At 33.3% G+C, this 88825-nt stretch carries 84 protein-coding genes and 1 pseudogene; 45 read left to right on the top strand and 40 right to left on the bottom strand.

Going from position 1 to position 88825, the window contains the following annotated elements:
* A partial coding sequence (rsmA, locus tag ACKI42_RS01365; protein ID WP_407401675.1) for a 16S rRNA (adenine(1518)-N(6)/adenine(1519)-N(6))-dimethyltransferase RsmA occupies positions 1–509 on the bottom strand: 509 nt, incomplete at its 3' end.
* A gap of 90 nt (positions 510–599) precedes the next feature.
* Between rsmA and ACKI42_RS01360 the strand changes: the two genes are divergently transcribed.
* The 7 genes from ACKI42_RS01360 (at position 600) to ACKI42_RS01330 (ending at position 6047) form a co-directional block, all read left to right on the top strand.
* The gene (locus tag ACKI42_RS01360; protein ID WP_407401673.1) at positions 600–1496 is read left to right on the top strand and encodes a cell division protein FtsX; all 897 of its coding nucleotides are present in this window, start codon (positions 600–602) and stop codon (positions 1494–1496) included.
* Between the two features lie 2 nt (positions 1497–1498).
* Positions 1499–1795 carry a DUF3098 domain-containing protein gene (locus ACKI42_RS01355; RefSeq protein WP_407401671.1) on the top strand — a complete coding sequence of 99 codons (297 nt, stop codon included), beginning with the start codon at positions 1499–1501 and terminating at the stop codon, positions 1793–1795.
* A 105-nt stretch (positions 1796–1900) separates the two neighbouring features.
* Positions 1901–2719, top strand: a complete 819-nt coding sequence (locus ACKI42_RS01350; protein ID WP_407401669.1) for an undecaprenyl-diphosphate phosphatase — start codon at positions 1901–1903, stop codon at positions 2717–2719.
* A complete protein-coding gene (locus tag ACKI42_RS01345; RefSeq protein ID WP_407401667.1) occupies positions 2720–3136 on the top strand; it encodes a hypothetical protein in 417 nt (138 codons plus the stop codon).
* 151 nt (positions 3137–3287) lie between these two features.
* Entirely contained in the window at positions 3288–3986 is a 699-nt protein-coding gene (truB, locus tag ACKI42_RS01340; RefSeq protein WP_407401665.1) for a tRNA pseudouridine(55) synthase TruB, read from the top strand.
* Positions 3987–4250: 264 nt separating this feature from the next.
* Positions 4251–4970, top strand: a complete 720-nt coding sequence (gene rluF / locus ACKI42_RS01335; RefSeq protein WP_407401663.1) for a 23S rRNA pseudouridine(2604) synthase RluF — start codon at positions 4251–4253, stop codon at positions 4968–4970.
* A 252-nt stretch (positions 4971–5222) separates the two neighbouring features.
* Complete coding sequence (locus ACKI42_RS01330; RefSeq protein WP_407401661.1) at positions 5223–6047, top strand: S1 RNA-binding domain-containing protein; 825 nt, start codon at positions 5223–5225, stop codon at positions 6045–6047.
* 36 nt (positions 6048–6083) lie between these two features.
* Here the strand turns inward: ACKI42_RS01330 and ACKI42_RS01325 are convergent, their stop codons facing one another.
* The gene (locus ACKI42_RS01325) at positions 6084–9281 is read right to left on the bottom strand and encodes a T9SS type B sorting domain-containing protein (protein ID WP_407401659.1); all 3198 of its coding nucleotides are present in this window, start codon (positions 9279–9281) and stop codon (positions 6084–6086) included.
* A gap of 166 nt (positions 9282–9447) precedes the next feature.
* Here ACKI42_RS01325 and ACKI42_RS01320 point away from each other — a divergent pair, with 166 nt between their 5' ends.
* The 4 genes from ACKI42_RS01320 (at position 9448) to ACKI42_RS01305 (ending at position 15747) form a co-directional block, all read left to right on the top strand.
* Entirely contained in the window at positions 9448–10041 is a 594-nt protein-coding gene (locus ACKI42_RS01320) for a TetR/AcrR family transcriptional regulator (RefSeq protein ID WP_407401657.1), read from the top strand.
* Positions 10042–10119: 78 nt separating this feature from the next.
* The gene (locus ACKI42_RS01315) at positions 10120–11475 is read left to right on the top strand and encodes a TolC family protein (RefSeq protein WP_407401655.1); all 1356 of its coding nucleotides are present in this window, start codon (positions 10120–10122) and stop codon (positions 11473–11475) included.
* Between the two features lie 17 nt (positions 11476–11492).
* Entirely contained in the window at positions 11493–12557 is a 1065-nt protein-coding gene (locus ACKI42_RS01310; protein ID WP_407401653.1) for an efflux RND transporter periplasmic adaptor subunit, read from the top strand.
* 7 nt (positions 12558–12564) lie between these two features.
* Positions 12565–15747 (top strand): efflux RND transporter permease subunit, encoded by a 3183-nt coding sequence (locus tag ACKI42_RS01305; RefSeq protein ID WP_407401651.1) that lies wholly within the window; start codon positions 12565–12567, stop codon positions 15745–15747.
* 272 nt (positions 15748–16019) lie between these two features.
* Here the strand turns inward: ACKI42_RS01305 and ACKI42_RS01300 are convergent, their stop codons facing one another.
* Positions 16020–17144 carry a thioredoxin-like domain-containing protein gene (locus tag ACKI42_RS01300; protein WP_407401649.1) on the bottom strand — a complete coding sequence of 375 codons (1125 nt, stop codon included), beginning with the start codon at positions 17142–17144 and terminating at the stop codon, positions 16020–16022.
* A gap of 356 nt (positions 17145–17500) precedes the next feature.
* On the opposite strand from ACKI42_RS01300, the gene ACKI42_RS01295 reads away from it, so the two are divergent.
* Positions 17501–18229 carry a pirin family protein gene (locus ACKI42_RS01295; RefSeq protein WP_407401647.1) on the top strand — a complete coding sequence of 243 codons (729 nt, stop codon included), beginning with the start codon at positions 17501–17503 and terminating at the stop codon, positions 18227–18229.
* Positions 18230–18285: 56 nt separating this feature from the next.
* Here ACKI42_RS01295 and ACKI42_RS01290 read toward each other — a convergent pair whose 3' ends face one another.
* The 3 genes from ACKI42_RS01290 to ACKI42_RS01280 all read right to left on the bottom strand — a co-directional run bounded on the left by ACKI42_RS01290 (position 18286) and on the right by ACKI42_RS01280 (position 20197).
* The gene (locus ACKI42_RS01290; protein ID WP_407401645.1) at positions 18286–18855 is read right to left on the bottom strand and encodes a hypothetical protein; all 570 of its coding nucleotides are present in this window, start codon (positions 18853–18855) and stop codon (positions 18286–18288) included.
* 77 nt (positions 18856–18932) lie between these two features.
* Entirely contained in the window at positions 18933–19841 is a 909-nt protein-coding gene (locus ACKI42_RS01285) for a TIGR01777 family oxidoreductase (RefSeq protein WP_407401643.1), read from the bottom strand.
* Positions 19838–20197: a hypothetical protein gene (locus ACKI42_RS01280; RefSeq protein WP_407401641.1), complete on the bottom strand. Its 360-nt coding sequence runs from the start codon at positions 20195–20197 to the stop codon at positions 19838–19840. The genes ACKI42_RS01285 and ACKI42_RS01280 overlap by 4 nt, the downstream gene beginning before the upstream one ends.
* A gap of 197 nt (positions 20198–20394) precedes the next feature.
* On the opposite strand from ACKI42_RS01280, the gene ACKI42_RS01275 reads away from it, so the two are divergent.
* The 3 genes from ACKI42_RS01275 (at position 20395) to hisS (ending at position 22724) form a co-directional block, all read left to right on the top strand.
* Positions 20395–20727 carry a single-stranded DNA-binding protein gene (locus tag ACKI42_RS01275; RefSeq protein ID WP_407401639.1) on the top strand — a complete coding sequence of 111 codons (333 nt, stop codon included), beginning with the start codon at positions 20395–20397 and terminating at the stop codon, positions 20725–20727.
* A gap of 20 nt (positions 20728–20747) precedes the next feature.
* Positions 20748–21215, top strand: a complete 468-nt coding sequence (locus ACKI42_RS01270) for an HRDC domain-containing protein (RefSeq protein ID WP_407401637.1) — start codon at positions 20748–20750, stop codon at positions 21213–21215.
* A 141-nt stretch (positions 21216–21356) separates the two neighbouring features.
* The gene (gene hisS, locus ACKI42_RS01265; RefSeq protein WP_407401635.1) at positions 21357–22724 is read left to right on the top strand and encodes a histidine--tRNA ligase; all 1368 of its coding nucleotides are present in this window, start codon (positions 21357–21359) and stop codon (positions 22722–22724) included.
* A 462-nt stretch (positions 22725–23186) separates the two neighbouring features.
* Here hisS and ACKI42_RS01260 read toward each other — a convergent pair whose 3' ends face one another.
* From ACKI42_RS01260 to ACKI42_RS01220, 9 genes are all read right to left on the bottom strand, one after another.
* Positions 23187–23678, bottom strand: coding sequence for a thermonuclease family protein (locus tag ACKI42_RS01260; RefSeq protein WP_407401633.1), 492 nt, complete (start codon positions 23676–23678; stop codon positions 23187–23189).
* A 232-nt stretch (positions 23679–23910) separates the two neighbouring features.
* Complete coding sequence (locus tag ACKI42_RS01255) at positions 23911–24717, bottom strand: hypothetical protein (protein WP_407401631.1); 807 nt, start codon at positions 24715–24717, stop codon at positions 23911–23913.
* Between the two features lie 14 nt (positions 24718–24731).
* The gene (locus tag ACKI42_RS01250) at positions 24732–26243 is read right to left on the bottom strand and encodes a helix-hairpin-helix domain-containing protein (protein WP_407401629.1); all 1512 of its coding nucleotides are present in this window, start codon (positions 26241–26243) and stop codon (positions 24732–24734) included.
* Between the two features lie 2 nt (positions 26244–26245).
* A complete protein-coding gene (locus ACKI42_RS01245; protein ID WP_407401627.1) occupies positions 26246–27466 on the bottom strand; it encodes a PP2C family serine/threonine-protein phosphatase in 1221 nt (406 codons plus the stop codon).
* A gap of 24 nt (positions 27467–27490) precedes the next feature.
* Positions 27491–27622 carry a hypothetical protein gene (locus tag ACKI42_RS01240; RefSeq protein ID WP_407401625.1) on the bottom strand — a complete coding sequence of 44 codons (132 nt, stop codon included), beginning with the start codon at positions 27620–27622 and terminating at the stop codon, positions 27491–27493.
* A 1-nt stretch (position 27623) separates the two neighbouring features.
* Positions 27624–28667: a TerY-C metal binding domain-containing protein gene (locus ACKI42_RS01235; protein ID WP_407401623.1), complete on the bottom strand. Its 1044-nt coding sequence runs from the start codon at positions 28665–28667 to the stop codon at positions 27624–27626.
* A 10-nt stretch (positions 28668–28677) separates the two neighbouring features.
* Positions 28678–29316: a vWA domain-containing protein gene (locus tag ACKI42_RS01230; protein ID WP_407401621.1), complete on the bottom strand. Its 639-nt coding sequence runs from the start codon at positions 29314–29316 to the stop codon at positions 28678–28680.
* Positions 29317–29351: 35 nt separating this feature from the next.
* The gene (locus ACKI42_RS01225; RefSeq protein ID WP_407401619.1) at positions 29352–30032 is read right to left on the bottom strand and encodes a TerD family protein; all 681 of its coding nucleotides are present in this window, start codon (positions 30030–30032) and stop codon (positions 29352–29354) included.
* Between the two features lie 6 nt (positions 30033–30038).
* Positions 30039–30614 carry a TerD family protein gene (locus tag ACKI42_RS01220; RefSeq protein ID WP_407401617.1) on the bottom strand — a complete coding sequence of 192 codons (576 nt, stop codon included), beginning with the start codon at positions 30612–30614 and terminating at the stop codon, positions 30039–30041.
* Positions 30615–30856: 242 nt separating this feature from the next.
* Here ACKI42_RS01220 and ACKI42_RS01215 point away from each other — a divergent pair, with 242 nt between their 5' ends.
* Positions 30857–31654, top strand: a complete 798-nt coding sequence (locus tag ACKI42_RS01215; RefSeq protein WP_407401615.1) for a class I SAM-dependent methyltransferase — start codon at positions 30857–30859, stop codon at positions 31652–31654.
* A 50-nt stretch (positions 31655–31704) separates the two neighbouring features.
* On the opposite strand, the gene ACKI42_RS01210 is transcribed toward ACKI42_RS01215, so the two are convergent.
* The 3 genes from ACKI42_RS01210 to ACKI42_RS01200 all read right to left on the bottom strand — a co-directional run bounded on the left by ACKI42_RS01210 (position 31705) and on the right by ACKI42_RS01200 (position 33792).
* On the bottom strand, positions 31705–31944 hold the full coding sequence (locus tag ACKI42_RS01210) for a YtxH domain-containing protein (protein WP_407401613.1): 240 nt from the start codon (positions 31942–31944) through the stop codon (positions 31705–31707).
* A gap of 97 nt (positions 31945–32041) precedes the next feature.
* Positions 32042–32884: an isoaspartyl peptidase/L-asparaginase gene (locus ACKI42_RS01205; protein WP_407401611.1), complete on the bottom strand. Its 843-nt coding sequence runs from the start codon at positions 32882–32884 to the stop codon at positions 32042–32044.
* Positions 32885–32907: 23 nt separating this feature from the next.
* On the bottom strand, positions 32908–33792 hold the full coding sequence (locus ACKI42_RS01200; RefSeq protein ID WP_407401609.1) for a cyanophycinase: 885 nt from the start codon (positions 33790–33792) through the stop codon (positions 32908–32910).
* A gap of 200 nt (positions 33793–33992) precedes the next feature.
* Between ACKI42_RS01200 and cphA the strand changes: the two genes are divergently transcribed.
* Entirely contained in the window at positions 33993–36623 is a 2631-nt protein-coding gene (gene cphA, locus ACKI42_RS01195) for a cyanophycin synthetase (RefSeq protein WP_407401607.1), read from the top strand.
* 62 nt (positions 36624–36685) lie between these two features.
* Here the strand turns inward: cphA and ACKI42_RS01190 are convergent, their stop codons facing one another.
* The 8 genes and pseudogenes from ACKI42_RS01190 to ACKI42_RS01155 form a co-directional block, all read right to left on the bottom strand.
* On the bottom strand, positions 36686–37867 hold the full coding sequence (locus ACKI42_RS01190; RefSeq protein ID WP_407401605.1) for a hypothetical protein: 1182 nt from the start codon (positions 37865–37867) through the stop codon (positions 36686–36688).
* Between the two features lie 145 nt (positions 37868–38012).
* Entirely contained in the window at positions 38013–38846 is an 834-nt protein-coding gene (locus tag ACKI42_RS01185; protein ID WP_407401603.1) for a type 1 glutamine amidotransferase, read from the bottom strand.
* 33 nt (positions 38847–38879) lie between these two features.
* A pseudogene (locus tag ACKI42_RS01180) lies at positions 38880–40004 on the bottom strand (carboxylate-amine ligase); the annotation flags it as partial.
* Positions 40005–40017: 13 nt separating this feature from the next.
* Positions 40018–40971 (bottom strand): RimK family alpha-L-glutamate ligase, encoded by a 954-nt coding sequence (locus tag ACKI42_RS01175; RefSeq protein WP_407401601.1) that lies wholly within the window; start codon positions 40969–40971, stop codon positions 40018–40020.
* A 41-nt stretch (positions 40972–41012) separates the two neighbouring features.
* Positions 41013–41783 carry an alpha/beta hydrolase-fold protein gene (locus tag ACKI42_RS01170; RefSeq protein ID WP_407401599.1) on the bottom strand — a complete coding sequence of 257 codons (771 nt, stop codon included), beginning with the start codon at positions 41781–41783 and terminating at the stop codon, positions 41013–41015.
* Positions 41784–42995, bottom strand: a complete 1212-nt coding sequence (locus ACKI42_RS01165) for an acetyl-CoA carboxylase biotin carboxylase subunit family protein (protein WP_407401597.1) — start codon at positions 42993–42995, stop codon at positions 41784–41786. It abuts the gene before it with no gap.
* A 141-nt stretch (positions 42996–43136) separates the two neighbouring features.
* Positions 43137–44552, bottom strand: coding sequence for a M17 family metallopeptidase (locus ACKI42_RS01160; protein ID WP_407401595.1), 1416 nt, complete (start codon positions 44550–44552; stop codon positions 43137–43139).
* Entirely contained in the window at positions 44552–45676 is a 1125-nt protein-coding gene (locus tag ACKI42_RS01155) for an alpha/beta hydrolase (RefSeq protein WP_407401593.1), read from the bottom strand. Before ACKI42_RS01155 ends, ACKI42_RS01160 begins: the two co-directional genes overlap by 1 nt.
* Before the next feature lie 313 nt (positions 45677–45989).
* On the opposite strand from ACKI42_RS01155, the gene glgB reads away from it, so the two are divergent.
* The 7 genes from glgB to apaG all read left to right on the top strand — a co-directional run bounded on the left by glgB (position 45990) and on the right by apaG (position 56447).
* A complete protein-coding gene (gene glgB / locus ACKI42_RS01150; RefSeq protein WP_407401677.1) occupies positions 45990–47921 on the top strand; it encodes a 1,4-alpha-glucan branching protein GlgB in 1932 nt (643 codons plus the stop codon).
* Positions 47922–49328 (top strand): glycogen synthase, encoded by a 1407-nt coding sequence (locus tag ACKI42_RS01145; protein WP_407401591.1) that lies wholly within the window; start codon positions 47922–47924, stop codon positions 49326–49328. It begins immediately after the preceding gene.
* A gap of 43 nt (positions 49329–49371) precedes the next feature.
* Positions 49372–50640, top strand: coding sequence for a glucose-1-phosphate adenylyltransferase (locus tag ACKI42_RS01140; protein WP_407401589.1), 1269 nt, complete (start codon positions 49372–49374; stop codon positions 50638–50640).
* Positions 50641–50708: 68 nt separating this feature from the next.
* Positions 50709–51749: a polyketide cyclase gene (locus ACKI42_RS01135; protein WP_407401587.1), complete on the top strand. Its 1041-nt coding sequence runs from the start codon at positions 50709–50711 to the stop codon at positions 51747–51749.
* A gap of 123 nt (positions 51750–51872) precedes the next feature.
* On the top strand, positions 51873–54689 hold the full coding sequence (locus tag ACKI42_RS01130) for a 2-oxoglutarate dehydrogenase E1 component (RefSeq protein WP_407401585.1): 2817 nt from the start codon (positions 51873–51875) through the stop codon (positions 54687–54689).
* 39 nt (positions 54690–54728) lie between these two features.
* Positions 54729–55979: a 2-oxoglutarate dehydrogenase complex dihydrolipoyllysine-residue succinyltransferase gene (gene odhB / locus ACKI42_RS01125; RefSeq protein ID WP_407401583.1), complete on the top strand. Its 1251-nt coding sequence runs from the start codon at positions 54729–54731 to the stop codon at positions 55977–55979.
* Between the two features lie 81 nt (positions 55980–56060).
* The gene (gene apaG / locus ACKI42_RS01120; RefSeq protein WP_407401581.1) at positions 56061–56447 is read left to right on the top strand and encodes a Co2+/Mg2+ efflux protein ApaG; all 387 of its coding nucleotides are present in this window, start codon (positions 56061–56063) and stop codon (positions 56445–56447) included.
* On the opposite strand, the gene ACKI42_RS01115 is transcribed toward apaG, so the two are convergent.
* The 3 genes from ACKI42_RS01115 to ACKI42_RS01105 are packed head-to-tail and all read right to left on the bottom strand — an operon-like array spanning position 56444 to position 58881.
* Complete coding sequence (locus ACKI42_RS01115) at positions 56444–56998, bottom strand: 3'-5' exonuclease (protein ID WP_407401579.1); 555 nt, start codon at positions 56996–56998, stop codon at positions 56444–56446. The genes apaG and ACKI42_RS01115 overlap by 4 nt on opposite strands.
* 24 nt (positions 56999–57022) lie before the next feature.
* Positions 57023–57991, bottom strand: a complete 969-nt coding sequence (locus tag ACKI42_RS01110; protein ID WP_407401577.1) for a glycosyltransferase family 2 protein — start codon at positions 57989–57991, stop codon at positions 57023–57025.
* Positions 57991–58881, bottom strand: a complete 891-nt coding sequence (locus ACKI42_RS01105) for a lysophospholipid acyltransferase family protein (RefSeq protein ID WP_407401575.1) — start codon at positions 58879–58881, stop codon at positions 57991–57993. The genes ACKI42_RS01110 and ACKI42_RS01105 overlap by 1 nt, the downstream gene beginning before the upstream one ends.
* Before the next feature lie 77 nt (positions 58882–58958).
* On the opposite strand from ACKI42_RS01105, the gene ACKI42_RS01100 reads away from it, so the two are divergent.
* Complete coding sequence (locus tag ACKI42_RS01100; RefSeq protein WP_407401573.1) at positions 58959–59549, top strand: thioredoxin family protein; 591 nt, start codon at positions 58959–58961, stop codon at positions 59547–59549.
* A gap of 247 nt (positions 59550–59796) precedes the next feature.
* On the opposite strand, the gene ACKI42_RS01095 is transcribed toward ACKI42_RS01100, so the two are convergent.
* The 4 genes from ACKI42_RS01095 to ACKI42_RS01080 form a co-directional block, all read right to left on the bottom strand.
* Complete coding sequence (locus tag ACKI42_RS01095; protein ID WP_407401571.1) at positions 59797–61158, bottom strand: aldehyde dehydrogenase; 1362 nt, start codon at positions 61156–61158, stop codon at positions 59797–59799.
* A gap of 213 nt (positions 61159–61371) precedes the next feature.
* Positions 61372–62937 (bottom strand): hypothetical protein, encoded by a 1566-nt coding sequence (locus ACKI42_RS01090; protein WP_407401569.1) that lies wholly within the window; start codon positions 62935–62937, stop codon positions 61372–61374.
* Between the two features lie 2 nt (positions 62938–62939).
* Entirely contained in the window at positions 62940–63992 is a 1053-nt protein-coding gene (locus ACKI42_RS01085) for an HlyD family secretion protein (RefSeq protein WP_407401567.1), read from the bottom strand.
* A 5-nt stretch (positions 63993–63997) separates the two neighbouring features.
* Complete coding sequence (locus ACKI42_RS01080; protein WP_407401565.1) at positions 63998–65335, bottom strand: TolC family protein; 1338 nt, start codon at positions 65333–65335, stop codon at positions 63998–64000.
* 138 nt (positions 65336–65473) lie between these two features.
* Here ACKI42_RS01080 and ACKI42_RS01075 point away from each other — a divergent pair, with 138 nt between their 5' ends.
* Entirely contained in the window at positions 65474–66277 is an 804-nt protein-coding gene (locus tag ACKI42_RS01075; RefSeq protein WP_407401563.1) for a helix-turn-helix domain-containing protein, read from the top strand.
* Between the two features lie 60 nt (positions 66278–66337).
* Here ACKI42_RS01075 and rplI read toward each other — a convergent pair whose 3' ends face one another.
* The 6 genes from rplI to ACKI42_RS01045 form a co-directional block, all read right to left on the bottom strand.
* Positions 66338–66859 (bottom strand): 50S ribosomal protein L9, encoded by a 522-nt coding sequence (gene rplI / locus ACKI42_RS01070; protein ID WP_407401561.1) that lies wholly within the window; start codon positions 66857–66859, stop codon positions 66338–66340.
* Between the two features lie 152 nt (positions 66860–67011).
* Complete coding sequence (rpsR, locus tag ACKI42_RS01065; RefSeq protein ID WP_407401559.1) at positions 67012–67314, bottom strand: 30S ribosomal protein S18; 303 nt, start codon at positions 67312–67314, stop codon at positions 67012–67014.
* 34 nt (positions 67315–67348) lie between these two features.
* Entirely contained in the window at positions 67349–67690 is a 342-nt protein-coding gene (gene rpsF, locus ACKI42_RS01060) for a 30S ribosomal protein S6 (protein ID WP_407401557.1), read from the bottom strand.
* 111 nt (positions 67691–67801) lie between these two features.
* Entirely contained in the window at positions 67802–69145 is a 1344-nt protein-coding gene (locus tag ACKI42_RS01055) for a chloride channel protein (protein ID WP_407401555.1), read from the bottom strand.
* A gap of 156 nt (positions 69146–69301) precedes the next feature.
* On the bottom strand, positions 69302–70606 hold the full coding sequence (locus ACKI42_RS01050; RefSeq protein WP_407401553.1) for a dihydrolipoamide acetyltransferase family protein: 1305 nt from the start codon (positions 70604–70606) through the stop codon (positions 69302–69304).
* Positions 70607–70669: 63 nt separating this feature from the next.
* On the bottom strand, positions 70670–71497 hold the full coding sequence (locus ACKI42_RS01045; protein ID WP_407401551.1) for an S-adenosyl-l-methionine hydroxide adenosyltransferase family protein: 828 nt from the start codon (positions 71495–71497) through the stop codon (positions 70670–70672).
* A gap of 124 nt (positions 71498–71621) precedes the next feature.
* Here ACKI42_RS01045 and ACKI42_RS01040 point away from each other — a divergent pair, with 124 nt between their 5' ends.
* The 4 genes from ACKI42_RS01040 (at position 71622) to ACKI42_RS01025 (ending at position 74291) form a co-directional block, all read left to right on the top strand.
* Entirely contained in the window at positions 71622–72581 is a 960-nt protein-coding gene (locus ACKI42_RS01040; protein WP_407401549.1) for a PhoH family protein, read from the top strand.
* Between the two features lie 100 nt (positions 72582–72681).
* Entirely contained in the window at positions 72682–72867 is a 186-nt protein-coding gene (locus tag ACKI42_RS01035; RefSeq protein ID WP_407401547.1) for a hypothetical protein, read from the top strand.
* Positions 72868–72896: 29 nt separating this feature from the next.
* The gene (locus tag ACKI42_RS01030; RefSeq protein WP_407401545.1) at positions 72897–73097 is read left to right on the top strand and encodes a hypothetical protein; all 201 of its coding nucleotides are present in this window, start codon (positions 72897–72899) and stop codon (positions 73095–73097) included.
* Between the two features lie 495 nt (positions 73098–73592).
* Complete coding sequence (locus ACKI42_RS01025; protein WP_407401543.1) at positions 73593–74291, top strand: porin family protein; 699 nt, start codon at positions 73593–73595, stop codon at positions 74289–74291.
* Positions 74292–74440: 149 nt separating this feature from the next.
* Here ACKI42_RS01025 and ffh read toward each other — a convergent pair whose 3' ends face one another.
* Positions 74441–75802 carry a signal recognition particle protein gene (gene ffh / locus ACKI42_RS01020; RefSeq protein ID WP_407401542.1) on the bottom strand — a complete coding sequence of 454 codons (1362 nt, stop codon included), beginning with the start codon at positions 75800–75802 and terminating at the stop codon, positions 74441–74443.
* An 85-nt stretch (positions 75803–75887) separates the two neighbouring features.
* Between ffh and ACKI42_RS01015 the strand changes: the two genes are divergently transcribed.
* From ACKI42_RS01015 to ACKI42_RS00945, 15 genes are all read left to right on the top strand, one after another.
* Positions 75888–76256 (top strand): hypothetical protein, encoded by a 369-nt coding sequence (locus ACKI42_RS01015; RefSeq protein WP_407401540.1) that lies wholly within the window; start codon positions 75888–75890, stop codon positions 76254–76256.
* Between the two features lie 87 nt (positions 76257–76343).
* The gene (gene atpB / locus ACKI42_RS01010) at positions 76344–77420 is read left to right on the top strand and encodes a F0F1 ATP synthase subunit A (protein ID WP_407401538.1); all 1077 of its coding nucleotides are present in this window, start codon (positions 76344–76346) and stop codon (positions 77418–77420) included.
* Between the two features lie 50 nt (positions 77421–77470).
* Complete coding sequence (gene atpE / locus ACKI42_RS01005) at positions 77471–77677, top strand: ATP synthase F0 subunit C (RefSeq protein WP_066676872.1); 207 nt, start codon at positions 77471–77473, stop codon at positions 77675–77677.
* A 93-nt stretch (positions 77678–77770) separates the two neighbouring features.
* Entirely contained in the window at positions 77771–78265 is a 495-nt protein-coding gene (atpF, locus tag ACKI42_RS01000) for a F0F1 ATP synthase subunit B (protein ID WP_407401535.1), read from the top strand.
* Between the two features lie 2 nt (positions 78266–78267).
* The gene (gene atpH, locus ACKI42_RS00995; RefSeq protein ID WP_407401533.1) at positions 78268–78807 is read left to right on the top strand and encodes an ATP synthase F1 subunit delta; all 540 of its coding nucleotides are present in this window, start codon (positions 78268–78270) and stop codon (positions 78805–78807) included.
* 16 nt (positions 78808–78823) lie between these two features.
* A complete protein-coding gene (gene atpA, locus ACKI42_RS00990) occupies positions 78824–80401 on the top strand; it encodes a F0F1 ATP synthase subunit alpha (RefSeq protein WP_407401531.1) in 1578 nt (525 codons plus the stop codon).
* An 84-nt stretch (positions 80402–80485) separates the two neighbouring features.
* Complete coding sequence (atpG, locus tag ACKI42_RS00985; RefSeq protein ID WP_407401529.1) at positions 80486–81355, top strand: ATP synthase F1 subunit gamma; 870 nt, start codon at positions 80486–80488, stop codon at positions 81353–81355.
* Between the two features lie 115 nt (positions 81356–81470).
* Positions 81471–82829, top strand: coding sequence for a hemolysin family protein (locus tag ACKI42_RS00980; protein ID WP_407401527.1), 1359 nt, complete (start codon positions 81471–81473; stop codon positions 82827–82829).
* Between the two features lie 11 nt (positions 82830–82840).
* Complete coding sequence (locus ACKI42_RS00975) at positions 82841–83146, top strand: ATP-dependent Clp protease adaptor ClpS (protein WP_407401525.1); 306 nt, start codon at positions 82841–82843, stop codon at positions 83144–83146.
* 175 nt (positions 83147–83321) lie between these two features.
* Entirely contained in the window at positions 83322–83936 is a 615-nt protein-coding gene (gene udk / locus ACKI42_RS00970) for a uridine kinase (RefSeq protein WP_407401523.1), read from the top strand.
* Positions 83937–83942: 6 nt separating this feature from the next.
* Positions 83943–84296 carry an FtsB family cell division protein gene (locus tag ACKI42_RS00965; RefSeq protein WP_407401521.1) on the top strand — a complete coding sequence of 118 codons (354 nt, stop codon included), beginning with the start codon at positions 83943–83945 and terminating at the stop codon, positions 84294–84296.
* Between the two features lie 63 nt (positions 84297–84359).
* Positions 84360–85523 carry a methylmalonyl-CoA mutase family protein gene (locus ACKI42_RS00960; RefSeq protein ID WP_407401519.1) on the top strand — a complete coding sequence of 388 codons (1164 nt, stop codon included), beginning with the start codon at positions 84360–84362 and terminating at the stop codon, positions 85521–85523.
* A complete protein-coding gene (locus ACKI42_RS00955) occupies positions 85524–86672 on the top strand; it encodes a class I SAM-dependent methyltransferase (RefSeq protein WP_407401517.1) in 1149 nt (382 codons plus the stop codon).
* Positions 86673–86727: 55 nt separating this feature from the next.
* Positions 86728–86982: a hypothetical protein gene (locus tag ACKI42_RS00950; protein WP_407401515.1), complete on the top strand. Its 255-nt coding sequence runs from the start codon at positions 86728–86730 to the stop codon at positions 86980–86982.
* Positions 86983–87172: 190 nt separating this feature from the next.
* A complete protein-coding gene (locus tag ACKI42_RS00945; protein ID WP_407401513.1) occupies positions 87173–88552 on the top strand; it encodes a dipeptidase in 1380 nt (459 codons plus the stop codon).
* The last annotated feature ends 273 nt before the right edge of the window (positions 88553–88825 follow it).

Raw genomic sequence — 88825 nt, 5'->3', positions numbered from 1 at the left:
ACATTCTCATGAACAGTAAATAAGTACTCTACATCATAGTAGGCTTGTACCAATACAGAAAGGATTCCATACTCTTTTGTTCTTGGCACAGCAGCTGTTCTTTGTGCCACTTCTTTCTGAAACATACCTACCATTTCTGGTACGAGATGATAATAATCGATAATTTTAAATAAAATCTGAGAGGAGATATTATAAGGGAAATTACCAATAATGGCAATTTGTTCACCACTAATAAAGTCAAAATCTTGTTTTAGAAAATCCCCTACAAAAGTTTCTTCAGTTGCCTTCTCGTAGTTATTCTTTAGATATTCTATTGATTCTGTATCTATCTCTGCAAGGTAAGTAGTGTGGTCTTTCTCAAACAGATATTTAGTAAGGACACCCATACCAGGACCAACTTCCATAATGTTACTATAATTTTCGAAGCTAAGACCTTCTACGATATTTCTAGCGATGTTTTCGTCCGTCAAAAAGTGTTGACCGAGATGTTTTTTTGCTTTTACACTCAAAGTTTTTTATGATTTCGTTAACAATGATTTTCTAATAATTCTCCAAATTTCGGAAGATTTTTTCTATTTTAGCCAAAAATTTTAATATTAATGGCGAAATCTGTAGAAGAGTTTAATAAGAAAAGGCTTCGGTCTAGCAATATTACAGTAGTAGTAAGTATTGCCTTAGTGTTGTTTTTATTGGGATTAATGGGTCTTATTATGATTAATGCTCAGAAATATTCTGATTATCTTAAAGAGCAACTCGTTGTAAATGCGTACTTTAACGAAAATTATGATAGCAAAGATTCTGCTAAAGTAGCAAAAGAGCAAGCTGATGCAGTTTTAGCAATACAGAAATTAGAATCTGTAAAACGCACCAAATATATCTCTAAACAGATGGCCTCTAATGAAGCGAAAAAAAGTTTAGGTATTAACAGTCAGGCACTTTTTGAAGATGATATTTTCCCAGCTTCTGTAGAAATTGCATTAAAACCACTATATACTGATTCTACAAAAATAGGAACTGTGCTTACAGAAATAAAATCTGTGAAGGGAATTGTAGATGTGAAAAATGATTCAGATTCTCAAAAAATATACGAAAAGCTAAACAAAATTTTAAAATGGATTTTTGCATTCTGCGTACTATTTTTAATATTAGCAATTGTTCTTATCAACAATTCTATAAGACTTAAAGTATTTTCCAAAAGATTTATTATCAAAACTATGCAGTTGGTAGGAGCCAAAAGAAGATTCATACTTACACCCTTCATCAAAGAAGCTTTAATCTTGGGTGTTTTAGGTGCTTTCATCGGTTTGCTAGCATTATTCGGTCTTTGGTATTACTTTACCACAACCATCAAGACCCCTTTTGTACAAGATACGAACCAATACATTTGGCTTGTAATAAGTATTTTTGCAGTAGGTATTTTCATAACAATACTGAGTACAATCATTGCAACATGGAGATATTTGAGATCTAGCGTAGACGATTTATATTATTCTTAACCATGAGTAAAAAAACAGAAAAATTTTCTGCTTCCAACTACGGAACAGATACCGAAGCCCCCAAGCAGAATGATTTTTATTTTGGGAAGGAAAACTACAAATGGATGCTCATAGGGTTGGCATGTATTGTACTAGGCTTCATACTAATGATGGGGCCAGACGCCAACACGGTAGATGGTAAATATGATCCCAATTCTTGGAACGAAGATATCTTTTCTATCCGTAGAATAAGAATAGCACCACTACTTGTTGTTATCGGTTTTGTAATAGAAATCTATGCGATCCTAAAAAGAAAATAACAAAAACAATTAACTATCAAAGATTAAGAAATTGAAAGATTGAGAACATGTGTTTTTAGTTTTAAGATTTCTTAATCTTTTTAATTTTATAACCACTCAAATTTTATGGATCTAATTAATGCAATCCTTATTGCAATTGTAGAAGGACTTACAGAATATCTACCCATTTCATCTACCGCACACATGGGCTTCACCGCAAGTCTATTAGGATTACCAGAAGACGAATTCCTAAAAATGTTCCAAGTCTCAATACAATTTGGTGCGATATTGTCTGTAGTAGTAGCTTATTGGAAAAAATTTTTCGATATCAAAAACATACAGTTGTACTTCAAATTGGGTTTTGCAGTAATTCCAGCATTAGGTTTAGGATTTTTATTTGATGATAAGATTGAATCGATATTGGGTAACCAAATTGCAATATCTACCGTATTAGTACTTGGTGGCGTCGTATTATTATTCGCCGACAAGTGGTTCAAAAATCCCACAATACACGATGAAAAAGAAATGTCGATAAAAAAAGCGGTAACCATAGGTTTTTGGCAATGTTTGGCAATGATGCCTGGTACCAGTAGAAGTGCTGCTTCTATTATTGGTGGGATGTCTCAGGGATTATCCAGAAAAGCAGCTGCAGAATTTTCTTTCTTTCTTGCCGTTCCTACCATGTTGGCGGTTACAGTTTATTCAATCTTTGTAAAAACTTGGGGTAAAGAAACTGCCAATCCTATGAAGGGCTACGAGATGATTATGTCTTCACAAGATCACATAATGATTTTTGTAATTGGGAATATTGTAGCTTTCATTGTGGCACTTATCGCCATCAAAGGTTTTATTGGGGTTCTCAACAAATATGGTTTCAAACCTTGGGGTTGGTACAGAATTATTGTTGGTATCGCTTTACTAGTGTATTTTTATTATTTTAAATAAATGCCAAATAAATTCGATCCTAATAATAAGATTGTAGAGAAGATTATTACAGACACTAAGTATTTTGTGATTTTTGTATTGTTAGGATTTATTATGTTTGGTTATATTATACAAAAATGTAATAAAGACGGAAATGAGAGCGAGTTACAACTAATAGCTTTACAAAGAATCTTGAAATTTGAGGTGCAATCATCTGTTGTAGAAAAAGGTAAAGATTCTCGAAATAGAAATACGCCTTATATTAAATTCTCGAACAAAGAAGAGTTAGATATTGGAGAAAATTTTTTAAGTAAAGTAGAGGTTGGAGATTCAATTTCGAAGAAAAAAAATACAATTACGTTTAATATTTTTAAACTAACAAATATTACAGATTACGATTACCTTGTAGATTCTCAGGGTAAGTATAATAAAAAATAATTTGGCAGCTATTTCCGCCTTCCGCTCTCGCTTTTTTGCCTCCGCTTTGCTTCGGCAAAAAGAGCTACGCTCAAGTCGGGCTGGATTTAAAACAATATAAAAGGAGATTAAGTTCTCCATTTTTTTTAATATTTAAGATCAAATAAAGAAAATGACATCAGAACAACTTCTTGACGGACATATATTTCTTCTAGACAAGCCATTAGATTGGACGTCTTTCCAAGCGGTCAACAAACTGAAATACAAACTCAAAAGCGAGTTTGGATTACCCAAAAAATTCAAAATAGGACACGCTGGTACGCTAGATCCACGTGCCACAGGACTTCTAATAATCTGTACAGGAAAATTCACTAAGAAAATTCCAGAAATCCAAGATGCTCCCAAAGAATATTGGACAGAGATAAAACTCGGTGTCCAAACAGAATCTTACGATACCGAGAAACCCGAAATTTTGCCTCAAGATATTTCTCATATTACAGAAGAAGATATACACAAAGCTTTAGAACAATTTTTAGGAGAAATAGAACAAAAACCACCAGTTTTTTCAGCCATTAAAATAGATGGAAGAAGAGCTTATAGCATGGCAAGAGCTGGGGAAGAGGTAGAAATGAAATCTAGAAAAACCACCATCTTATACATCAAGGATGTAGAGATCAATTTACCTTTGGTAAGTTTTACCGTTGGATGTTCTAAGGGAACTTACATCAGAAGTTTGGCGCACGATATTGGTCAAACTTTGGAGGTAGGAGCTTATCTTACTCAACTTCGAAGAACAAAAATTGGAGATTATTTGCTAGAAAACGGAACTTCAGATTATTTGCAAAACGAATTCAAATTCGAAAGTTTGTAATTTAAATTTAAAATAAAGCTTGTTTGCAATTTAACATAAAAGAAAAAATAGAGTAGAAAGCAATCACTTCAATTATGATATTCCACAGTTGAAAATTGCAAATTTCTTACTAATTTTGCAAACAGAAAATTTAGATTTTCTAGTACAAGATTCAATAAAGAATTCAAAATTTGTTACAGATAATAAGGTGATCATTTATCAATTTATTTAGTGATAGAATTGCTCATTTCTTGTAACAGAATTATACAGTAAAAGGATATACTCATGGAAAAAACGCGCATCAACAAATATCTTTCAGAAGTAGGATATTGCTCTAGAAGGGCAGCCGACAAACTTTTGGAAGAAGGAAGAATAAAAATAAATGGCATTGTGCCAGAATTGGGAACCAAGGTATCAGATGAAGATTTGGTAGAAGTAGACGGAAAACCCATCAAAGAATCTGAGGAAGATTCTATCTACATCGCGTTCAACAAACCTGTGGGGATTGTTTGTACCACAGATACCAAGAGAGAGATTGATAATATTATAGAGTACATCAACCACCCAAAAAGAATTTTCCCAATCGGAAGATTGGATAAACCGAGTGAGGGTCTTATATTGTTGACGAATGATGGTGATATTGTCAACAAAATTCTGAGAGCAAAAAACAACCACGAGAAGGAATATTTGGTGCGTGTAGACAAACCTTTGAACACTCGTTTTCTAGAAAAAATGCGTAATGGAGTTTCTATTTTGGATACCGTTACCAAAAAATGTGAGGTAGAGAGAATAGATGATATGACTTTCAGGATTGTGCTTACACAAGGTCTGAACAGACAGATTAGAAGAATGTGTGAAGTGTTGGGCTACGAAGTGAAAAAACTAAAACGTATCCGTATTATGAATATCAAACTAGATTTACCTCTAGGAAAATGGAGAGATCTAACGGCAGACGAATTATCAAAATTGAATGCTATGCTTGGAGATTCTGAGAAGGTGGTTTAATTTTAGATTAAATAATATAAAAACGAGGAATATTTATTGCAAATATTGCTCGTTTCTCTTTTATGAATAGGAGGATTTTCTTGTTTAATTGAAATAAAAAAATCGCTGTGAATCTTAATTTTTCATTAATAAACCAACTAGAGTATTAGAATTTTTCTATCACCTTGATGGTTGGGTAAAGTGTAGAAATTACATCCGTGCTATTTTTCTGTTTTATAATTCCGTACCTTTGCCCACTAAATTGAACAATTAATGCAACTAGGAAAAACCCAGACTCTAAAAATTTCAGAAAAAAATCATTCAGGTTGGATGCTCGCAGACGAATCTGGCGAAACCGCTTTTTTGTCTAAAGTTTTTATTAATGAAGAAAAACTTGTAGGTGATGAAATGGAGGTTTTCGTATATCAAGATGATAACAAACTAAAAGCTACTACAGAATTGCCATTGGCAGAAGTAGGAGAATATGCCGTTATGAGCTGTGTACAAAGTCTTCCTAGTGGTGCATTTATGGATTGGGGAATTATTAAAGATCTTTTTGTTCCCTACAAGCAACAAAAATCTAAAATTATCGAAGGTAAAAGATATTTGGTTTATTTGTATGTGGACGAAACTACCAACTTGATTACCGGAACTACCAAATTCAAAAGAAATCCTCAGTATGAAGATTTACCTTTACAAAAAGGAGATAGAGTAGACCTTATTCTAATGAACGAAAGCGAAATTGGATGGAATACCGTAATCAATAAAAAATATATTGGTCTTATCTACGCTTCAGATGTGTATAAGAAATTGTACCCACTTTCTGAAGATGGTGGTTATATTAAAGATATCCGTGAAGATGGAAAAATAGATGTGTCTCTACAGCCAGAAGGTTTTGACAATATAGACGAATTCCGTCAGAAGATCTTACTAAAATTGGAGGAGAATTTTGGTCTTCTTCATCTTTCGGATAAATCTTCGCCAGAAGACATCAAAGAAGTATTACAAATGAGTAAGAAAAACTTCAAAAAGGCATTGGGAGGTTTGTATAAAGATAAACTTATCGAGATCATGGATGATAAAGTAAAATTGGTATAAAAATGAAAAAAGAGCAGATATTTCTGCTCTTTTTTGTTACTCTCTATTTTTGATGAGAAGCCAGCCTGTATAATTTCTACCGTCCGAAACTTTTATTGTATACCAATAATTTCCAGTAGGAATTGGCGAACCAGCAATTTTACCATTCCAATCTAAAGGTTTTTTGTTGATAATTTGCTTAAACACCGAAACTCCATTTCTATCAAATACGGTAACTTCTGTACCTGTATAATGTTCTAGTCCAGCAATTTTCCAACTATCATTATATCCGTCTCCATTTGGACTGATTGCATTTGGAATATTAAATATTGAAAATGGTTTATGACCAATGAAACAGCCCGATTTTGTTCTTACATAAACAATATATTCTCCCATACCCAAGTTGCTGAAAACATTAGAATCTTGCCAAGTAGAGTTGTTTAAAGAATATTCGTAATTTCCAGTTGCCGAAAGTATTATTGTTGCAGAGCTGTTGCTGATATTTACAGCTACAATTTCTGCTAATACAGAATAACTGATATTAATATTGTTTGTACTGCTACATCCGAATCCATTAGTAACCGTTACCGAATAATTTCCAGAATTTGAAACAGAAATCGTTTGTGTAGTTGCTCCTGTATTCCATAAATATGATATAAAACCTGAACCTGCATCTAAAGTAGCTGTTGTTCCCTTACAAAAATCGAAATCTTCAGGTAAAGTAACGCTAGGTTTAGGATTTAAAACTAATTCTAAAATAACATTCGTAAAGCATCCATCAGCCGTTGAAACTTTAATATTAATCACATTTGAACCTAAGTTTAAAGTATAATTCGTAGGATTTAAGATAGGTGTTCCAGTTGCTGTTGTGTAACTGAAAATATAATTATTAGGATTAGTAATAATATTGCTTTCATAGGATGTAAGATCTACAACCATTGTATTTGCAGTAGAAATATTACAAATAGAATTTCTGTAATTTTTTGCTGGAACATTATTTTGAGAAAGCGTAACGTTGATTTGTAACTTTTCAGATTCGCAACCATTTAAAGTTTGAGTTACATAATAAGCTTGTCCGTTTACCAAAGGAGTTGTTAGAGGTAAAATAGTGCCTGCAGCATTATAATAAATTAAATTATTTCCATTTACAACCAAGTTCGCCAATTTAGGATTTGCAGATTCACAAAAATCCTGAGTGCTATTTGCAGTAGGTTTTGGCGTATTATTAATGCTAATTTGAATTGGAGTTTTACTACTTTCGCAACCGTTAATAGTTTGTGTAGCGTAATACGTTTGTCCGTTTACTAATGGAGTAGTTGTTGGTAAAAAGGCACCAGCATTACTATACCATTTTATATTCTGCCCAGTGATTTGAATATTAGCGATTGTGGGAATGCTCGATGCACAAAAAACTTGCTGAACATTAGATGTTGTTGGAAGAGGTGGAGAATTTACAATTACGGTTTGATTTTGTGAAGCTGTATTTCCGTTTCCATCATTATAAATCCAATGAATTGTATAAGTTCCTGGCACACTATAAGTCAAAGGATCTATAGTTGTAGTTGTAACAGTTCCTGCGCAATTATCAGTTGCAGTCGGAATATTAGAAATTATGGTGTTGCAATCTCCTGAAATGTCGGGAAGTTGTGCTGTATTTGGAACTGGCGCGATGTTGTCACCAACTACAACATTTACAGTGAAATTTCCATCGCATGCTCCTGATCCTGAAATCTGACAAGTATAAGTCCCTGCATTTGCTAAAGTAGCATTTGGGATTGTAGGATTTTGCTGAGTTGATGTAAATCCGTTTGGTCCTGTCCAGTTATAAATTGCTCCTCCTGTGGCATTTAATTGAATGTTAGAATTGATACAAACAGGAGAATTTGAAGAAACTGAATTTTGCGAATTTGCATTATATTTATAAAATAAAACATCGGTATCTCCATTGCCACTATTATTGTTTATTGTAGTGCCATTCATTACAATAGGTTTAGCAGTAAAGTTTGCCGAGACATATACTTCATCATTATGAATGAATATTTCATCGGCAGCATTTAATGATCCATATTGATTGGGCTGCATTGTTGTATTCGATTTAAATAAAACCTCTGGCTGAAAATTACTTATATTTATTTTAAATAAAACTAAATCTTCATGATTGTAAGTGTAGCCTGAAGTTGAAAGAGTACTAGATGATGTTAAATTAGTATTTCCTAAAGTCATATTTTTAGAAAAGCTACCAAATCCGTAAAGATAATCATTAGTCTCAGCAAAGTAAGCGTTATTAAGTGTGTATGTATTATTATTGTACTCTTGAGGTATTTGCAAATTAGAATTATTGTAAAACTGTAAATGTCTTGTAAGATTTAAGGTTGAGATATCAAATTCTGAGATGATACTTTGTATAACTCCGTTATTAGGATTTCCTGTAGAAAAATTTACATTGTCTATTTTAGTAGCAATTGAAAAACTACCATAAACATACATTTTATTGTTCAATTTATTATAATGTAAATTAGTTGGGCAATAAGCCCAATATACTCCAGTGTTATTTGAAATCTCTTTTGAAAGTATTAGTTGTAAGTTGGTGTTAAATTTTTCAATTTTGCTATATTGAAAGTTGGCATCTACTTTAGAAATATATATATTTCCATCATTATCCATCGCAGAATCTTTAAAATTTTCAATATTTTGTCCCAACTGAATAGCATTGTAAAAGTTTCCATCGGTATCAAATTTAGCGAGAAAAGCTCGGGCATACGGTGATGTATTTCCGCTGTTATTAGTAAAGTTTATCAGACCAAAAAAATTTAAATTATAATTATACACACCAGTAACTATTACAGTGTTTTGATGTATAAAAATGTTTTTTGCTAGCCTACTTACTTCTCCAGTGAATTGCTTTTGCCATATCAATACACCATTTGAATTGTATTTGGTCAATTTATTTACATAATTCATGTAATATCCATCAGTTCCTAATGTATAAATATTTCCATATTCATCTACATTAAATGATTGTATCACTTCTGTTTTTTCCCATTGAAGATTACAATTAAAATCATATTTCTTCATTTTTGCTGTAGTGTAAGAATTGTTTGGATGGTATACGAATAAAAATCCATCATTTGTTTTTTTCATTCCAACAGTATCATCAAAAACCCACTCGCCAAAATTTTTTGCACAATTATTACATTGTGCATTTATTGAAAATGAAAATAAAAGAATAATCAGTAATAAAATTTTTTTCATCATTATTAATTTTCCGCAAATATAATTAATTCAAACTAGGCAATAATTGATGTAGTATGAATACACTTTATAAATCTTAAAGATGATTAAAGTCACATTAATTATTTTGTTTGACAATTTTGTCAAAACGAATGTTTGATTTATATTTGCACAAAATTGTTTAACAAAAATGTCAAATCCAACCAAAAAAGATCATACCCAAGAACTGATCAAAGAAACCGCAAAGAATTTGTTCTTTGTGAAAGGAAAATTTGATGCTACAACACAAGAGATTGCAGATGAAGCTGGCGTAAACCGTACGCTCATCAATTATTATTTTAGATCTAGAGATAATCTAATCCAGACAGTTTTCGATGATGCTCAGCAAGTTGATAGAGAAAAATCTAAAGTAATATACAATGCAGAACTTACCTTTAAGGAAAAAATAACTCAGTTTGTAGAGCTAAGTTTGTCTACAAGTTTGAAGTATCCTTATCTAGAATCCTACATAGTTTCTCAGATCAATAAAGGTGTTTGTAAGAAAAATCAGATAGAAGAAGACGTAATGAAAGTATTCTTTAAGGATATAAAAAGAGAAATGGAATTGGGTAATGTTCCGAAAATGGCGCCAGTACAGTTTATTTTAAACATGGTATCATTATTGGTATTTCCGAGTGCAATAAGACCTCTTTTTATGGAGAACTTCACTTTGAATGATGCAGAGTTTGATGCCATAATATCCGAACGTAAAGATATTATTATCAATATGTTATTTAATAAATAATTGAAGTATTTTTGTGGTGGAATCGTCTTCTAGTACAAATCTAAATATCAGAAAATAAAACAAACGAAGTAATAAATTATGAATAGAAAACGTATTACTGCAAAAACGCTAAACCTTGGTATAGCCGCAGCATTTATGATTTTCGGCTCTTCATCTTTGTATGCTCAGCAACAAGTATCGTTGCAAGAAGCCATACAGCAAGCTTTACAAAATAAAGCGGAGGCCAAAAAAGCAGCTTTGCAGATAAAAAAAGCAGAGTATAAGATCACTGAGGCAAAAGCGGGTGCATTACCACAGATTTCAGTGGGTGGAGGTCTTACCTACAATCCTATAATTCAACAATCCTTACTAGAATTTGGTGGACAAAGAATTACAGCGAAGATGGGTCAACCTTGGACTTCTAACCTTACAGCGACCGTGAATCAAGCGTTGTTCGATCAAAAAGTTTTTATCGGTCTGAAAGCGGCTAAATCTACTAGAGAATTTTATGTATTGAATGCCGAACTTACCAATGACCAAATTATAGCAAATGTAGCAACTGCGTACTACAACGTTTTTGTACAAGAAGAAAATCTTCGTACTCTAGAGGCTAGCTATGCAAATACAGAAAAAGCTAGAAATATCATCAAAAGTTTGGTAGACAATGGTCTTGCCAAACAAATAGATTTGGATAGAACCAATGTACAACTTACCAATGTAAGTGCTTCTAAACAACAGACCATCAACGCTGCAGAATTGGCTAAAAATGGATTGAAGTTTTATATGGGAATTCCTATTGATACACCTGTTACCTTGGAGGAAAAAAGTATAGATCCTCGCCCAGAAATAGTAGCTTCTCTTGCCAATATAGACAATAGAAATGAAGTGAAAGTTCTAGAAAAACAAAAAGAATTGCTTCAATTTAATAAAAAAGCCACCGAAGCTGCTTTGTACCCAACAGTTGGCCTTCAGGCAAACTATGGTTGGGTGGGTATGGGAAAAAACTTTCCTTTAACCAACGGAATTAATAATGGAGTAATGTGGAGCGATATGGCTTCTGTTGGTTTAAATCTTAATATTCCAATATTTACGGGTGGTGCAACGAAATCTAGAATTCAGCAAGCTGAAATTGACATTTTGGATGTACAACAAGATATCGAAAATACAAAATTAAGCTTAAACTTAGACTACAGAAACTCTATTACCAATATAGAAAACTCTTTGATCAATCTACAAAAGATGAAAGATAATGTAGTATTGGCAGAGAAAGTACAAAGCAATACCCAATCTAACTACCAAAATGGCTTGGCTACTCTTACAGAGCTATTAGATGCACAAAATGCTCTTACACAAGCTAAACAAAACTATGCAACAGGTCTACTAGATTACAAACAAGCAGAGATACAGTTGATAAAAGCTAAAGGAGAACTTTCTACATTAATACAACCTTCATAAATAAACGATCACCGAAAATGAAAAAATCTTTAATATATATTGTGGTAGCAGCAATACTAATAGGGTTAGCTGCTTATAAAATTGCCAACAATAAAAAAGAACAAGAAGCTACCGTGAAAGAAGTAGCTAAGCAAGTAGATAAAATAAACGTAAACGTTATCTCTGCTGCAAGAGAAAATATTGATACCGACTATTCTGCTAATGGTACCTTTATCCCAAAACAAGAAACCAATTTGGCTTCTGAAATTTCTGGTAAAGTTGTTAGTGTTTTGGTGAAAGAAGGATCTAGAGTTTCTGCTGGTCAAACGGTTGCTATCATCAAAAAAGATGCAATAGAGGTTGATATGACGCAAGCTAAAAATAATCTTCAAAATGCAATCATTGATAATCAACGTTACGAAAACGCATTTAAAACTGGCGGTGTTACCAAGCAGCAACTAGACAATTCTAGATTGCAGTTGAAAAATGCACAAGCTGCGGTTACAGCTCAAAAAGTTCGTGTAAATGATACCAATGTAAGAGCAGGAATTAGCGGAACCGTAAACAAAAGAATGGTAGAGCCAGGAGCAGTAGTCTCTACAGGTTCTCCATTATTTGAAATTGTAAACATCAATACTCTGAAATTATCAGTTCTAGTAGACGAAAGCCAAGTAGGAAAAATACAGTTGGGACAGAATGTTGACATCAATGTAAATGTATTACCAGAAAACAATTTCAGTGGTAGAATTACATTTATTGCTCCGAAAAGTGATGCTTCTCTTAATTTCCCTGTGGAAATTGAAGTTTCTAATACAAACAATACTTTGAAAGCAGGGATGTATGCGACTGCTATGTTTAAAACAAACTATGGCGCACAAAACCAAAATATGCTTACAATTCCTTCTGATGCATTCGTAAATGGAGTGAATTCTGGACAGGTTTTCATCGTAGATAATGGTGTTGCTAAATTGGTAAAAGTAGTTCCTGGAAAAGTGTACGGAACGAAAGTTCAAATCATCAGCGGACTAAATGGTGGTGAGCAAGTAATTACCAGCGGACAAATTAACCTAGAAAATGGTTCTAAAATTAATATTGTAAAGTAATATTTAGATGAAATTAGCAGAAATATCAATTAAAAGGCCCACGCTAATCATTGTATTATTTACATTGCTTACTTTGGGTGGATTATTGAGTTATTCCATGATGGGATACGAACTGATCCCAAAATTTGAAACCAATATGGTAACCATCTCTACGGTGTATCCAGGGGCATCACCTAGCGAGGTGGAAACTTCGGTTACCCGTAAAATAGAAGATGCCGTAGGGTCTCTAGAAAACGTGAAAAAAGTAGAAGCTTCATCTTATGAAAGTTTATCTGTCATCATGGTACAGCTAAATGCTGGTGCCGATGTAGATTTCGCTTTGAATGATGCACAGCGCAAGGTGAATGCCATATTATCTGATCTTCCCGATGATGCAGATGCACCTTCTCTTAATAAGTTCTCCTTGGATGATCTTCCTATTATTACGATGAGTATCTCTAGTAATAAACTGAACAATAAAGAGCTTTATGATCTTTTAGATAAAAAAATAGAACCTACGTTTTCTCGTGTTAACGGTGTTGCACAAGTAGATCTAGTGGGTGGACAAGAAAGAGAAATACAAGTAAGTATTGACGAAAAAAAATTGCAGGGGTATGGTCTTAGCTTAGGTGAAGTACAACAGGCTATTTTATCCTCTAATTTAGATTTCCCTACAGGACATTTGAAAACACGTACCTCAAAATCTACGATTAGGCTTTCAGGTAAATATAAAGATATTGCAGAGCTTAATAATCTTGTCATCTCAAGTAAAAATGGTGCGCAAGTACGTCTATCTGACATTGCTACAGTATTTGATGCTCAGCAAGATGTAGAAAAACTAGCGCGTTACAATCAAAATCCAACTTTCCTTATCCAGGTTAAAAAACAATCTGATGCCAATGCAGTTGCTGTATCCGAATTGGTACAAAAAACAATGGCAGATGTAGAGAAAACATATAAAGATAAAGATGTAAAAGTAAATATTGTAAATGATACCACAGAATTTACGCTTGAAGCAGCAAACCACGTTATTTTCGATTTGTTCTTGGCGATTATTCTTGTAGCAATTGTGATGTTGCTTTTCTTACACAGTATACGTAACGCATTTATTGTAATGGTTTCCATTCCTTTATCACTTATCGCAACGTTTATTGGGATGAACTTGATGGGTTATACGCTAAACTTAATGAGTTTGCTTGGTCTCTCTCTTGTGGTTGGTATCCTTGTGGATGATGCCATTGTGGTATTAGAAAATGTCTATCGACACATGGAGATGGGTAAAAGCAAGATCAGAGCTTCCTACGATGGTGCATCAGAAATCGGATTTACAGTGTCAGCTATTACTTTGGTAATTGTGGTAGTATTCTTACCAATCGCAATGAGTACAGGTTTGGTAGCCAACATTCTTGCACAATTCTGTGTAACAGTGGTTATCGCCACAATGTTCTCATTATTGGCTTCATTTACTATTATTCCTTGGTTGTCTTCTAGATTCGGAAAATTAGAACACCTTACTGGTAAAAACTGGTTCGAGAAATTTATTCTTTGGTTCGAGAAAAAATTAGATCAATTTACTCATTGGATAACAGATATTTTAGAATGGTCATTAAAATCTACTTTAAGAAGAATTATGACTGTAGTAGTTACCTTTGTGGTTCTTATCTCTTCATTTATGTTGGTTAAGTTTGGATTCATTGGTGGAGAATTCTTCCCTAAGATTGATCGTGGCCAGTTTTTGGTTCAGATGGAGCTTCCTAAGGATGCATCTGTAGAAAAAACCAATCAGGTTACCTTACAAGTAGAAAGACTTCTTAGAAATAATCCTGATGTAGTGGATATGATTACTACTGTTGGACAGCAATCTTCTGGTTTTGGGGGTGCGCAAGCAACAGCTTATCAATCTGAAATCCAGGTTATTCTTACAGATAAATCTCTACGTGCTGATGATTCTAATATCTTTGCAGCTAAAATTAAGAGACAATTACAAGAAGAATTTACTGGGGTAGAATTCAAAACTGCAACTATTGGTTTAATGGGAGCAGAAAATGCACCAATAGAACTGGTGGTAACCGCACCTGATAACGCAACGGCGACAAAAGAAGCTACAAGAATCTTAGAGTTACTTAAGAAAGTTCCTGGTTCTACCGGGGCAGAATTATCTACAGATAGTGGAAACCCAGAGGTACAAGTAAATATTGATAGAGATAAGATGGCTTCTTTGGGGCTTAATTTATCTACTGTAGGTCAGATCATGCAAACTGCATTTAATGGAAATACAGATGGTAAATTCCGAGCAGGTGAGTATGAATATGATATTAATATCAGATTTGGAGATAACAATAGGCAATCTATTGAAGATGTGAAAAACATTCAGTTTACCAATAATCAAGGACAACTTATTCGTCTTAGTCAATTTGCAGATGTAGAGATGGGTTCTGGACCAAGTTTACTACAACGAAGAGACAAATCTCCAGCAGTAAAAGTACAGTCTAAAGTAGTAGGTCGTCCTTCAGGGGATGTTGCAAACGAGTGGGCAGCAATGTTTATGGATAGCAAAGATAAGCCAGCAGGCGTAGACTACGTTTGGGGTGGTGATATGGAAAACCAATCGGAAGGTTTCGGTACATTAGGTATTGCGATTCTTGCCGCTATTGTATTGGTTTACCTAGTAATGGTATCGTTGTATGACAGTTTTGTATATCCATTTGTGGTATTATTCTCAATTCCACTTGCCCTAATTGGGGTAATGGTAATCTTAGCACTTACTGGTAATTCACTTAACATCTTTACGATGTTGGGGATGATTATGCTTATTGGATTGGTAGCGAAAAATGCAATTTTGATTGTAGATTTTGCCAATACAAGAAAAGAAGCGGGTGCTTCTACACATGATGCCTTAATACAAGCTAACCACGCGCGTCTTCGTCCGATCTTGATGACTACTATTGCGATGATCTTTGGTATGCTTCCAATTGCATTAGCAAAAGGAGCAGGAGCAGAGATGAACAACGGTCTTGCATGGGTAATTATTGGAGGCCTTACATCATCATTATTCCTTACTTTGATTATTGTTCCAGTAGTATATTCTATTTTCGATTCTATTTTAAGAAGAATGAAAAAAGGAGATCCAGTAGATTACGATGCTGAAATGGTAGCAGACTATGATCATGTAGAATTGAGTGAAGATGGTTTCACCAACAAACATGTATAATTATATTTAAATTATTTTTATTTATAGTACTAAAGCAACCTCCATGGAGGTTGCTTTTTTTTGTTATGAGAATTCGTCATTCAGAACGAAGCTTAGCGTAGTGAAGAATCCATCTTGAGATTCATCCTTTGTCGGAATGATAAAATTTTCTATTAGCTAATTTGTCATTCAGAACGAAGCTTAGCGTAGTGAAGAATCCATCTTGAGATTCACCCTTTGTTGGAATGACATTGCTTTTCATAATTTAATTAAACAATAACATAGGAATTATTTTATTTCAAAATATCATTCAGTTTTTCAGACATATCCTCAGAATATCCATCAAAAATTTTAATTAAATTTCCACTCGGATCAAAAAGAAAAAATGTAGGCGTTCCGTAGATTTTATATTTTGCATATGTTTCGCTTAGTCGCCCTTTTTTATCCCAAAGCATAACCCAATCTTTACTATGTTTCTTTAATAAACCATCAAACCCAACTTTGTTTTTATCAACATAGAAAGTGATAATTTCCAACTTTTCATTTAAGCTTTTTTTACTATTTTCAAGTTGAGGCAATGCCTCAAGACAAAATCCACAATAGAGCGTAGAAAAATCTAACAAGATATACTTTCCTTTAAAATAATCTGAAAACTGCTTTTTTTGATCTAGCTTGTCAAACGCGGAAAAATTATGATATTTTTCTCCTAATTTCAGTTCTGGATATATCAGATGGTATTTTATGGCAATTGCAACATCCGTTTTTTTAAGATTTGGACTCAATTTGTTATAGTAATTTTGTAGTTTATCCTTTGGTATAACAGTTTTATACATTTCCAATAGATAAAGACCGTAATAAGTATTATAATGAGCATCTATAAATGCATCTCTACTTTTATCCAATTCACGATCCACTATTTTTATTTTCCCTAAAGGTTCGTTATTTCCCCAATACGCTTGTTGTAAACTGTCATTCCATTTATTGTCAGCTCGAAGAGAATGGACTTCCTGCTCAAGTTTTTTCCTCTCATGTAATAATATTTTGTCTTTTTGATTATTTTCATAGTTAAGGCTGTTATATTTAGAGCCTTTTAATAAAAGATCAAAAGGAAAATCTTTTTTATCAGCATTCAATGTCATTTTTTCATTTCCAATGAACAGCGCACCATAGATGTAATCTTTTTTATCTTGAATGGATAGATAGACATTAATAGGAGTGTCTTTTAAGCTACCAGTCAGTTTAAATTTACTATTTTTAATCACACAACTATCCAAAACAACATTATTCTGTGAAATTTTCACTACAGAATTTTCATTAAATCCAGTTAAAATTCCTGAGATAATAAATTTTTTCTGCCCTACTAACCCTTGAAAGCAAATAAGTATAATAAGAATTGAAAGTAATTTAAATTGCTTCATGATATTGATGATAAATTAATTTCTCCTAATGTACGTTTTTATAAGAAGGTATACTTTTAAATCTGCCATAGTAGGTTTTATTTACATCATCTAATTTTATTTAGATTGAAATTAATTTAAATTTAAACATTTAATTTATACTTAAAAATGAAGTGAGATTCCTCCTTTGTTGGAATGACATCCCTTTTAATAAAGAAATTAGTCATTCAATAGATGATGAAGTGGAGGTAAGAAACACTCTAAAGATTGCTACTTCGTCGGAATGCCATTGTATTTAACGAATGATCGTTCTTACCCTATATCAATGGAGTAGAAGTATCATTAGAGATATATTTGCACTATAAAATAATTACAAAATGCAAACAATATATCACAAAGCAAACACAAGAGGACACGCAAATCATGGTTGGTTAAACTCTTTTCATACCTTTAGTTTTGCCAATTATCAAAACTTCGACAGAATGAATTTTGGCGTTCTTAGAGTTTTAAATGACGATACTGTTTCTAAAGGAATGGGATTTGGTAAACATCCTCATCGCGATATGGAAATTATTTCTATCCCATTATCTGGAAACTTAGAGCACCAAGATTCTATGGGAACCAAAGAGGTAATCCGCGAAGGTGAGATACAGGCTATGAGCGCCGGAACAGGTATTCAACATAGTGAGTATAATGAAAACAAAGATGAAGAAGTGAAGTTTTTACAGATTTGGGTATTTCCTAGAGAAGGTAATGTAACGCCAAGATATGACCAAAAAAGCATAAGAGAGGCCGAAAAAAGAAATGATTTTCAGCAAATTTTATCTCCAAATCCTGATGATGAAGGTGTTTGGATTCATCAAGATGCATGGTTCAATTTAGCCAAATTTGATGCTGGAGTTTCTAAAGAATACAACTTGAATAAAGAAGGAAACGGTGTTTATGTTTTTGTGTTAAAAGGTAATGCTAAAATAGGAACTCAAGAATTAAATCCTAGAGATGGTTTTGGAATTTGGGACGCGAAACAATTCACATTAGAAGCAACAACAGATGCTGAAATTTTGTTGATGGAAGTTCCTATGGATTTGCCTTGTTATCTTAAATAAACATTATTTGAGCTTCATGAACTAAAGAAAAAAAGCAAGATTTCTCTTGCTTTTTTTTATGATTTAGATAGAAATGTAAGGCTACTATACTTTACAAAATCCTCAATTTTGGTATCTTTTGTAGCGTTTTTATTGGTAAGTTCTATAAAAAATGTTCTGCTACTTGGAATGCTGTTGTTTTTTAGATTAATTTTAAATCTTTTTATTTTCTCATTGACGTTAAGAAAATTGAGCTCAGTAATTTTTATCACCTCATTATTTACCTCAAAGGATGCACTTGGGTTTTTCTGATATTTAAGGTATCTCAGCTGTGTTTTATCAGTAGATTCCTTCACGAATTTTTGAAGTTCAAAATCTCTAATCAATTGCGGATAAATCAATCCTTTTTCTAAAAGCAGTAGCGATAATTTATCTCCTTTGGCAATAAAAAGGGCTTTATCATCAAAAATTATTTGATTGAAATTTTTGGTAATTTTCCCCGTAAATTTTTGGTAATTCTTCTTTTTATAAGAATTTCTGAAATGTTCTATGATCTGTACATCTTGCTTACTCGTTTTATCCCCCTTCTGAGCAATAACTCCAGTAGAAAGCAATATAAAAGCAAAAATAGAAGCGTGAAGTTTCATATAACAGGTAATGGTGATAATAATATTTTACTACAAAAATGGATTAGCAAATGTAAATAATCTAATTGAAAAAAACATCAGTCATCCAATAATAAATCCTCCAAAGCACCTTTCAACTCAGGAAACTTAAAGTAATAACCATCACTTATTATTTTATCAGAAGAAATTCTAGAACCTTCTAATAATACAATTGCCATTTCGCCAAATACCAATTTCATCACAAACGAAGGTACATTAGGCATAAAAAAGGGTTTACCAAGAACTTTTGCGGTACTTTGCATCAGTATTTTATTCGTAGTAGGTTGTGGTGCTGCTGCGTTATAGGCGCCTTGTAAAGTTTTATTTTTGAGTAAAAACTCATAGATTCCACAAATATCGTCCATATGTATCCATGGAATATACTGTTTTCCAGAGCCAATAGGAGAGCCAACGCCGTATTTTACAGGAACTACCATTTTGGATAGTGCTCCTTCGTTGGAGGATAATATAATGCCAGTTCTTACTTTTATTACTCTTTGTGCAATGCCTTGTTCGGCAAAATGATCTGCTGATTTTTCCCACTGTTTCACCACGTCACTTAGAAAGTCATTTCCTTTTCCGTCTTTTTCAGAGTAAATTCTTTCTGAGGTTTTTGCACCGTAAATTCCTGCTGCAGAAGCAGAAATAAACGATTTTATTTTTTTATTTCTTCTTTGTAAAGTATTGAAAATAAGTTTTGCAGAATCTATTCTGCTAGACATTATTTCTTTTTTTCTTTCAGCCGTCCATTTCTCATCAGAGATATTAGCCCCTGCCAAATGGATTATGTGGCTCACATTTTCAAACACTCGATCCTCTATTGTTTGCTTTTTAACATCCCAAAGATATTCGTTTTCATGTTTTTTTTCTCTTGTGAGAAACCGAATGATAAAGTCATTTTTCAATCTTTCGTGCAATGCTTTAGCTACCGAGCCACTAGCACCTGTAATAACTAATACTTCTTTCATTTGTGTATGTCTTTTCTTTCATTTTTAACGATTAATAGATACCCATCCTCCAATATTTTATAGCCATAATCATAGATGAATTTGTATTCAGATCCATTTTTATAGACTTTAATTTGGGTGAAATAATTAAAATCAAATTCTAAACCTTCCAATTTAGCTCTCGCTACTTTTATTTTACCATCAGTATTAATATCGCTAAGAATTCTATAATTTTTACGCAATTTATTATTAATGGTTCGCATTAGATTACTGCTGTCTTTATTTTGCTTATTATTAAATGCATTTCTGCAGGCATCATTACAAAATTTTTTATCGGATCTGCCAATGATTTTTTTATCACATTCTAAACAATTCATGGGATGGATATTTTAGGTTGATTATTTTATTATAAAATCACATTAAAGATAGTGATTATCCATTTGCAAACGACTACAAATGAATTTAAATATTTTATTACCGTTTTGAATCTCATTTAGTTAGAAACTTTGCAGTAGAGATTTGTGAAATAAGTGAGCGTCTCTTATCTGAATATTAATAATTAAAAATTAAAATTATGTCACTAAGAAACAAAGTAACATTAATTGGTTACACAGGAAAAGATGTTGAAATTATCAACTTCGAAAATGGAAGTATGAAAGCTACAGTATCTCTTGCTACAAGCGATCATTACACCAATGCAAAAGGCGAGAAAGTAGAAGAAACGCAATGGCACAATTTGGTTGCTTTTGGTAAAACTGCGGAAATCTTGCAGAAGTATGTTCCAAAAGGAAAAGAAATAGGAGTGGAAGGCAAGCTAACGTATCGTTCTTATGATGATAAAGAGGGTATGAAAAGGTACATCACAGAAATTAAAGTAGATGAAATTTTACTTTTAAGCAGCAAATAAATCAATAGCTAAAAACACAAATGATGGAAATTAAAGTATTAAAAGTAAGAGTTGAGGAAGAATTTCTCTTGAATGATCAAAAGTTTGTGAATGAGTTTGTCTCTACGATCCAAGTAATCAAAGTGGAGACTGCATTTGTACAAGAAGATAATTATTGGTCGATAATGATCCAATTTCAAGAGGATGTAAAACCTCAAGTGGTTGCAGAAGTTATTTTAAATACAGATAAATACCAAGAATTTTCTTATGAGGAAGAATTTCTTTCACCTGAAGAAATAGCAATCCTTGAATCTTTGAAATTATGGCGTTCGGAAAAAGCGAAAGCCATCAATATCCCTTCTTACTGCATTGCGAGTAATAAAGAATTGACGTCTGTAGCGAAGTATAAACCTATAAAGAAAGAAGAACTTTTGCACATTAAAGGTTTTGGGAAACATAAAATAGAAAACTATGGAGAAGAAATTTTGCAAATCTTAGAACAGGTTTAGTTTTACTAAAAAAAATCCAACAAATGATGATTTTTATAAGGCCAGTAAAATTATTTTACTGGCTTTTTATCCATTCAAAGTCTTTACAAATGCTTATTTTTGCAATATTTATTATTATATTCATCATTTATCAATTATAGAATGAAACCAAGTTTAGCGAAAGGGACAAGAGATTTTACCGCATTGGAAGTCTCAAGAAGAAAATATATCATCAACATACTACAGAAAAATTTTGAATTATTTGGTTTTCAAGCATTAGAAACACCAAGTTTTGAAAATTTAACAACTCTTACTGGAAAATATGGAGAAGAAGGAGATCGTCTGATTTTCAAGATTCTAAATTCTAGTATTAATGAAGCCAAAGACGAAAAGAAAGCAGTAATGTCTGCAGATTTTCAAAGAGCATTAGAAAAACCTTTTAGTTCAGAAAATCTTACTGATAAAGCACTTCGTTATGATCTTACGGTACCTTTTGCAAGATTCGTGGCAATGAACCATGGAAAATTAGCTTTCCCATACAAGCGTTTCCAAATTCAACCAGTATGGAGAGCAGACCGTCCTCAAAAAGGAAGATTTAGAGAGTTTTATCAATGTGATGCTGATGTTGTAGGAAGCGAAAGTCTTTGGCAAGAGGTGGAACTTATCCAGCTTTATCTAAAATCATTTGCAGAGCTGAAAGTATCTGTTACCATCCACATGAACAACAGAAAAATACTTTCTGGATTGGCTTTATATGCTGGCATAGAAGATCAACTTATAGACTTTACTGTAGCGCTAGACAAATTAGACAAAATAGGAAAGGACGGCGTTGTAAAAGAACTTTTGGAGAAAAATATTGCTCAAGAATCTATTGATAAATTGGATTTCTTATTTACCCAATCTGAAGATGCTTTACAAAATGTTCTTCAATTGAAAGAGAAATTTCAAGGGAACGAAATCGGATTGAAAGGAGTAGAAGAACTAGAATTTGTACTTACTCAAGCAAAGAATTTGGGTATCGATAGCAAAAATTTAGTATTCAATATTACGCTTGCTCGTGGTTTAGATTATTATACAGGTGCTATATTTGAAGTAAAAGCTGATGATGCACAGATGGGATCTATCGGCGGTGGTGGTAGATACGATAATTTAACGGAAGTTTTTGGGGTGAAAAATATTCCTGGTATTGGAGTTTCTTTCGGATTAGATCGAATTTATTTGGTGCTAGAAGAATTAGAGCTTTTCCCAGAAGATGCTGTATCACAAGTAGAATATTTGTTTGCAAATTTCGGCGGACCAGAAACGATAGAAACGGTAAAACTTATTGCACAACTTCGTGAAAGAGGAATTTCTGCAGAGCTTTATCCAGAAAGTTCAAAAATTAATAAGCAATTCACTTACGCTGAAAAGAAAGGAATTAAAAATCTAGTATTTTTGGGCGAAGAAGAAATAAAAAACGGAAATGTTACCTACAAAAACTTGGAAACTGGAGAACAAAAAACAGTTTCTAGAGAAGAATTTTTAGGCTAAAATAATTCCTTATAATAAATTTAAAAAGCACTAATCTAAATTTTGAGATTAGTGCTTTTTGTGCTATTCATAGCCACATTTTCTTTTTCCTAATGTAATTGCTTTTTTTAAACTTACAGCAATTATTTTGTGCTTGCAATTGGACAATCCTCTACAGTTTTTACTGTAATGGTATTTTTTTTCTCCTTCGCTATCACATAGAAAAACCTCGTCATTGCTAGAATAATTAGTGTTTACCCGATTAAAAATAAGAGTGGAAATTAGTAGTATCGTTTTCATAGGCAAAAAAAATTCCGACAGGGAAATCGGAATTTTTTATCATTTGTGTTCTTAAAATCTTTAATATCTATTATTTAGAAACCTTATGCTGCAAATATAATATCAATTTTTCAAAGTGTGTTACGGTAAACCGTAAATGCGTTTAATCTTTGCATTTTTTTCTAAATTATGTAAAAAATACTATTAATTCGAGTTATAAGCTTCTCTTTCAGCCTTGGTTAATTTTCTGTATTTCCAAGGTTCCATTGGTTTTTTATCTTTCCAAAGACCTGTTTTGTTTTTTCTTGCGGTAGTTTCCAACTTTGCATAAGAATCGTCGTTAGAATAAGCTTTATAATGCCAAGCCATTCCTTTTTTCACCAATTCTCTATTAACATTAGTTCCATTGGGAAGTATTAGCTCTGCAACGATCCTTTGGTAGCGATCTCTTTTAGCATTAGCCTTTAGTGAAACCATTTTTCCAAAACACAAATTAGATGTTGCTTGCTTTGCTCTCGTACCAAAAGCTTGTTTCTTTTCGGGTGTATCAATGTGCCCAAGACGGATCACTTCCTCCTTACCATTCATCAAAAGGCAAACGGTGTCACCATCTTTGATACGAACTACTTTGTAAAATGTTTTTTGAGAAAATAAAAATAGAGGAAGGAATAAGAATAATAAAAATTTGAATTTCATGAAAATAAATAGGGTTAGATAAAATAATTCATCCTAAAAGTAGATTATAAATATCAACTTTAAGAATGAATTTAAAGCCAAAAAAAATAAAAACAAACTTATTTTTTACCTTTATTAATCGGCTTTTGCAAAGATAATGCTAATTGTCTAAACCTAAAATTTTTTAAATAAATAAAAAACAATATCTAATTCTTATCATAAATTTCGAGATGGAAAATAAGCGAATCAATTACTAACAATCAAATTGAGCCTCAATTTCTCCCACTTTTTCAACTAAATTCCCTTCTTTGGCAGGTGAGGAGAGAAATAGAAGAACTCGCTCTTCCTCATAATCTCTGCTTGCATCAAAAATGAAATCGAGTTTACCATCTTTATCAATATCGCCAACGAATAGTAGCTTCACAAAAGTATCATTGAAGGATTCTTCTTTTAACAATAGTTTTTCGGGGGTGTCTTTGGTTGAAATATACAGTTTGTAATTTTTTACATTTTGAAATAATTCCAATTTATCATCATTACTATACACCTTTTCAGAAGAAAGAACTTGTCCTTCAGCTCTCAAAAAATATTCAGTTCCATTGAAACTAAATGAGGTTTTATCTTTGGGCCAAATTTTATCTTTTTTTATGGGTAAAGAAGTTATATTTCCAAGAGATAATTTTTTAGAATCAAGATACAATAGCGTTTTATTTTTCGGAATAATCACTTTTAGAGAATCTCCAGAGCATTCATCAAAGTCATTTTTTATCGTGTAATGAGCCTTTTCAATACTGTAATTTCCGTTTCTTACATTCAATTCTACCCAATTTTTCTTTAGATCATTTGCAGGATTGTATTTATCGTAAGTTCTATAACCTCTAGGAAGTAAAATATTTATTTCTTGTTCAGCTTTTACCAAATCAATCACTTTTGTGCTATCAGCAGGTTTGGTAATTGATATGGTATCGGAAACTTGAGTTGTTGTTGTAGTTGTTTCATTTTTTGTCTCTTGTTTACATGAAAGTAAAGACAGAATGGCGAGTAAACCAATTTTTTTCATTTTAGTAATGTCTATTATTCGTTGATAAGTGTGATGTATAGCAATCTTGCTCCTTCTTCATTGGAAAGCATGATTTTTTTACCTTGAGTAAGTTCTACCATAGAATTGATCGGAATATCTACATCATTAGTAATATCTCTCATCTCTGGTAATCCTTGGTTTACCAAAACCCATTGATTTTTGAAAAATGTAAAATATCCCAACGGTTTTTTATCCTGAATTGGGAGCTTTTCATTTCTAATAATTTTTCTTGAAGCATGCCATTTAAATAAATACTGATTGTGATAGACCATTAATCTGTGATTTTCTGGCTTCCAAACATCATCACTAAATTTATAATACAAATCTATAACGGGCAAGCTGCCTTTGTGCTCGGTACCGCAAAAAGGGCATTTTGGTAGGGTAGTGTTATCGAAAACATACCATTTTTCATCACATTGTGGGTTGTTACAAGGCTGTATAAGGTCTACAGTTTTTAGTAAAGCTGTTTCCCATTCGTTGGCAATTGGTCTTAATAATGGATTGTGTAGTCCTTCTATGAAAGCTTTTTCGAATAATGCCGAAAGATAAGGACCTGTGATTGTGTAGGGAAGTTTACTTGGATCTCCCCAAAATAAATTCCATTTTGGTAAATGGTCAATTTTTACTCGGTTGATTGTATCTGTAGGATGTTCCACAAAACTAGCATTTTCACCCATAGATAATACTTCATCAATCTCAGAATCTAAATCCCAAATTTTTCCACCTCTTAACGGATGTCTCCTTAATAAATACATAAAAATAAGAACCGCCAATGCATGCAAATCTGTTTTCTGATTGGGCAAATGCCTATTGGGATCGGAGAGAGGCAAATGTTTGGTTTTAAGAACTTCGGGAGCTATAAAATCTGCTGTACCAATAACTTCTGGAGGATACAAACCAGGAACTACAAGTCCATCAATATCTATAATGGTTGCAGATTTGGAAATAGGATCAATCAAAACATTATTGTACGACAAATCTGAATGTGCCAAACCCATCTGATGCAATTTTTTTACACCACGGCAAAGATTTATGCAAATTTGGAAGTAGCTAAGCCAATCTCCCAATTCTACAGGATCTAAGGTAAGCGGATACTGATGATGTCTAAATGACGGCGTGGTAAACCATTTGCTTTTCTTTTCGCCACCTTTTATGCCTCCATTGGTTTTATATCCTTTTTTAAAGAAAAACTGACTGTTATAGATAGGAACTACAACACCTGTTTTACCGTTTTTTTCTACAGAATCGTAAGGCCATCTGTAGAGTGTATCTAGAAAGTATGCAGAACTGTCGCCCTGTTTTATGTTTTCCAAATAAAGCGTAACAATTCTATGGATTCTGTCTTTTTGTATCGTGTCTAGTGGATCTCTGAAAAATGCAACTACATACCTTTTGTCAGGCGAGAAGTAGACGTCTTTCAGTCCTCCTTTTATGGGATTTCCATCGTCTACGTATTCGTAGGTTTTGCTAGCATCAATGCTCGAATTTACTTTAATTATAGCCATAATTAGTAGATAATTGCCAAAGTTCTATCGTCGTGGTTACCTTTGCTCCAAAAGTCCATCCATTCAGATAGGTCTTTTTCTATTTGATCATCTTCTTTGAAGTTCACTTTCTTTTGATCCTCATTATTTCCATCCATATCACTTAGAAATTCTTGCCAAGCATTGATGTTTTCCAATTTGCTTTCTACCACAAATTTAGGATCATAAATTCCGTCGGTCATTAAGAATAATTTAGAAAAATCTTCAAAACAATTTATTCCAAATCTACGAGCCATCATTTCTTGATCAGAGAATATTTCCGGCATCGTAAGAAACCTTGTCGAGCCGCTGCTTTCTCCTACATCTAGATAATTCAGAAGTTTCACACATGTATTGTCTTTATTAATGATTGCAATCGGGCAATCGCCTACACCAAAGGATAAAACAACATACCCGAAACTTAATTTTTTAATCAAAACAAAGATCAAAGTAGTGTGTAAATCTTTAAGTGAAATTTGTTGTGTATGGGCAAATTCATGGAGTAGTTGATGAACTTGTAGTACTTTTTGATAAAGAGAATTCATCAACAAATTTTTTGACTCAGCTGGAGCATAATTTTCTTTAGAAAAGACCTTTTCAGAATATGAACATAACTGCTTCAATGTATCTTCATCATCAAAACACTGAATGATATTTTCTGTTGCCAACTGAGAGCCAACTCGTGATAACTTAGCCGAACCAGCGCCATCTGCTAGAGCAATAATAGACCAATCATCCTTTAAATTTTTTAGGGCAAAATGATCTTCTCTAAAAGTACCAGTATGTGCATGAGATCTTCCTCTTTTGGAGGAAATAACTATTTTTTTATCTAAAAATATTGAAGAATGAGAGGCACTTTCCTGTTTATAGAAAATATCATCTTTCGGGCTTGGTTTGTTTTGCCACAAATCTTTTGGATCTGCGTTCACAATAAAAGCTAATTTTTTAAGATGTTCTTTTGATGGATCTTCCAAATTATTTTTAAATAAAATTTCAATCTCTGTAGAACCTGCATGCGTAGGGAAGCCTGTAATTAATTTTTTGTCAGCTTCGAAATGTAATCCAATTTTATCCAGATTTTTCACCTCAATAATAGTAATATTCGGAAATAATGAGAGGTCAAATACAAATCGATAATTCTTATTAACGAATGCATTTGGGATGATAAAATGATTTTCTAAAAATTCTTCGGTGGCTTGGTGCATAAGACTGATTTCTAACAATTGAGATTAAAGCTCGGAAATAGATTGAGTAAGTTCTTTTACTTTCGGATTTTTATAAATATTATCTAGCGTGGAATCCGCAATATCTTTCGGTTCATTAGATAGATCTGAAATAATATTTCTTAAAATATTTCCCATACTATCCCAAAGTTCTATTGATATCGAATTCTCCGTTGGAAGAGCCATAAAACCCATTATTTCCACACCAGGGACACGTTGCATAGCCGTCACCAGAGATGCAATGTATTCCTCCACATTGGCAAGTAGCTAATGCAAAATCATTGGCACAGCAAGGGCAGCTAGGATTACCATACAGTTCGTCACTAGAAATTTTGTGGGCATTTACCTTTCCTGCAGAGAACTCTAAGTACGATTTTTCATCTATCTTGTACGCACCCTCAATTTTGTAAAAGCGTGTACCAAAACCTGGAACCATAGAATCTTCAATTTCTTTTTTAAATTTTAAAAGATATAATTTATCATTCACAGAACACTTCCCATTCAGGACTACAAAATTATTATCTGGGAGAGAATAATTTTTTGTTACATCTATTTTTTCAATAGTGTTTGGGCTTGTTTTACTTAAATTAATTCCTTCACTACTATTTATGTTTATCTTTTCACTCGTCAATTGGATCGATGAGGTAATCCATTTGAAAAAATCTTTATAAGATTGATTGTCTGCATTATTGAATAATAGAACATCGTTAGACAATCTTCCTAAAAGATTAAAGTTGGTATTGTCGCCAATCGAGATGATAACAAGGTGAGTTTTTCTGCGATATTCTACATTCCATTTTTCAATCTCAATTTCTGTTTCATCTGTAGGAATTCCGTCTGTAAAAAGAAATACGATAGGTTTCCAATCACCTTTCCTTTCGAAAGTTGTTTTAATAACATCTCTATCAATGGCATTCATCAATTGCGTTAAACCTTTAGATAAGGATGTTCCACCTCCAATCGGAATTTTCGGAGGATAAAACGTAATAAGATCTTGTAGAGGAGTTATAATTCTACTTTTCCCCGCAAATGCGATGATAGATAACCAAACGGTTTCCAACGCATTCGGGTCTGTTTTTAGCTCTTGTATGATAGTAGCAATACCTTCTTGTACTTGTTCTATAGGTTCTCCTACCATAGATTCTGATACATCTATGAGGAAATAGATGGGTAGTCTTCTCATAAAATTAAAATTAAATAATCAAATTTAGTTCGCTTGGTGGAGGAGGTAAAATCATTGCTTCACCTGTGCCTTGGGATTTGCTTCCCATTTCGATGGAAGAACTTACCCATTGGAAAAATGTAGTAAGTGTTGTAACATCGGTAGTATCTAGTTTTACAACATGGTCTGTAAGCTCTTGTAGATAACTTACTTCGGCTTTTGGACCCGAAGCGCAGCCTACAATTACTCCAAAGTCTAAACTTTTTATTCTAGGAATCATTTCTTTATATTTCTGAATATCCGATGGCTTCCCATCTGTAAAAATAAAGAGTAGAGGTTTCCAATCTCCTTTTTTGTCGGATGATCCTTTTATTAATTCTCGATTGACCAAATGATAAACTTCTTCTAATGCTCTTCCAGTATGAGTTGGTCCGCTGTCTGGACACTTGATTTCTACTGGTGAAAAGTGCGCCAAGTCTACTAAAGGGATAATATTATTTACATTTTGGTCATAGGTAATCACGCTGACATGCAAAGATTCCATCGCCTGAGGATCAGATCGCAGCATACTTACCAACCCATTGAAACCATTATTAAGTGCTACAATAGGTTCGCCACGCATGGAGCCTGAAGTGTCGAGTAAGAAATAGGCTAATAATCTTCTGTTCATGTTTTCAGATTTGTGTTTTTGAATAGATAGAGGAGTTATTTGTAATCTTTGATGATTCTTTGCATGGTTTGTACAAAAATTTGATCTTCTGAAGGTTCACCAATAGCATCAAATTTCCACTCACCATTTTTACGATATAATTTACCCAAAATAAGAGCTCGTTTTCCTCGGTAGCTAGAATCGGTAACGATATCGTAGTTAGAATGTACCGTGTTCACTCGAGTAGAAGTACCTTCGTACATTCTTATCTTCGCAAAAGGGATTTGAGAAAAATCAAATGATTGACCTTGATTGAGATAAATATTTAGAAAGAAATATATTTTATCAATTGTTGGACTTACACGATTTAAATCTATGGTAATAATTTCATTATCCAATCCGTCATCACCACCTACATCACCTTGTCTATCGTCACCGCTGTGCTTCAATCCACCATCTTTAGAAGAAAGTTTACCTAGAGGGTAATTGTTTTTAGAAAGCCAAGCATTGTAATCCGGAGAGTAGATCCAATCGACTAAATTACCAGATTGATCGAGCATTATGCAGCTCAAATCCAAATCAACATCTTCTACTACTTTCTTTTTTCCAAACCCGAATAAACCTGCTTTTTCGGTTTCTATTGCGCCCCAATTTACACCCACACAAAAATTGGTAAGTGCTTCTCCTGAGCTTTTTCTTAAATCTATTTTCTGACCTTTTTGTAAACTTATTGCCATTGTATATTATTTTATGATTTGACCTTTGTAATATTTTTCCAAGAAAAATCCTAGATCTGCTTTGTATCCAATACCCGAAGCTTCAAATTTCCAACTGCCATTTCTTTTATACAACCTCCCGAATTCTACACCAGTTTCTATGGAGAAATCTTCATCCAATTCGTATTTTGCAATTTCTTCGTTGCTATCATTATCAATAATTCTGATGTAAGAATTTCTTACTTGTCCAAAATTTTGTTTTTTTCTTTCGAAATCTTCAATAGTAACCACGAAAAGAATTTCCTCAACTCTAGAGTCCACCTTATCCAAATCTACGATTATCGCTTCGTCATCATCACCATCACTACTTCTACCATCAGGATCGTCGCCTGTATGGGTAAGTGCACCGTCTGGTGAAACCAAATTATTATAGAACACAAAATATTCTTCTTCTACCAATTTTCTAGTAGAATCTATCATGATAGCAGAAGCATCTAAATCGAAAGTCTGTCCTGTACCTTCGCTAGGATCCCAACCCAAACCAATGGTCATTTTACTTAGTCCGATGTTGATTTTCTGTCCTTTTTGTAAATTAATTGCCATATACTTTTTAACTTTTAAATTATTCAATAAAAATTAGATTTAAAACAAATTTTAAAGTTTCGATATTCTTCATTTTAAATCTAAAATTCTTAAAACAAAAGATACAATAATTATTAGAAGTGGAGCTAAGTGAAATAAAAATTTCACTAAATACAGTGATTAATCAATTTTTATGCGATTTTTTATATTAAGAAAATCGATATTCTAAAAAGTTCTATATTTATTACGACATAAATTTTAAAATGGAAAATTATTTAGAAATCAATAAAAAATCATGGAATGCTAAAGTGGAAACTCATATGAAGTCAGATTTCTACTTTATGGATGAGTTTTTGGCTGGGAGAAATTCTCTGAATGCTATAGAATTACCATTACTTGGAGATTTGGAAGGGAAGAGTGTATTGCATTTGCAATGTCATTTTGGTCAAGATTCAATTTCGTTGTCGCGTATGGGCGCAAAAGTCACAGCCGTAGATTTATCGGATAAAGCGATTGATGAGGCGAAAATTTTAGCACAAAAATGCAATGTAGATACCCATTTTATTTGTTCCGATTTATATAATCTACCCAATGTTTTAGATGAAAAATTTGACTTAATTTTTACTAGCTACGGAACAATTGGTTGGTTGCCAGATTTACAAAAATGGGCACATGTGATCGATCATTTTCTGAAGCTTGACGGAGAATTGGTGATGGCAGATTTTCATCCTGTTGTTTGGATGTATGATGACGATTTTAATGGTATTGCTTATAATTATTTTAACGAAAAACCAATAGCAGAAACCTACGAAGGAACGTATGCTGATTTTTCTGCTGATATTGTGGAAGATTATGTAATGTGGAATCATCCTATATCTGAGATTCTGCAAAGTTTAATGGATAATCATTTAACGTTAGCACAGTTTCAAGAATTTGATTGGTCACCTTATCCTTGTTTTAAGCATATAACTGAGTTTGAAAAAGGGAAGTGGAGAATCACCAAATTCGGAGACAAGATACCAATGGTTTATGCTATCAAAGCAAAAAAGAAGTCATCGTAATGATGACTTCTTTTTTACCTAATTGTAAAATTATATTAATTTCGTAAAGACTAACCTTGCGTGGCGTCTTCAATTTTGTTTTTTGCTTCGTTGGCTTTATCTTGAACTTGTGAAGCTACATTATTAGCTTTGTCCTTAAGATCGTTTCCAAATTTATTTAAGTTACCTTTCGCTGTATTGATTTTATCTTTCACAGCTTGTTGTTCCTCTGGAGTCGATTTTTTGTACTTCCAATAAGCTAATGCTCCCAATCCTAATAAAGCTAAAACGCCATTTGTCTTATTTCCCATGATTAAATATTTTTTAAGTTAAACTTTGATGTTATACTATACACTAAGTAAAATGTGTGCCAAAGAAAATATTTAATACAAAAAAGAATGTTAAAATTTAGTTAAAGATATCAAACTCCTTTCCATCATAACTTGTAAATACCATAGTTGGATAAGAATCTTGGTGGTAAATGTTCCCCATTTTATCAATAGCAATTGCGCCTGCAAAGCCATCAATTGATTTTAGTTCTTCGAAGGTTTTATCAAAAGCACTTACCATGCTCATACCATCCGTAACTCTCGTTACTATTTTGGTTGCAGTAGCATTGCTTACGATATCTTCACCAACTCCTGTACAGCTAACAGCACAATATTCATTGGCGAAATTACCTGCAACGGTTGCGGAATCTGAAATTCTACCAGGAATTTCAAATCCTTTTCCTCCAGTAGAAGTTGCCACAGCAAGTTTTCCCTCTTTATCCAACGCAACGCATCCTACGGTTCCTTTTCCGCCTGTTTTTAGCTTTGCTTCGTACTCAGATCTTCTTTGTGGAATTTCTGTTGAAAAATCTTCAAAACCATTTTCAGTCGCGTATTTCTTAGCACCTTGATCTCCCAAAACACGATCATCTTCACTCATTAAACTTTTTGCTACTAATATTGGGTTTTTTACCTGCTCAATATTAATAACACCGCTTAGTTTTTGCGTGTCTCCATCCATAATGGCAGCGCTCATACGAATTACGCCATCACTTTGTATTTGAGATCCAATACCAGCATTGAATAATAAATCATCTTCTAGTAAAGAAACCGCATAAGCCGCAGTATCAAAGGCAGAGTTGTTCTCGAGAAAAGTATATGATTTTTGAGCAATCAATTTTAAAGCGTTTTGCTTAGCAACTTTCATCTCATGGCTTTGGTCGCTTTCAGAGAAAAATCCTCCGTGGATAATAATTTTCATAGGAATTGGTGTGTTGTGAAAAATTAGTTTTGTATAGATGAACTATACTGCGAATTTACAATAGTAAGGTCTTTGGTTTTTAGATCGTAAGTATCATTCATCGACATTACATGAACTACCATATTGTCTATAGAAATAGGTTCTCCAAGATTGATATTAGTAAGATTAGTGTCTTTGATAAATCTTCCATCCACCAAGATTACAAGTCCAGAACCAACAGCTGTCATCGTATCGTTATGAATAAACAAACCTGTATCTTCTCCAAGGCCAATACCCAAGGTGCGCGGATTATTTACTACCGCTTGAAATAGCCTTCCCATACGTCCTCTTTGTACGAAGTGAGTGTCTACAATGACGTTGTCTATAAGTCCTAATCCTTGGGTGATTTTTATTTCTCCCTTTAGCATCGCCTCAGTGCTACTTCCTTGGTAGATCATATTCTCAGAAGCAGCCGCAGCTCCAGCAGAAGTACCAGAGTAAATGAAATCTTGCTCTGTATATTTTAATAAAATAGTATCGTGAAATCGAGTACCCCCCAATATGGAAGTAAGCCTTAGTTGATCTCCACCCGTGAACATTACTACATCTGCCGCATTAGCTCTTGCTACAATGGCATCAGAATTAGCTTGTTCTCTATTGCTTATATCTAAAATATTGACGTTTTTAGCTCCCAAAAATTCAAAAGCTTTCTTATATTCTGTCCCTACTATCTGAGGGATTTGCGAAGCTGTAGTTACAACTTCAATGATTGAATTTTCCTTATTCTTAGATTCAGTAATAATCTTCCTTAAAATTCCGGTTTCAAAAAAGTTAAGATTTTTTTCTATGTTCTGATCGTAATCTGTTTCTGCGAAACTCCCCTTATTAACAGCTCCACCGATTATAATTAATTTTCCAACTGGTCTCATAACCTGCAAAGTTAGAAAAATAATGACAGTCTGAAAAATATAAAATCTTATTATCATCAGAAGGCATAAATTATGAAATGAATTTAATTTTCTTTTTTTTTTACTAAATCTTGAAGAATGATGTGCTATTTTTTAAGGTTTTACATTATCTTTGATTGAAGAATATTTTTTTTTATTAATACACTTATTTAAGATAAACTATGAAAATTGAGAAGATACAAGCGCTGAGAGGACCAAATATTTGGAGTATCAGAAGAAAAAAATTGATACAGATGCGTTTGAATCTTGAGGAAATGGAGAATTTTCCTACTAATAAAATTGAAGGTTTCAGAGAGAATATAGAAAAATTATTACCTTCTCTCATCAAACATAGATGTTCTGAGGGAGTACAAGGCGGCTTTTTTCATAGGATAGAAATGGGAACTTGGATTGGCCACGTAATAGAACATATCGCACTAGAGATACAAACCTTAGCGGGTATGGAAACAGGTTTTGGACGTACAAGAGAAACCAAAACACCAGGTATCTACAATGTCGTATTTGATTATATTGAAGAAAATGCAGGTATATATGCTGCAGAGCAAGCGGTAGAAATTGCAAGAGCACTTATTGACGCAAGAGAGTTTGATATAGATGCATGTGTGCAGAAATTGAGAGAAATCCGCGAGCGCGAACGTCTTGGTCCTTCTACAGGAAGCATTGTTGAAGAGGCAGTATCTAGAAAAATACCTTGGATAAGACTAGGTAGTAATTCTCTTGTACAATTAGGATATGGTGTAAACCAACAGAGATTTCAAGCAACTATTACTGGTAATACGAGTTCTATAGCTGTGGATATCGCTTGTAATAAAGAATTGACAAAAAGAATGTTGAACGATTCTGCGATACCCGTTCCTATCGGAGATCTTATAGATTCTGTAGAGGGATTAGAAAGTGTGATAAAAAAAATAGGCTATCCAGTGGTGATAAAGCCACTAGATGGTAATCACGGAAAAGGTTCTTCCATTAATGTTACCGATTGGGAATCTGCTAAAGCAGGTCTAGAATACGCACAAAAGTATTCTGAAAAAGTGATTGTAGAAAAATATATCAGCGGATTTGATTTTAGAGTTTTGGTAGTTAATAATAAAATGGTTGCTGCGGCTAGGAGAGTTCCAGCACACGTCATTGGCAATGGAGAAAGCACCATAGAAGAACTAATCGCTATAGAAAACCAAGATCCAAGAAGAGGATACGGACACGAAAATGTGCTTACCGAAATCACCGTAGACAAGGATACTATAGAACTATTGGATAAAATGCAGTACGACTTAACTACGGTTCCGCACAAAGGAGAAATAGTATATCTGAAGTCTACAGCTAATCTATCTACTGGGGGTACTTCTATTGATGTAACAGAAATGGTGCATCCGGAGAATATAACTATGGCAGAAAGAATTTCTAAAATTATTGGGCTCGATGTTTGTGGAATCGATATTATGGCAGAAAATCTAACGCAACCTCTGAAGGAGAGTGGCGCAGCCATCATTGAAGTGAATGCAGCACCAGGTTTTAGAATGCATTTGGCTCCAAGCGAAGGATTACCAAGAAACGTTGCAGCTCCTGTAGTAGATATGCTTTACCCTCAAGGCAAACCTTTTACCATTCCTATTATTGCAGTAACAGGAACTAACGGTAAAACAACCACAACAAGATTAATTTCTCATATTGTAAAAAATAACGGTTACAGAGTAGGATTTACCACTTCTGATGGGATTTATATACAAAATACCATGCTTACAAAAGGGGATACCACAGGTCCGCTTTCTGCTGAATTTATCTTAAAAGACCCAACCGTAGAATTTGCGGTATTAGAAGCGGCTAGAGGAGGTATTTTGCGATCTGGTTTAGGGTTTTCACAATGCGACATAGGCGTCCTTACCAATATTACAGAAGATCATTTGGGGATGAATGATATCCACAATCTTAGAGATCTTACCAAAGTAAAGAGAGTAGTACTAGATAGTGTAAAAAAGAATGGTTGGAGTGTGATGAACGCAGACGATGCTTATTCTATGCGTATTGTAAATGATATTTCCAGTAACGTTGCCATATTTAGCTTAGATGAAAATAACGAACATATCAAAAAATTCTCCAAGGAAGGAAGGACAACTTGTGTATATGAAGAAGGATATGTAACTATTAAAAAAGGCGATTGGAAGATAAGAATTGGTAAAGCCAAAGATTTCCCTATTACAATGGAAGGCAAGGCAAAGTTTATGATTTCAAATGTTTTGGCAGCGAGTTTGGCATGTTATTTACATGGTTTTGCAATTGAAGATATTTCAAATTCATTGAGGACGTTTATCCCAAGTGCGCAACTGACACCAGGTAGATTGAATATATTTAAATTTAAAAACTTCAAAGTACTAATCGATTTTGCACATAATCCATCAGGGTACGAAGCAATAGAAGATTATCTGAAAAACGTAGAAGCAAGCAAGAAAATAGGAATTATTTCTGGAGTGGGAGATCGTAGAGATGAGGACATAAAATTGTGTGGAAAAATTGCAGGTCGAATGTTCGATTATATTATTATCCGTAACGAAAAACACCTCAGAGGAAGAACAGAGGAAGAAATAAACTCATTAATTATAGACGGAATTCAAGAATCGGGTAGGGAAGTGAGCTATGAGATTATTCCTAGAGAAATAGATGCACTGAAACATTCTATGAGCATGGCAGAAGAAGGAACATTTATTACTGCACTTAGCGATGTAATCTCTAATGCAATAGAATTGGTTCAAGAATATCAAGCCAAGGAATTATTAGAAGATGATAAATTAATGTAATTATTTTCTTTATCAAATAAAAACCTCTGAAATTTCAGAGGTTTTTTTATGGTCGTTGTAATCTATATTTCAAAAAAAGCATGAGAACTGCCAATCCAAATAGCATCTTTTTTATTAAAATCTACATTTACCATATCAGCTTTGGTCATTCGAGAAAGATTTTGCACCAAAATAGGATCCTCATCTTTGTCTTTCCAAATATATAATAATCTTATTTCGGCTCTAGAAAATTCGCCGTTAATGTCTTCAAACAGAGGTTCGTAGTTTACTTTTCTTTGCAAAATATAGTTTTCCTTATCTTCTATAGAAACTGTAATTTCTAAAGTAGGATTTAGGTTGACACCACTTCCTGCGAAAGAAAATAAAGGCTTCAATACAAAATCTTCCAGCTTTTCGGTACTTGGAAATTCATGCAAAAAATAACTTTTTGGCACATATTCATGCTTCAATAGTGGTAATAGGAATTTAGAAATTTTAAAAAACCAATTGGGATGAGTGACCCATTTTACCTCTACTTTGTCTCTAAAATTAAATTCTAAATGGAGGTCTGGAATTTTATCTAATTCATCAAAAATTACACGATTATAGATTCTTTTTATTTCTATTTTCTCGCCATTATCTTCATAATACAGCTTATTGTCTTCCTTTTTTACTTTGGTTAAACAGACTGTTTTTATGCCTAAATATTGTTCTGTTAAAATGAAATCAATCTGGGTCTTTTGCTTTTCTGGGAAGATTTCAAGCAAAATTACATGCCTAGGATCTTCATCGCCCACAATAAGTTCCTTCAAATGATCAAAGTATTCTTCTTTGCTAAGGTTGCTTTGTACAGATTCCAAAAATGGATAAAGTCCTACATAGGTCTCTTCCTCCACTTGTTGAAAAGCATATAAAGATGGAAAAGCTTGTAGCTCAATCAACTGAGGGTTTATTTCGCCATTTTCACTTCTGCAAATTCCAAAATCTATGGTGATAAAGTGTGGTTTCTCGTGATCATTCGGCACTTTACAATTTTTAGGAATTGCTTTGTTCAAAATTTCCACTGGCATTTTTCTTATCTGGCTGATAATACTTTCGCTTGCTGAAAGTAGTTTAGTTCTAAAATCATTTGGTAAAAAAATAGGACTTTCCGAAATTCTAAATGCAGGTTCTACACCACTTTTTATTTGGAGTGTTTCCTGGAACTGCTTATATTTCTCTGGAGAAAATTCTTCGTTAAATTTTTTTCTATACTTCGGAATCATATTTTATGTTTTGGTCATTTTAAAGTTAAACATTTTATACACATTAATCATAAGATTCATTTAAATAAAAAAAATCGAGCCTATGTACTCGATTTTTACCTTTATTCAATTCCAAAAATGGTAATCTATTTTACTTTAAAATTACTTAAGCAAGAACTGTTCTATATTTCAAGATATTATTTTTAGCAAAATCAAAAAATCTGGGCAGAATCTGAGATTGCGTCAGTAGTATCTTATCATCATCATCCATTCGGTCTAATGTTTCAAGATATTTTTCTATGCCGTAGTTTTCTATCATAGCTGCTTTATTTCTGTCGTCTTTAAGATTCTCAATCATACTTTCCGGACTTGCTTCAGGATGAAACTGCGTTCCAAAAATTTCATCTGAAAAACGAACTGCCATCACCGCTCTTTCTAAATTAATATGCGGACGAAATTTTTCTAAAGCCATAATATTCATGCCAAGTTCCTCAAATCTATTATCGTCAGGCTCTATAAATTGATACGCTCTAGAATCTACGCCATAGAAAGGATTGGGTAAGTTTTCGAATAAATATTCTTGTTTATCATCATCCGTTTTATGGATCGGCATCACACCAAAAGAATAGGATTTTCTTTTACATATATTTCCCAATTTCCAATGGATACTTGCAATTTGGAAAGAGTGACATATTAGAAATAAGTACTTTTTCTCTTCGCTGTTTTTATTATGTTCGAAAATAGCATCCAGAAAATCGGCATATCTTTTTTCCCAAGCATGTCCTTCTTTGTGAGGTGTACCTGGGCCACCAGAAGAGATGAAAATATCAAAATTTTCAATTTCAGGCATTTCATTTTTATGTCTAATATCAAATTTTTCTATAGTAATATTTTCTGTGGATTGCTTACGAAAATCCTCCGACAAATCTGAAATATTTTTAAATCCCTGATTGACGTGATTGTCATTCATATCCAATAATGCAATTCTTATATCACACATAACTACATGTTTTGTGCAAAGTTATAAAAAATATTAAGAAGCATTTGTGCCGTGAGTTATCCCATATTCGGTCTCAGAAATCATATAGTCTACCACCTTTGTAAGATCACCTGTTTCTTTGAATATTTGCAATTGTCTATCTGCGCCAGTACCGTTTTCCATAATAGTCCAGGCATATTCTACTTCCTTACGACAACCCAAATCATCTACAACATCATCTATAAATTCTAACAATTCTTTCAGAAGATCTTTGTAAGGAACTGATTCTTCTTTACCAAAATCTATAAGATGAGATTCTATTCCGCTTTTAGAGGCGCGCCATTTATTTTCATTCAATAATAATCTTCGGTAACTTCTAAAACTTAAATTCTGCTGATGCAATTTGTATATTTTTGCCACCAAACTTTGCATTATAGCTGCAAGACAAACCGTTTCTTCAATACGCAAAGGCATATCGCAAATTCTAAATTCTATAGTAGGATAGAAAGGATGCACACGCAGATCCCACCAAATCTTTTTCGCATTATCTATAGTTCCGGTTTTTACCAAAAGCTCTACATAGCTATCAAACTCTGCCAAAGAATTGAAATAACTCGGAATTCCAGTTCTAGGGAATTTTACAAATACTTCTTGTCTGTAAGATTTGAATCCTGTGCTTCTTCCAATCCAGAAAGGAGAATTGGTAGAAAGTGCATAGACGTGAGGAAGAAAATAGCGCATTACATTTTGTATTCTTACGCCTTCTTCACGATTTGGTATACCAATATGTACATGAAGTCCAAAAATAAGGTTTCCACGTGCTACATCACCCATATCATCAACAATTTTGTGATAACGTTCTCCATCTGTAATGGTGTTATGCTCCCAGTTGGAAAATGGGTGTGTACCACCACCAGAAACTCTTAGATTATTCTCGTGTGCTACCTTGATGAGATGTCTTCTCAGGTTGGTAAGTTCGGCTTGTGCTTCTTGTATATTTTGGCAAATACCTGTTTCCATCTCTATCATAGATTCGTGCATTTCGTGTTTCAAGTTTTCACTCAATACTGCTTTACCGCCTTCTATAATTTTAGATACGTGCGATACCAAATCTCTACTTTCTACGTCGATAATTTGGTATTCTTCTTCTATACCTATTGTGAATTGATGCATTTTTTTTCTGTGTGTGTTTTTATTTTATAGAGTTTTTCACGAAAGTTCCCCAAGAGATATTGGCTTTCCCAGGAACATATTCTTTGGCTTTTTCAATTGCCAATTTTGCAGAATGTTCTACAATCCAAGCAAAGTTTTCTTCACCTACAGCATTTCTATCTGCATCTGGAGCAGGATTGCAAAAATCTATAGCGTAAGGAATTCCATTTTTAACTGCAAATTCTACTGTGTTGAAATCGTACCCCAAAGCCTCGTTCATTTTGATGGTATAATCCTCAATAGTTTTTAGTAATTTTTTCAACTCTTCGCCTTCTGTTTGGTGCGTAGTTTCATATCTAAGATGAGGTTCGTTTCTAGGTTCATAAGGCATTATATGCACATATTTTTTGCCTAAACAATACACTCGGTAATAGTCTTCAAATACAATTTCTTCCTGAAGTAACATCACCAACTGTTCTGTCTCACTTAGTTTTGTCCATAGATCATCTGCGCTGTCTACGCGGTATACATTTTTCCATCCACCACCATCGTGTGGTTTCATATAAGCTGGAAATCCCACATAATTGAAAATATAATCCCAATCGTGAGGAAATTTGAGATTTCGAAAAGAAGTTTCCGAAGTATTAGAAGGGCGATCGTGAGAGGGAAGTAATACAGTTTTGGGTAACGGAATGCCCAATTTGGACATCAATGCATTATTGAAAAACTTTTCGTCTGCACTCCACCAAAAAGGATTATTAATTACATAAGTTCCATTTAGCGCTGCATTTTTTAAATAAGCTCTATAAAAAGGAACATCTTGCGAAATTCTGTCGATGATTACTGCATAACCATAGTCTGCGCCTTGTTCTAGTTTGTCTATAGAAACAGGTTCTGCAACAATTTCACCTTTGCCTAGTTCGTTTACTTTATCAATAAATGCCCAAGGAAATGTATCTTCCATCCCAAATAATATTCCTACTTTTTTTGCCATAAGTTTATGTTTTTTTATTTATTTAAATGATTAAATGTTTTTTAAGAGAAAAATTTGGATACAAAAATCGGAAATACCATTCTCCAAAGGGGCCAATCATGACTGATCCATTTTTGCTCATCATACCAAAAATCTATGCCTTTGGACGATAATATTTTTCCCATCACTAAGTTTTTTTCTTTGCAAATATCTTGGTCAGATGTACTCAGCACAATGTGCATGTGTTTGTATTTCCAAGCTTCATCGTTTTTTACAAACTCCCTTGGACAATTGAAGTACACCAAATCATCAGAATAACCATCCATGAAATTTCTAATGCTAAAAGCTCCCGAAAGGCAAAATAGATGAGACACTACATGAGGGAATCTAAAAGCAAAATTGGCTGCGTGATAACCTCCAAAACTTGCGCCTGCTACAGCAACTCTATCTGTGCAATGTAATTTTTGGATATAAGGAACAAACTCTTGTATGAGAAATTGCATATATTTTTCGTAATTGTTGATCTTTTGCTTCGGAGATAATTCGTCATCATAGAAAGAGTAAGCATCTATAGTTTCTACATTGTATAATTTTACTTTCCCTTGTTCTATAAAACCATTGATACTGCTATTCAGATCAAAATCGTGATTTTGCGTATACAAACCACCTGAAGTAGGAAACATAATAATAGGGTAGCCATAGTGTCCTGTAACTTCTACCTTTATTTTTGTTTCTAATATATGAGAGTAATAATCTGTATGTTCTATTTGTGGCATTCTGTTGATTCTTATTTTGTAGTTTATCGTTTTATTTTTAAGAAAATATTTAAGCATCTAAGAGGTTGGTTTACTCTGTGGTGGTAATATTTGAAGCATATCTGAATTTATTTTTTTTGCAGCATCGTCTAGTCTAGTATGTATAATAGAAGGATCTAAGGATTGGTATACAATCCCGATATGATAATCAATCGGTAAAAATTTAAACACTTCATCACATTCAAAACTTTCGGTATCTGCTTCTTTTTCTTTAATTAATGCTACAATCAGACCTGCATAGTACGCAGTTGGAGTAACGATGCTGTATTTTATATCCTTCAATAACGCATCTTCAATTCTTGCCCATTCTCTCCAAATATTAATGGAACTAGATGCCTCTACCAAATCTGGTATATGGGCGCCACCAACACGAGATGAGGTTTCCAAGAAGTACCATTTTCCGTCCTCTTTTCCTTTGATGAACTCGCTGTGTGTAGCACCATTTAACAATCCAAAATAGGAGAGAAGTTTGGCATTTTCTTTATAAAGTGCCTTGAAGTCTTCAGAATGGATGCCTAAAGTTTTAGTTCGGAATACGCCTCCAACATGAGAAACTTCCATTGGAGAAGCAAGATATTGTGAAGCTGAGGTAAATACAATTCTATGGTTGAAGCTCAAACTATCTACATGAAATACGTCGCCGATCTTGAAACTTTCTAGCAAAAACAAATGTCTTTCTTCTCCCAATTGCTGAAGTGCCTGCCAAAGCTCTTCTTCGTTTTTTATCTTTTTTATCCCTGATGCAGAAGCTTCAGATCTAGGCTTTAAAACCCATGGTGCAGGAGTTCTCCTTATAAAATCTTCCACCTCATCATTATTGAAGACCGCTGTAAACTCTGGAACAAGAATACCAGAATCTTGTGCCTTCTGTCTCATAGCTAATTTGTCTCTAAAGTATCGATGAGTCGTCTGTCCCATCCCTGGAATTCTGAAATTCTCTCTAATAAGGGCAGCTTTTTCTACATCATAATCGTCTAATGCAACTACGGCATGTATTTTTCTGGTTTCCATAAGGTGAGAAAACCCTTGGATGAGATGCTCGAGATTCCAAACAGATGGTTTGATTTCTTGCATATAAAATACCTCATCTATCGCATGCCAAGGCCAAGGTTTTTCTTTGAGATTTTCGGAGGTTACTAGGATAACTTTATTTCCTAGTTTTTTCATTTCATCCATAAAATCGTACCCTTTAAAATAACAAGAAATACAGACTATAGTTTTATTCTCCATACAATGATTTTTCACTTTTATTAAATTTTAAAAAATAAATAGTATTTTTTATTAATTATTTAATGTTAAAATTCGATATTAGGTGTGTTTTTGCTAATACAATATCAATTATACAGAGAATATTTTAGAAAAACTAATTTTTTATTGATAATTTTCAAGAAAATCAGCCAATAATTGTACACCAAATCCTGTCGCGGCCTTATCTCTTGCATATCCTACACTACCAAATACAACACCTGCAATATCTAAATGCGCCCAATTGGGATGGTTTTCTATAAATTGCTCCAAAAACTTGGCTGCAATAATGCAATCTCCAACCGGTTTCATAGAAAAATTCTTAAAATCAGCAACATCAGACTTAAAATCTTCCATCCAAATGTCCCACAAAGGCAAGTTCCATAATCTTTGGTTGGTTTTGTCGCCAGTTTTTATCAAGGTTTTTATCAACTGATCGTTATTAGATAGTAAAGCGCCACAAGTATCACCAAACATTCTTACAGAACTGCCAGTAAGCGTAGCGAGATCTAAAAGTACATCTGTCTTATAGTTTTTCGCCAAATAAGATAATCCGTCTGCTAAGGTCATTCTTCCTTCGGCATCTGTATCCAAAACTTCAATCGTTTTCCCGTTGTAGGCTGTAATTACATCACTCGGTAAATAAGATTTCTCGGATACTGCGTTGTCTGTAATCGGTAAAATTGCGTTGATATTAATCGGCAATTTCATTTCTGCAGCATAGAGTAGCGCACCAATAACTGCGGTCGCTCCGCCCATATCAGATTTCATATAATGAAGATTGGTAGAGGCTTTAATAGAAATTCCACCCGTATCGAATACCACGCATTTACCTACCAATCCGAAGGTTTTAGCATTAGGAACGTCGGTTTTATATTCTAATATGGTAAACGCCGCATCGTACGCACTTCCTTGGTTCACCGAAAGGTAGGCGCCAAGTCCCAATTCTTCACATTTTTCTCTATTAAAAGTGGTATGTTTAAGATTGTGTTGGGTAGCTATTTCGGATAGATATTTTGTAACTGTATCAGGTTTTTTAAAGTTGGCAGGTTTATTCAACCAATCTTGGCAAGCCGATTGTGCATTGCAAATAGCAACTGCTTTTTTAAGCGATTTTTGCGCTTGATCTCCGCTGATTTCAGAATAATTTAATTCAAATTGATCATTCCAAAATGAATGGTCTTTCTTGAAAGGATAATTATAAGTACCTAATAGCAATCCTGTGATAAATTGGGAAAACTGTTCATCATTTAGATTATCACCAGAAAGCAATGTTGGAACTGCATGCAAGTTGTTTTTTTGCGCTTGGGCGAATTTATTTCCAATTTGTTGGAATTCAAAATTTTGTATATCATCTTTTCCTAAACCAATCAGGTAAATTACCTTTTCCGCTTCTACATAAACGAAAACTTCATTTTTCTTTCCGGTAAAGAAACTTGAAATACTCGAAGGAAATTGATATTGATTACTTTGCCAAGAAATTTCAGAATAGAGTTGAAAAATTTGGTTATAATTATCTTTTTTGTTTGTTGTAACTTTCATTATTTACTATTGTTTTGTTGAGGTTTTACTTCTACTGGGTTTTCTGTATTATTGTAGAAAAGCCATTCTATGGCGCGTGGAAATTCCTGAGACCAGTAGAATTCGTTATGTGTACCCTCAGGATTTATATTGGTTTTAAATTCGAAATCGAATAAGTTTTTCTTCTCCCATTTTCTTAAATAATCTTCAAAAACGCCTATTCTTTTCACCATTTTTGAGCCTTCTTGTTCGCCTCCGTACAAATAGATTTTGGTTTTGTAAGGAACTCGGAAACTCATCATAGGAAAATTGTTATTCGGTTCTATCCAAAGCGAAGGAGAAAAAATTAATAATTTAGAATACACTTCAGGATACAGAAATCCACTGTAAATACTGATGAGTCCGCCAAGAGAGCTTCCCCCAATTCCTGTATTTTCTCGGTCTTTTTTTGTTCTATAATTTTCGTCTACAAAGGGTTTCAGCGTATCTGCAATAAAACGAATGTATTTTTTGCCTTCAGAACCATTAGCAATATTATCATTATCAAAAATATATTCTTTAATTCTGGATTCGCTTCCATGTTCTATGGCAATTACAATAACATCACCACGTCCGTACTCTGCCAAAATAGAGAGTTTTTTATCTATTTCCCAGTTTCCGTACGGACTTCCTTCATTAAAGAGATTTTGGGCGTCTTGCAAATATAAAACAGGATAGCTTTTGTTGGAAACATAATAATCATGCGGAAGTAAAGCCCAAATTTTGCGATAACGATCGAGCTGAGGAATATAAAATTCGTCAGAGATAATTTCTACAATTGGAAAAAATTCATCCTTGAATGGTCCCCAATTTAATCTCCATTTTTCTACCACATTTGTAGAAGTTCCCACATATTTAGCAACTTTTCTATTGGGGGTAATATTTCCATATTGGTCTAGCTCTACGTTTTCCCAGCCGCCTTTCGTGAATTTGAATATTATATCATCCGGAAGTTGAGCATCATCAATGGTTAAAGTGAAATTTTTATAATCTATACTTGTATTTTGCAGTAAATATTTAGGGTCTTTAGGATTCCAGTTGTTGAAGTTTCCAGTCAGGTAAATTGGTCTTTCATCGGAATCTTGGGTAGAGAGTTCGAATTTCATGTTTTGTGTTTGTTCTTTGGGAACTAAAATTATTAAAAATTAATTTATGAAGCCGTATAATGTTTTTTCTTAAAACCGATTTTAAATTTAAATCAAATGGATAATTCTGTCTGATGTTGCCAAATGATCAGATACTGATTTTCATTAATAAATCTTTAAGAGGAATTACAATTTTATTAATACTCTTAGTAAGATGAGGTTTCAGAAAATAAAAATTCTTATATTTGAGAAGCAACGAGGATTGTGAGGCAAAAAATAAAATAACATTTATATTGTTCTGAAAATTCTACTGTAGATACTAAAACCAACTATGATGAATATTGTAAAGACTTTTACACTTTTATCGGAAGAAGACATTTATCTTTTCAAAGAGGGAAAACATTATCGACTTTACGAAAAAATGGGATCCCATTCTGTAGAAAAGGATGGTGTAAAAGGGGTTTACTTCTCTGTTTGGGCGCCTCATGCCATGAAAGTGTCTGTAATTGGTAATTTTAATCATTGGAATTCTCAAGATCATATCCTGTTTCCCCGTTGGGATGGATCTGGGATTTGGGAAGGATTTATAGCAGGACTCACTTGGGGAACGCTTTATAAATATGCGATAGAGACCAAAGGAAAAATTTTAGAAAAAAGCGATCCATTTGCACTTAGTTGGGAACAAAATTTACAAGCTGCATCTATGATTTCTACGACTTGGTTTGATTGGGAGGATCAAGATTGGATATCGCAACGTGCAGCTCGAAATAATTTAGATTCTCCAATATCTGTTTACGAAATGCATTTAGGATCTTGGTGCCGAAATGAAGATAATGCCGAAAAATTCTTAAATTATCGAGAAATTGCCGAGAAATTAGTACCTTATATACTAGAAATTGGTTTTACACATGTTGAATTCATGCCAGTGATGGAGTTTCCTTATGATCCAAGTTGGGGTTATCAAATTACAGGATTCTATGCGGCAACTTCGCGTTTTGGTTCTCCACAAGATCTCATGTACCTTATAGATATTCTGCATCAAAATAATATTGGTGTACTGCTAGATTGGGTACCTTCCCATTTTCCTGGCGATGCTAATGGCCTTTATTTGTTTGATGGAACGCCTTTGTATGAATATGCAGATCCGCAAAAAGGGTTTCATCCCGATTGGAAGTCTTATATATTCGATTATGGAAAGAATGAAGTGAAATCTTTTCTTATCTCTAATGCACTATTTTGGCTAGATCGTTATCATGTGGACGGATTGCGTGTAGATGCAGTTACATCCATGCTACATCTGGATTATTCTAGAAAAGAAGGCGAATGGACTCCTAATATAGAGGGTGGTAATGTCAATTTGGAAGCTAAAGCTTTTCTACAAGAATTAAATCTCGCAATTAAAGATCAGTATAAAGAGGATGTCATTACCATTGCGGAAGAAAGTTCGGATTTTCCAAAGCTTACCAAATCGGTAGCGTTGGGCGGTGTTGGGTTTAATATGAAATGGATGATGGGATGGATGCATGATACCTTATATTATTTTAAACAAAATCAAGACAAAAGATCTATTTTTCATCATAAATTAACGTTTGCGTCTATGTATGCCAACAAAGAAAATTATATGATGCCACTTTCTCATGATGAGGTTGTACATGGAAAGGCTAGTTTAATCTATAAAATGTCTGGCGACGAATGGCAAAAATTTGCCAATCTAAGAGCTTTATATGTCTATATGTTTACCAGTTCTGGAGCGAAATTGCTTTTTATGGGGAATGAATTCGGACAAACGTCTGAATGGAATTTTAAACAAAGTCTAGATTGGCATTTGCTTAATTTTCCTATTCATAAGGGTTTGCAAGATTTGGTAAAAGACTTGAACTCTTTATATAAAAATGAAACTGCACTCTACGAAAATCAATTTAATAAAAATGGTTTCGAATGGATAGAAGCAGATGATGCTGAAAAATCCGTTTATACGTATCTAAGAAAAGGAAAGCGAAAAGAGGATGCACTAATGACTGTTCTTAACCTAAGTAAAGATGTTTTCGATTATCAGATTGGGGTCGATTCTGAAACAGATTGGGAAGTGATTTTTAATTCTGATGAGGTTCGATATGGAGGAAGTGGTGTAGAGGCTACTATCTTTAAAAAAGAGAAAACCAAATGGATGAACAGATCCAATTCTATATTTATTAATCTTCCACCATTAGCGGGAATTATATTAAAGAAACAAATAATTGAAACAAAAAAAATTGAAGACCAATAAATGAAGATCTATCATCTAAGTACAGAATGTTATCCTGTTGCAAAAGTGGGCGGCCTAGCCGATGTGGTGGGAGCTTTGCCAAAGTATCAAAACAAAATAAAAGATATTGATGCCAAAGTGGTAATGCCTTGGTATAACAAACACTATGTGCAAGAACACGATTTCGAAATAGTTTTTGATGGTTTTATTCACCAGGCAGACCGTTTACTTCAAGTCCTTATATTGAAGGAGAAAAAAATTACGCTTGGCTTCGAATTATATCTGGTGAAGATTCCTGGGTTGCTAGATCGGGATAATCCTTATGGGTACCAAGATGAAAGTTTTCAGTTCTTGGCTTTCCAACAAGGAATTCTACATTGGATGACGGCGATGAAGATACGTCCAGATGTTTTGCATTGTCATGATTATCATACCGGATTGGTTCCTTTTATGATTGATAATTGCCCAGAATTTGGTTTTCTGAAAGGTGTAAAAACAATCGCAACCATACATAATGGCGAATATCAGGGAATCATGAGTTGGTCTATGGTGAATTATCTACCTGCCTTCGAACATCACAAATGGGGATTGCTAGATTGGAACGGGAACATTAATCCTTTAGCATGTATGATAAAGTGTGCTACAGCATTTTCCACCGTTTCCGAAGGTTATTTGGAAGAATTATTCGTGAGTTTCCGAGGTCTAGAAAGTTTGGTAAGAGACGAATTTTCTAAAGCGTATGGAATTATTAATGGCATCGATAATGAAGTTTGGAATCCTGAAACAGATTCCATGTTAGATTTTAATTATTCCATTAAAGATGTTCATTCGATTAAAGCAAAAAATAAAGCTCAACTATGTAAGGAGTATAATTTGGATCCGAAATTACCTTTGTTTGCATTTATTGGAAGATTTGCTATAGAAAAAGGCGCAGATTTACTTCCCGATGTAGTTTGGAGAAGTATTAAACAATCATATGGAAGGCTCAATATTATCGTTCTAGGTTCAGGAAACACTTACCTTGAAGAAAAACTAAAAGAATTAGATACAGTGTATTCCAACTTTGCTTTGGATATAGGATATAAAGAGCATTTATCTCACCAGATCTATGCCTCGGCAGATTTTCTACTGATGCCCTCTCGTGTAGAACCTTGTGGTCTCAACCAAATGTATGCGATGAGGTACGGCACTGTGCCTGTTGTTAGCTATACTGGCGGACTAAAAGATACTGTGAAAGATGTATCAACAGGAGGTTCTGGTATCAATTTCACTTATCCTGGAGTGCAAGATGTGATACATGCTATAACGAGAGCATTGGGTCTATATCAACAAGAGCAAACGATGAAAGATCTTATTATTTCTAATATGAAATTTGACTTTGCATGGGAAAAGTCTGCACAAAAATACCTAACTTTATATAAAATGTAAAACACAATACTTTAATCATAATTTCAAAATACACCTTATTTTTATGAATAGAAAAGTTATTTCAATCGTACTGGGAGGAGGCAGAGGAACACGACTTTTCCCATTAACCCATTCTAGATCCAAACCTGCGGTACCTATTGCAGGTAAATATAGATTGGTAGATATCCCTATTTCCAATTGTTTAAACTCTGGACTTAATAAAATATTAGTTCTGACTCAGTTTAATTCGGCTTCATTGAATGCGCATATCAAAAATTCTTTTCACTTTGATATTTTTAGCAAAGGTTTTGTAGATATTTTGGCTGCCGAGCAAAATGTAGAAAATGAAAATTGGTTTCAGGGAACAGCAGATGCAGTAAGACAGTCTATGAAGCATCTAGAAAAATATGATTATGATTACATTCTTATTTTGTCTGGAGACCAATTGTACCAAATGGATTTTACGCATATGCTAAAATTTCATACGGATCATGGTGGAGATCTTACTATTGCTACGATACCCGTTAATGCCAAAGATGCTACAGGCTTTGGGATCCTAAAGTCTGATGAGGTAGGCAATATTACTTCATTTATAGAAAAGCCAGAAGAAGAAGCATTATCAGATTTAAAATCTGAAGTTTCTGATAAAAATAAAGTAGAAGGCAAAGAATATCTAGCTTCTATGGGAATTTATATATTCACGAAGACCATTCTAAAGAAAATGTTTGAAGAGGGTGCAGGTGATGATTTTGGTAAAGATATTATTCCTAGTTCTATCGGTAATTACAAAACATTAAGCTATCAGTACGAAGGATATTGGACAGATATCGGAACTATAGAATCTTTCTACGAGGCAAATTTGGATCTTTGTCAGGACTTTCCACAGTTCAATCTATTCTCAGCATATCCTATTTATACAAGAGCTAGAATGCTTCCTCCATCAAAAGTTAACGGATCTTATGTAAGTAAGGCAGTTTTTGGTGATGGATGTATTATTATGGCAGACAAAATAGAAAACTCCATCATTGGGAATAGAACACGCATCGATAAAGGGAGTACTATTGTTAATTCTTATGTTATGGGAGCCGACTTTTATCAGAAGAATGAAGATATCGTACAAAATGATAAAGTGGGCAATCCTAATATTGGCATTGGTAAATATTGCTATATTGAAAAAGCCATACTAGATAAGAACTGTTGTATAGGTGATAATGTAAGAATTATTGGTGGAAAACATATCAAAGATGGAGATTATGGTACGCATTCTGTGCAAGATGGTATCGTAGTTGTAAAGAAGGGAGCTATCCTAAAAGCAGGAACTCATATAGGATAAGATTATAATAATATAACTTTAGTGATCTACTTATTGGTCACTTTTTTTATTTGTATTACATTTGTGCAATGCGTGTTTTTAAATTTATAGCCATTATCATTTTCTTACTAATGGGAGCATACGCCGCTTCTATGTATTATTTTGTGGAAGAAAATAAAAATTTCACAATACAAAAAGAAGTCAATTATCCTTTGGACAAAGTGTTTAATCAGTTCAATAATCTTCAGAATTTTACCCGTTGGAATAACTACTTTCTTACATCTAAAACGATAAAAATAAATTATTATTTGCCATACGAAGGGAAAGGAAGTTCTATCAGTTATCAAGATCAAGATAATGTAATGGGTGGAGAAATGTTTTTAAGATATGAAAACGTAAATAAGACACTCAGATTTCAACTTTTCGAAAATGAAAACGAAAATCCAACGCTAGTAGATATAAAATTTAAAGAATTAACGCCGGAAAAAACAAAAATCACTTGGATTGTTCATACTCCAAAGCTTCCTGTGCTCTCTAGAGTGAAAAATTTTTGGACACAACATCAATTCGTAGAGAATATAGATAAAAGCATGATAAATCTCCACAATGTGCTTGGCAACAAGGTAGAAAGGGATCATCGAATGGCAGCTATAAAATATGATAGCATTATGGTTGAAAAAAAGGAGCCTCAGATGATATTGGGAGTGAATGTAAGTGCCTCTAATAAACAAGATGCACTTTACAAAAATATCGTTATGAATTATAATAAGGTCTATAACTACGTTAGCATGGATCTTGGCAAAAAAGAAGATGAGATAGGGTATCCGACACTTATCACCAACGCAGAAAATTATAAGGATAAGGAAGTTTCTTATTTCTTCGGTATTCCACTATCCAAAAAAGTGGGTATTTCGGATAATAATTTTAGTTTTAGATCCGTTGCTGCAACCCAAAATTATGTGATGTACTACAAGGGATCTTACTCAGGAAGAATAAAGGCTATACAGCAGCTTATACAAAAAGTAAAGAACGACCAAATGAGACATGGTGATTTATGTCAGATATTCGTAGAAAAGCCTCTGGAGGGTCAAGATGTTAATATTAAGCTGTCTTTAGCGGTTTATAAATAGAATGAAAATAAATAAATTCTTTATGTTTTTTTTAAGAGTTTGAAAAGGCTTTAGCTCGGTTTTTTTTATTAAATTTGATGATTAATTAAACTAACATATTTTAATAATAGATAAACTGTAATAATGGACAGATTTTCATTCCTAAACGCAGCTCATTCTCAGTTAATTGAGGATTTATACCAACAATACTTAAAATTTCCGGACTCTCTAGAACCATCATGGAAAGCCTTTTTTCAAGGTTTTGATTTTGCTCTAGAGAACTACAGTGAGGATGAAGTCATCCAATATGTACAGAGCTCAGTGAGTTCTGCTCCAGCAGTTCAACAGATTTCTCAGGCTGCATCTAACGGTGAGGTTCCAGAGCATATCAAAAAAGAATTTAAGGTAGTTAATCTTATTGAAGCTTACAGAACGAGAGGTCACCTCTTCACAAAAACAAACCCTGTACGTGATAGAAGACATTACTCCCCAACTTTAGATATCGAGAATTTTGGACTTGATAGGCAAGATTTAGATACTAAATTCAACTGCGCTATTGAAACAGGTATGAAAGGTCCTGCAACTCTTAGAGAGTTGATCTCGCACCTTGAAACTATTTACTGTGATTCAATTGGTGTAGAGTACATGCACATTAACAATGTAGAGGAAAAAGAATATATCAAGCAATGGCTACAAGTAAATAGTAACCATGCGATACTTAATTCTAACGAAAAAACTGAGATACTACTTAAATTAAATCAAGCTGTTGCATTCGAAAACTATCTACACACAAAATTTGTAGGACAAAAAAGATTCTCTCTAGAAGGAGGTGAAACTTTAATCCCAGCATTAGACCAATTGATTTCAAGATCATCACAGTTGGGTGTAGATGAGGTCGTACTAGGGATGGCTCACAGAGGTAGACTAAACGTTTTATCTAATATATTTGGTAAATCTTACAAACAAATTTTCTCAGAATTTGAAGGAAAAGAGTTTGAAGAAGATGTTTTTTCTGGTGATGTAAAATATCACTTAGGATCTTCAAAAAAAATTAAAACGGCGTCTGGTGAAGAAGTTTCTATTAACTTGACACCAAACCCATCTCACCTAGAAACTGTTGCTGCCTTGGTAGAAGGTATTTGCCGCGCAAAAGTAGATGATAAATTCAAGGGAGATTTTAAAAAAATACTACCAATAGTAATCCACGGTGATGGTGCTCTAGCAGGACAAGGTATTGCCTACGAGGTTGCTCAAATGATGACACTCGAAGGATATAAAACTGGTGGTACAGTGCATATTGTAGTGAATAACCAAGTATCTTTTACAACAAACTATACAGATGCTAGATCTTCTACTTACTGTACAGATATTGCTAAAGTGACAGAATCTCCAGTAATGCACGTGAATGCAGATGATGCTGAAGCGGTAGTACATGCTATCCATTTTGCGGCTGACTTTAGAGCAAAATTTGGTAAGGATGTTTATATCGATCTATTAGGTTACAGAAAATATGGTCATAATGAAGGTGACGAGCCAAGATTTACTCAGCCAAGCCTTTACAAATCAATTTCTTCTCACCCAAATCCAAGAGAAATTTATAAAGAGAAATTAATCAAAGAAAATATTATATCTGATGACGTTCTTAAAACAATGGAAACTGAATTCAAAGCTTTGCTAGATAAAGATTTTGATGCTTCTAAAGAAATTGAAAAAAATGTGATGGATTTGTTCATGGCAGATGATTGGACAACTTTACCTTTGGCTAAAAAGGGATCTGTACAATTGCCAGTGGACACTACATTTGATATTGCTAAATTAAAAGAATTGGCGATTAAAATGTCTACCCTTCCAGGTGATAAAAACTTCATCAACAAAATTACAAGACTTTTTGAAAATCGTATCAAAGCAATCGAAGGAAATTCATTAGATTGGGCATTAGGAGAATTGTTGGCTTATGCTACATTGCTTACTGAAGGACATAATGTAAGAATTTCTGGTGAAGATGTGGAAAGGGGTACTTTCTCACACAGACATGCTGTGGTGAAAACTCAAGATACTGAAGAAGAATATATCCCATTAAAACATGTTTCGGAAAACAGATTTGATGTATTCAATTCTCACCTTTCAGAATATGGAGTGTTAGGATTCGACTATGGTTATGCTATGGCTTCTCCAAATACTTTAACGATTTGGGAAGCTCAGTTTGGAGATTTCGTTAACGGTGCTCAGATTGTTGTAGATCAATATATAGCAGCAGCTGAGGAAAAATGGAAGATCCAAGATGGTCTTATCATGTTATTGCCACACGGATCAGAAGGTCAAGGTGCGGAGCATTCATCAGCTAGATTAGAGAGATTCCTTACGCTTTGTGCAAACGAAAATATGGTAGTAGCCAATATTACTTCTCCTGCCAACTATTTCCACTTGCTAAGAAGACAATTGAAATGGAAATTTAGAAAACCATTGATTGTGATGAGTCCTAAATCTTTACTTAGACATCCAAAAGTGGTTTCTCCACTAGAAGATTTTGCTAATGGAAGTTTCCAACCAATCTTAGACGATCCTACTGCAGATCCTAAAAAAGTAGATAAATTAGTTCTTTGTTCTGGTAAACTATACTTTGAATTATTGGCTAAAAAAGAAGAGCTAAACGCTGATAATGTAGCCTTAGTAAGATTCGAACAGTTGTATCCATTGCAAAATGATGCTATTGAAGATATTTTTGCTAAATATGGTAACAAAAAATCAATCCTCTGGGCTCAGGAAGAACCTGAAAACATGGGTGCTTGGTCTTACATTCTTAGAAACTTTAGAGACACTGGTATCCAAGTCATTTCTCCAATTTCAAGCGGTGCTCCAGCTCCTGGAAGTCATAAGATGTTTGAAAAGAATCAGAACGCAGTGATTAATAGAGTTTTTGATAGAGACGATGCTCCTGTTAATAGACCAGTTACCGCTTAATAAATAATTATACTCAATTTAAAATAAAAAATTCTCAATATGTCAATTCTAGAAATGAAAGTTCCTTCACCGGGCGAATCAATTACAGAAGTTGAAATTGCAACTTGGTTAGTAAAAGATGGTGATTACGTAGAAAAAGATCAACCTATCGCTGAAGTAGATTCAGACAAAGCAACCCTCGAATTACCTGCTGAACAAAGCGGTGTAATTACTCTAAAAGCTGAAGAAGGCGAAGTAGTACAAGTAGGGCAAGTAGTTTGTCTAATTGATATGGATGCTGCTAAACCTAATGGTGCTGCTACACCAGCTGCTGAAGCTCCTAAAGAAGAAGCTTCTAATGTTGCAGAACCTGCTAAGCAAGAAGCACCAAAACCAGCTGTTGCACCTGCACCACAAACTTATGCTACAGGAGCACCTTCTCCTGCTGCGAAAAAAATCTTAGACGAAAAAGGAGTTAGCGCTTCTCAAGTTACAGGATCTGGTAGAGATGGCAGAATTACTAAAACGGACGCTGAGTTAGCTGCTGTACCTTCAATGGGTGGAAACGCTATTAATTCTACAGGTTCTAGAAATGCTACTACAACAAAATTGTCTGTTCTTAGAAGAAAAATCGCTTCAAGATTAGTTTCTGTTAAAAATGAAACAGCAATGTTGACTACTTTTAATGAAGTAGATATGTCTGAAATTTTTAGATTAAGAAAACTATACAAAGAAGAATTTGCAGCTAAACATGGTGTAGGCCTTGGTTTTATGTCTTTCTTCACGAAAGCAGTTACTAGAGCATTACAAATGTATCCTGATGTAAATGCATCTATTGATGGAGATTATAAAATTAATTATGACTTCTGCGATATTTCAATCGCAGTATCTGGTCCTAAAGGATTGATGGTGCCTGTAATGAGAAATGCTGAAAATATGTCTTTTAGAGGTATTGAAGCAACTATAAAAGACCTAGCTATTAAAGTTAGAGACGGAAAAATCAGTGTGGATGAAATGACTGGTGGTACTTTCACTATTACTAATGGTGGTACTTTCGGTTCTATGTTGTCTACACCAATTATCAACCCACCTCAGTCTGCTATCTTAGGAATGCACAACATTATCCAAAGACCAGTAGCAGTAGACGGACAAGTTGTTATTCGTCCAATGATGTATGTTGCAATGTCTTATGACCACAGAATTATTGATGGTAAAGAGTCTGTAGGATTCTTGGTAGCTGTAAAAGAAGCTATCGACAACCCAGTAGAATTACTAATGGGTGGAGACGAAAGAAGAGGATTAGAATTATAATTATCTCCCAAGTTTATAAAATATTAAATCTCGCCTTGAAAAAGGCGAGATTTTTGTATACTGTAATTAAAATTAAAAACAATGTTTTCTAAAATTACATCCAATATTAAGGTTTCAGTAGTTCCAGAATACGACCTTGTGAACAGTTATCCTGCAGAAAACAGATATGTTTTTAAGTACCATATCAGCATTGATAATGAATCTGGATTTCCCATAAAAGTGATGAGACGGAAATGGCTTATCTTTGATGTAGGTTTTGGTTTTACAGAAGTAGATGGCGAGGGTATTATTGGTCTTACCCCAGAATTGCTACCCGATACAAGTTTCAATTATTACTCTAATGTGATGATAAAATCAGGTCTTGGCACAATGAGCGGAGTATATTTAGTTAAAAATGAAGATACAAATGAATTTTTCGAAATTGAAATTCCAAAATTCTCATTATTTGCAGACGTGTTAACGAACTAAAGCTTCTTTATATCTTTAGAAAAATATTCTAATACTTCCTCATTAGAGGTTAAAATTAATTTTTCAAATCCTAATAATGAAATCTGTGCGCAAACTTCTGCATCTGCACCAGCTCTATGATGTTTAAACTGGATATTATGGTACTCTGCTAATGGTGACAAACCATATTTGGGAAGATAATTCCAAGATTTTTTTGCCACTTGTATACTGCATAAATAGTTGATTTTTGGAGAAAATAGGCCATAATACTCCAAGCAAGTACGCATTACACCTGCATCAAAGCTTGCATTGTGCGCTATCATGAGGTTTCCATACATTAAATCTTCTACCTCATGCCAAATTTCATCAAATGTTGGAGAATCTTTCACATCTTGAGGAGAGATACCATGAACATCTATATTTCCTTGGTTAAAATAGGGAAAACTAGGTGGTTTGATCAACCACGTTTTAGTAGAAATAATTTTAGAATCCTCTACAAGGCATATTCCCAATTCACAAGCAGAACTTCTTTCATGAGTAGCAGTTTCAAAATCTAAAGAGAAAAAATTCATAATAAAAATTATTAAAAGGTCGAATTATAGAAAATGTTTAAAAATCAACCATTTAGACTGATAAAACTTTTGATCTTGTTTCTTTTGTCTTAATTTCCAAGTTCCAGGAAGTTGAGCATAGAAACCAAAATGTCCTCTTATAACTGCCCAAAGATGCGAGAAGTCGTATTTATACCAGAAAAAAATCCCAGCGACACCATCTAGACATAATCTGAAAAAAATCAACCAAACCAATGATGGAAAAGGTAAATTTTTTAGCATCATAGAAAGGTTATTTCTAATATTTAAAAATGTTTTCTGAGCGCTTTTCTTATTCAAAGTGCCTCCTCCAACGTGATAAACGGTTGATAAATGTGTGTAAAATATCTTTCTTTCAGTATTTCTAAGACGCCAACACAAATCTATTTCTTCTTGATGTGCAAAAAAACGTGCATCAAATCCATTTTGATCCCAAAAATCTTTAGACCTGATAAAAAAGCAACACCCTGAAGCCCAGAATATTTCAGATTCATCATTATATTGACCTTTATCTTCTTCTACATCATCAAAAACTCTTCCTCTACAATAAGGATATCCCAAATTATCAATCATTCCCCCTGCTGCACCTGCAAATTCGAAATGTATTTTGTTATGGTAAGCTAATATTTTAGGCTGGATGGCAGCGATATTTTTATTTTTCTCGAATAGACTGATAATCGGTTGAATCCAGTTATCTGTTACTTCTACATCCGAATTCAATAGACAATAATATTCTGCCTGAATATTCTTCAGGCCTTCATTATATCCACCTGCAAAACCGTAATTTTTATCATTAATGATAATTTTTACAGTAGGAAAATTAGATTTTAATAAATCAACAGATGCATCTGTAGAAGCATTATCGATCACATAAATATCTGCATCAAACGAATATTTCAGAATACTAGGCAAAAATTTTTCTAACCAATAGATTCCGTTCCAATTTAGTATGGCAATTGCTACTTTTTTAGACATTACAAAACTACTTTTTCTGAATCAAATGTTTTTATAGAATCCTGATATTTCCACTTTCTATGAGACCACAAATAATTGTCTGGCCACCTCTGAATGGTCTTTTCCAGTAGAAGATGAAATTTTTTCACGACTTCATTATTTACAAATCTTTCACCATCAGGTTCTACTTTAATATAATTAATTTGATAAAATCCACGCTTTACTTTTTTCATTTCGCAATAAATAAAAGTAAAATCTAAACGAGTTGCCAATTTATCATACCCAATAAATGCTGGAGTTTTCTGATGCAAAAATTCTAAGCCATAATTAACATGAGAATGATGAGGAGTTTGATCGGCTACAAAAAGATAAATAGAATTTCCATCATTTTTATTTTTTAAAATATGCTTTATAACTTCTGATGCCTCAATCGCTTTGTTCCCAAATTTGTTGCGAACTTTTTTCATTTGGTCTTCCCAAAAATTACTATTCACTTTTCTGTAAACAGGATGGCTATGTTCTTGCGGAACCAAAGTGGCCAATGCGTTCATCCATTCCCAATTGAAAACATGACCCGCCAGCAGTATAATATTTTTTCCTTCTTCTTTGGCTTCAGTAAATAAATGTTGATTGATATGTTGCATTCTCACTTTAGCTTCAGTTTCTGAAATGCTAAAAGATTTTACCGTTTCTACTAAATAATCCGCAAAATTAGAATTAAACTTTTTTCTAATTTCAGAAATTTCTTTATCGCTTTTTTCTGGGAAAGAATTTTTTAAATTTTGTGTAATTATTTTTTTGCGATAACCAACAAACAGATAATTAAGAAATTGAATAATATCCGAAAAAACATATAGTATTTTTAAGGGTATTTTTGAGAGTATGTACAATAATGTAATTAAGAATTTCATAGGAGTTACAAAGCTACGGATAAAAATTTATGGTTTCATTTTTGTATAGATTAAATATCAATTTTTTTTAAAAATTTATGAAAATGGAATTTAGTAAATTAGTATTAATAGGATCAGTACTTGTTGCAAGCTTTTGTGATGCACAAAGTAAAAACGGATCTCAAACTAAAAAAAAAATAGACCTAGACACGTCTATTTCTACAGCAAAAGATACTACAAAAGTGGAGGAACAAAAAAAATTGGCAGCGAGTGAAAATGGCAAACTTCCAAAACCTTATAATGCAAAAGCTGATGCAGAAAAAGATATCTTAGAAAGTATAGCAAAAGCAAAAGCTGATGGTAAAAATATAATATTACAGGCTGGAGGAAATTGGTGTATTTGGTGTTTGCGTTTTAATCAGTTTGTACAGACCACACCCGATTTGAAAAAAATAGTTGATGAAAATTTTGTCTATTATCATCTAAATTATTCTCCTGATAACAAAAATGAAAAAATTTTTGCCAAGTATGGAAATCCAGGAGATAAATTGGGATATCCTGTTTTTATTATTTTGAATTCGGATGGGGAAATGATACATGTACAAGAAAGCTCAATTTTGGAACATGAAAAAGGATATAGCTTGGAAAAGACTAAGAAATTTTTTGAAGATTGGATTTCGAAAAAATAAAATAATAATAAAAGCTTGAGTCGTTAGCGATTCAAGCTTTTTTTTTAAGGTTTAACATATAATTAACATAAAAAATTAAAATATTTTAAAAGTAATAAGTAAAACATTGATATTCAATTAGATGTAATTTTGGTGGAATTGGTAAAATTCTAATCGCTGAGAATCGCTTATATTATTTTTGACGAGTATTTGTGCAGAATATTAAATTCTCAACAGCCTTTGAAGTCTCATATAAATGGTTATTGTTTTAAATAAATTTTTTAATCAAGTTTTTGTTTTTTTCTGTGTAAGGCGGATACTTATAATTTGGTTCGCCCCAAGTTTGTTTTTTTAAGATTGCTTTTTCATGTGAAAAATTTTTAAAACCGAAATCACCATGATAATTTCCTATTCCAGCATTTCCTACACCTCCGAATGGTAAATGGTGATTACTAAGATGCATCACAACATCATTGATGCAACCTCCCCCAAAAGAAATGTTTTCAATAAAATAATCCATCTCACTTTTATCAGTTGAAAATAAATAGGCTGATAATGGCTTTTCAAAATTTTTTACTTGAGCAAACGCATCTTCAAGAGTGGAAAAACTGATAACAGGAAGTAAAGGACCGAAGATTTCATCTTGCATTATTTCTTCACTCCAATCTACAGGATATAAAATAGTTGGTTGGATATATAAATTTTCCTCGTCATACTCGCCACCATAATAAATTTTACTATTGGATAATAGAGATGTAAGTCTTTTAAAATTCTTTAAATTGATAATTCGAGTATAATGTTCAGCATTTTTGGAATATGAAAATTGTTTAATTTGTAATTTTAGAGCATCTAAAAATTCAAGTTGTATTTTTTCATCTACTAATATATAATCTGGAGCAACGCAGGTTTGTCCTGCATTAATAAATTTTCCCCACGCAATTCTTTTCACCGCGACTTTAATATTAGCTGTAGATGTAACTATTACTGGGCTTTTTCCGCCCAATTCTAATGTAACGGGTGTCAAATTTTTGGCTGCAGCTTCGTAAACAATTTTCCCAATTTTTGGACTTCCAGTGAAAAATATTTTATCGAAATTCAATTTTAATAATTCTCCAGTTTCTTCAATTCCGCCTTCTATTACATGTAAATACTCCTTCGGAAAATTGGTATTAATTATTTTTGCTAATGCATTTGAAGTATGCAAAGCCAATTCGCTAGGTTTCAAAATACAAGTGTTTCCTGCTGCTAAAGCACTTACAACTGGTAAAATGGATAATTGAATAGGGTAGTTCCAAGCACCGATCACAAGAATAGTACCTAGAGAATCGTAATATATAAAACTTGATGCGGGCCAATTGGCAAAATTGGTACTTACCCTTTTTGGCTTAGAAAGTTTTTTTATATTTTTTATAAAATAATTGATTTCATTTTTTATGAAAGAAATCTCCGTAGTATAGGTCTCAAACTTAGATTTTCCAAAATCCTTCTCAATAGCTTCAAATAATAATTCTTCATTACTAGCCATTACATCCTGCAATTTTTTCAAGGCACTGATACGAAAATTAATGTCCCTCGTTTGTTGAGATTGAAAAAAGTTGTTCTGTAAAGTGAGTATATTTTGAAATTTCATGTTTTTTTTATTTGTACGTTCTGTTTTCTAATTTAACTAAAAAATATGGATTTTAGTGAATTATTAAGTGCCCTATTATAAAGACATTAAGAGCTATGTAAATTAATTGAAATATTGAAAAAATTGATAATCTAGTAGAGTAATTTTTAACAAAAAAAGCACACTTCATAATGAAGTGCACTCTTCAAGAAAAAAAATACAATAAATTAAAAGCTAATTCTCTTTTTTAAAATGTTTTTTTACAGGGGAATAAAATAAAATTACAATTGATGTCAATACCGTTATTACAGTAAGAATGGTAAAAATTTCTATATTGGATATTAAAATTGTATGGATAGATATTTTTTTTCCTATAGTTTGTGCAGTAATGGAAATAGCATCGTTATTAAGGTGATTTGAAAGATTACCTTCTAAAGTTTTGTCCCACTCTATAGAAAATATTGGATTTGTAGCTAATAAATCATCGGTGATAATTGTTAAATGTTTTTTAGTAAGGAACCAAATAGAATTTTGCATAACAGTGAATCCAACAGTCATTGACCAAAATCTTGTGGTAACACCCATTAATAATGCATGTGACATGATGCTGGGATTCATAGAATCCAGTATATAAAGTACTAATGGTGTAAACAATATACCTTGTGCAAGACCAAAAACGAAGAGTGCAGGTGCAACTTCGTGTGGTGCCACATCAGGAACTAATAGTTGACTAAACCAATAGAAACTAATACCTAGAAATAAAAACCCTAAAGAAAAAAGATATTTAAACTTTGCTTCCTTTATAAGAGCCATAAGTGAGGTAAGTAAACCAATGACAGAGCCATACACAATCCAGTATTGCATGTGCAATACAAATTCCCACGGCCATTTCCATATAACATCCATTACCTGGTATATATTGGATATACTTTGTTTAGTAAAATAAAATATGAAAAATAAAATCATTCCTATTACCACTTTCTTAGATTTTAAAACCTCAAAGTGGAATAAAGGCCTTTTAGCAGTTGCTTGTTGTAGGATAAAAAGTCCACTAAAAATTAGAGCACCAATAAGGGCAATTACAATATAATCGGAATCAAACCAATTGTATCTTTTCCCATAAACGAAGAAGAACGAACCTGAAAGACATGCGGCTGCTAAGAGTAAAAACCCTATCAGCCCTAGTTGATATAATGGTTTTTTAGGAAAAAACCGATTACCATTAAATATGGAAACGTATAATATAAGAGAACCTACGTGGAAGAACATTACTATACGAAGCATCATATTATGATCATAATTATCAATAGCAATTTTTACAATACTTGTAGTGAGAGTAGCACCTGTAAGCATATATCCGTATAATATAGTGTAGGCAATTTTCTTTGCATGCAAGCTTTTTAGTCTAGAAAGTAATACGGGAATAAGAATACAACCTTCTAGTAGTGCAAATAAACCCTGAAGAAATCTTAGAACTATGATGAGTTCATAATTCTTAGTTATTGTCATCGCCATTAAAATCAATATATTAATGGACGTCATTATTAACAGATAGGTTTTCAAATTAAAAAAATGAAAAAACCTTACTGATAGAAGTGTACCACAGACAAACATAGCATACATGATTGAGAACAGGTATTGTACATCATCAATGTCTATATCCAAGAATGAAGCAGTAAAGGTACTATTTGCACTAAATATAGACATCAGCATCAAATGTGGGAAAAGTGCTACACCAAGTATAGGTACTATTGCCCATTTGGGTATCCATTTATAAAATATGGAATTATCTTGGTGCATTTTTATTGATTAATTTTATGGGTAGAAACATGGACATTCATCCCAGAACGAAGTTTTTGATTATCTTTAGAAGATAATAATAATATCTTTACGGGAAATCGCTGCTCAATTTTAACGAAATTTCCTGTTGCATTGTCGGGTTTGATAAGTGAGAAATTAGATCCAGATGCTGGTGATAGAGATTGTACCATACCTACAAATTCTATATTTGGATAAGCATCAGCTTTTATTACAACAGGTTTTGATAGATCAATTTCGCCAATCTGAGTTTCTTTGAAATTGGCAACAATCCATTTTTCTTGGCTTACAATTTGAACTAGTGCTTGACCTTCTTTTATCAATTGACCCTCCTGAATATTTTTTCTTCCTACCCAGCCATCATAAGGTGCAGTGACAACTGTATATGATAAAAATAATTTTGCATTATTTAAAGAAGCGACACTTTGTTGTACCTGGCTTCTTGCAGGAGCAACTCTAGTTTTTTGTTCTGTAGCATTGGCATTCACTACTTCCTTTTGCTGTTGTAATGCTAATAAATCTGATTTTTCTTGCTCATATATGGCTTTTATTGTTTCATATTGTTGTACTGTGGCAGCATCTTCTTCTACAAGGTTTTTATAGCGAATATAGTCTTGCTCTGCACGCCAAACATCCACCTTTGCAGATGCTATTTTTGCATCAATAATTTTATGATCAGATAGTTTTGTATTTACGCTACTTTCTATGGTTGCAATACTTTCTGCATTTACATCAAGATTAGCCTTCGCAATATCTACTTGGTTTACATATTCTCTATTATCGATAATTACTAGCGTATCTCCTTTCTTAACATATTGATTTTCTTCAAATTTGATAGTTCGAATAAATCCAGGTACTTTACTAGAAACTGGCGTGATATATTGTTCTACCTGAGCATCATTTGTACTCACATTTTTACGAGAAAATAGATAAAACGAAACCATAGCAAATATTCCCAAAATAATTAGGATATAAGCGATAATAGAAATCGTCTTATTGATCGTCTTTTCTTTACTTGTTACTTGTTTTTGTGACATGGTTATTAAAGGTTGCCGATGATATGTTGTAGTTGATAATATTTGAGTTGTCTATTTATTTTTACTGATATTAAATTAGATTCTGCTTCCAAATAAGTATTATCAGCATCAATAAGTTCAGTTTGTAGACTCAACTTATTAGCATATTTTGTTTTTACAATTCTATAATTTTCTTGAGCTTGGATTATGGCTTCTTCTGCAATTTTTACTTTCTGCTCTGTCTCTTCCAATTTTTTGTAGGCTTGATACACATCATGGATTACGTTTTCTTCATTTTCCTCAATCACCAGTTTTGCCAATTCTATATTTTCTTTGGCTTCATGCATTTTATATTTATTCTTGTAAAGACTTTCAATAGGGTAGTTTAATTGCACACCTATCATCCCAAGTCTGTAAGCATTAGGCACAAAAGGAATAAACATCATGTTTGGATATTTTAACCAGTATTCACCCTGTGCCGAAATCTGAGGAAGATAATTAGCTCTCGCTATTTTTAGATCCAATTCTCTCTTTGATAAATTCTTCTTTGTGATATCTACCGTCTCATTATGAAGCAATGCGGTTTTTATCAATTCATCAATTACAGGGATTCCTGCGCTTTCAGAGATCAATTCTTTAGTATCTACATGCAATACTACCTCCTCAGAAAGTGCCAACATTGTTTTTAGTTTATGCTCGGCTATTTGGATGTCATTCTCAAGTTCAGTCCAACTCATCTTATGGTTAGACAATTGCAAAGTAGTTCTCAAAACTTCATTATAAGTTACAACACCATTTTCTTTTAGAGATTTTGTTTGCTTTATGTTTGCAGAGTCTTCAATTATTTTATCATTAATAAGGTTTTGCTGTTCTTTCAGATGATGAATTTGTAGGAAAGCTGTAATAATTTGCATTTTTAGTTTTCTTTCATCTAAATGATGTGTTAGAGTAGAAATTTCAGTATCTAAAGATGCTTTTTTCTCATTATTTCTGATCTTCCCTCCCATGTATAAAGGGATTGAAGCAGAAATTGTAAAGTCATACATTGCATTGATGGCATCATATTTTGTAGCTTTGGCAAATACGCCATTTTGGTGTTGGAATAAATTGGTAACTTGGTCGTAACTTGCGTGAAAATTAATATTAGGAAGCTTTTCTCGTTTCAGATCTTTTTCTTTGGTCTCAGACATGGCAACCTTTAGATGGCTTATCTTAATGTTTTTGTTGCTTAACATTGCTATCTCAATCGCTTGTTGTAGGTTAAGATGTTGGTAATCTACACTTTGAGATTTTAGGTGTAAGCTTATTAAAAATAAACCCAATGCGATGTATTTTAATCTACATGCATTAAATATGATATTCATAAATTATTTAATGATTTTTTAATGAATCGATTTTGATGTTGCAAAGTTACGATGCGATGCATTTTGGCTGCTTTGTGAAAACAGAAAAAGATTTGTTCATTTACGCCAATTTAACATTTTAATTTTTAACTTTATATAATGAAAGAAAGCCTTTACAAAGCTATTGAAGAGGATAGTGCAGAGTTTTTTATTTATCATGATTTTAATGGAAATCTAAAAACAGATATTCACAAGCATAATTCTTCTCAATTGATCTATGCAGAAGGAGGTATTGTGCATATTTTTACAGAATACCAACATTGGTATCTGCCTGCTCGATGCTTTATGTGGATGCCCGCTGGAACCTCACATTACATTTTTTCCAATAGTCCAAAAGTAAGTCTATATAATTTTTACTTTAAGAAAGAAGATGGTGAAAATTCATTTTTTGAAGAAATTAACATTTATTCTGTGAGCAATCTATTGCGTGAGATGATATTATATACAAAAGATTGGAATGGGAAAATTTCAGTAGATGATGGAGCTAATTATCATTTTCTTAAAGCCTTAAAAGGTATTTTGCCTACAAAAAGAGATAGAAATTTGCTTTTTCCTGTACAACATCCATTTCCGAAAGACGAAACTTTACTCAGAATCACGCAATTTATCCATGCTAATTTAGATAAAAATTTAACGATTGATTCCACTGCCAAAGAATTCGGTATGAGTACCAGAACTCTTTCTAGAAGATTTAAAGAAGTTTTGGGTATGAACTATGTACGCTTCCTGAGATCGCTACGGATTACAAAATCTGTAGAGTTAATGCTAGAAGAAAAATACAATCTTTATGAGATTGCTATGATGGTAGGCTATAGTAGCTTATCTTCCTTCAGTGCAATTTTCAAAATAGTGATTGGTATAGCACCATCCGAATATTTCAAAAGAATAAAAGATGAAAAATAAACATAAAAAAATCCACTTACTACGAAGTGGATTTATATATAGGTCGATAATATCTAGATATTAAGCCTCTTCAGAAGTTTCATCTTCTTTTACAACTGCTTTAGGAGCAGGTTTAGGAGCAGCAACTACTGGAGGTGCATCAGAAACAATGTCAAATTCGAAGTTATATTCTACATTTCTGTGTAATCTTACGATAGCTGTAACTTTACCAGTTCTCTTGATTGTATTACCAGGAATTTTGATGTATTTTTTCTCAATAGAAACACCTGCTTTAGCTAATGCTGCTGCAAGGTCTGCATTGTTGATAGATCCGAATAATTTGTCACCAGTTCCAACTTTAGCAGGAATAGTGATAGAAGTTTTCTTCAACTGATCTACTACACCGTTCGCTGTAGCGATTAATTTAGCTTCTTCTTCTTTTCTAGCTTCCAAAGTAGCTTCTAATGCCTCTTTGTTTTTTGGAGTTGCTAGAAGTGCAATACCTTGAGGTAACAAGAAGTTTCTTGCATAACCTGGTTTTACGTTTACTGTATCAAACTCTAAACCTAAGTTTTCTACGTCTTGTTTTAGGATAATTTCCATAATTGTTGTTGTCTTGTTTCGATTCTAGATTTCAAATATAAGATTTTCAGATTGCTCTGCATTCTTTAGATCCTGGTCTAAAAACAGTTAGAATTAATATATTTATTCAGCAACAAAAGAAGAGGCGAGCCCCTTCTTTTATTTATTTTTTCTTATTTTAAAAGATCCGCTACGTAAGGCATCATTGCCAAATGTCTAGCTCTTTTGATCGCTGCAGAAACTTTTCTTTGGTATTTTAGAGAAGTACCTGTGTATCTTTTTGGTAAAATTTTACCTTGCTCGTTTACAAATTGTAATAAGAAATCAGCATCTTTGTAATCTACGTGCTTAATTCCGAATTTTTTGAATCTACAGTATTTCTTTTCAGATTTTGTGTTGATATCAAGTGGAGTAAGAAATTTTACTTCAGATTCACCTCCAGCTGAGGCTTGTTTAGCCATATCATCTATTGCCATGTCTTGTCTTTTTTTAAAGGGGTTGGGTTAATAATTAAGCTCTTGATGCTTTAATTTTTGCTCTTCTAGTTACAGCATACTCTACAGCGTGCTTGTCTAGTTTTGTAGTAAGGTAACGGATTACTCTTTCGTCACGTTTGAAAGCTAATTCTAAATCTGCAACAACAGTTCCTTCTCCTTTAAATTCGATTAAAGTGTAGAATCCATTCTTTTTAAGTTGAATAGGATAAGCTAATTTCTTTAGTCCCCAATTTTCTCTAGTGACAATTTCACAGTTCTTTTCTTTTAAAAGATCTTCAAATTTTTTCACTGCTTCCTCCACCTGAGCATCAGATAGAACGGGAGTTAAAATGAAAACAGTTTCGTAATTGTTCATAATGTTAAATGAATTTGTTAATTATTTCGAGGTGCAAAAATAGATATTTAATTTAAAATAACCAAGGAATTTGCATTAATACTTACATATTTATTTATATAAATCCTCTTTTTATCGTGCTTCTTCCAAGAAATTCACCTTTAATGCGTCATATAAAGAATGCCTACTTACCAAAATTGAAATAATAGAGGAGATCATCCCAGCCAGCATAAGATGAAAGATTAAAGAATGTCTATCAGTCATTTCTAATACGATAATTGCTGATGTAAAAGGCGCTCTTGTAATCCCAGTAAGAAACGCTACCATTCCGCACAAAATCACAACATTGGTTTCATTGGATGTTAACTGTATAGCTCCAGAAACAACTGCACCAATACTTGCGCCCGCAGATAGTGCAGGAGCGAAAATTCCTCCAGCTCCTCCAGAGGTAAATGATAATGCAGGACCCAACATTCTTAAAAATGGAATATACCACGCTTCTTGCTTATTGTCTGAAAATAGAACACGTTCCATTAATTCTTTACCAGAACCCAGAATTTCTTTGCTAATGAAATATGCGATGGATGCAATTATAAGAGCGGAAATAACGAGAAATATAATATGTGAAAGGTCAGTTTTCAATGCTTTTTTCTTCCAAGCAGTTATTTTTAGCATAATTACAGATAACTGACTCGCCAAAATTCCGCAAATACCTGCTACCAAAATAATTGGAAACATTACCATTAGGGATACATCCATGGTTTTGGGATAAGCTAAATACAAATAAGAACCAGCCAACGTCTGTGCGGTAAGTCCAGCGATAATAACAGCCGTAAATAATGCTGTTTTGAAGTAATTGATATGTGTTTTGGACAATTCTTCTACCGCAAATACAATTCCACCTAATGGAGTGTTGAAAGCGGCTGCTAATCCTGCTGCAGCGCCCGTCATAATCATGTTTTTCTTTGAAATTTTCGGCCACCAATCTGGCAAATGATTATTAACAGTTCTGAATATGGATCCTGCGATCTGAATTGTTGGGCCTTCTCTACCCACAGCACCACCTCCAATAACTAAAACTACTGAAGATATAATTTTAATAATAAGAATTTTTATACTCAACAAGCTTTTTATCTTATCGTGCTCCTTTGGATTTGCCAACTCTACAGCAGCCATCACTTGTGGAATTCCGCTTCCTTTGGCATTGGGTGCAAAGCTTTTTACTAACCACCAAGAAAGTACAAAACCAATAGGCGCAACAATAAAGATCATCCACGCGTGCCAATGAAGGATAAGCTCTAGCAACATTTCTCCCCAAGCAAACACCTTTGCATAGAAAACAGCAAAAAATCCTGTGATCACAGATCCTATCCAAAAAGGTATTGCCTGTAGAAGATTATTCTTCAAGCGTTCATTCCGAATATTATCAAATGATTTTTTTAGGCTTCTGCGAATAAGGAGAAGAATTTTATGCATCCTTCAAAATTAATTTAATTATTTGTTAAAACTGAAAAATTTAACCTATAATCATAATATTAAATTTAGAATTCATAAAAATAAAAAAAATCACAAACAATAAAAAAGCCTCCGAAATCAATTCGAAGGCTTTGTGTAAATATAATTTTATACTAATTAAATCTCAGTATTCATATCCCAATTTTGAAGATAATCGTGTACATGTTTTAAGAACATTCCTCCAAGAGAACCATCTACAACTCTATGGTCATAAGAGTGAGACATGAACATCAACTGACGAATAGCAATTACATCACCATCTTTGGTTTCTAGAACTGCTGGCTTCTTCACGATAGCTCCAATCGCCAAGATAGCAACCTGAGGCTGAGGAATAATAGGAGTCCCCATAAGGTTTCCAAAACTTCCTACATTAGAGATAGTGTAGGTAGCTCCTTGTGTATCTTCTGGTCTTAGTTTTTTGTTTCTTGCTCTGTAGGCTAAATCATTGATCGCTTTTGCTAAACCTGAGATAGATAATTGATCTGCATTTTTAATTACAGGAACAATAAGGTTTCCGTCTGGTAAAGCGGTAGCCATACCAATATTGATGTTTTTCTTCTTGATAATATTCTCACCATTTACAGAAACATTAATCATTGGGAAATCTTGGATTGCTTTTACAATAGCCTTCACGAAAATTGGCATAAACGTAAGTTTTTCACCATCACGTTTTTCTAGGATATCTTTGTGCTTAGCTCTCCATTTTACTACATTGGTAACGTCTGTTTCTATGAAAGAAGTTACGTGTGGGGCAACGTGTTTTGCCTTCACCATGTTTTCTGCAATGATTTTTCTCATTCTGTCCATCGGAATGATTTCGTCACCAGCAGCTACAGAAATTGGAGTCGTAACCGCTGGAGCAGCAACTGCAGCCTTAGGAGCTTCAGCTACTTTTTGTAGCGCTGGCTCTTGGTTACCACGTGTTGAAACATATGATAATATATCTTCTTTGGTAATTCTTCCTTCCAAACCGCTTCCTTTGATGGTTTGTAGTTCGGTTTCAGAAATATTTTCTTGTTGTGCAATAGATTTTACAAGTGGCGACAAATAGATATCTCCCGAAAATTCTACATTAGAAATGCTTCCATTAAGTGGTGCTTCTATTGTATTGATGGTTTCTTGATCTGGTGATACCACTTCTACTTGTGCTTCTTCAGCTGTAGAAACGCTTGCTCCTTCACCATCAATCTCTAAAATAGCAATGGCTTCACCTACTTTCGCAACCTCGTCTTTTTGTTTTAATATTTTAATGATTTTTCCCGAGATAGGAGTGGGAACATCAGAGTCTACCTTGTCTGTAGCGATCTCTACTACCGAATCATCTTCTTTTACGGTATCACCTTCGTTGAATAGCCATGTGATAATCGTAGCTTCCATAACGCCTTCACCCATTGAAGGAAGCAATAATTTGTATTCTGCCATTTTCTAATTTTAGATTTTGACAAATATATAAAAAAAATCGGTTTTTTTACGGAATTTATAATGCTAGAAAAATTCTATATAAATATTCTCGCCCACATTAAGTCCGAAAAGGGATTTGGCACCATTCTTTTTGCTTCCCTTGTATATAGTAAGCTCTAGTTGTTGACTGTCATTAAATATAGCAGCAGATTGCCCATGGTATTCAGTTTCCCTATCCCAATCAGATACCAATTCTGTATGGCTAGAGTATACTTTGGACAAACTAAGGTTTCTAAATTTGATGGTAAAGCGTTCAGAGCCTTTGCTTAAAGTCTCGAAAAAGTCTTTGCTGATATTAGATATAATGTTTCCGAAATTATCAATGTACATCACTTCTCCAATAATCATTCTTTCAGATTCATTATAAACTGGTTTCGGAAACAATAATTGTTTGTAATTATCAATCTTTCTACCGATTACTTCCGGGAGTCCACCATTAGCCAAGTGTACAGCTACAGGCACAAATACATCTGTAGACGTAAAATTCACAATATCATCAAACCTATTATTGAGGGTAATTTCATAGATAACATCAGGTTTTATATCGAAAAACAGTAAACTAATCAATCCATTGTCAGCTGCCAAAAAATAAGATCCGTCTATTTTGCAGAGAAGATTTTTCCTAGATTTATGAAAAAAACTATCCACTGATAATATATGAATTGTCCCTTCGGGAAAGTATTTATAGGCATTTTTTACGATATAGGTAGTCTGTATTAGATTATAAGCTTGTATGTCGTGTGTAATATCGATGATATTGACTTCAGGATTTAGAGACATTATTTTACCTTTCATAGCGGCCACTCTATAATCTAAACTTCCGAAATCTGATGTAATGGTGATAATTGACATTTTTATAAATACTGATGGGGGTGCAAATTTATCTAAAATTATAGAAAAGAGTAAATATTGTAGTACATAATTTGATATTTTTTGAAAAAAAACCTATAAATTTAAAATCTTAAATCCGAAATAAATGTTTGAATTGACTTATGATCTAGAAAATATTGATAGCAAAAGCTTTTATGGAGTTAATAATCAATATTTCAACTTAATAAAATCTACTTTTCCTACCATTAAAATTACAGGTAGAGATCACTATATTTTTGCTATGGGAAACCAAGAGGCATTGGATGTCCTCAAGCTAAAATTAGATACAATTGTAGCCTTTATAGCAGAACACAATGCCATCAGCTTAAAAGATGTAGAAAATATCCTAAACATTAAGGATGAGAATGAAAGACAACTGGTTTTTGATCAGGATATTATTGTAAAAGGGGTAAATGGAAAAATTATAAAAGCTAAAACAACCAATTTGAAAAAATTGGTAAAGGAGTGCGATAAAAAGGATATGGTATTTGCTATTGGGCCAGCAGGAACTGGGAAAACCTATACCAGTGTAGCGTTAGCAGCTAGAGCTCTACGTGATAAACAAGTAAAAAGAATTGTACTTACCCGACCTGCTGTAGAAGCAGGAGAAAGTCTTGGATTTTTGCCAGGAGATATGAAAGATAAATTAGATCCTTATTTGCAACCTTTATATGACGCTCTACGAGACATGATTCCTCATGAAAAATTAGAAGGATTTATCGAAAAAAAAATCATCGAGGTAGCGCCACTAGCTTTCATGCGAGGAAGAACTCTAGATGATGCATTTGTTATTCTTGATGAGGCTCAAAATACAACCCACGCACAGATGAAAATGTTTCTAACCCGAATGGGTATGAACGCTAAATTCATTATCACTGGGGATCCTACTCAAATAGATTTGCCTCCAAAACAACATTCTGGGTTAAAAGAAGCAATGAGAATTCTGAAAGAGGTGTCCGAAATTGGGTTTGTATATCTTACAGAAGAAGACGTTGTAAGGCATCCCGTGGTGAAAAAGATAATATTGGCATATAATGAAGAAGATAAGCGATCTAGGGTATCATAAATTAATTGAAGATGATATTTGTTATTAAAAATTAAAAAATATTTGCTAATTCTAGAAAATATGATATTTTTAAGCGGTTATATTAAAAAAACGTAATACTATGAAAAAATCATTATTATTTGTTGCAATCGCAATGATGGGAATTAGTTTAAAGGCACAAGAGACAAGATTTGGTGCAAAAGCAGGTTATTCCATGTCTACCCTCAAATTTACAGATTCTGAGGAGAATGATAATAAAGACCCCATGCACACCTTCTATATTGGTGGATTGGTAGAGCAAAACTGAGTGATAAATTTGGTTTCCTACTAGAGGCATTGTATACTCCGCTGGGAGATATGTTGGTAAAGTCTGTGGAATCTAAAGTTGAATATGACGTATTCTTCAATTTAGAGTCTCAAGGTACGTTTGGAACTTTACTTATGCCGGTATCTGCCAAGTATTTTATTACAGAAAATATTTCGGTTTTTGCAGGAGCAAGTTTTCAACAGTTTTCTGCAAGTGGGTGTAGGTTTTAAATTTGGAGCAAACTAAGCAAATAAAGTTTTTAAAACAATCTGTAAAAATAAAGCAAGGCATATATTGTCTTGCTTTTCTTTTGTTTATAAATCTTAAATATTGTCTTTTAACAAAATTTTCACTTCGACAATTACAATTTTAACTCTCCTAATTCTTTTTAGGGATTATTTGTGGTTTACAAATGGTTTTCGCAACAATTTTCGCAATTAATGATGAAATTTATAGCCAATTATAGCTATAAAATATTGATTTATACTCATTTAAAGTTAATTATTATTCAAAGTAAAAAAATATTATTCTCACATATAAAAATTAGATTACAGAATATATAAGCATTTTATAATTTAATTGATACATCTTCATTGTATTGTTTTTATTTTCGGTGCATTCAAAAAAGCTTGATTTTAGCAATGATATTAATCATGTTAACAAATTTTATTATTTACTGTTCCAAGTCTAAATTTGCAGCAAGAAAGTATAAAAATTATTATATAATGAAAAAATTATTATTAGCAAGTGCAATTGCACTTTTCGGTTTATCAAACGCTCAGATTGCAAAAGGTACAACTTACTTATCAGGACAAGTAGGTTATTCTCAAGAGAATGATAATAATACTGACAAAAAGGTATCTAGCTTTAAAGTTGTTCCAACTGTAGGTTATTTTGTAGATACAAACTTTGCAATTGGTTTGGGTATTGGATATGTAAACAACAAAACTACTTTAGAAAATACTGAATCTAATACAATTGGAAACATTACTACATCTACAGTATCTAAAGGTGAAGATATTAATAATGCATTCGTAATTGAGCCTTTTGCTAGAAAATACTGGACATTAAGCGACAAATTATATTTCTTCGGTCAATTATCAGTTCCTATGGCATTTGGTAGCGGAAAAACAGAAGGTAGTTCTACTACTACTGTATCTTCTTCTACAGGTACTCCTGCAACTACAACAACTACCATTTCTCAGAATGCTGACAAAGCAAAATCTACTTCAATTGGTGTTGCTATCAAACCAGGTTTAGATTATTTCTTAAATAAAAACTGGACTATTGAAGCTACTATCGGTGAATTCGGTTACAACACTAGAAAATTTGATACAGATGGTGCTAAATCTACTGATAACTTCAAATTTGGTTTAGATTTATCAGCGGTAACTATCGGTGTTAAATATGTATTTTCTAAATAATTAGAACTACAAAACTATTATAAGAATCCTTAGATTAATTTCTTAGGATTTTTTTTCTTTTAAATTCATTAGAAATATAGCCAAAAAATTACAAAACCCTCTCGAAATCAAGAGGGTTTGTAGTATAATTTAGAAGTATGCTATCGGGTTTATTTTCCCATCATTCCGCCCATTCCAGGCATGTTTGGCATCTTACTCATCATTTGCATCATTTGTTTTCCTTGTGGGCCTTGCATCATCTTCATCATTTTACCCATTTGGTCGAATTGTTTCATCAGCTGATTTACATCTTCCACTTTTCTACCTGCACCTTTTGCAATTCTGCTTTTTCTTTGGGTGTTAATAATAGAAGGTCTTCTTCTTTCTTCTGGGGTCATGGAGTAGATGATAGCTTCTATATGTTTGAATGCGTCATCACTGATCTCTACATCCTTAATGGCTTTACCAATCCCAGGAATCATTCCCATCAAGTCTTTCATATTACCCATTTTCTTGATTTGGTTGATCTGTTTAAGGAAATCATCAAAACCAAATTCATTTTTAGCAATCTTTTTGTGAAGTTTCTTAGCTTCTTCTTCGTCAAACTGCTCTTGAGCTCTTTCTACCAAAGAAACAACATCTCCCATCCCAAGAATCCTATCTGCCATCCTTTCTGGATAGAAAAGATCTAAGGCTTCCATTTTTTCTCCTGTAGAGATAAACTTAATTGGCTTTTCTACAACCGAACGGATTGTGAGGGCAGCTCCACCACGCGTATCACCATCTAATTTCGTTAGAACAACTCCGTCAAAATTTAAGGCTTCGTTAAAGGATTTTGCAGTATTTACAGCATCCTGACCCGTCATCGCATCCACTACGAATAGAGTCTCATTTGGCTTAATAAAGTAATGAACAGATTTTATCTCGTTCATCATCTGCTCATCAACAGCCAAACGACCTGCAGTATCTACAATTACAACATCGTGATTATTTTCTTTTGCAAATTTTATAGCGTTTTCAGCAATAGTAGAGGGATTGGTGGCTCCAGTTTCTGTATATACCGGAATACCAATTTGCTCACCCAACACTTTCAGCTGCTCTATAGCTGCTGGACGGTAGACATCACATGCTACTAATAAAGGTTTTTTTGTTCTTTTTGTTTTTAAGTAATTCGCTAATTTTCCAGAAAACGTAGTTTTACCAGAACCTTGAAGTCCAGCAATCAAAATAACACTAGGTTTCCCTGAAAGGTTAATGCCTTCCTGAGATCCTCCCATAAGGTCTACCAATTCATCATGAACAATCTTAGTCATTAACTGTCCTGGCGTAAGCGAAGTCAATACATTTTGTCCTAAGGCTTTGTCTTGTACTCTTTTGGTAAGATCTTTAGCAACTTTGTAATTAACGTCGGCATCTACCAACGCTCTACGAATTTCTTTTACGGTTTCTGCAACGTTGATTTCGCTAATTTTCCCTCTCCCGGAAATATTATGAAGGGCTTTATCTAATTTATCCTGTAAACTATTGAACATATTTCTTGTAAATTATAGGATGCAAAAATAACAATTTTATATTTAATAAAAAGTATATTAATAAAAAATGGTATTTTTGCGCATAATGAAGAATTCTCGATTTATATTTACGGGCCTTATTTTATTTTTAATCATTTCATCCTCATTATTTGCAGGGCAATATTTTTTATCAGAAAATAACATAGTAGATCTAGATTATAGGATTCATTTTCTTATTTTCTTTATTACACTAATTGGTTTGATAGCAATATTTGCAGTATCCGCGCTAGGGAAGAAGGATGTGGTTGGATTTGTATTTTTGGGATTTGTAATCTTTAAAATGTTTGCAATGGGATACATTGCATTATTTCAGCCGAATTTTAAAGATAATATAATAGCATATTTTGGTATATATTGGCTTTATCTTCTTATTGAAGTTTTATTCGTCCTAAGGCTAATTAAAAAACAAGACTAATATCATGTTATATAAAAATTGTAATTCTTTAATAATAGAATATAATTTCATATTTTTGCAAAAATTTTAGGAATAAAAGTTTAGATCATGAGTTTTAAAAAACTGTTAATCGTGTTACATTTAGTCTTCTTCTGCTTTGGTTTTGCAGAAGCACAAAATGATACTACGGAAGCTGCAAAAGAAGAGGTATACAACCCTGTTCCATTTATTATGCACCATATTCAGGATGCACACACATGGCATTTTTGGGGTGAAGGAGAGAGTTCTGTTGGGCTATCTTTACCCGTAATTTTGTGGGATAATGGTTTGAAAGTATTCAGTTCAGGAAAATTCGGTCATAATGCTGATCAAGTAGCTGAAGTGGATGGTCAGTTTTATAAAGTGTATCACAATAAGATTTATTCTACAGATGCAAATGGTACTTTAGAAATGCACGATGATCATCCTACTAACAATGCGCCTCTAGATTTTTCTATTACTAAGGTAGTAGCACAAATGATTTTGGCAGCTGTCATCTTATTAATCTTAGGATTAGGAACTGCAGCAAGCTATAAGAAATCTGCAATCCCTACAGGTATGGCAAGATTTATGGAGCCACTAGTAATTTTTGTGAGAGATGATATTGCTTTACAAAATATTGGATCTGTTAGATACAGAAAATATGTTCCTTATTTGGTGACATTGTTTTTATTCATTTGGATTCTGAATGTGTTAGGTTTGCTTCCAGGTGCTGCAAACACTACAGGAAATATAGCATTTACAATGGTACTTTCTATATTCACTTTACTTATTGTAAACTTGAGTGGTAGAAAAACATACTGGATGCACATGCTAGATCCATTAGGAAAAAATATGCCTTTCGGTGGTAAAATCTTAATCTATCTTATTTTGATTCCTGTAGAATTATTAGGAATTATTACTAAGCCATTCGCATTGATGATTCGTTTGTTCGCAAACATGACGGCAGGTCACATTATCATCATGAGTTTGATTTCATTGATATTTATCATGGGAAATTATGCTATAACTCCTGTATCTTTGGGACTAGCATTATTCATCTATGTATTGGAGGTATTAGTAGCAGCATTGCAAGCATACATCTTTACAATGTTAACAGCATTATTTATAGGATCAGCGGTTGAAGAACCACACCACGATCATTAATAAGTAAGACAATTAAAATTAATAAAAACAACTTTTTAAATTATAGTATTATGACAGGTAGTATCGCAGCAATCGGAGCTGGTTTAGCAGTTATTGGAGTAGGATTAGGTATTGGTAAAATTGGTGGAAGCGCAATGGAAGGTATTGCAAGACAACCAGAGCAATCAGGAAAAATCCAAACTGCAATGATTATCGCAGCAGCTCTTATCGAGGGTGCAGGTCTATTCGGTATCGTAGTAGCATTACTAGGTAAATAATCGAATACAAAATTAGAATTCTACAAACGGTTGGTTTGTAGAATTCTTTTAAAAAAAAGTTAAAATAATTAAAAATCAATAATTGAAAATACAATGGATTTATTAACTCCTTCAATTGGTAATATTTTTTGGACAGCAGTAGTATTCTTATTACTAGTTGTTCTTCTAAAAGCGTTTGCTTGGACACCAATTCTTAGTGCAATAAAAACGAGAGAAGATAACATTCAGGATGCTCTAAACCAAGCTAAATTGGCGAAGAAAGAGATGGAAGATCTTAAATCTGACAACGAAAGAATCATCCGTGAGGCTAAAATTGAAAGAGATTCTATCCTAAAAGAGGCCAGAGATATCAAAGATAGAATTGTAGGTGAAGCTAAAGATGTAGCTAAAGCTGAAGGTGACAAAATCATCGAGGCTGCTAAGCAAACTATCGCTGCTGAGAAAAGTGCTGCAATGTCTGATATCAAAAACCAAATTGGTGCTTTATCTGTAAATATTGCAGAGTCTATCCTAAAACAAAAATTAGACAAGACTGAAGCTCAAAACGAATTGGTTCAAAATTATTTAAACAAATCTAATCTTAACTAATAATGCTTACATCTAAAGTAGCCAAAAGGTATGCGCAAGGTTTGCTAGAATTCTCCAATGAATCTGGACAAACAAATGCCATATTTTCTGAAATGAAAGATGTTGCGAAGATCATGACTGAATCTCAGGATTTAAACAGATTTTTTTCAACACCTTACATCGACGCACAAAAGAAAACCGAGGTAGCAGGTGAGATTTTTAAAGGTTTGTCTGCAACTACACAAAACCTGATTACTTTGGTGATCAAACAAGGACGTGTAAGTCAGCTAAAAAATATTGCACAAGAATTTATCAAAAAAGTTGAAGATATCAATGGTATACAGAGAATTACTCTTACTACTGCAATAGAAATTTCTAAAGAAAATATTGATCAAATTCTTGGGTCTACCAACTTGGTAAAAGCGGACGCAAAATCTGATGTAAAACTTGTTATTAATCCTGATATTTTGGGAGGATATATTCTAAGAGTTGGAGATCAGCAGATTGATGCATCTGTGAAGTCTAAACTAAGTCAGATTAAAAAAGATTTTCAATTAAATTAAGTAAAAAAACCATATAATGGCAGAAATAAATCCGGCAGAAGTATCTGCGATCTTAAAACAACAGTTGGCCAACTTCGACACTCAATCTAATGTTGAGGAAGTAGGTACCGTTTTAACCATCGGTGATGGTATTGCTCGTGTATACGGGTTAGAAAATGTACAATACGGTGAATTGGTGAAATTTGCTAGTGATGTAGAAGGCATCGTACTAAACTTGGAAGAAGACAACGTAGGTGTTGCTCTTTTAGGAGAAAGTAAATTGGTAAGAGAAGGAGATACTGTAAAAAGAACAAACAGAATTTCTTCTATCAAAGTAGGAGAAGGTATGTTGGGTAGAGTTGTTGATACTCTAGGTAACCCTATCGATGGTAAAGGTCCTATCACAGGAGAATTGTACGAAATGCCATTGGAAAGAAAAGCTCCAGGGGTAATCTACAGACAGCCTGTAACAGAACCATTACAAACTGGTATCGTTGCTATCGACTCTATGATCCCTGTGGGAAGAGGACAAAGAGAGCTTATCATTGGAGACAGACAAACAGGTAAAACTACTGTCGCTATTGATACAATTATCAACCAAAAAGAATTTTATGACGCTGGGCAACCAGTATATTGTATATATGTAGCAATTGGGCAAAAAGCTTCTACTGTTGCACAAATCGTGAAAACACTTTCAGATAAAGGAGCTTTAGCATACACAGTAATTGTTGCTGCTAACGCATCAGATCCAGTTCCAATGCAGGTATATTCTGCAATGGCAGGTGCATCTATTGGAGAGTATTTCAGAGACACTGGTAGACCAGCATTGATTATCTATGATGATTTATCTAAACAAGCGGTAGCTTACCGTGAGCTTTCTCTTCTATTGAGAAGACCACCGGGGCGTGAAGCTTATCCTGGGGACGTTTTCTATCTTCACTCTAGATTATTAGAAAGAGCTGCAAAAGTAATTGCTGACGATAATATCGCTAGACAAATGAACGACTTGCCAGATTCTCTAAAACCTATCGTGAAAGGTGGTGGTTCTCTTACAGCTCTACCAATTATCGAAACTCAAGCGGGTGACGTTTCTGCCTATATCCCAACCAACGTAATTTCTATTACAGATGGTCAGATCTTCTTAGAAACAGATTTGTTTAACTCTGGTGTACGTCCTGCAATCAACGTTGGTATCTCTGTATCAAGAGTTGGAGGTAATGCTCAGATCAAATCAATGAAAAAAGTATCTGGTACATTAAAGCTAGACCAAGCTCAGTACAAAGAATTAGAAGCGTTTGCCAAATTTGGTTCTGATCTTGATGCTTCTACTTTAGCGGTAATCTCTAAGGGAGAAAGAAACGTAGAGCTTCTAAAGCAACCAGTAAACTCTCCATTACCAGTAGATACGCAAGTAGCTATGATCTATGCAGGTACAGAGAACTTAATGAGAAACGTTCCTATCAATAAAGTGAAAGAATTCCAAGTCGAATATATCGCTTTCCTTAGATCTAAGCACCCTGAAACAATGGCTGCATTGAAATCTGGAAAAATCGATAATGATATTACTAGTGTTCTTAAGCAAGTAGCTAATGATTTAGCTTCAAAATATAACTAAAATTAGTTGATGGTTTTTGGTTGGTAGTTGACGGAATTTTCTATAACTAACAACCAACAACCGACAACCAACAACTAAACCAATATGGCAAATTTAAAAGAAATAAGAGGAAGAATAGGCTCAATTTCATCTACGATGCAAATTACTCGTGCTATGAAAATGGTTTCGGCAGCGAAACTAAAAAAGGCACAAGATGCAATCACGATGTTGAGACCTTATTCTGAAAAATTACAGGAAATCATCCAGAATGTAAATTCTAGCTCAGATCCTGATCAAGTTTCTGTTTATGCTCAAAAAAGAGAAGTAAAGAAAATACTTTTCATCGCTGTTACCTCGAACCGAGGTTTGGCGGGTGCTTTCAATACTTATATTATCAAAGAATTAAACAATCAATTGCAGAAAAATTCTCAATATGAGGTAGAAGTTCTTACAATAGGTAAAAAAGTTTATGATGCTGTAAGAAGAACTCAGACTGTTTTTGCTAATGAAAGCAGCATTTTTGATAAATTAAGCTTTGGTATTGTTTCTAATATTACAGAAACTGTAATGAATAACTTCAGAGAAGGACAATTTGATGAAGTTTATATCATTTACAATAAATTTGTAAACGCTGCAACTCAGATAGTTACTACAGAGCAGGTTCTTCCTATTTCTATGGCTGAAAGCGATGTTGAAGAAGTGCCAGTAGATGTAGATTATGTTTTCGAACCAAGTAGAAATGAGATTTTAGATACCCTAATTCCAAAATCCATCAAAACTCAAGTTTTCAAAGCAGTTTTAGATTCTGTAGCATCAGAACACGGAGCTAGAATGACGGCAATGCACAAAGCTACAGATAATGCTCAAGAATTGAAAAATGACTTAGTGATTTTCTATAATAAAGCTAGACAGGCTGCTATTACAAACGAAATCTTAGAAATCGTTTCAGGAGCTGAAGCATTGAAAAATTCTTAATTCAAGAGATATATCAGAATACTCTGATTTATAAAATAATTAGCATCGACTTAGTCGATGCTTTTTTAGTTCTATTAAAATGTATATCTTTGTACACTAATTATATATTAAATAAATGGACTCTGATATTGTCAGGCTTTTGCTAGCCCTGCTTCTTGTATTACTGAATGGCTTTTTCGTAGCCGCAGAATTTTCAATCGTTAAAGTGCGATACTCTCAAATTCAATTGAAAGCTGCAGAAGGAGATTCTATGGCAAAGCAAGCTGAACACATCATTAAGCATCTAGATGAATACCTATCAGCTACGCAATTGGGTATCACCTTAGCTTCTTTAGCATTGGGATGGGTAGGAGAGAGTGCTTTACACCACATTATTGGCGATTTTTTCACATATGCTAACATTAATTTGGCTGAGACTACTGTTACTACCATTTCTTTGGTATTAAGTTTCCTATTAATTACTGTTATGCACATTGTTTTTGGTGAATTGATACCAAAATCAATCGCGATTAGAAAATCAGAAGCTACCACAATGGCTATCGCAGTTCCTTTAAGAGTTTTTTATACGGTTTTCAAACCATTTATTTGGTTGATGAACGGAATGTCAAATTCTTTCCTAAGATTAATTAAAGTTCATCCCGCTTCAGATCACGATATCCACTCTACAGAAGAACTTCAACTTTTGGTAAAACAAAGTGCAGATTCGGGTGAGATTGAGGAAGAAAACTACGAAATTATAAAAAACGCATTTGATTTTACAGATTACTCTGCGAAGCAAATTATGGTTCCTAGACAAAACATTACTTCTATTGATATAGAAGAGAATATAGAAGACATTATGAATAAAATAATGGATAGTGGATATTCTAGATTACCAGTTTTCGAAAGTTCTATTGATAATATTATTGGTGTTTTCTACACTAAAGAGATCATTAGAGAATTTGTGAAAAGAAAAGGTGCTATTACTCATGATGACCTTAGAAGACTAATGAGAGAATCTTTCTTTGTTGTGGGTAGCAAGAAAATTTCAGACTTATTAAAAATATTCCAACAAAAGAAACAGCATTTAGCAATTGTTATTGATGAATTTGGAGGTACAGAAGGTGTAGTGACTCTAGAAGATATTTTAGAAGAACTGGTAGGAGAAATACAAGATGAAGAAGATGATGAAGAAAAATTGGTAGATAAAGTAGGAGATAACACTTATTGGGTAAAAGCTACTCAACCTCTAGACGAAATCAACGAATCTTTACCAAAAAAATTACCTTTATCGGAAGATAGCGAGTATAATACTCTAGCCGGTTTTATTTTACACGAGCTAGAAGAAATACCTGAAGAAAACCAAGAATTTACCTTAGAAAGTTATCATTTTAAAATTTTAAAAATGAATAATAAAAGTGTAGAGATGGTAGAATTAGTTTATGAGGAATCTAGCCTTATAGATGATTTGGTAGATAAAATGGGAGAAGCATAAATTTTTTAATAATGATTTTTTATAACAACATAAAAGATTACGAAGATCCGAAACGAAAATACGAAGAAGATGTACTTGTTTTGGACGAAACAGATGATGTATACAAACTCATCCTTCACAATGACGATATCCATACGTTTGATTATGTAATTGACGCACTAATAAGTGTGTGTAAGCACGATCTAGAACAAGCCGAACAATGTACAATGCTAGTTCATTACAAAGGAAAATGCACCGTGAAAACTGGATCTTTGGATCTTTTGAAACCGATGCATGAAAAACTTATTTCACTCACACTCACCAGTGAAATCGTATAAAATACAAATCCGAACTTTGCGTCGGATTTTTTTTGTTTCAATTTTAAATAGTACTATAATCGATTAGATTCAAAATTCAAAAAATCTATAGTATAATTAAATAAATTGAGATTTCAACTTCCATTATTTTATGTACTTTCATCTAAATATGTATCTTTGTACAAACTATTTTATAATGCTTGTAATAGGAATTGCAGGAGGTACAGGATCCGGCAAAACTACAGTTGTTGACAAAATAATACAACAACTAGATATCGAAGGGATGAATATTCTTTCTCAGGATAATTATTATCACGATAATCAAGGTTTAACCCTTGCAGAAAGAGAGGCGCTTAACTATGATCATCCAAAATCCATCGATTTTGATTTATTGATAAAACACGTAAAAGCATTAAAAAATAATGAGGCTATAGAACAGCCAGTTTACAGTTTTGTGACTCACTCTAGAACTGGAGATCATGTAAGAGTAGAACCCAAAAATGTACTTGTAGTAGAAGGTATTTTGGTACTTACCAATAAAGAATTACTTAAGGAATTTGACCTTAAAGTATTCGTACATGCAGATTCTGACGAAAGACTTATCCGAAGAATAAAGAGGGATACTCAGGAAAGAGGAAGAGACCTAGATGAAGTGTTGCACCGTTATCAAACAACATTGAAGCCCATGCATCAAGAGTTTATAGAACCTTCCAAGAATGATGCAGACCTTATTATCCCAAATATGAGACAAAACTCTGTAGCCATTGATTTTTTAACTACAGTTATTAAAAACTCATTACGAAAACACTAACGCTACATGGCAGAAAAAGAACTAATTAAAGACATCAAACCCAAGTCGGAAACGATGAAATTTATTCAGAAATATATTCTGAATAAGTATGTTATTTCCATTTGTCTTTTTTTGGTATGGATGGTATTTTTCGATAAAACTTCATTTTTGGTTATTAATGAGCTGAATGGTGAAATAAATAAGTATGAGGAACAATTGGATTATTATAAAACAGAATACGAAAAAAATGATACATTCTATAAAAAACTGATGAATAATAAATCCGAAAAGGAAAAATATGCCAGAGAAAATTACTTTATGAAGAAACCCAATGAAGAAATTTTTATTCTAGTTGTAGATAGTACAAAAATTGGCAAATAGTTATTTTTTGCTCATCAACTTCTTCAGAATTTTAAAAAAATATAAACGATAACTATCCACATAATGTCAAACAATGATACTTTTTCCGATTGGGAAAATTTAGTAAAAAAACAACTGAAAACAGAAGATATTTATCCTATTCTTAGTCAATCAAATTTAGAGGGAATAACGATAAAACCTTTTTATAACAAGGTTTCTCAGCCGTTAAATAATTTACCAAAAGTAGAAGATAGTACCCATTTGGTAGCCAACTTTCATGAGAGTTTGGAAGATGACGTTTTTGCATTTTTACTTAATGAAAATGTAGAAAGTTTAACTGATAAAGTATTTTTCATCAACAATAAAAAGTTGGCAGAACATATCCTCGTAGAAGATCACTGTAATTACTATTCTCTGATTGATGTTTTTGAAGAGTCATCTGCTACGATAAATGATCAATTGGTAAAAGAATTGTTAGCGAAAAATTTCGATAGAAATATTACGATTGATATCTCTTTGCATCAAAATTCCGGAGCTTCAATCCATCAACAATTGGGCATTGCATTGGCTAAAACCAAAGAATTGGTAGAAGCTTATGGCGAATCTATTTTAAATAAATTGATATTTAAAGTAGCTATCGGAGGAAACTATTTCTTCGAGATGGCTAAAGTTAGAGCGCTGAAATTGGTTTTTAACCAACTATCAAAAGAATACGGATTGGACCAAGTACCTTATATTTTTGCTGAAACTTCACTTAGAAATAAGTCTATTGTAGATTCTGAAAATAATTTGATTCGTTCTACCTTAGAGTTGGCATCAGCAATGATTGGGGGTGCAGATGCAGTATATAGCAATAATTATCAGATTTCTAAGCCTTCAGATCTTGCAGAGGAAATATCTTTCAAACAACAGATTGTCTTAGCCTATGAGAGTATTATCAATGTATTTGATGACGCTTCTAATGGTAGCTTTTATATAGAAGATATCACCAAGCAAATTGCCGAAAAATCTTGGCAATATTTCATTGAAATAGAAGAAGCTGGAGGCTATCTACAATCTTTGGAAAGTGGAAAAATTCAACTTCAAATTTATCAACAAGCAACTGCAGAACAATGCTGGATAGAAGAGGGAAAAATAAAGCTCATTGGGGTTAATATGTATCCAAAATTAGAAGTAAAGAAATCAATTTCTGAACTTTATAATCAAAATGAAATAAAACCTGTACGTTGGGCAGAAATGTTTGAATAAATGAATGAATCTCTTTTAAATATCGACGTTCAAAAATATATTAATGCAAATCTAGAATCAGATTTGCATTCTTTATTACTTAAAAAATCTCCTTTTGAAAACGTAACGATGCTAGAAATTGTACAACAAATAAAGGGTAAAAATGTTGCTCGTAAAAAATTTCCTTACTTGTTACAAGAAAATATTGTTTTTCCTGTTCAATTGAGTTTAGAACAGTCATCGTCTGACAAAACAGCACTTTATAAAGCAGATTTCTTGCATGGTAATTCATTTATCGATCTTACTACAGGTTTCGGAATTGACGCCTATTATTTATCCAAAAATTTTAATGATATTTCCCTAGTAGAACAAAATGCAGACTTATTGGATATAGTGCAGCACAATTGGACGGTGTTAGGACGTAAGGCAGAATTTGTAAACCAGAAGTTAGAATACTTTCTTGGCAATACCAACAAAACATTTGATGTCGCCTATTTGGATCCTGCCAGAAGAGACAGCAATAAAAATAAGGTTTTCCTTTTGGAGGATCTTTCACCCAATATTTTAGAAATTCAGGATCAACTTACAACAATATCAAAAAAAGTGGTTATCAAACTATCTCCACTTATCGATTTGAAGTACGTAGTGTCTGAGGTAAAAAACCTAGCCAGAATTGATATTATCGCCATAAAAAACGATGTTAAAGAGATTGTACTTACGGTGTCTGGGGAAGGATATAGTGGGATAACCTGTCATTGCATCAACTTAGAAAGTGAAGATGCAACTTTTGATTTCAATTTTGGAGACGAGGAAAGTGTTTCTGTCACTTTTTCTGAACCTGAAAAATACATCTATATACCTAATAATACAATCTTGAAAGCAGGTATTTTTAATCTTATTGCTGAAAAGTTTAACCTCAAAAAATTACATCCGAACACTCATATCTATACTTCTACAATAGAGAATAAGGAGTTTCCTGGACGAGTTTTTGAAATGGCAATTATAGAAGGAAAACAAATTAAAAAGAAAGATAAATATAATATTATTGCCAAAAATTACCCTTTAAAACCTGATGAAATAAAGAAGAAATACGGAATAAAAGATGGAGGAAACCAATATCTTATTTTTACACAATCAAAAAAAGGGAAATTAATACTAAAATCAGTATAAAAATGTTGCTAAAAAATGCAATATTTCATACTTTTGAGGAATCTAAAATTTAGACATGAAAAAATTAATTATATGTTTAGCAATTGCAACAGTTGCAGTAAGTTGTAAGAAAATTCAAGCTGGTGGTAATAAAAGTGTTATCATGATGGAAGAAGGTCAAGAAAGATATTCGGACGACAAACAGGTTGGCTTAGAAGGTCAGTCTCACGGTGAGGAAGCAAAGCACGGTGCAGAGGCTAACCATGACGTAGCTCCTAAAGCGGATAGTGTAGTAGCTAAGAAAGCTGATTCTGCGAAGGTAGGAAACTAAACATTTGAATAAAAATATAAATAAAAATCTTGCAGCGGTGCAGGATTTTTTGTTTTATATTATCCAGAGAGCAAGATTGCCACTGAAAATCAATACCGTTTAATCAATCAAGAAGGGAAGAGTGATATTATTTGGTTTTTGTTTGCGGTAGCAATACATTTTTTTTAATTTTATAGAAATTAAATTTATAATGCAAGAAACATTAAAATACATCGATGACAACAAGTTGCGTTTCGTAGATGAATTGTTTGAACTCTTAAAAATTGCTTCTATATCTGCAGATCCTGCATACAAATCTGAAGTACTATTATGTGCTGAAAAATGCGCAGATTTTCTTAAAACTGCTGGCGCAGATAATGTTGAGATTTGCCAAACTAAAGGGTATCCTATCGTATATGGAGAAAAATTGATCAACAAAGATTTGCCTACCATCTTGGTATACGGACATTATGATGTGCAACCACCAGATCCATTAGAACTTTGGAAAAAACCACCTTTCGAACCTTATATTGAGAAAACTGAGCTTCACCCAGAAGGAGCAATATTCGCACGTGGATCTGCAGATGATAAAGGACAGTTTTTCATGCAAGTGAAGGCTTTTGAAGCGATGATGAAAACCAATACTTTGCCTTGTAATGTAAAATTTATCTTGGAAGGTGAAGAAGAAATTGGTTCTGTAAGTTTAGGCGATTTTGTAAACGAATTTAAAGAAAAATTATCTTGCGATTGTATCCTTATTTCAGATACGCATATCTACAGCAACGAGCAACCTACTGTAACTACAGGTCTTAGAGGTCTTAGTTATGTGGAAGTGGAAGTGGAAGGACCAAACAGAGATTTGCATTCTGGGTTATATGGTGGAGCGGTTCCTAATCCTATTCATGTACTTTCTAGAATGATTGCTAAATTGATTGATGACGATGGGCAAATAACAATAGATGGTTTCTACGATAATGTAGAAGATGTTTCTCTTGAAGAAAGAGCAGAAATGAATAAGCTAAAAGATAATCCTGAAGAATTCAAAAAATCTATTGGCTTAAATGATGTGGAAGGTGAAGAAGGTTACACTACTTTAGAAAGAACTTCTATTCGTCCAACATTAGATTGTAACGGTATTTGGGGAGGTTACACAGGAGAAGGAGCAAAGACAGTAATTCCGTCCAAAGCTTCTGCGAAAATTTCTATGAGATTGGTTCCTTACCAAACGCCACAAGAAATCACAGAGAAGTTCACAAAGTATTTCCAGAAAATAGCTCCAGATAACGTAAAGGTAAAAGTAACGCCTCATCATGGTGGTATGCCTTACGTTTTGCCAAGTGATACTAAGGAGTTTTTAGCAGCTAAGAAAGCGATGGAAACTGCTTTTGGTAAAGAAGTGTTACCGTACAGAAGTGGTGGAAGTATCCCTATCACAGCAATGTTTGAAGAAGTACTAGGAGCGAAGTCCGTTCTGATGGGCTTTGGTTTAGATTCGGATGCGATACATTCTCCAAATGAACATTACGGATTATTCAATTTCTATAAAGGAATAGAGAGTATCCCATTGTTTTTTGAGAATTATTCGAAATAGCAACAAAAAGTCCCTAATATTAAATTATTAGGGACTTTTTTATTTTATGTATAAGAATTATTTTGCTAAGGTGAAGATTTTGTTTTCTTTACGATATAATTCAAAAAATAATTTTATGAAAAAAGTTTTATCTAATTTACCCTCGTTTCACTGGACCAAAAATTAGTATTTCTTAGTTGGATTTTAAGCTGCTTTGGTGTATTTATTTTGTGGTTTATTATTAATTCCTTGATGCTTTCGATAATGATATTTTTCTAGCCATTGTTTTATTCC

Origin of the sequence: Chryseobacterium sp., from assembly GCF_045629545.1 — a bacterium.
Classification (GTDB): domain Bacteria; phylum Bacteroidota; class Bacteroidia; order Flavobacteriales; family Weeksellaceae; genus Chryseobacterium.
The sequence above is the reverse complement of the archived record's forward strand: the minus strand, read 5'-3'. Positions and strand labels throughout refer to the sequence as shown.

Bases quoted from the DNA above. Each gene is read 5' to 3' on its own strand.
- ACKI42_RS00965 (WP_407401521.1), top strand. From the start codon at position 83,943: ATGGCAGAAAAAGAACTAATTAAAGACATCAAACCCAAGTCGGAAACG.
- ACKI42_RS01115 (WP_407401579.1), bottom strand. From the start codon at position 56,998: ATGAATTTTTTCTCTTTAGATTTTGAAACTGCTACTCATGAAAGAAGT.
- ACKI42_RS01055 (WP_407401555.1), bottom strand. From the start codon at position 69,145: ATGCATAAAATTCTTCTCCTTATTCGCAGAAGCCTAAAAAAATCATTT.
- ACKI42_RS01200 (WP_407401609.1), bottom strand. From the start codon at position 33,792: ATGAGACCAGTTGGAAAATTAATTATAATCGGTGGAGCTGTTAATAAG.
- ACKI42_RS01230 (WP_407401621.1), bottom strand. From the start codon at position 29,316: ATGAACAGAAGATTATTAGCCTATTTCTTACTCGACACTTCAGGCTCC.
- ACKI42_RS01155 (WP_407401593.1), bottom strand. From the start codon at position 45,676: ATGAAATTCGAACTCTCTACCCAAGATTCCGATGAAAGACCAATTTAC.
- ACKI42_RS01080 (WP_407401565.1), bottom strand. From the start codon at position 65,335: ATGAATATCATATTTAATGCATGTAGATTAAAATACATCGCATTGGGT.
- ACKI42_RS01165 (WP_407401597.1), bottom strand. From the start codon at position 42,995: ATGGAGAATAAAACTATAGTCTGTATTTCTTGTTATTTTAAAGGGTAC.
- rluF (WP_407401663.1), top strand. From the start codon at position 4,251: ATGGAAAAAACGCGCATCAACAAATATCTTTCAGAAGTAGGATATTGC.
- rpsR (WP_407401559.1), bottom strand. From the start codon at position 67,314: ATGGCAATAGATGATATGGCTAAACAAGCCTCAGCTGGAGGTGAATCT.
- ACKI42_RS01190 (WP_407401605.1), bottom strand. From the start codon at position 37,867: ATGATTCCGAAGTATAGAAAAAAATTTAACGAAGAATTTTCTCCAGAG.
- ACKI42_RS00980 (WP_407401527.1), top strand. From the start codon at position 81,471: ATGGACTCTGATATTGTCAGGCTTTTGCTAGCCCTGCTTCTTGTATTA.
- ACKI42_RS01330 (WP_407401661.1), top strand. From the start codon at position 5,223: ATGCAACTAGGAAAAACCCAGACTCTAAAAATTTCAGAAAAAAATCAT.
- ACKI42_RS01015 (WP_407401540.1), top strand. From the start codon at position 75,888: ATGAAGAATTCTCGATTTATATTTACGGGCCTTATTTTATTTTTAATC.
- hisS (WP_407401635.1), top strand. From the start codon at position 21,357: ATGAAACCAAGTTTAGCGAAAGGGACAAGAGATTTTACCGCATTGGAA.
- ACKI42_RS01290 (WP_407401645.1), bottom strand. From the start codon at position 18,855: ATGAAACTTCACGCTTCTATTTTTGCTTTTATATTGCTTTCTACTGGA.
- ACKI42_RS00955 (WP_407401517.1), top strand. From the start codon at position 85,524: ATGAATGAATCTCTTTTAAATATCGACGTTCAAAAATATATTAATGCA.
- ACKI42_RS01140 (WP_407401589.1), top strand. From the start codon at position 49,372: ATGAATAGAAAAGTTATTTCAATCGTACTGGGAGGAGGCAGAGGAACA.
- atpA (WP_407401531.1), top strand. From the start codon at position 78,824: ATGGCAGAAATAAATCCGGCAGAAGTATCTGCGATCTTAAAACAACAG.
- ACKI42_RS01175 (WP_407401601.1), bottom strand. From the start codon at position 40,971: ATGGCAAAAAAAGTAGGAATATTATTTGGGATGGAAGATACATTTCCT.
- ACKI42_RS00950 (WP_407401515.1), top strand. From the start codon at position 86,728: ATGAAAAAATTAATTATATGTTTAGCAATTGCAACAGTTGCAGTAAGT.
- ffh (WP_407401542.1), bottom strand. From the start codon at position 75,802: ATGTTCAATAGTTTACAGGATAAATTAGATAAAGCCCTTCATAATATT.
- ACKI42_RS01170 (WP_407401599.1), bottom strand. From the start codon at position 41,783: ATGCTTAAATATTTTCTTAAAAATAAAACGATAAACTACAAAATAAGA.
- ACKI42_RS01325 (WP_407401659.1), bottom strand. From the start codon at position 9,281: ATGATGAAAAAAATTTTATTACTGATTATTCTTTTATTTTCATTTTCA.
- ACKI42_RS01210 (WP_407401613.1), bottom strand. From the start codon at position 31,944: ATGGGAAATAAGACAAATGGCGTTTTAGCTTTATTAGGATTGGGAGCA.
- ACKI42_RS01305 (WP_407401651.1), top strand. From the start codon at position 12,565: ATGAAATTAGCAGAAATATCAATTAAAAGGCCCACGCTAATCATTGTA.
- ACKI42_RS01160 (WP_407401595.1), bottom strand. From the start codon at position 44,552: ATGAAAGTTACAACAAACAAAAAAGATAATTATAACCAAATTTTTCAA.
- ACKI42_RS01270 (WP_407401637.1), top strand. From the start codon at position 20,748: ATGATGGAAATTAAAGTATTAAAAGTAAGAGTTGAGGAAGAATTTCTC.
- ACKI42_RS01355 (WP_407401671.1), top strand. From the start codon at position 1,499: ATGAGTAAAAAAACAGAAAAATTTTCTGCTTCCAACTACGGAACAGAT.
- ACKI42_RS01225 (WP_407401619.1), bottom strand. From the start codon at position 30,032: ATGGCAATAAGTTTACAAAAAGGTCAGAAAATAGATTTAAGAAAAAGC.
- ACKI42_RS00975 (WP_407401525.1), top strand. From the start codon at position 82,841: ATGATTTTTTATAACAACATAAAAGATTACGAAGATCCGAAACGAAAA.
- ACKI42_RS01110 (WP_407401577.1), bottom strand. From the start codon at position 57,991: ATGTCTAAAAAAGTAGCAATTGCCATACTAAATTGGAACGGAATCTAT.
- ACKI42_RS01035 (WP_407401547.1), top strand. From the start codon at position 72,682: ATGAAAAAATCATTATTATTTGTTGCAATCGCAATGATGGGAATTAGT.
- ACKI42_RS01360 (WP_407401673.1), top strand. From the start codon at position 600: ATGGCGAAATCTGTAGAAGAGTTTAATAAGAAAAGGCTTCGGTCTAGC.
- atpH (WP_407401533.1), top strand. From the start codon at position 78,268: ATGCTTACATCTAAAGTAGCCAAAAGGTATGCGCAAGGTTTGCTAGAA.
- ACKI42_RS01215 (WP_407401615.1), top strand. From the start codon at position 30,857: ATGGAAAATTATTTAGAAATCAATAAAAAATCATGGAATGCTAAAGTG.
- ACKI42_RS01280 (WP_407401641.1), bottom strand. From the start codon at position 20,197: ATGAATTGTTTAGAATGTGATAAAAAAATCATTGGCAGATCCGATAAA.
- ACKI42_RS01100 (WP_407401573.1), top strand. From the start codon at position 58,959: ATGAAAATGGAATTTAGTAAATTAGTATTAATAGGATCAGTACTTGTT.
- ACKI42_RS01075 (WP_407401563.1), top strand. From the start codon at position 65,474: ATGAAAGAAAGCCTTTACAAAGCTATTGAAGAGGATAGTGCAGAGTTT.
- ACKI42_RS01025 (WP_407401543.1), top strand. From the start codon at position 73,593: ATGAAAAAATTATTATTAGCAAGTGCAATTGCACTTTTCGGTTTATCA.
- ACKI42_RS01130 (WP_407401585.1), top strand. From the start codon at position 51,873: ATGGACAGATTTTCATTCCTAAACGCAGCTCATTCTCAGTTAATTGAG.
- atpF (WP_407401535.1), top strand. From the start codon at position 77,771: ATGGATTTATTAACTCCTTCAATTGGTAATATTTTTTGGACAGCAGTA.
- ACKI42_RS01285 (WP_407401643.1), bottom strand. From the start codon at position 19,841: ATGAAAGAAGTATTAGTTATTACAGGTGCTAGTGGCTCGGTAGCTAAA.
- odhB (WP_407401583.1), top strand. From the start codon at position 54,729: ATGTCAATTCTAGAAATGAAAGTTCCTTCACCGGGCGAATCAATTACA.
- ACKI42_RS01235 (WP_407401623.1), bottom strand. From the start codon at position 28,667: ATGAGAAGACTACCCATCTATTTCCTCATAGATGTATCAGAATCTATG.
- ACKI42_RS01310 (WP_407401653.1), top strand. From the start codon at position 11,493: ATGAAAAAATCTTTAATATATATTGTGGTAGCAGCAATACTAATAGGG.
- ACKI42_RS01185 (WP_407401603.1), bottom strand. From the start codon at position 38,846: ATGTGTGATATAAGAATTGCATTATTGGATATGAATGACAATCACGTC.
- ACKI42_RS00960 (WP_407401519.1), top strand. From the start codon at position 84,360: ATGTCAAACAATGATACTTTTTCCGATTGGGAAAATTTAGTAAAAAAA.
- ACKI42_RS01205 (WP_407401611.1), bottom strand. From the start codon at position 32,884: ATGAAAATTATTATCCACGGAGGATTTTTCTCTGAAAGCGACCAAAGC.
- ACKI42_RS01145 (WP_407401591.1), top strand. From the start codon at position 47,922: ATGAAGATCTATCATCTAAGTACAGAATGTTATCCTGTTGCAAAAGTG.
- atpE (WP_066676872.1), top strand. From the start codon at position 77,471: ATGACAGGTAGTATCGCAGCAATCGGAGCTGGTTTAGCAGTTATTGGA.
- ACKI42_RS01295 (WP_407401647.1), top strand. From the start codon at position 17,501: ATGCAAACAATATATCACAAAGCAAACACAAGAGGACACGCAAATCAT.
- ACKI42_RS01105 (WP_407401575.1), bottom strand. From the start codon at position 58,881: ATGAAATTCTTAATTACATTATTGTACATACTCTCAAAAATACCCTTA.
- ACKI42_RS01095 (WP_407401571.1), bottom strand. From the start codon at position 61,158: ATGAAATTTCAAAATATACTCACTTTACAGAACAACTTTTTTCAATCT.
- cphA (WP_407401607.1), top strand. From the start codon at position 33,993: ATGAAAATTGAGAAGATACAAGCGCTGAGAGGACCAAATATTTGGAGT.
- ACKI42_RS01350 (WP_407401669.1), top strand. From the start codon at position 1,901: ATGGATCTAATTAATGCAATCCTTATTGCAATTGTAGAAGGACTTACA.
- ACKI42_RS01315 (WP_407401655.1), top strand. From the start codon at position 10,120: ATGAATAGAAAACGTATTACTGCAAAAACGCTAAACCTTGGTATAGCC.
- ACKI42_RS01045 (WP_407401551.1), bottom strand. From the start codon at position 71,497: ATGTCAATTATCACCATTACATCAGATTTCGGAAGTTTAGATTATAGA.
- rplI (WP_407401561.1), bottom strand. From the start codon at position 66,859: ATGGAAATTATCCTAAAACAAGACGTAGAAAACTTAGGTTTAGAGTTT.
- ACKI42_RS01275 (WP_407401639.1), top strand. From the start codon at position 20,395: ATGTCACTAAGAAACAAAGTAACATTAATTGGTTACACAGGAAAAGAT.
- ACKI42_RS01090 (WP_407401569.1), bottom strand. From the start codon at position 62,937: ATGCACCAAGATAATTCCATATTTTATAAATGGATACCCAAATGGGCA.
- ACKI42_RS01050 (WP_407401553.1), bottom strand. From the start codon at position 70,606: ATGGCAGAATACAAATTATTGCTTCCTTCAATGGGTGAAGGCGTTATG.
- ACKI42_RS01085 (WP_407401567.1), bottom strand. From the start codon at position 63,992: ATGTCACAAAAACAAGTAACAAGTAAAGAAAAGACGATCAATAAGACG.
- atpG (WP_407401529.1), top strand. From the start codon at position 80,486: ATGGCAAATTTAAAAGAAATAAGAGGAAGAATAGGCTCAATTTCATCT.
- ACKI42_RS01220 (WP_407401617.1), bottom strand. From the start codon at position 30,614: ATGGCAATTAATTTACAAAAAGGACAGAAAATCAACATCGGACTAAGT.
- udk (WP_407401523.1), top strand. From the start codon at position 83,322: ATGCTTGTAATAGGAATTGCAGGAGGTACAGGATCCGGCAAAACTACA.
- rpsF (WP_407401557.1), bottom strand. From the start codon at position 67,690: ATGAACAATTACGAAACTGTTTTCATTTTAACTCCCGTTCTATCTGAT.
- ACKI42_RS01250 (WP_407401629.1), bottom strand. From the start codon at position 26,243: ATGGCTATAATTAAAGTAAATTCGAGCATTGATGCTAGCAAAACCTAC.
- atpB (WP_407401538.1), top strand. From the start codon at position 76,344: ATGAGTTTTAAAAAACTGTTAATCGTGTTACATTTAGTCTTCTTCTGC.
- ACKI42_RS01345 (WP_407401667.1), top strand. From the start codon at position 2,720: ATGCCAAATAAATTCGATCCTAATAATAAGATTGTAGAGAAGATTATT.
- ACKI42_RS01260 (WP_407401633.1), bottom strand. From the start codon at position 23,678: ATGAAATTCAAATTTTTATTATTCTTATTCCTTCCTCTATTTTTATTT.
- ACKI42_RS01255 (WP_407401631.1), bottom strand. From the start codon at position 24,717: ATGAAAAAAATTGGTTTACTCGCCATTCTGTCTTTACTTTCATGTAAA.
- ACKI42_RS01300 (WP_407401649.1), bottom strand. From the start codon at position 17,144: ATGAAGCAATTTAAATTACTTTCAATTCTTATTATACTTATTTGCTTT.
- ACKI42_RS01245 (WP_407401627.1), bottom strand. From the start codon at position 27,466: ATGCACCAAGCCACCGAAGAATTTTTAGAAAATCATTTTATCATCCCA.
- ACKI42_RS01040 (WP_407401549.1), top strand. From the start codon at position 71,622: ATGTTTGAATTGACTTATGATCTAGAAAATATTGATAGCAAAAGCTTT.
- ACKI42_RS01320 (WP_407401657.1), top strand. From the start codon at position 9,448: ATGTCAAATCCAACCAAAAAAGATCATACCCAAGAACTGATCAAAGAA.
- truB (WP_407401665.1), top strand. From the start codon at position 3,288: ATGACATCAGAACAACTTCTTGACGGACATATATTTCTTCTAGACAAG.
- ACKI42_RS00945 (WP_407401513.1), top strand. From the start codon at position 87,173: ATGCAAGAAACATTAAAATACATCGATGACAACAAGTTGCGTTTCGTA.
- glgB (WP_407401677.1), top strand. From the start codon at position 45,990: ATGAATATTGTAAAGACTTTTACACTTTTATCGGAAGAAGACATTTAT.
- apaG (WP_407401581.1), top strand. From the start codon at position 56,061: ATGTTTTCTAAAATTACATCCAATATTAAGGTTTCAGTAGTTCCAGAA.
- ACKI42_RS01135 (WP_407401587.1), top strand. From the start codon at position 50,709: ATGCGTGTTTTTAAATTTATAGCCATTATCATTTTCTTACTAATGGGA.
- ACKI42_RS01240 (WP_407401625.1), bottom strand. From the start codon at position 27,622: ATGGGAAATATTTTAAGAAATATTATTTCAGATCTATCTAATGAACCG.